The organism is Algibacter sp. YIN40, assembly GCF_057219435.1.
On sequence record NZ_JBXVVC010000001.1, the window covers coordinates 1153425 to 1268767 of the forward strand.

91 protein-coding genes and 3 tRNA genes (1 of these 94 only partly in view) are annotated in these 115343 nt (G+C 34.1%); 54 read left to right on the forward strand and 40 right to left on the reverse strand.

All coding sequences use genetic code 11. The features are described from left to right. The 3 genes in view from AC2D6V_RS05370 to AC2D6V_RS05380 are tightly spaced (at most 14 nt apart) and all read right to left on the reverse strand, a layout consistent with a single transcriptional unit that may run on beyond the window. Nucleotides 1-1172, reverse strand: partial view of an efflux RND transporter periplasmic adaptor subunit gene (locus AC2D6V_RS05370; RefSeq protein WP_484647022.1) — the 5' portion only. It extends 4 nt beyond the left edge of the window; only the first 1172 of its 1176 coding nucleotides appear in the window; it begins with the start codon at nucleotides 1170-1172; its stop codon lies beyond the left edge, outside the window. A 14-nt stretch (nucleotides 1173-1186) separates the two neighbouring features. Then, a complete protein-coding gene (locus AC2D6V_RS05375) occupies nucleotides 1187-2524 on the reverse strand; it encodes a TolC family protein (protein ID WP_484647023.1) in 1338 nt (445 codons plus the stop codon). Between the two features lie 5 nt (nucleotides 2525-2529). Further along, nucleotides 2530-3138: a TetR/AcrR family transcriptional regulator gene (locus tag AC2D6V_RS05380; protein WP_484647024.1), complete on the reverse strand. Its 609-nt coding sequence runs from the start codon at nucleotides 3136-3138 to the stop codon at nucleotides 2530-2532. A 125-nt stretch (nucleotides 3139-3263) separates the two neighbouring features. Here AC2D6V_RS05380 and AC2D6V_RS05385 point away from each other — a divergent pair, with 125 nt between their 5' ends. Next, a complete protein-coding gene (locus AC2D6V_RS05385; protein ID WP_484647025.1) occupies nucleotides 3264-4238 on the forward strand; it encodes a polyprenyl synthetase family protein in 975 nt (324 codons plus the stop codon). Beyond that, on the forward strand, nucleotides 4238-4588 hold the full coding sequence (locus AC2D6V_RS05390; RefSeq protein WP_484647027.1) for a hypothetical protein: 351 nt from the start codon (nucleotides 4238-4240) through the stop codon (nucleotides 4586-4588). Before AC2D6V_RS05385 ends, AC2D6V_RS05390 begins: the two co-directional genes overlap by 1 nt. Here AC2D6V_RS05390 and AC2D6V_RS05395 read toward each other — a convergent pair. The 8 genes from AC2D6V_RS05395 to AC2D6V_RS05430 form a co-directional block, all read right to left on the reverse strand. Beyond that, on the reverse strand, nucleotides 4585-5367 hold the full coding sequence (locus tag AC2D6V_RS05395) for an ABC transporter permease (protein ID WP_484647028.1): 783 nt from the start codon (nucleotides 5365-5367) through the stop codon (nucleotides 4585-4587). The genes AC2D6V_RS05390 and AC2D6V_RS05395 overlap by 4 nt on opposite strands. Then, a complete protein-coding gene (locus AC2D6V_RS05400; protein WP_484647029.1) occupies nucleotides 5360-6067 on the reverse strand; it encodes an ABC transporter ATP-binding protein in 708 nt (235 codons plus the stop codon). The genes AC2D6V_RS05395 and AC2D6V_RS05400 overlap by 8 nt, the downstream gene beginning before the upstream one ends. Next, on the reverse strand, nucleotides 6061-7296 hold the full coding sequence (locus tag AC2D6V_RS05405; protein ID WP_484647031.1) for a nitrous oxide reductase family maturation protein NosD: 1236 nt from the start codon (nucleotides 7294-7296) through the stop codon (nucleotides 6061-6063). The genes AC2D6V_RS05400 and AC2D6V_RS05405 overlap by 7 nt, the downstream gene beginning before the upstream one ends. A gap of 4 nt (nucleotides 7297-7300) precedes the next feature. Next, nucleotides 7301-7627: a nitrous oxide reductase accessory protein NosL gene (locus AC2D6V_RS05410; RefSeq protein WP_484647032.1), complete on the reverse strand. Its 327-nt coding sequence runs from the start codon at nucleotides 7625-7627 to the stop codon at nucleotides 7301-7303. A gap of 140 nt (nucleotides 7628-7767) precedes the next feature. Next, nucleotides 7768-8367 carry a hypothetical protein gene (locus tag AC2D6V_RS05415; RefSeq protein WP_139001022.1) on the reverse strand — a complete coding sequence of 200 codons (600 nt, stop codon included), beginning with the start codon at nucleotides 8365-8367 and terminating at the stop codon, nucleotides 7768-7770. 116 nt (nucleotides 8368-8483) lie between these two features. Beyond that, the gene (gene nosZ, locus AC2D6V_RS05420; protein WP_139001021.1) at nucleotides 8484-10448 is read right to left on the reverse strand and encodes a Sec-dependent nitrous-oxide reductase; all 1965 of its coding nucleotides are present in this window, start codon (nucleotides 10446-10448) and stop codon (nucleotides 8484-8486) included. 25 nt (nucleotides 10449-10473) lie between these two features. Beyond that, nucleotides 10474-11043, reverse strand: a complete 570-nt coding sequence (locus tag AC2D6V_RS05425) for a fasciclin domain-containing protein (protein WP_484647033.1) — start codon at nucleotides 11041-11043, stop codon at nucleotides 10474-10476. A gap of 6 nt (nucleotides 11044-11049) precedes the next feature. Then, entirely contained in the window at nucleotides 11050-11550 is a 501-nt protein-coding gene (locus tag AC2D6V_RS05430) for a c-type cytochrome (RefSeq protein WP_484647034.1), read from the reverse strand. Nucleotides 11551-11667: 117 nt separating this feature from the next. On the opposite strand from AC2D6V_RS05430, the gene AC2D6V_RS05435 reads away from it, so the two are divergent. Further along, the gene (locus AC2D6V_RS05435; RefSeq protein ID WP_484647035.1) at nucleotides 11668-12099 is read left to right on the forward strand and encodes an RrF2 family transcriptional regulator; all 432 of its coding nucleotides are present in this window, start codon (nucleotides 11668-11670) and stop codon (nucleotides 12097-12099) included. A 2-nt stretch (nucleotides 12100-12101) separates the two neighbouring features. Here the strand turns inward: AC2D6V_RS05435 and AC2D6V_RS05440 are convergent, their stop codons facing one another. Continuing rightward, nucleotides 12102-12599: an alpha-ketoglutarate decarboxylase gene (locus AC2D6V_RS05440; RefSeq protein ID WP_484647036.1), complete on the reverse strand. Its 498-nt coding sequence runs from the start codon at nucleotides 12597-12599 to the stop codon at nucleotides 12102-12104. Nucleotides 12600-12789: 190 nt separating this feature from the next. Between AC2D6V_RS05440 and AC2D6V_RS05445 the strand changes: the two genes are divergently transcribed. Both AC2D6V_RS05445 and odhB read left to right on the forward strand, forming a co-directional pair. Beyond that, nucleotides 12790-15531, forward strand: a complete 2742-nt coding sequence (locus tag AC2D6V_RS05445; protein ID WP_484647037.1) for a 2-oxoglutarate dehydrogenase E1 component — start codon at nucleotides 12790-12792, stop codon at nucleotides 15529-15531. A gap of 29 nt (nucleotides 15532-15560) precedes the next feature. After that, on the forward strand, nucleotides 15561-16772 hold the full coding sequence (odhB, locus tag AC2D6V_RS05450) for a 2-oxoglutarate dehydrogenase complex dihydrolipoyllysine-residue succinyltransferase (RefSeq protein WP_484647038.1): 1212 nt from the start codon (nucleotides 15561-15563) through the stop codon (nucleotides 16770-16772). A 491-nt stretch (nucleotides 16773-17263) separates the two neighbouring features. On the opposite strand, the gene AC2D6V_RS05455 is transcribed toward odhB, so the two are convergent. After that, nucleotides 17264-17896 (reverse strand): response regulator, encoded by a 633-nt coding sequence (locus AC2D6V_RS05455; protein ID WP_484647039.1) that lies wholly within the window; start codon nucleotides 17894-17896, stop codon nucleotides 17264-17266. Between the two features lie 29 nt (nucleotides 17897-17925). Beyond that, entirely contained in the window at nucleotides 17926-18393 is a 468-nt protein-coding gene (locus AC2D6V_RS05460; RefSeq protein ID WP_484647040.1) for a retropepsin-like aspartic protease family protein, read from the reverse strand. A 52-nt stretch (nucleotides 18394-18445) separates the two neighbouring features. Between AC2D6V_RS05460 and AC2D6V_RS05465 the strand changes: the two genes are divergently transcribed. The 8 genes from AC2D6V_RS05465 to AC2D6V_RS05500 all read left to right on the forward strand — a co-directional run bounded on the left by AC2D6V_RS05465 (nucleotide 18446) and on the right by AC2D6V_RS05500 (nucleotide 23579). Then, on the forward strand, nucleotides 18446-19213 hold the full coding sequence (locus AC2D6V_RS05465; protein ID WP_484647042.1) for a TatD family hydrolase: 768 nt from the start codon (nucleotides 18446-18448) through the stop codon (nucleotides 19211-19213). Between the two features lie 3 nt (nucleotides 19214-19216). Next, the gene (locus tag AC2D6V_RS05470) at nucleotides 19217-20248 is read left to right on the forward strand and encodes an asparaginase (protein WP_484647044.1); all 1032 of its coding nucleotides are present in this window, start codon (nucleotides 19217-19219) and stop codon (nucleotides 20246-20248) included. 78 nt (nucleotides 20249-20326) lie between these two features. Then, nucleotides 20327-20414: transfer RNA gene (locus AC2D6V_RS05475), tRNA-Ser, on the forward strand. Between the two features lie 74 nt (nucleotides 20415-20488). Then, nucleotides 20489-21265 carry a MotA/TolQ/ExbB proton channel family protein gene (locus AC2D6V_RS05480; RefSeq protein WP_298237630.1) on the forward strand — a complete coding sequence of 259 codons (777 nt, stop codon included), beginning with the start codon at nucleotides 20489-20491 and terminating at the stop codon, nucleotides 21263-21265. Nucleotides 21266-21285: 20 nt separating this feature from the next. Then, nucleotides 21286-21690, forward strand: coding sequence for a hypothetical protein (locus tag AC2D6V_RS05485; RefSeq protein WP_484647047.1), 405 nt, complete (start codon nucleotides 21286-21288; stop codon nucleotides 21688-21690). A gap of 1 nt (nucleotide 21691) precedes the next feature. Beyond that, complete coding sequence (locus AC2D6V_RS05490) at nucleotides 21692-22300, forward strand: ExbD/TolR family protein (RefSeq protein ID WP_484647050.1); 609 nt, start codon at nucleotides 21692-21694, stop codon at nucleotides 22298-22300. A 23-nt stretch (nucleotides 22301-22323) separates the two neighbouring features. Next, complete coding sequence (locus tag AC2D6V_RS05495; RefSeq protein ID WP_484647052.1) at nucleotides 22324-22803, forward strand: ExbD/TolR family protein; 480 nt, start codon at nucleotides 22324-22326, stop codon at nucleotides 22801-22803. Between the two features lie 83 nt (nucleotides 22804-22886). Further along, entirely contained in the window at nucleotides 22887-23579 is a 693-nt protein-coding gene (locus tag AC2D6V_RS05500; protein WP_484647055.1) for a porin family protein, read from the forward strand. On the opposite strand, the gene AC2D6V_RS05505 is transcribed toward AC2D6V_RS05500, so the two are convergent. The 13 genes from AC2D6V_RS05505 to AC2D6V_RS05565 form a co-directional block, all read right to left on the reverse strand. Then, a complete protein-coding gene (locus AC2D6V_RS05505; protein WP_484647057.1) occupies nucleotides 23574-24179 on the reverse strand; it encodes a hypothetical protein in 606 nt (201 codons plus the stop codon). The two genes, AC2D6V_RS05500 and AC2D6V_RS05505, sit on opposite strands and share 6 nt — an antisense overlap. After that, entirely contained in the window at nucleotides 24179-25639 is a 1461-nt protein-coding gene (gene rpoN / locus AC2D6V_RS05510) for an RNA polymerase factor sigma-54 (RefSeq protein ID WP_484647059.1), read from the reverse strand. The genes AC2D6V_RS05505 and rpoN overlap by 1 nt, the downstream gene beginning before the upstream one ends. 80 nt (nucleotides 25640-25719) lie before the next feature. Further along, a complete protein-coding gene (asnS, locus tag AC2D6V_RS05515) occupies nucleotides 25720-27156 on the reverse strand; it encodes an asparagine--tRNA ligase (protein WP_484647061.1) in 1437 nt (478 codons plus the stop codon). An 80-nt stretch (nucleotides 27157-27236) separates the two neighbouring features. Then, on the reverse strand, nucleotides 27237-29624 hold the full coding sequence (locus tag AC2D6V_RS05520; protein ID WP_484647062.1) for an efflux RND transporter permease subunit: 2388 nt from the start codon (nucleotides 29622-29624) through the stop codon (nucleotides 27237-27239). Nucleotides 29625-29683: 59 nt separating this feature from the next. Continuing rightward, nucleotides 29684-30955 (reverse strand): hypothetical protein, encoded by a 1272-nt coding sequence (locus AC2D6V_RS05525; protein ID WP_484647063.1) that lies wholly within the window; start codon nucleotides 30953-30955, stop codon nucleotides 29684-29686. A 57-nt stretch (nucleotides 30956-31012) separates the two neighbouring features. After that, the gene (frr, locus tag AC2D6V_RS05530) at nucleotides 31013-31570 is read right to left on the reverse strand and encodes a ribosome recycling factor (protein ID WP_484647064.1); all 558 of its coding nucleotides are present in this window, start codon (nucleotides 31568-31570) and stop codon (nucleotides 31013-31015) included. Nucleotides 31571-31638: 68 nt separating this feature from the next. Then, a complete protein-coding gene (pyrH, locus tag AC2D6V_RS05535) occupies nucleotides 31639-32346 on the reverse strand; it encodes a UMP kinase (RefSeq protein WP_484647065.1) in 708 nt (235 codons plus the stop codon). A gap of 224 nt (nucleotides 32347-32570) precedes the next feature. Next, nucleotides 32571-33545, reverse strand: coding sequence for a translation elongation factor Ts (gene tsf / locus AC2D6V_RS05540; RefSeq protein ID WP_484647066.1), 975 nt, complete (start codon nucleotides 33543-33545; stop codon nucleotides 32571-32573). Nucleotides 33546-33628: 83 nt separating this feature from the next. Next, a complete protein-coding gene (gene rpsB / locus AC2D6V_RS05545; protein WP_484647067.1) occupies nucleotides 33629-34459 on the reverse strand; it encodes a 30S ribosomal protein S2 in 831 nt (276 codons plus the stop codon). A gap of 194 nt (nucleotides 34460-34653) precedes the next feature. Continuing rightward, nucleotides 34654-35040, reverse strand: a complete 387-nt coding sequence (gene rpsI / locus AC2D6V_RS05550) for a 30S ribosomal protein S9 (RefSeq protein WP_484647069.1) — start codon at nucleotides 35038-35040, stop codon at nucleotides 34654-34656. Beyond that, nucleotides 35040-35495, reverse strand: a complete 456-nt coding sequence (gene rplM / locus AC2D6V_RS05555; RefSeq protein WP_298237615.1) for a 50S ribosomal protein L13 — start codon at nucleotides 35493-35495, stop codon at nucleotides 35040-35042. Before rplM ends, rpsI begins: the two co-directional genes overlap by 1 nt. 160 nt (nucleotides 35496-35655) lie before the next feature. Next, nucleotides 35656-36744, reverse strand: a complete 1089-nt coding sequence (locus tag AC2D6V_RS05560; protein ID WP_484647070.1) for a DUF3179 domain-containing protein — start codon at nucleotides 36742-36744, stop codon at nucleotides 35656-35658. A gap of 5 nt (nucleotides 36745-36749) precedes the next feature. Next, entirely contained in the window at nucleotides 36750-37733 is a 984-nt protein-coding gene (locus AC2D6V_RS05565; RefSeq protein ID WP_484647071.1) for a hypothetical protein, read from the reverse strand. A gap of 142 nt (nucleotides 37734-37875) precedes the next feature. Between AC2D6V_RS05565 and AC2D6V_RS05570 the strand changes: the two genes are divergently transcribed. Both AC2D6V_RS05570 and AC2D6V_RS05575 read left to right on the forward strand, forming a co-directional pair. After that, nucleotides 37876-39828 carry a YgiQ family radical SAM protein gene (locus AC2D6V_RS05570; protein WP_484647072.1) on the forward strand — a complete coding sequence of 651 codons (1953 nt, stop codon included), beginning with the start codon at nucleotides 37876-37878 and terminating at the stop codon, nucleotides 39826-39828. Nucleotides 39829-40060: 232 nt separating this feature from the next. Continuing rightward, nucleotides 40061-41143 (forward strand): methyltransferase, encoded by a 1083-nt coding sequence (locus AC2D6V_RS05575; RefSeq protein WP_484647073.1) that lies wholly within the window; start codon nucleotides 40061-40063, stop codon nucleotides 41141-41143. Nucleotides 41144-41185: 42 nt separating this feature from the next. Here AC2D6V_RS05575 and polA read toward each other — a convergent pair whose 3' ends face one another. Next, nucleotides 41186-44035 carry a DNA polymerase I gene (polA, locus tag AC2D6V_RS05580; protein WP_484647074.1) on the reverse strand — a complete coding sequence of 950 codons (2850 nt, stop codon included), beginning with the start codon at nucleotides 44033-44035 and terminating at the stop codon, nucleotides 41186-41188. A gap of 97 nt (nucleotides 44036-44132) precedes the next feature. Between polA and AC2D6V_RS05585 the strand changes: the two genes are divergently transcribed. Continuing rightward, a complete protein-coding gene (locus tag AC2D6V_RS05585; protein ID WP_484647518.1) occupies nucleotides 44133-45065 on the forward strand; it encodes an isoaspartyl peptidase/L-asparaginase family protein in 933 nt (310 codons plus the stop codon). Here the strand turns inward: AC2D6V_RS05585 and AC2D6V_RS05590 are convergent. Then, on the reverse strand, nucleotides 45062-45925 hold the full coding sequence (locus tag AC2D6V_RS05590) for a cyanophycinase (protein WP_484647075.1): 864 nt from the start codon (nucleotides 45923-45925) through the stop codon (nucleotides 45062-45064). The genes AC2D6V_RS05585 and AC2D6V_RS05590 overlap by 4 nt on opposite strands. 106 nt (nucleotides 45926-46031) lie before the next feature. On the opposite strand from AC2D6V_RS05590, the gene cphA reads away from it, so the two are divergent. From cphA to AC2D6V_RS05605, 3 genes are all read left to right on the forward strand, one after another. Next, a complete protein-coding gene (gene cphA / locus AC2D6V_RS05595; RefSeq protein ID WP_484647076.1) occupies nucleotides 46032-48674 on the forward strand; it encodes a cyanophycin synthetase in 2643 nt (880 codons plus the stop codon). Between the two features lie 76 nt (nucleotides 48675-48750). Next, nucleotides 48751-49986, forward strand: coding sequence for a metallophosphoesterase (locus tag AC2D6V_RS05600; RefSeq protein WP_484647077.1), 1236 nt, complete (start codon nucleotides 48751-48753; stop codon nucleotides 49984-49986). A gap of 146 nt (nucleotides 49987-50132) precedes the next feature. Next, the gene (locus AC2D6V_RS05605) at nucleotides 50133-50429 is read left to right on the forward strand and encodes a thioredoxin family protein (protein ID WP_298237609.1); all 297 of its coding nucleotides are present in this window, start codon (nucleotides 50133-50135) and stop codon (nucleotides 50427-50429) included. Here AC2D6V_RS05605 and AC2D6V_RS05610 read toward each other — a convergent pair. Both AC2D6V_RS05610 and AC2D6V_RS05615 read right to left on the reverse strand, forming a co-directional pair. Beyond that, nucleotides 50426-51073: a polysaccharide deacetylase family protein gene (locus AC2D6V_RS05610; protein WP_484647078.1), complete on the reverse strand. Its 648-nt coding sequence runs from the start codon at nucleotides 51071-51073 to the stop codon at nucleotides 50426-50428. The genes AC2D6V_RS05605 and AC2D6V_RS05610 overlap by 4 nt on opposite strands. Before the next feature lie 5 nt (nucleotides 51074-51078). After that, the gene (locus tag AC2D6V_RS05615) at nucleotides 51079-54381 is read right to left on the reverse strand and encodes a glycosyltransferase family 117 protein (protein ID WP_484647080.1); all 3303 of its coding nucleotides are present in this window, start codon (nucleotides 54379-54381) and stop codon (nucleotides 51079-51081) included. 172 nt (nucleotides 54382-54553) lie between these two features. Between AC2D6V_RS05615 and AC2D6V_RS05620 the strand changes: the two genes are divergently transcribed. From AC2D6V_RS05620 to AC2D6V_RS05640, 5 genes are all read left to right on the forward strand, one after another. After that, nucleotides 54554-54626 (forward strand) — tRNA-Gln (locus AC2D6V_RS05620). A gap of 147 nt (nucleotides 54627-54773) precedes the next feature. Then, a complete protein-coding gene (gene rimP / locus AC2D6V_RS05625) occupies nucleotides 54774-55235 on the forward strand; it encodes a ribosome assembly cofactor RimP (RefSeq protein ID WP_484647081.1) in 462 nt (153 codons plus the stop codon). Nucleotides 55236-55247: 12 nt separating this feature from the next. Then, entirely contained in the window at nucleotides 55248-56480 is a 1233-nt protein-coding gene (nusA, locus tag AC2D6V_RS05630; RefSeq protein WP_298237605.1) for a transcription termination factor NusA, read from the forward strand. Between the two features lie 28 nt (nucleotides 56481-56508). Continuing rightward, complete coding sequence (gene infB, locus AC2D6V_RS05635; protein ID WP_484647082.1) at nucleotides 56509-59238, forward strand: translation initiation factor IF-2; 2730 nt, start codon at nucleotides 56509-56511, stop codon at nucleotides 59236-59238. A gap of 128 nt (nucleotides 59239-59366) precedes the next feature. After that, a complete protein-coding gene (locus tag AC2D6V_RS05640) occupies nucleotides 59367-59843 on the forward strand; it encodes a phage tail protein (protein ID WP_484647083.1) in 477 nt (158 codons plus the stop codon). Between the two features lie 69 nt (nucleotides 59844-59912). On the opposite strand, the gene AC2D6V_RS05645 is transcribed toward AC2D6V_RS05640, so the two are convergent. Further along, complete coding sequence (locus tag AC2D6V_RS05645) at nucleotides 59913-60305, reverse strand: SPOR domain-containing protein (protein WP_484647084.1); 393 nt, start codon at nucleotides 60303-60305, stop codon at nucleotides 59913-59915. 213 nt (nucleotides 60306-60518) lie between these two features. On the opposite strand from AC2D6V_RS05645, the gene AC2D6V_RS05650 reads away from it, so the two are divergent. The 17 genes from AC2D6V_RS05650 (at nucleotide 60519) to sov (ending at nucleotide 92063) form a co-directional block, all read left to right on the forward strand. Then, on the forward strand, nucleotides 60519-61811 hold the full coding sequence (locus AC2D6V_RS05650; protein ID WP_484647085.1) for a c-type cytochrome: 1293 nt from the start codon (nucleotides 60519-60521) through the stop codon (nucleotides 61809-61811). A 73-nt stretch (nucleotides 61812-61884) separates the two neighbouring features. Further along, a complete protein-coding gene (locus tag AC2D6V_RS05655) occupies nucleotides 61885-64998 on the forward strand; it encodes a TAT-variant-translocated molybdopterin oxidoreductase (RefSeq protein WP_484647086.1) in 3114 nt (1037 codons plus the stop codon). A gap of 86 nt (nucleotides 64999-65084) precedes the next feature. Further along, nucleotides 65085-66809, forward strand: coding sequence for an NrfD/PsrC family molybdoenzyme membrane anchor subunit (nrfD, locus tag AC2D6V_RS05660; protein ID WP_484647087.1), 1725 nt, complete (start codon nucleotides 65085-65087; stop codon nucleotides 66807-66809). Nucleotides 66810-66818: 9 nt separating this feature from the next. Then, nucleotides 66819-67355, forward strand: coding sequence for a DUF3341 domain-containing protein (locus AC2D6V_RS05665; RefSeq protein WP_484647088.1), 537 nt, complete (start codon nucleotides 66819-66821; stop codon nucleotides 67353-67355). 1 nt (nucleotide 67356) lies between these two features. Next, nucleotides 67357-67908 (forward strand): c-type cytochrome, encoded by a 552-nt coding sequence (locus AC2D6V_RS05670; protein WP_484647090.1) that lies wholly within the window; start codon nucleotides 67357-67359, stop codon nucleotides 67906-67908. A 22-nt stretch (nucleotides 67909-67930) separates the two neighbouring features. Next, nucleotides 67931-69298, forward strand: a complete 1368-nt coding sequence (locus AC2D6V_RS05675) for a quinol:cytochrome C oxidoreductase (RefSeq protein WP_484647091.1) — start codon at nucleotides 67931-67933, stop codon at nucleotides 69296-69298. Nucleotides 69299-69328: 30 nt separating this feature from the next. Then, entirely contained in the window at nucleotides 69329-70399 is a 1071-nt protein-coding gene (locus AC2D6V_RS05680; protein WP_484647092.1) for a cytochrome c oxidase subunit II, read from the forward strand. 27 nt (nucleotides 70400-70426) lie between these two features. Continuing rightward, complete coding sequence (locus AC2D6V_RS05685) at nucleotides 70427-72220, forward strand: cytochrome c oxidase subunit I (RefSeq protein WP_484647093.1); 1794 nt, start codon at nucleotides 70427-70429, stop codon at nucleotides 72218-72220. 224 nt (nucleotides 72221-72444) lie between these two features. Beyond that, the gene (locus AC2D6V_RS05690) at nucleotides 72445-76083 is read left to right on the forward strand and encodes an Ig-like domain-containing protein (RefSeq protein WP_484647094.1); all 3639 of its coding nucleotides are present in this window, start codon (nucleotides 72445-72447) and stop codon (nucleotides 76081-76083) included. Nucleotides 76084-76109: 26 nt separating this feature from the next. Beyond that, nucleotides 76110-77066, forward strand: a complete 957-nt coding sequence (locus tag AC2D6V_RS05695; protein WP_484647095.1) for a PorP/SprF family type IX secretion system membrane protein — start codon at nucleotides 76110-76112, stop codon at nucleotides 77064-77066. A 17-nt stretch (nucleotides 77067-77083) separates the two neighbouring features. Then, nucleotides 77084-78970 (forward strand): OmpA family protein, encoded by a 1887-nt coding sequence (locus AC2D6V_RS05700; protein ID WP_484647096.1) that lies wholly within the window; start codon nucleotides 77084-77086, stop codon nucleotides 78968-78970. A 416-nt stretch (nucleotides 78971-79386) separates the two neighbouring features. Further along, entirely contained in the window at nucleotides 79387-80409 is a 1023-nt protein-coding gene (ruvB, locus tag AC2D6V_RS05705; protein WP_484647097.1) for a Holliday junction branch migration DNA helicase RuvB, read from the forward strand. Between the two features lie 53 nt (nucleotides 80410-80462). Continuing rightward, a complete protein-coding gene (locus AC2D6V_RS05710) occupies nucleotides 80463-80774 on the forward strand; it encodes a GIY-YIG nuclease family protein (protein WP_484647098.1) in 312 nt (103 codons plus the stop codon). Nucleotides 80775-80892: 118 nt separating this feature from the next. Then, entirely contained in the window at nucleotides 80893-81816 is a 924-nt protein-coding gene (queG, locus tag AC2D6V_RS05715; RefSeq protein ID WP_484647099.1) for a tRNA epoxyqueuosine(34) reductase QueG, read from the forward strand. 53 nt (nucleotides 81817-81869) lie between these two features. After that, complete coding sequence (locus tag AC2D6V_RS05720) at nucleotides 81870-84167, forward strand: NADP-dependent malic enzyme (RefSeq protein ID WP_484647100.1); 2298 nt, start codon at nucleotides 81870-81872, stop codon at nucleotides 84165-84167. A gap of 51 nt (nucleotides 84168-84218) precedes the next feature. Beyond that, a complete protein-coding gene (gene ruvA, locus AC2D6V_RS05725) occupies nucleotides 84219-84800 on the forward strand; it encodes a Holliday junction branch migration protein RuvA (RefSeq protein WP_484647101.1) in 582 nt (193 codons plus the stop codon). A 6-nt stretch (nucleotides 84801-84806) separates the two neighbouring features. Next, on the forward strand, nucleotides 84807-92063 hold the full coding sequence (sov, locus tag AC2D6V_RS05730) for a T9SS outer membrane translocon Sov/SprA (protein ID WP_484647102.1): 7257 nt from the start codon (nucleotides 84807-84809) through the stop codon (nucleotides 92061-92063). Nucleotides 92064-92133: 70 nt separating this feature from the next. Here sov and AC2D6V_RS05735 read toward each other — a convergent pair whose 3' ends face one another. Then, nucleotides 92134-92910, reverse strand: coding sequence for an XRE family transcriptional regulator (locus tag AC2D6V_RS05735; RefSeq protein WP_484647103.1), 777 nt, complete (start codon nucleotides 92908-92910; stop codon nucleotides 92134-92136). A 55-nt stretch (nucleotides 92911-92965) separates the two neighbouring features. On the opposite strand from AC2D6V_RS05735, the gene AC2D6V_RS05740 reads away from it, so the two are divergent. Both AC2D6V_RS05740 and dinB read left to right on the forward strand, forming a co-directional pair. Continuing rightward, on the forward strand, nucleotides 92966-95938 hold the full coding sequence (locus AC2D6V_RS05740) for a DNA polymerase III subunit alpha (protein WP_484647104.1): 2973 nt from the start codon (nucleotides 92966-92968) through the stop codon (nucleotides 95936-95938). Nucleotides 95939-95940: 2 nt separating this feature from the next. Next, nucleotides 95941-97155: a DNA polymerase IV gene (gene dinB, locus AC2D6V_RS05745; RefSeq protein WP_484647519.1), complete on the forward strand. Its 1215-nt coding sequence runs from the start codon at nucleotides 95941-95943 to the stop codon at nucleotides 97153-97155. A 1-nt stretch (nucleotide 97156) separates the two neighbouring features. Here dinB and AC2D6V_RS05750 read toward each other — a convergent pair whose 3' ends face one another. Next, nucleotides 97157-97609, reverse strand: coding sequence for a DUF3157 family protein (locus AC2D6V_RS05750; protein ID WP_484647105.1), 453 nt, complete (start codon nucleotides 97607-97609; stop codon nucleotides 97157-97159). 42 nt (nucleotides 97610-97651) lie between these two features. Continuing rightward, a complete protein-coding gene (locus tag AC2D6V_RS05755; RefSeq protein WP_484647106.1) occupies nucleotides 97652-97858 on the reverse strand; it encodes a helix-turn-helix domain-containing protein in 207 nt (68 codons plus the stop codon). 176 nt (nucleotides 97859-98034) lie between these two features. Between AC2D6V_RS05755 and AC2D6V_RS05760 the strand changes: the two genes are divergently transcribed. The 6 genes from AC2D6V_RS05760 to bioB are packed head-to-tail and all read left to right on the forward strand — an operon-like array spanning nucleotide 98035 to nucleotide 103788. Beyond that, entirely contained in the window at nucleotides 98035-99183 is a 1149-nt protein-coding gene (locus AC2D6V_RS05760) for an aminotransferase class I/II-fold pyridoxal phosphate-dependent enzyme (RefSeq protein ID WP_484647107.1), read from the forward strand. A gap of 11 nt (nucleotides 99184-99194) precedes the next feature. Next, on the forward strand, nucleotides 99195-99572 hold the full coding sequence (locus AC2D6V_RS05765) for a DUF2007 domain-containing protein (protein WP_484647108.1): 378 nt from the start codon (nucleotides 99195-99197) through the stop codon (nucleotides 99570-99572). Then, entirely contained in the window at nucleotides 99572-100186 is a 615-nt protein-coding gene (gene bioD, locus AC2D6V_RS05770) for a dethiobiotin synthase (protein WP_484647109.1), read from the forward strand. Before AC2D6V_RS05765 ends, bioD begins: the two co-directional genes overlap by 1 nt. Further along, entirely contained in the window at nucleotides 100177-101442 is a 1266-nt protein-coding gene (bioA, locus tag AC2D6V_RS05775; protein WP_484647110.1) for an adenosylmethionine--8-amino-7-oxononanoate transaminase, read from the forward strand. Before bioD ends, bioA begins: the two co-directional genes overlap by 10 nt. Before the next feature lie 21 nt (nucleotides 101443-101463). Next, a complete protein-coding gene (locus AC2D6V_RS05780) occupies nucleotides 101464-102642 on the forward strand; it encodes a beta-ketoacyl synthase N-terminal-like domain-containing protein (protein ID WP_484647111.1) in 1179 nt (392 codons plus the stop codon). A 51-nt stretch (nucleotides 102643-102693) separates the two neighbouring features. Next, nucleotides 102694-103788 carry a biotin synthase BioB gene (bioB, locus tag AC2D6V_RS05785; RefSeq protein ID WP_484647112.1) on the forward strand — a complete coding sequence of 365 codons (1095 nt, stop codon included), beginning with the start codon at nucleotides 102694-102696 and terminating at the stop codon, nucleotides 103786-103788. Between the two features lie 91 nt (nucleotides 103789-103879). On the opposite strand, the gene AC2D6V_RS05790 is transcribed toward bioB, so the two are convergent. Together AC2D6V_RS05790 and AC2D6V_RS05795 are read right to left on the reverse strand one after the other, a co-directional pair. After that, a complete protein-coding gene (locus tag AC2D6V_RS05790; protein ID WP_484647113.1) occupies nucleotides 103880-104395 on the reverse strand; it encodes a 30S ribosomal protein S16 in 516 nt (171 codons plus the stop codon). A 117-nt stretch (nucleotides 104396-104512) separates the two neighbouring features. Then, nucleotides 104513-105574, reverse strand: a complete 1062-nt coding sequence (locus AC2D6V_RS05795; protein ID WP_484647114.1) for a lactonase family protein — start codon at nucleotides 105572-105574, stop codon at nucleotides 104513-104515. Nucleotides 105575-105743: 169 nt separating this feature from the next. Here AC2D6V_RS05795 and dnaE point away from each other — a divergent pair, with 169 nt between their 5' ends. After that, on the forward strand, nucleotides 105744-110129 hold the full coding sequence (gene dnaE / locus AC2D6V_RS05800; RefSeq protein ID WP_484647115.1) for a DNA polymerase III subunit alpha: 4386 nt from the start codon (nucleotides 105744-105746) through the stop codon (nucleotides 110127-110129). Between the two features lie 121 nt (nucleotides 110130-110250). On the opposite strand, the gene AC2D6V_RS05805 is transcribed toward dnaE, so the two are convergent. Beyond that, nucleotides 110251-110574: an ArsR/SmtB family transcription factor gene (locus AC2D6V_RS05805; protein ID WP_484647116.1), complete on the reverse strand. Its 324-nt coding sequence runs from the start codon at nucleotides 110572-110574 to the stop codon at nucleotides 110251-110253. Next, nucleotides 110564-110995: an SRPBCC family protein gene (locus AC2D6V_RS05810; RefSeq protein ID WP_484647117.1), complete on the reverse strand. Its 432-nt coding sequence runs from the start codon at nucleotides 110993-110995 to the stop codon at nucleotides 110564-110566. The genes AC2D6V_RS05805 and AC2D6V_RS05810 overlap by 11 nt, the downstream gene beginning before the upstream one ends. Nucleotides 110996-111330: 335 nt before the next feature. Here AC2D6V_RS05810 and trxA point away from each other — a divergent pair, with 335 nt between their 5' ends. From trxA to AC2D6V_RS05830, 4 genes are all read left to right on the forward strand, one after another. Beyond that, entirely contained in the window at nucleotides 111331-111648 is a 318-nt protein-coding gene (trxA, locus tag AC2D6V_RS05815; RefSeq protein WP_298237715.1) for a thioredoxin, read from the forward strand. 98 nt (nucleotides 111649-111746) lie between these two features. Continuing rightward, on the forward strand, nucleotides 111747-112286 hold the full coding sequence (locus tag AC2D6V_RS05820; protein WP_484647118.1) for a ClpP family protease: 540 nt from the start codon (nucleotides 111747-111749) through the stop codon (nucleotides 112284-112286). Further along, nucleotides 112287-113216 (forward strand): DUF58 domain-containing protein, encoded by a 930-nt coding sequence (locus tag AC2D6V_RS05825; protein ID WP_484647119.1) that lies wholly within the window; start codon nucleotides 112287-112289, stop codon nucleotides 113214-113216. It begins immediately after the preceding gene. A 77-nt stretch (nucleotides 113217-113293) separates the two neighbouring features. After that, a tRNA-Asp gene (locus AC2D6V_RS05830) sits at nucleotides 113294-113367 on the forward strand. A 687-nt stretch (nucleotides 113368-114054) separates the two neighbouring features. Here AC2D6V_RS05830 and AC2D6V_RS05835 read toward each other — a convergent pair. Next, on the reverse strand, nucleotides 114055-115212 hold the full coding sequence (locus tag AC2D6V_RS05835; protein WP_484647120.1) for a hypothetical protein: 1158 nt from the start codon (nucleotides 115210-115212) through the stop codon (nucleotides 114055-114057). Nucleotides 115213-115343: the final 131 nt, after the last annotated feature.

Genomic DNA, 115343 nt, shown 5'->3' on the forward strand with positions numbered 1-115343 from the left:
TTAGCTTCAATGATTTTAACATCCTGACCATCTTTTACGCTACGAGCTCCTTCTTGAATAATTTCATTACCGTTTACTAGACCAGAAAGGACTTCAATATAATCTCCTTGGGTTTTACCAGTTTCAATTATAACACGTTTTGCTTTTGCTACATTATTATTATTATTATTATCTGTAACAGCATAGACATACTGTTCCCCTTCGGCATTTTCCGAAATAATGCTTTGGGGGATTAAAATAGCTTTATCACTCGTGTAGTCGTTAATTTTAAGCTTAGCTGTAAGGTTTGGTTTTATCGACTCATTTTTATTCGGAATAGGAACTTGTATTTTAAATGTTCTATTTGCAGGATTAATAAAATCCCCTACTTGACGCACTGTTGTAGTAATAGTTTTTCCAAGCATAGAAAACTCGACATCCACTGTTTTTCCTTCTTTAATTGAAGAGATATAGCTTTCTGGCACATCTGTCTCAATATACATGTCCTTTAAGTTTACAATTCTGAAAAGGGCTGATTGTCCTGGAGCAACGACACTTCCTTGATCTGTTATGATATCGTCAATAGTCCCTGAAAAGGGTGCTCGAACAACTGTTTTTGCCAGTTGCTGAGTTAATTGATTTGTTGCTTGCAACTGAGCTTCATAGTTAGCTTTTGTTTGCAAGTATTGGATTTCGCTACCAATTTTCTGATTCCATAAGCGTTCTTGACGCTCAAATGTAGTTTTGGCTAATTCTGATTGAATTTTTAACTGCGCCAATTGTTGACCTAAGCCACCATCATCGATTGCAGCAAGTTTTTGTCCTTTACTTACTTGCTGTCCTTCCTTAACATATATTTGCTTTAAGAGGCCTCCATACTCAGCATTTATAACAACATTTTGTTTTGTTGTAACATTACCCTGAAGTTCTACAAAGTGATTAAAAACGCTTTCTTCAGTTTTAAAAGTTGTGATAAGAGGAATTTTTTGTTGTGGGTCTAATTTTTTTATTTCAGATTCTAATTGTTTGAGTTCTGCAATTATGACCTGCTGCTGCTCGTCTAGAGATGCTTTCTTTGCTCTTATTTGTTCAAGGTTCTGTGTAGCAATAATATCTTCTACAGATTTTTTATTGCCGCCTCCGCAGGCTGTTAATAAAACAGTTACAATTAGTAAGGAATATATATTTTTCATTTTCTGATTGATTTTTAATTTATAGTGTTTAATACAGTTTCTAACTCAGTTTTTTTGTTAATAACATCTAGCATGGCTTGCAGATATTCTTGCTGCGAACTATATAATTGTGTTTGTGCTTGTCGTAAATCAAAGCTACTTGCAATGCCTTCAAAAAACTTAGTTTGATTTTTTTGTTCAATACGTTCTGCTAAGCCTAGATTTTCTTTTTTATTAGAATAGTCTTCAATAGCAAATTGGTAGTCGCTTTTTGCTGCTGCAATTTCAAGTTTTATACGTTGCTCAGTTTCAGTTAAATCGTCTTTAGATTTTTCTAAATTAATTTTAGCGCGTTGCGTTCTAGCTACTTTTAAACCTGAACCAAAAATTGGTATTTTCATATTAACTCCAAAAACAGCATAACCAAAGTATTCTTTGTCTTTATTCAAAAAGTCGAATGAATTACTGAATGAAGTATAACCACCCGTTAAAAAAGAACTTAAAGAAGGCAAAGCTCTACTTTGTTCTAGTTTTACTAGTAATTCTTTAGATTTTTTGTCATTTTCAGCTATTTGAAAATCGATAGTGTTTTCGACAGAAATGTCTTGATTTAAAATGCCTAAATCTATATTTTTAAGAGCAAGCTCGTTTAAAGTATCTGAGAGCTGAACTTTACTATTTATATCTAGCCCTACTGTAAAGTTAAACATTTGATATGCTACATTCTTCAACCTAATTGCATTATTCAAATTACTTTTAATACCAGAAAGCGTTATTTGTAATTGTTCAACACTTTCTTCTTCTTCTAAACCGTTTTCAAAAATTTTAGTAATTTCATTAAGATTTTTTTGAAGCGTAACCTTATTTTTTTCCAGTATATCAACGCTTTCTTCAGCAAGGATAACATTTCCGTAAGCATTAATTACCGCTTTTCTTACCTCTAAATCAGTTTTAGTTTTAGCATTTTTTGAAATTTCTAAAAACACTTTGGCAGATTGCAACCCAACAATGTAAGAGCCATCAAAGATTAATTGCGATAGCGTCGCTGAGGCATTTATATTTTTCCTTGCGCCAAATATTACCGGAATCAAATCTGCATTGGGGTCTCCAAAATCACTTGGAACAACCTGTACTTGTTGCTTAAGGAAATCTTGATATGCTATCGAGCCGTCAAGCTGTGGCAGTCCAGCTGCTATGGTTTCCCATTTCTGTTTTTTGGCAGCATCGATATCTCGAGAAGCATTTTTTGCTGTTCTATTATTTTCTAAAGCATAATTGATAGCTTCGTCCAAAGAGAAACTTTTTATGTCTTCTTGCGAATGCATTATAAAAGCTTGAAGTAAGCCAAATATTATAATTAGATACTTTTTCATTTTGTTTATGATTGTTTATGATTGATTATAAATTTGTTAAGTGTTTCTAGGCCTTTTGGGGTGCAGATTCCGCGTAAGTGATATTCTAAATAATTACTCATTAGCATATTCATTGAAAACTGCTTGAGTGGAAATAAATCTTTATCCTTTATTGCTAACATGCCATTGAAATAAATTCTAGCTATGAATTCTACGCTTATTGTGTCCCTATACAATCCGAGTTGAATACCACGTTTTAGATTATCAGTTACACAAGTTTGCATGACTTGAAACTGTTTGTTTTTTAAGGTGCTGAATATTTGAGGATAATATTTTTGTAATTGATATTGAGGAGAAGATTTTTCGTCTTTTAAATGCTCCATCACAAATTGTTTAATACTGTAAATTTCTTCAATTGGGTTTTTTTCTAAAGCACAAATACAGTCTATTCCATGAGAAATAGATTCAAATAAGCTAAGAGTTGTTGCCTCTACCAATTTTGTTTTATTGTCAAAGTGTTGGTAAATGGTTTTTTTTGATACGCCTAAAACACTAGCAATATCGTCCATCGTCACGCTTTTAAACCCATAGTTTAAAAACAAATCTGTTGCGCCTATTAAAATTTTATTTCTCATAATATTGTGCAAAAATATAATAGGAAACTTTAAAAACCTAAAAAGTTTCCAAAGTTTTAATATTTATTTAACATATCCTGTACTTTAAGGCGTCGAATTGTTCTGAATTAATTTATTTTTGTTTTATGCTTACAATAGAAAAATATCAAAAAGAGTTTGTTGCTTATTTGGAAGACTATTCTGTTTCACAAGAGCCTTATAATCTTTACAACCCGATTCAATATATATTAAGTCTAGGTGGAAAGCGATTACGACCTGTTTTAACATTAATGACGGCAGAAATTTTTAATTGTGATTATAAAAAAGCTATGGATGCCGCTTTGAGTATCGAAGTGTTTCACAATTTTTCGTTGGTTCATGACGATATTATGGACGATGCGCCTCTTAGAAGAGGAAAACAAACGGTCCATGAAAAATGGGATGTGAATACTGGAATTCTTTCTGGAGATGCTATGCTAATTATGGCGTACCAACTTTTTGAAAGGTATGACTCTAGCACTTTTCAAGCATTAGCAAAATTATTTAGTAAAACAGCTCTGGAAGTTTGTGAAGGACAACAGTATGATGTGGATTTTGAAACGCGACAAGATGTTACTATCCCAGAATACTTGAAAATGATTGAATTTAAAACGGCCGTTTTAGTTGGCGCAGCTATGAAAATGGGTGCTATTGTAGCGAATACTTCTGAAGATGATCAAAATAATATTTACCAATTTGGCAAAAATTTAGGAATTGCTTTCCAATTGCAAGATGATTATTTGGATGCTTTCGGAGATCCAAAAACGTTTGGAAAACAGGTTGGAGGAGATATTATTGAAAATAAAAAAACCTATTTGTATTTAAAAGCTTTAGAGTTTTCAAATGATGGAGATATGATTGAATTGAGTCACTTGTTTAATTCTGCCCCGGAGGACATAGAAACTAAAATTGAAGTGGCAAAACAGTTTTTTATTTCAAGTGGTTCAGCTGAAGAAACAAAAAAAGCTATTAAGAACTATACAGACAAGGCATTTTCAGTTTTAGATTCTTTAAGTATTTCTGAAGACAAAAAAGAACTACTGAAAAAATTTGGTAACAGTTTAATCAATAGAACGGTTTAATGCAATTACCAAAAACTTTTGAAAGCTTAATTGTCGAAGCCAATAGGTTAGATTTATATAGAAAATTAGTTATTCAACTAAATAAAGATTTGCTTTTAGCAAATGTAGATTTAGAATTTCATGAAGATATTTTACCCACTAGCTTAAAGCTTCTACTTCATGAGACGGTTTATAAACTCATCCAAGAAAAGTTTACAGAATATTTGAATCTTCTTTATATTATTGATGTTTCCGAAAGTCAGGTTAAGGCTTTGGATGGAGAAGATGTTGTTAAGTTATCAGAAGCCGTAACATTTTTAATCCTAAAACGTGAGTGGCAAAAAGTGTGGTTTAGAAATAAATATTCTTAAAAATCTTTCTTTTTCGATTTAAAAACAATTCTTAATACAGGTAGAATTACCCAAACTATTAAGGTTGTAAAAGATACTATAAGGCCAAAATTTGTGCCGAAGAATTGTTTAAATATAGCTCCTGTATAGCCTAATAATGCTGAAATGTCTAATTTCAATAAAATGAGAGTTCTTGATAAATCTATAGGATTAAGCATTGTACCAACTAAGGATAATTTATCTAACGGATAGTCTTCAAACATAATTAACGTCATTAAAAAGAGTCCGTCGTAAATAATGGCTAAAAACAGCCATAATAAAATGGCGTAACCAAAACCTTTAATTTTATTTTCGTTTGATAAAGCGATGTTAAAAGCTAATGCAGTGAATATTAATGTTAAAAATGTCCCTGTGATTAACAGTAATGAAAAATCCCAAATAGCATTACTTTTAAATAAACCATAAAACACAAATGGAATACCTAGACCTAAGATTAAACTCACAGAAAGTGATAAAGCAACGCCTAAATATTGTCCTAAAAATATAGATGAACGTTTTAATGGCTGTGCTAATAACACTTCTGTGAATTCTTTAGAATTATAGTAGTACATCACACCAAAAATAGTACCTATTAAAGGCACGAGAACGATAATGACATTCATTAATGTGATGACGGCTTTAGATAAGTCGTTGTTCAAGAACAGGAGTAAAATACCTAGTAACAAGTAAAATGCAAAATACACATAACTCCAACGGCTACGCATCAAATCATAAAAGCTATATTTTAATATCTTAAGCATGGTTATCCGTTAATATTGATGCAATGGCATGTTCGAAATCAGGCTGATTGGTCTTTGTTTTCAATTCTTGAATCGGTCCTTTGAAGTAAATTTCCCCTTCTAACAAGAATACGATTTCGTCGGAGACCTCTTCAACAAAACTCATAATGTGCGAGGTGATGAGAATCGTTTTTCCCTTGGCTTTTTCTGCTTGGATCAGGTCTTTTAATCGAATGAGTGAAATAGGATCCAATCCAGTAGTTGGTTCATCAAGGATAATCAGTGGACTGTCAAACATGAAGGTCAGTAAAATATTCACTTTTTGCCTCGTACCTCCAGACAGGTTTCCTAATTTCTGATTTAAGAATGGTTGAAGCTTGAACACTTCAATCAATCGCTCGTCATGGGCAGCTTTACCGCGTAAGTCCTTAATCATCCTAATGAGCTCTTTCACTTTAAGATTATTCGGGAAATTCGCTATTTGTGGTAAATAATCGATCTTGTACCTATAGTCAGTATTTTTCCGAATATCCTCTCCATGAACCTTGATTTCGCCTTTATTCGGGACTACCATTCCTAAAATCGCCTTGATAAGTGTGGTCTTTCCAGACCCATTCGGACCTAAAACCGCGAATATACCACCGTCTCCAATGCTCAAGTCAACACCGTTAAGTACCTGGTTCTTGCCGAATTTTTTGTGAAGACCTTTAATGCTTACCATGTGTTTCTTCTTGTTAATGGATTATTGTCCAACAGGTTATCGGGCGTAAATACAGGTGATACTTTTTCAGAGAAATCTATAATATCTATGAACAAACTTCGCAGCAATATAATGGTTTCTGGAGTTCGGTTAACGATATAAGAAAATAACTTCACAGGTCTATAAGGCACATCTCCTATGCCATCCTTGTCTAAATCGTAACCGGTATAGTTACTCCAATAATTATTATTGAAAACATTGTCATTTACTTTGCTATTATAAGCAATGTCGAAGGAATTGTATAAAAAATTGTTCTCGATAAATTGATTGGCATAGCAGGCACCCCGAACTTTAATGGCCCAGCCATTACCTATAAAATCATTGTTTTTATATACAACCCTATTCGATCCTTCCGTGTTTATTCCAATTGTGTTTTCTTCAAATGTGTTGCCTATGATTTCAGCATCGTTTATTTCTTTTAAAAGTAAACCATATGATGCTGTACCCCAATTTTCCTTGAATATATTGTTATACATCTTTATGTTCTTGGAGAACATCACAGCCACACCTGCCCCATTGTTCTCGAAAGTATTGTCTTGATAGATATCGTCATTCGAAAACATGAAGTGCAAGCCATATCGAAGATTCTCGGCACTAAAATTATTTTTAATGATACAATCGTCAGAGAATTCCAAATAAATCCCATCACGAACGTTTTGCACATGGTTCTGCTCGATGCCTATATGATTACTATGCCATAGTTGGATGCCGTTTCCAGAACTATATTCTTGAACTGCATCACCTATGATTTTATTATGAAATACCTTGCCATAGCTAGATTTTTCCAGATAGATACCAAAAAAGAGTTTCTCTAACACCACATTCTGAATGACGAAATTCTTACTCTTTTTAACTCGTATGGCTGCAAAATCTTCGGTATAACTCATCCCAACATTTATTATAAATAATCCATCGATAGTAACATTATCCGATGTTATTGTGATGATCTCACCTTTTAATTCGCCATCAATTACAGGATAATCCTTACCTAGGATAGTCAATGGTTTATCAACAATGATATCATATTCTTTGTAATTACCTTTTGCAACAACGATGGTATCATTGTTGCTTGCTTGTGCGATAGCCTGTTTTATTTTTGAAATAGGACAGGTCTCGCAAACTTCAATAAGCTGTGCAAAGCCAATTGATGTCGTGAAGAATATTAACAAGAAAGCTAGTATGTGTTTCATACTATTATTGATTGAAATGCCCAAGTAATTCCTCCCAATTATATAAGGCCCCTCCTTTTTCCGATTGTACTTTTTCGGCATCGGATTTGTTCTTGAATGCAGATAGAAAGGCTCCCATCGGACTTGGGACATTCTCACTTATCAAGAATGTCGCATTCGTTGCATCGATCAAGGATTCAGGTTCTGTGTAGTTATTGGATAAATAAAGTCCGACTTCAGTAGCATCAAAATCCTTAAGGAAATTGACCATACATTCGGTAGCATCGAATTTGTATACCTTTCCTTTTTTTGTGACTATTTCGGCTGCATGGACCTTGTCCACAATGGTCATCGAACAAAAATGACAGGCATCATTGCCATAATCTATAGCTTGAGGAGACACATTACAACTGCATAGTGCAAGAAGCAATGCGAAGATTGATACTAGTTTTAGTGTTTTCATGATTTTAGTGTTTTGGTAATCTGTATAATCTACATAGATAAAGTCTTTTTATGAATTTTGTTTCCTGCAAAATAAGCTAATAATGATCCACCAATGCCAAGCGCCAAGAAAAATGCGCCTAGTCTTGGGTATGAATGTGCCGTAAAATTCAGGATGTCCTTGCTACCAAATAATGGCGGTTGAAAACCCATGACCGTTCCATCCGGATTAGTGAATTTCATAATGGCTTTCGGATCCAGGTCATGACCGTAATCATGTTCCCATATATAAAAATCATAGAGTCCAGCTGAACTTAATATAATCATGAGAATGAACCAATACAAAAACCATTTATAGCTACCCTTAAAGGCGATTATCAAGCCGATGATTGTTGTTATGATGATTCCAACTGGGAATATCTTGAACTCCGGAATTGCATCAGGAATATACTTCATCCCAACATAGTGATTCATCAGATTTATGTTCTTGATATCATGTGGATGCACATCTGAAAAATCATTGATATGAATGTTCATTGCCAATGGAATTGGATATTGTGGTGCTTCAAGAGTGATTCTCCATAAAGGAAATAAGAACAGTCCTAAAGGCAATAACGCCGCAATTAACATAATGATGTTTGATCTTTTCATCTTAAAATTTTTTTGAGAATTTTCAGTGTTTGTAAATGAAAGGCGAGAGCGGAAAAGATTGCCCTCGCCTTTTTATCAGGAAAATAAACACTAAAACAAAATCTTCCTAATTATAGTTACTCAATATCCTCACCTAACGACCATTTAAGTGGTGTATTTGCATTAGCGGCAGATACCCTTACATAGCCTTGCATTTCTTGGTGCAGTGCTGAACAGAAATCCGTACAGTAAAATGGCCAGACACCTACCTGTTTAGGTTCCCAAACAGAGGTTTTGGTCTGTCCAGGCATAATTAAAAGTTCCGAAGTGTTTTGTCCTATAATTGCGAAACCATGTGGAACATCAAAATCTTGCTCTAGATTGGTGACATGAAAATAAACCTTGTCGCCGACTCTAATACCTTCTATGTTATCTGGAGAAAAGTGACTTCTTATTGTTGTCATGGATATATGAACTTCATTACCATTTCTAACAACTTTTACGTCATCATCGGTTTTGGCTACATATGCATGGTTATTCTCTTCAAGCTTATAGATCTTTTTAGATCGTTCTTTAATGATATCTGCTCGCATTGCTGCTGCATAATGTGGTTCTCCATGCGTTGGGAAATCTAAAAGCAATTCCATTTTATCTCCGGAAATATCATACAATTGAGCACTATGCTCTAACTCTGGACCTGTTGGCAAATAACGGTCTTTCGTGATTTTGTTCATCGCAAACATATATTTTCCGTCTGGTTTTCTCGAATTTCCACCTGCGATAGTCAAGTGCCCAACAGAATAGAATGTTGGTTGTCTATCTAATACTTCCCATGTACCTAACTTCCATTTTACGACTTCTGATGATATAAAGAAGGTAGTATATGCATTCCCTCTATCATCAAATTCTGTATGCAAAGGTCCTAATCCAGGTTGCTCAACAGCTCCTGCAAGTACGTCTTCAAAATTCAAAATTGGAATACCATAAGCATCACCTGAGAACTTCTCATTTTTGATGGCATCTAGCATTTTAGTAAACGAATGTACAGTTACATTAGCTGATAATTTACCACTACCTACGATATATTCTCCTGTTGGATCAACATCGCAACCATGAGGAGATTTTGGCATAGGTAAAAAATACAATGCGCCTGGCACTTCTGAAGGATCAATCACACGAACTTCTTTTTTCATTGTAGATGTTGCCGTATGCGTGCTTTCATCATAGACATTATGTGCATAATTAGTTGGCATCATTTTTCCACCACCATTATTTACATATTCTTCAATCATTTTCCAGTTCACAGCAGCTACAAAATCCTTGTCATTTTGAGATGCGTTAACTTCTAGAAGCGTGCTCGCCTCTTCCGTATTATAGGTTGTGAAGAAGAACCAGCCATGAGACTTACCACGTCCTGGATGCGCTTTGTCATAATCGAAACCTGGCATTAAAATTTGAAATTTAATTTCCATGCCACCATCTTCTGAATCTACTTTGATAAAAGATAAAGTACCTTTAAAATTACCTTTGTAATCTTTTATGGCCATATCTTTTTGAGGTACTGGAACCGCAAATCGTGTTCCCGCAACGACATACTCTGTATTATCTGTTACATAAGAAGAACTATGGTTACCGGCGCTATTTGGAATTTCGATAATTTCAGTGGTCTCAAATGTGAGTAGGTCTATTTTTGCAATACGTGGTGTATTATTACCATTTACAAAAATATATCGACCATCTATTTCTCCATTAGTTTGAGAAATATCTGGGTGGTGAGCATCATCCCAAGGAATAAATCCGTAAGACGTATTCAATAACGGTTTGGTTTCTTCAGAATATCCGTAACCTGATGTTGGAAATTGAGAAAATACAGGTATTTCCTTGAACATTCTTCCAGAAGGTAAACCATAAACGGTAACATTCCCACTGTAACCTCCAGAAATAAAGGCATAATGTGAATCATGCTGTCCAGGTGGTACATAAACTCTCTCTGCTACATTACTTGATAATGCCCCAGAAGTTGAACTATTTGAATTATTACAACTCGTAAATGCTACAAGAACAACTAGTGTTGCAATGATTAGTTTTAATAAATTCTTCATTGTTATTTTCATTTGATTAGTGATTTTACTCCTTTGTTGGTGGTAGTAACACTTTATCGATAACGTGCACTATCCCATTACCTGCTTTTACACTGGCTATAATATTAGCACCTCCAATAACAGGCTTGCCATCTACGACTTCAATTTGTATATATTGATTATTAGCTTGACCTAATTTTGGAAGTTTTTTTAGGATCGATTCATTTAAATTACCTGGTGTTACGTGGTACTTTAAGATATTTGCTAATGCGGCCTTGTTTTCGGGCTTTACTAAATTTTCTACTGTGCCCTCGGGAAGAGCAGTAAAAGCGGCATCTGTTGGAGCAAAAACAGTAAGAGGTCCTACATTTACCAAAGCGTTTTCTACTTCGGCTGCTTGTACTGCTGCCACTAGTGTTTTGTGATCTGGAGAATCTATTGCTATTTGCAAACAATTTGGTGTTGATCCATCATCTTTTATAAATGCTTGTCCCGTTTGCTCTTTAGATATTTCAGTATCTATAGAGGGCGTTGCCGTTTCTTTGTTTTCATTTTTGCAAGAATAGACCAATGCTATTAATGCAAAAACAATAAATAGTTGTTTAATAGTTTTCATATATAATTAGTTTAGTGTTCGAAAATATTCTAATATAGCTCTAGCATCTTCTTCAGATAAGTTTTGATTCGCCATTGGTGAGCCATTAAATTCTATAAGTAGTTCTTTTGCAAGTGGATCTTTTTGAGTCATTTCCTCAGGATTTAAAATTATATTCATAATCCATTCAGGTGTTCTACGCTCTAAAATTCCCGTTGGTGCTGGTCCAATAAATTTTTTATCTGTTCTGTGGCATGCGGTACACATTTTTTTATAAACATCTGCACCATGTGCAGCCATAGTTTGGTCAATTTCAGCGGGTAAATTTAATGAAGAGATAGGACCAATTCCTTTATTAGATAAGTCTACTCTTTTTGAAGCTGATATAGTTTCAGCTTTTTTTGTGACTTTTTCTGTAGCTTCCTTTTTTTCATAAGAGAATCCTTCTTTTTTATTTTCTTCTTTACCACCGCAGCTTATAACTAGTGCTGCAAATAAAATAGTCAATAGTTTTAGTGTTTGATTCATATCTATAGTTTTTATGACGCAAATCTATAATCTTGATGTATATTATAATATGATAAAAATCATATTTAAGATGAAAAAGTCTTTTTTATATTTGTATCAGATTTATTAATTTAGAATATGGTATCAAACTCATCAAAGTACGCTATAAAAGGGGTGTTGTTTTTAGCATTACACTCCAATGAAGAAAATAAAATTGCGGTAAAGGATATCTCAGAACCTATTAACGTGCCTCAAGCCTACATCGCAAAATTATTACAAGAGTTATCAAAAGAAAATATCATTTCCTCTACTCGTGGGCCTAAAGGAGGTTTTTACTTAAGTGAAGAAAATAAAAATCAACCTATAATTAATATTTTAAAAATTATTGATGGAGAAAAGAGACTAACATCCTGTATGTTAAGTCTAGAAAAATGTAACGAAGATAAACCCTGTCCGTTACACAAAATATTAAGCGCTTCTAGGAAGGAAATTTTAAAAAACTTTGAAAGAAAAACAATTAATGATTTGGTATTTGACATGAAAAAAGGAAATTCCTTTTTACCACTTTAAGGTTAAAAATAAAATCGAACAAAAGGCAGCCAAGGGTCAATATAAATGCTTTTATCTCTATCATAAAGAACATCATATCTAATTCCAAAAGTAACATTGCCACTTCTATATCCAGCTCCTAAAAAAAATGCCGGCACCCAATAATTATCATTTGGTAGATTTAGGTTTAAATCGTATCGTCTATTAACATTAAGTTCTTCGAACTCTGCCGAAAGTTGAATTTCAGGAATAGCATTAACTAGTCCAAGAAGACTACCCCCTAGAATTGTAGATTTATAAACTCGTTTTTGATTGTTTATGGTGCCGTTTAATCCGACGCCTAGTGCAAATACATCATCAAATTCATAAATTGCACTTGGGGCTAGAGTTCCACTAAAAAAACCATCACCAAAATTAAGCCCTATACTACCTCCATAGCGCACATGACTCCAAAATTCACTTTTAACTTCCTGTGCCTTTACTAAATTTAAAGGGAAAACACAAATGCTAATAAAGCACATAGTTCTGCTAAAAATCAGGTTAAAAAACTTCATTAAAACTAAGAATCTGTAAAAATTTAACAACAAACTAAAGGTGTTTATCAAATTATGATTATCCGCTTATAAATATAACAAAACAAACATCTAATTTTGGTAAAAGTTGTATTTTTGAAGAATATTTTGACTAAGCCTAAGGGTATTATATATAATAATGGATAAATTTTCATTTTTAAACGCAGCACACACAGCTTATTTTGCTGATTTATACAATCAATATATACAAAATCCAGATTCTGTAGAACCGAGTTGGAGAGCCTTTTTTCAAGGGTATGATTTTGGTAGTGAAAACTATGGGCTAGATGGAGAGGTTGTGGAAGGTGTTTCCACCCAAATTCCAGAGCATGTTCAAAAAGAATTCCAAGTTGTAAAACTTATTGACGGTTACAGAATGCGTGGACATTTGTTTACAAAAACTAATCCTGTTAGAGAACGCAGGAGTTATTTTCCAACTTTAGATTTAGAAAATTTTGGACTTTCAGATGAGGATTTAAATACCGTTTTTAATGCTGGCGAAACTTTAGGTATTGGCGCGAAAACTTTAAGAGAAATTGTAGTTCATTTAGAAAATATTTATTGTAGTTCTATTGGAGTAGAATATATGTATCTACGTAATCCAGAAGTTATAAAATGGTGGCAAGAACAACTTAACAAGAACGATAATCAACCTAATTACTCTGCAGAAACAAAAAAGTATATTCTTTCCAAGCTTAATCAAGCAGTTACTTTCGAGAACTTTTTGCAGACAAAATATGTTGGCCAGAAACGTTTTTCATTAGAAGGTGGCGAATCCTTAATTCCAGCTATTAGTAATGTACTTTTTTATTCTGTTGAAAAGTATGGTGTTAAAGAATGTGTATTAGGAATGGCACACCGGGGCCGATTAAGCACGTTGGTTAATATTTTTAGGAAACCAGTAAATGAACTTTTTAGTGAATTTGATGGAAAAGATTTTGAGGATGAAAGCATTGACGGTGATGTGAAGTATCATTTAGGTTTGACTTTAGATAAAACCTATCAAAATGGAAAAAACATCAAAATGAATTTGGTTCCAAATCCATCTCATTTAGAGACTGTTGCTCCTGTGGCCGAAGGTATTACGCGAGCAAAAATTGATGCCGATTATGATGGAGACGATTCTAAAATTTTACCAATAATTGTGCATGGAGATGCAGCAATTGCTGGACAAGGTATTGTTTATGAAGTAGCTCAAATGAGCCGTTTAAATGGATATAAAACTGGAGGAACCATCCATATAGTGGTTAATAATCAAATAGGTTTTACAACTAATTATTTGGATGCACGCTCAAGTACCTATTGTACCGATGTTGCAAAAGTAACCTTATCACCAGTATTGCATGTTAACGCAGATGATGCCGAAGCTGTTGTACATGCTGTTGAAATGGCTTTGGAGTACAGAATGCGTTATAAAAAAGATGTTTATATTGATTTGTTAGGTTACAGGAAATATGGACATAATGAAGGTGATGAACCTCGTTTTACACAACCTAAACTTTACAAGAACATATCAAGACATGATAATCCATTTAAAATATATTCAGAAAAACTAATTGCTGAAAATACAATAGATAAAGCATATTTAGATAAAATTGTAGCAGATTTTAGAGCCACATTAGAGCGTGAATATGATAAGTCTAAAAAAGCAGAATCTTCTAAAGTTAGGGAGTTCATGCAAGAACGATGGACAGATTTTGAACGTCAAGGATTAGATTCGATGTTGAAAACAGTTGCGACTAATTATCCTAAAAATAAATTAGAAAATATTTCTAAAGTGGTTTCTACAGTTCCAGAAGGCGTAAAATTTTTACGTAAAGCTGAACGTATTTTAAACGGTAGAGCAAAAATGGTTTTTGTAACCGATACTTTAGATTGGGGTATGGCAGAGACCTTGGCTTATGGAAGTTTAATGGAAGAAGGGTTTAATATTAGAATTTCTGGGCAAGATGTAGAGCGTGGTACATTTAGTCATCGACATGCTATTTTACGTGATGAGATTTCTGAGGAACGTATAAATCTATTAAATACAAACCCAGAAAATAAAGGTAAAATGGATATTTATAATTCCTTTTTATCAGAATATGGCGTACTTGGTTTTGATTATGGTTATGCAATGGCGAATCCCAATACTCTTACTGTTTGGGAAGCACAGTTTGGAGATTTTAGTAATGGAGCTCAAATAATTTTCGATCAGTATTTAGCGGCAGCTGAAGACAAGTGGAAATCACAAAATGGCATTGTGGTGCTATTACCTCATGGATATGAAGGACAAGGATCAGAGCATTCGTCAGCGAGAATTGAGCGTTATTTGCAACTTTGTGGAGAAGACAATATGATTGTTGCAAATTGTACGACACCTGCGAATTTTTTTCACTTATTGCGCCGTCAAATGAAGCGTAATTTTAGAAAACCACTTATTGTATTTACACCTAAAAGCTTGCTGCGACACCCGCAAGCGGTATCCTCTATAAATGAATTGGCTACAGGGAAATTTCAGGAAATCATAAACGATACAATAGATAGAAGTCAAGTAAAAAAATTAGTTTTTTGTACTGGTAAGTTTTATTATGATTTATTGGCAGCAAGAGAATTTCTTGAAAGAAAAGATGTTGCATTGGTTAGAGTGGAACAATTATTTCCACTTCACTTAGATAAAATTCAGCATATAATTGACTCGTACCCAAAAACAGAAAAATATATTTGGGCACAGGAGGAACCAAAGAATATGGGAGCATGGAGTTATCTAGCTCAGCGTATGGATTTAGTTAAATTAGAAGTTTGTTCAAGATCATACAGTTCTGTACCAGCGCCAGGATCTAGTACCCGAGATAAAAGAAGACAACAACGCGTTATTAATGCTGTTTTCGATATAGAATAGAAATTAAGATATAATTAAAATTATAAAGAATGATTTTAGAAATGAAAGTGCCTTCACCAGGTGAGTCTATTACAGAAGTTGAAATAGCTGCATGGTTAGTTGAAGATGGTGATTATGTTGAAAAAGATCAAGCCATTGCAGAGGTAGATAGCGATAAAGCAACACTTGAATTACCTGCAGAAGTAAGTGGGATTATAACACTTAAAGCTGAAGAAGGTGATGCTGTAGCGGTTGGAGCTGTAGTTTGCTTAATTGATACAGATGGCGGAAAACCTGAAGGAAGTGAAACTCCTAAGGCTGAAGAAAAAGAGGAAGCGCCAAAAGTTGAAACTTCAAAAACAGCGACTACTGAAACCAAGACTTATGCTACTGGTAGCGCAAGTCCTGCAGCAAAAAAGATCTTAGCTGAAAAAGGTATGGATGCTAGTTCAGTATCGGGCACTGGAAAAGATGGAAGAATTACAAAGGATGATGCTGCAAATGCAGTGCCTTCTATGGGAACACCAACAGGAGGTGGTCGCGGTACTTCAAGGAGTAAAATGTCTATGTTGCGTCGTAAAGTAGCGGAACGATTAGTAGAAGCTAAAAACACAACGGCGATGTTAACGACCTTTAATGAGGTTGATATGTCTCCTATTTTTTCATTGCGCTCAGAATATAAAGAAACCTTCAAGACAAAACATGGGGTAGGATTAGGGTTTATGAGCTTCTTTACTTTGGCAGTTGTTAGAGCCTTAAAAATGTACCCTGCTGTAAATTCTATGATTGATGGTAAAGAAATGTTATCATATGATTTCTGTGATATTAGTATAGCCGTTTCTGGACCTAAAGGACTTATGGTGCCAGTAATGCGAAATGTTGAAAACTTAAGCTTTAGAGGTGTTGAGTCTGAAGTAAAACGATTGGCTATTCGTGCAAGAGATGGACAGATTACTGTTGATGAAATGACAGGAGGAACCTTTACAATATCAAATGGAGGTGTTTTTGGAAGTATGTTATCTACACCAATAATAAACCCACCACAAAGTGGTATTTTAGGAATGCACAACATTGTTGAGCGCCCTGTTGCCATAGATGGAAAGGTGGAAATTCGACCAATAATGTATGTGGCGTTATCTTATGACCACAGAATAATTGATGGCAAAGAAAGTGTCGGGTTCTTAGTTGCAGTAAAAGAAGCTTTAGAAAATCCAGTTGAGTTGTTAATGAATAATGACATTAAAAAGACGCTAGAGCTATAAAAAAGCAAGATTTATAAATCCAAAAGGGGGCCTTCTGTTTACAGAAAGCCCCCTTTTTTAACTAACTAATTAAAGACTATAAATAATTACTAATAATATTGATTGAGATTATTGTAACAATTAATATAATCATACCAATAATAACAATCTTTTCTAAAAAGTTGCGATCTTTTTTCATAGGCTTGTATTTAATTATAGGTTGGGGCTAATAGTTGTTTTAATAGGAAACTCTGTGCCTTTACAGCACAGAGTTTTATTAAAAATTCTCTCTCAAAAGAACTATTAATAGCAAGATAAAGGTAGAATAGATTTACTTAAAAAAAAATACGCACTAGTGCGTATTTTTAAATAAAACGGTAATTTATTAAAAAACGAAAGCTCTAAATCATTACAATTTAGAGCTTTCTATAATTCTCCCTAAGAACTAATTAATAGCACTGTAAAGATAAGTAAGAAAGATGGTTTAAAAAATACGCACTTATGCGTATTTTTTAGAGAAAGTCTTTATTTAAGTTGGCCCAAACAGAAAGTGAGGTAGGTTTATTTTCTAAATGTAACTTGCCAACAATATGGCTTCTGTGTTTATGTATTGTTTTAATAGATACAGAAAGAATATCAGCTATTTCTTGACTGGTTTTATTTTCGGAAATGAGCTTTAATATTTTTAATTCAGATTTAGTCAACGAATCTAAAACTTCAGGTTTTTGTTCTAAATTACTTTTGTTAAGGTAAGTTGTAATTTCTTTACTAAAATAAAGCTTACCATTTACCACTTGAGTGATACAAGTTTCAATTTCTTCAACAGCAAACTCTTTTAAAATGTAACCATAAACCCCAAATGTTTTTGCTTGATCATAAAGCACTTCTTCTTTATCAAATGTTATTAATATAATTTTAGTTTTCAATTCATTTTTCTGGCATGCTTCAGCAATTTCTAACCCTGTCATATATGGCATCCTTATGTCTAGAATGGCTATTTGAGGCTTAAGTTTAACAATGAGATTATAAGCAGATTTCCCGTCTTCTGCACTTCCTAAAATATTGAACCCTTTTGATGTTAAAAAATCGGTAAGACCACGAAGCATAAGAGGATGGTCATCCGCAATAACAATTGATGTATTCATTAATTTTTCGTGATAATAGCTATTAATAATTACCTTAAATCAGGATCAATAAGGTTTTGTAATTTTAAATATAGATATTTCTTTTCATAATCTATAACAGCTTTAGCTTTTTTTAAAATATCCGCTCCTATAATACCGTCAACGGGTTTAGAATTATGATTTATAAGCGCAGTGTTTACATGGGTTAAGTTAAATAACACCAAAGCAATCTTATTATGTTGCCATTTACCAATTTTTACTTTATTTTTTTTTGCCATTTTGGTATCCATATCTATGGCGCCTGCACCAGCAGCTTTAATAATGGAATCTTCAGCGTTTAATTTAAAAGTTTCAATGGCTTCAAAACCCACGCATGAACTAGACGCGCCTGTATCTAAAATAAAAAGACCTTTTACACCATTAATAGTAGCTTTAATTTCAAAATGATTTGTTCTGGTAAGATGGAGTTTTACCTTGGTATAGTTTCTATTTAGAAGAAATTCTTGAAGCGTGTCCATACTATTTCAGTTTAAGCAAATATAATCATGTAAAAACAATTATTTTTACACCATGATAATTACCGATACGCACACGCATTTATATAGTGAAGCTTTTGATGAAGATAGAGATGTTATAATTAATAAGGCTATTGATAAGGGAGTTTCAAGATTTTTTATTCCGTCTATAGATTCAACTTATACAGAAGCTATGCTTCAATTAGAAAATGATTATCCTGAAAACATGTTTTTAATGATGGGCTTGCATCCCACACATGTTAAAGACAATTATTTGGGCGAATTAAATCATGTTGAAGTCATGCTAGCAAAACATAAATTTTATGCCATTGGTGAAATTGGTATTGATTTGTATTGGGATAAATCAACGCTAGAAATCCAGAAGAAAGCCTTCAAAACGCAAATTCAATTGGCAAAAAAATACAAATTACCAATTGTTATACATTGTAGAGAGGCTTTTGATGAGATTTTTGAAGTTTTGGAAACGGAGAAAAGTGATGATTTATTTGGTATTTTTCATTGCTTTACAGGAACTTTGGAGCAAGCGCATCAAGCTATTTCTTATAATATGAAATTAGGAATTGGAGGAGTAGCCACTTTTAAAAATGGAAAGATTGATAAATTCTTGAATCAAATAGACCTAAAACATATTGTTTTAGAAACTGATTCACCCTATTTATCCCCGGTACCATATCGTGGAAAACGCAATGAAAGTTCCTATATAATATATGTCTTGGAAAAATTATCTTTTATATATAATATGCCTTTAGAGGATATTGCAAATATTACAACCAATAATTCTAAAGATATTTTTAAAGTGTAAATAATGGCAAAGTCAAAACCAAATATATTATTAATCTATACGGGAGGAACCATAGGGATGGTTAAGGATTTTAATACGGGAGCTCTTAAAGCATTTAATTTTAAAAATCTACTTAAGAAAATTCCAGAATTAAACTTAATAGATTGTCATATAGATACCATTTCATTTAAAACACCTATAGATTCTAGTAACATGAATCCTAAGTATTGGGTAGAAATTGCAAAAATTATAGAAAGTAATTACAATGAGTTTGATGGTTTTGTCGTGCTTCATGGAAGCGATACAATGAGTTACACATCTTCAGCATTAAGTTTTATGTTTGAAAATTTAGCAAAACCTGTTGTGTTTACTGGCTCCCAATTACCTATTGGAGATTTAAGAACCGATGCCAAGGAAAATTTAATAACATCAATTCAAGTAGCTGCTTTACAATATAGAAATGCGCCAGTGATTAGAGAAGTGTGTTTGTATTTTGAATATAAATTATACAGAGCTAATAGAACTACAAAAATTAATGCGGAACATTTTGAGGCATTTACGTCTCCAAATTATCCGGATTTGGCAGAATCTGGTGTGCATTTAAAAGTCAATAAAGAATATTTATTAAACAATAATAAAAGAAAAGCATTGAAGGTCGGTTATAATTTCGATGAAGATGTAGCCATTGTAAAGCTCTTTCCCGGTATTTCAGAATCGCTTTTGAGTAGTATTTTGAATACGCCAAATTTAAAAGGTGTTGTGTTAGAAACTTATGGAGCTGGAAATTGTACTACAGAAAAATGGTTTATCGATTTATTAAAAGAAGCTATTTCTAACAATATTCATATTATAAATGTTACACAATGTTCTGGCGGAAGTGTTATTATGGGGCATTATGATACCAGTAGCGAACTAAAAAAGATGGGAGTTTTTTCAGGAAAAGACATAACTACAGAAGCCGCGATAACAAAACTAATGTATTTATTAGGAGAAAATATTTCAGCTAAAACCTTCAAAACCACGTTCGAAAGTCCATTGCGAGGAGAAATGTCTTAAAATTAACGGCTAAAGTTTTATCATTCAAAGATTTTTTTGTTATTTGAGCATCCATAAAATTTTAAGCTATTAATATAAAGAGAGGTGGCCGAGTGGTCGAAGGCGCACGCCTGGAAAGTGTGTATACCTCAAAAGGGTATCGAGGGTTCGAATCCCTTCCTCTCTGCTGATATTTTTATTTTTTAATTGCTTTTTTTTTATATCTTTAACACTTTAACTAATAAAATTAAGATCGAGAACATGAAAAGATTATTTTCTATCCTTGCCATTTCAGGAATGATGGCTTTCGGAACTACTGTTAATGCAACTACAAGTGCAAACACGAGTACAGCGGTAATAACTGTAGCAAGTACAACACAAGACGATGCAGCTCCTGCTGAAGAAGAAGCGAGTTTCCATCAAGATTTAAAGAAACGATTTATTGAAGGTGGCCCTGGCTTTATGGGGATTGTATTGCTATGTTTAATTCTAGGACTAGCTATCGCTATTGAGAGAATTATCTTTTTAAACCTTTCAACTACAAACACTAAAAAATTATCTCAAGAAGTTGAAGATGCTTTATCTTCAGGTGGTGTGGAAGCTGCGAAGGAAGTTTGTAGAAATACAAAAGGTCCTATCGCCTCCATATATTATCAAGGTTTAGATAGAACGGACGAAGGTCTTGAAGCTGCTGAAAAAGCTGTTGTAGCTTATGGTGGTGTTCAAATGGGACAATTAGAGAAAAATGTATCTTGGATTTCATTATTTATCGCATTGGCACCAATGTTAGGTTTCATGGGTACAGTAATTGGTATGATTCAGGCATTTGATAAAATTGAAGCTGCTGGGGATATGAACCCTTCTTTAGTTGCAGGTGGTATTAAAGTAGCACTTTTAACTACGGTATTTGGTTTAATCGTGGCGATTATACTTCAAATTTTTTACAACTATATTATTGCTAAAATAGATAGCATTGTTAACAGTATGGAAGATGCTTCTATTACGTTAATGGATTTATTGATAAGACAAAAGAAGTAATAACTAAAACATAAACTATTATGCACAAAATATTCAAAATAGTGGCTTTTGTTTTAGCTATTGCAGGCATTGTTTTTACAGCAATGTTAGCTTCTGGCAACGAGGGTCAAATAGGTAGTGTATTATTTATCGCCTATATTACATTAGCAATAGTTTTAGTGTCTGTTCTACTATTTACTATACTTAATTTATTTTCTGATGCAGCAACGCTTAAAAGCACTCTTAAAGGAGTGGGATCATTTGCTTTGCTAGCTATAATATGCTACTTCTTAGCAACAGGTGTCGAAACACCTTTAAAAGAAGGTGGGACATTATCTGCAGGTGGATCTAAGTTAATTGGAGCAGGACTCTACTTATTCTATGCACTTATTTTTATTGCTGGAGGTACTATGTTGTTCTCTGGAATTAAAAAAATGATAAAATAATATGGCAAAACGAGCAGCACCAGAAGTTAATGCAGGCTCAATGGCCGACATTGCCTTCTTACTTTTGATTTTTTTCTTGGTTACCACAACCATTGAAAAAGATTCAGGTATAAACCGTAAACTTCCTCCAATGGAAGAATCTGAAGAGGATGTAATCATCAAGCAGAAAAACATTTTTACTGTTTTAATTAATGGTAAGGATCAATTGCTTGTAGAGGATGAGTTAATGGAGCTTAAAAATTTAAGAGTAGCGGCAACTGAGTTTTTGGATAACGGAGGTGATGGTAGTTGTAATTATTGCCAAGGAAGAAAAGATCCATCTTCATCTGATAATCCAGATAAAGCCATTATCTCTTTGAAGAACGATCGCGAAACATCTTATGCGGCATATATTGCCGTTCAAAATGAGATTGTTGCAGCTTATAATGTTTTAAGAAACAGAAGAGCACTACAAATTGGTCCTCAAAAAGGATTTTCAGGAATGGATTTCATTAAGATGCAATCGAATTATAAAGATGTTCGATGGACAGGAAATAAGGAAAAGTTAAAAGCGGTTATTGACCAAATTAAGGTTGAAATTCCTCAGAAATTCTCTGAAGTAATAGAATAATTTAGAATTAAATAAATATAATTATGTCTAAATTTAAGAAGAAAAAAGATGGAGGATTACCTCCTGTAAATACAGCATCATTACCAGATATTGTATTTATGTTATTATTCTTTTTTATGGTTGCTACCGTAATGAGGGAGGATACATTAATGATACAAAATGCTTTACCTGTGGCAGACCAAATTGAAAAATTGGATAAAAAGAATCCTATTAGTTATGTCTACATGGGAAAACCTAGTACCAATTATAAAAAATTTGGTACAGAAGCTAGAATTCAACTTAATGATAAGTTTGCCGATATTAAGGATATAGCACCTTTTATTAGTGCCGAGAGAGCAGCTTTAAGAGAAGAACTTATTCCTTTCTTAACAGTGTCTTTAAAGGTTGATAAAGAAGCAAATATGGGTATTGTTGGTGATGTGAAACAAGAACTAAGAAAAGTTAATGCATTAAAGATAAACTACACAACAGGTAGTGGTGATGCATTGACTAATATGAAATAATATCATCTTAATAAAATTTGTTAATAGATTAAGGCATTCGTTAGGATGCCTTTTTTTATAACGAAATATCAAAGTATTAGCAATTGAAAAAGCTATTAATTTTAGTTGGGACTTTTTTTTATTCGCATCTTGTGTGTGCTCAAGAATTTTCCAATAAAGTTGAAGATTCTTTATATCGCGAGGATCAGTTTTACATTGGTGTTTCATATAATTTATTGGGTAAAAAACCAATGAATCTTTCCCAAACAGGATTTTCAAGTGGTTTTCATTTGGGCTTTATTAGAGATATGCCTATTAATAAAAAAAGAAATGTTGCCTTTGGAATAGGTCTTGGAATTTCTTCAAACTCGTATAATCAGAATTTACTTATTGACAAGGACAATTTGGGGAATAGTACTTTTATTATTTTAGATGATAATAGCACGTTTACAAAAAACAAATTTTCCACGCATTTAATTGAACTTCCTTTTGAATTTAGATGGCGAACTTCTACACTTACAGAATATAAATTTTGGAGAATTTATACTGGGTTTAAAATTGGATATATGTTTACGCATACCACCAAGTACAGGGGTGATTTTGGTTCGATTAAACATAGTAACATTTCCGATTTTAATGATTTTCAATACGGATTAACCTTAAGTGTTGGTTATAATACTTGGAATATAAATGTCTACTATGGTTTAAATCCAATTTTTTCAAGTGACTCTCTTTTAGACGGTAATCAATTGGATATTAATGCTGTTAAGGTAGGCTTGATGTTTTATATTTTATAGCCAATAGTTAACTAACAGTAGCTGGGGAGTCAGTCCTATAAAAACACCAATTATTAATTCTTTATTCGTGTGAGCTTTTAAATGAAGTCTTGAAGTAGCTACACCACCAATTATAATTGCCATTAAAGCCAATGTACCATTTATATTGATGCTAAAATGAATACTTAGGGCGATAAAAAACATAAATAATCCAGATACAGCCATCATGTGTATGCTAGCTTTAAATTTTAATACAGCTAGGATTAGACACGCTAGTGTAGATATTAAAACACCCACAAAAAAATAGTAAAGTTCAATGACCTGGGTTGGTGTTAAAATACGCTGTAATACAATAAGAATAACCCCAAAATTTAAAGTCAGAGGAAAAATACGCTCTCTTGCAGACTCTAAATAAATCGATTTAACTTTCCCTAAAGTCTTGAGTAAAAAGTATAATAGAATAGGTAATATTACCGTAAGAATAAAGAGCGACACTAATTTAGCTTGGATAATTTCTGGAGGGATGTAGCGAGGAGATTTAGCAAAATAAAAAATAACACCAAGTATTGGCATTAGTAATGGATGAAAAATAAACGAGATGCTTCTTAGAATTTTATCCATTATATTTTTTTACGTAGACGCGCAACAGGAATATCTAGTTGCTCCCTATATTTAGCTACAGTTCTTCGTGCAATTGGATATCCTTTTTCTTTTAAAATTTTTGCTAAATTTTCATCTGTTAAAGGTTTTCTTTTGTTTTCTTCTTCAATAACAGTTTCAAGAATTTTTTTAATTTCTCTTGTTGAAACATCTTCACCTTGATCATTTTTCATTGATTCTGAGAAAAACTCTTTAATCAATTTAGTACCATAAGGCGTGTCTACGTACTTACTATTTGCAACTCGAGATACTGTAGAAACATCCATGGAAATTTCATCTGCAACATCTTTAAGAATCATAGGTTTTAAGTTACGCTCGTCACCTGTTAGAAAATACTCCTTTTGATAATGCATAATCGCGCTCATGGTAACGAATAAAGTCTGTTGACGCTGCTTTATAGCTTCGATAAACCATTTAGCAGCATCCAATTTCTGCTTTATAAATATAACAGCATCTTTTTGAGATTTCGATTTATCCTTAGATTCTTTATACCCTTTTAACATGTTGTTATACTCTCTAGAAACATGCAATTCTGGAGCATTTCGTCCATTAAGTGTAAGCTCTAATTCGCCATCAACAATTTTAATAGCAAAATCTGGAACTACATGTTCTACAATTCTGTTATTTCCAGAATATGAACCTCCAGGTTTCGGGTTTAAATGTTCAATTTCAGAAATGGCATCCTTCAATTGCATTTCAGAAATATCAAATTTTTGAAGTAGTTTTTTATAGTGCTTTTTTGTGAATTGGTCGAAAGCGTTGTCAATTATATCAATAGCAAGCTCAACATCAGCCGATTTCTCTCTTCGGTGAAGTTGAATACTCAAACATTCTTGTAAATTTCTTGCTCCTACACCTGCTGGGTCTAGTTGATGTACAATGCGTAAAACATATTGAATTTTATCTTCGGTAGTATACACGTTTTGAGTAAAAGCTAAGTCGTCCATGATGTCTGAAAGAGAACGACGAATGTATCCGCTTTCATCAACACTTCCAACCAAGAATTCGGCAATTTCACGTTCTTCTTCACTTAACCTATAGGTGTTTAGTTGATTTACTAAGTGCTGAGTGAAAGATGTGCCAGCGGCATATGGAATTGTTTTTTCATCATCATCGCTACTATAATTATTTACTTGTGTTCGATAATCTGGAACTTCATCATCACTTAAATAGTCATCAACGTTTATATCATCGGCTTCAATAGTCTCATTGTCGTTATAATCGTCAACAGTATTATCTAAATCTGAATCATATTCACTATCATTTTCTTCTTTACCACCTTCTAAAGCAGGATTTTCCTCAAGTTCTTGTTTTAATCTTTGTTCAAAAGCTTGAGTGGGCAACTGTATCAATTTCATCAATTGAATTTGTTGCGGTGATAATTTTTGCGATAATTTGAACTGTAAATATTGCTTGAGCATATTGTGATTTGGTTTAAGATAAAAATATAAAAAATCTTTCTATCCTATATTATTGGGGCTTTCTGTTTTTCTTTCTAATATTAAAATTCAGCATTTTGAGGTGTTCTTGGAAATGGAATAACATCTCTAATGTTTCCCATGCCAGTAGCAAACATAACTAAACGCTCAAATCCTAATCCAAAACCAGAATGTATAGCTGTTCCATACTTACGCAGGTCTAAATACCACCATAAGTCTTCTTCAGGGATATCTATGGCTGCCATTTTTTGTTTTAAAACTTCTAAACGCTCTTCTCTTTGCGCGCCACCAACAATTTCGCCAATGCCTGGGAATAAAATATCCATGGCGCGAACTGTTTTCCCATCTTCATTCAATCGCATATAAAAGGCTTTAATATTAGCTGGGTAATCAAACAATATAACAGGGCATTTAAAATGCTTTTCAACTAAATAACGTTCGTGTTCACTTTGTAAATCGGCACCCCATTCGTTAATTATGTAATTAAACTTTTTCTTTTTGTTAGGCTTACAATTACGCAATATATCTATGGCTTCTGTATAACTAAGACGCATGAAATTATTTTCTGTTACAAATTTTAATTTCTCAATTAAACTCATATCGCTTCGTTCTGCTTGAGGTTTTGACTTTTCTTCGTTTTGCAAACGTGTATCTAAAAAGTCTAAATCTTCACGGTTATGTTCTAAAATATGTTTTAATACAGACTTTAAAAAATCTTCAGCTAAATCCATATTACCTGCTAAATCCATAAAAGCTACTTCTGGTTCTATCATCCAGAATTCTGCTAAATGACGCGAAGTATTAGAATTTTCAGCCCTAAAAGTAGGACCAAAAGTGTAGACTTTCCCCAAAGACATGGCATAGGTTTCTGCTTCTAATTGTCCAGATACAGTGAGGTTGGTTTCTTTTCCAAAAAAGTCTTGGGTGTAATCTATATGACCTTCGTCGTTAACAGGAGGGTTTTTAGCATCCAAACTTGATACACGAAACATTTCGCCGGCACCTTCTGCATCACTTCCTGTAATTATTGGCGTATGCATATAATAAAAACCATTCTCGTTAAAATATTTATGTATTGCAAATGATAAGGATGAACGCAAGCGCATAACAGCACTAAAAGTATTAGTTCTTGTTCGTAAATGCGCTTGTTCTCTTAAAAATTCGAATGAGTGCTTTTTGGGTTGAATAGGGTAGGTTTCAGGGTCAGCATCACCTAAAACTTCTAATTTAGTTACTTGTATTTCAACTTTTTGCCCTTTCCCTTGGCTTTCTACTAAGTCACCAGTTATATGCACAGCTGCACCGGTTGTGACACGCTTTAATAATGCTTCATCAAATTTTTCAAAATCTACAACACATTGAATGTTGTTTAGTGTAGAACCATCATTTAAAGCAATAAATCGATTAGCTCTATAGGTTCTTACCCATCCTTTAATATCAACGCTATGGAAAATAGATGGCTCTTTTTGTAATAAGTCTGAAACAGTATATGTCTGCATAAACGAGTTAATTTTAAAAAGTAAAGATAAAAAAAGCCATTAGGCTTTCAAGGAAGAAAAGGTGAAATTCTAATTAGGAATTAATTCCTTTCATCTTCCTCTGGAATAATATTAATTGAAGGTTCTCTTAACACTTCTTTGTTTGCAATACTTCGCTCTAATGAAAGCAATAAAGACGGTAACAAAATAAGATTAGAAAGCATAGCAAATAATAAGGTTGCAGATACTAATGCGCCTAAAGCTACGGTTCCGCCGAAACTCGAAATTGTAAATACCGAAAAACCAAAGAATAAAACGATAGAGGTGTAAAACATACTAACCCCAGTTTCTCTTAAGGCAGCATAAACCGAAATTTTTATTTTCCATTGATTGGCTTGCAATTCTTGTCTGTATTTAGCTAAGAAATGAATAGTGTCATCTACTGAAATACCAAAAGCGATGCTAAAAACTAAAATTGTAGATGGTTTTATAGGAACTCCTAAGTAGCCCATTAAACCAGCAGTGACGACAAGAGGTAGTAAGTTTGGAATAAGTGAGACTATAATCATTCTAGCAGATCTAAACATGTACGCCATAAAAATTGAAATTAATAAAATAGCTAGTGACAACGATATTGCCAGATTTTTAACCAAATACTTCGTGCCTTTTTGAAATACAAGTGCTTTTCCTGTCATGGTAACATTGTAACGTTCTTTAGGAAAAACTTTATCTATTTTATTTTGAACATTTTCTTGAATACGTTCCATTTTATCTGTACCAATATCCTTCATAAATGTTGTGATACGAGCATATTGTCCAGTACTATCAACAAAGTTTTTGAGTAGATCTACATTTGATGATGAGTTTTTGGCGTAGGATAAAATAAAACTATTTTCTTGAGCTGATGGTAGCTGATAAAACTTAGGGTTACCATTGTAATAAGCTTGCTTCGAATACTTTACAAGACTAACAATCGATATTGGTTTTGATAATTCGGGTGTTTCAATAATTAATTCTTCAATCTCATTCATACGCTTTAGAGTAGATAATTTCATAACACCTTTCTTGCGTTTGGTGTCAATCATAATTTCTAAAGGCATTATACCATTAAATTCCTTTTCGAAAAACCGTATATCATTAAAAAATTCTGTTTTTTTAGGCATATCTTCTATTAAACTTCCAGAAATTTTTATTTGATAAATACCTATAATGCTTGCAATAATTAAAACTAAAGAAGTAGCATATACTGCTATACGCTTATTCCTTACCATATATTCCATCCAATCAACAAAACCGCCTATCCAGCGTTTGTTTAAATGCTCTAAATGGCGCTCTTTTGGAAATGGTAAAAAGGTGTAAATTATTGGAATAATAAGAAGGCATAAAATAAAAATTGCCAATATGCTTAAGGATGCAACAATACCAAATTCCTTTAGTAATTTACTTTCTGTAAGGATGAATGTAGCAAAACCTGAAGCTGTGGTAACATTTGTCATTAAAGTAGCATTACCAATTTTGGTAATAACCCTTTGTAATGATTTTACTTTGTTTCCATGTAATTTAACTTCGTGTTGATATTTATTAATGAGAAAAATACAATTTGGAATACCAATTACAATAATTAAAGGCGGGATAAGAGCCGTTAACACGGTAATCTCGTAATTTAGAAGACCGAGAATACCAAGAGTCCACATAACGCCAATACAAACGACGACTAAAGAAATAAAAGTGGCCCTAAATGATCTGAAAAAGAAAAAGAATATTATAGATGTTACGAATAATGCCGCACCAACAAACCACCCAATCTCATCAATAATAATTTGTGAGTTGAGCGTTCTAATATATGGCATACCCGACACACGAACATCTAATTTTTGAGAATTTTGGAAAGCTTCAATTTTCGGAATTAAAATATCTACGATAAATTCTTTTCTAGCAGGGGTGTTTACAATGTCTTTTTTAAGGTAAATAGCTGTTCTAATTGTTTTACTATCTGCGTTAAATAGGAAATTATCGTAAAAAGGATATTTGTTAAAAAGCTCTTCTTGAAGTTTGTCTATTTGCTCGATTGAAGTGATAGAATCTTTAATAAAAGGTTCCAGATTAAATTTTTCATTAGGAACGTCCTTTATAAGTTTTTGTAAATCTTTTATAGAAATTACTGTTTCAACAGCTTCATATTTTTTGAAATCTTGCGATAATTTATTCCAAGCATTTAGTTTTTTTATATTAAAAAAAGAACTGTCTTTTACACCCAATAAAATAAGATTGCCTTCTTCTCCAAACGTTTTTAAAAAATCGTTGTAAGTTAGATTTATTTCGTGGTCGTCTGGAAGTAAATTGGCTTCAGTATATGTAAACCGCATGTTATCCCATTGGGTACTAAATAGAAAAGTAACAATCGCGATACCAATAAGAATAATAATTTTATTCCGAAGAATTAGTCTTGCTGTAACATCCCAAAAATCCTTTGTAAAAAGTTTAAACATGCTTTAATATAAAGATGCGCAAAGGTAGGAAAAACAAAGTACTACTATAAGTATATGGTTTATAATGTTATATTAAAAGTAAATTTAAATGCAACATTATCAGCAATGCTTGGTAAGTGATATGCACCGTATCGATAAGTAAAACTCAAGCCAAACCCAAAAAATAATTTATTAATTTCAAAACCAGATTCAGTAAACCCTTTTTTTAATGAATTAAAAGAAATGTTTTCATGTCTTTCAGGGTTTTTAATATCCCCAATAGCGTATCGCGAGATTAAAACCATTTGCGGTTTAAATCGTTTAGAAACATTGAAGGGCTTTAAATAATGTTTAAATTGTAAGGTTGTAAATTTATCAGAAAAGAATTCATTAAAAAACATAGTTTCAAAACTGTTAAGACCAGCAACAGAAAATCGTTGCATAATGGTTTCATTTCTTATGTTATTAGGATAGGCATGATATAAATGTGTTAACGGTGTGTCTCCCCCAACGAGTCCAGAAACAATTGTTAATTCTGAAAGATGATTATCTATTTCTCCTAATCTATAAATAGTTTTAAAATCGACTTTTGAAAAATTGAAGTCACCCTTAAATACATCTTTAAAACTTTTAGTGTATTGAATAGAAAATTGCGGATAACCTCTTTTTGTTTCTTTTAGTTTTCCTTCTGAAGATTCAAATTGACTAAAGGGACTCCATTGTAAACCGAACTTTGCTGTACTCAAATCAAATTGACTAATGGAATTACCATTTAAGATGAAATTATACCTATAAGTTGGGTCTATTTTACTAAGTGCAAAATGTGTTTCTGTTATAAGTTTTGGGTTTATTTGATGCTCTAACGCTATGGCCTTGGTAATATGCTTATGAAATAAATCGATATTTAAAAGTCGAGGCTCGAAAAACTGAAAAAACCTATTGTCTGTTAAGAAATTAGAGCTTCCTGTTTCTTGCAAATCGTCAGTATAAGATAGGTTTACCCATGTATTTGTTTTTTCAGAAAGTCTAAAACCACCTCCTATGCTATATTTAAAGCGATGATCCCGAAACCCATAAACTACATAAGAATTTAAACGGTATTTTTTAGAAAAGGCATCATTGGTTATACCGCCAATTCCTGTTCTTACACCCTCATATTGATTGTATTTTATTAAATACCTAAGGTCGGCGTTAAAATATTTGGTAGGTAGATAACCGTTTCCTAATTGTTTAAGAAAAACACTTTTTTTAATTGAATCTTGAATTGGAATAGATTCATCAATAGAGTAGGTTTGGGCTTGAGCCAATACTGAAAATAAAATAAAAAGTAGAAACGAATAAAATTTCAGCATTAGAAAATTAAAGCTAGGGTTATAAATAAAAAAGCGACATTGTAGTCGCTTTGGTAATTATACTGTCATAATTTCTTTTTCCTTATTGTCAAAGAGGTCATCAACTTTTTTAACGTAACTATCTGTCATTTGTTGTATGTCTATCTCTGCGTTAGCTTTCAGGTCTTCAGAAACATCATCTGATTTTTTAATGTCGTTATTGGCATCTTTTCTTGCAGACCTAATGCTTACTTTAGCATCTTCAGCTTCCGCTTTGGCTTGTTTAGCTAGGTCGCGTCTTCGCTCTTCAGTTAAAGGAGGGACATTTATAATTATAGTTTCACCATTATTCATAGGGTTAAAACCAAGGTTTGCATAAGCAATGCCACGTTCTATTTCTTGTAGCATACTTTTTTCCCATGGTTGCACCGTAATAGTTCTACCATCAGGTGTATTTACGTTGGCAACTTGATTTAAAGGTGTCTGTGAGCCATAGTAATCTACCATAACACTACCAAGCATGGAAGGGCTTGCTTTACCTGCTCTAATATTAACAAATTGCTTTTCTAGATGCTTAATAGCATTATCCATGGCTTCATTTGCCGTATCTAATATAAATTGTATGTCTTCATTCATTGTTTTAAACTTTTATGTCAATCAATGTTTCAAAAATTACGCCAATTTTTTTAAAACTGAAACAAGAATTAAATATTAACTTCTGTTCCAATATTTTCTCCCGATACAACTTTAAGTAAATTACCTCTTTTGTTCATGTCGAATACAATTATTGGTAGTTTGTTTTCTTGACTTAAAGTAAATGCAGTTGTATCCATCACCTTTATACCCTTACTCAAAACGTCTTCAAAAGATATAAAATTAAATTTTGTTGCATTAGTATCCTTTTCAGGATCTGTGTTGTAAATTCCATCTACGCGAGTCCCTTTTAAAATAACATCCGCTTGAATTTCGATAGCTCTTAATACTGCTGCAGAATCTGTAGTGAAATAAGGGTTTCCTGTTCCACCTCCAAAAATAACGACCCGCCCCTTATTTAAATGACTCAAGGCTTTCCGTCTTATAAAAGGTTCAGCAACTTCATTAATTTTTATGGCTGTCTGGAGTCTTGTTTTTAATCCTGCATCTTCTAAAGCGCCCTGTAGTGCCAGCCCATTAATAACAGTTGCAAGCATTCCCATATGATCGCCTTGAACACGATCCATGCCATTACTAGCGCCAGCTACACCTCTAAAAATATTGCCTCCTCCTATTACAATAGCAACTTGTACGCCTTTATTTGTGATCTCTTTAATATCCTCCGCATATTCTGCTAATCGCTCTGGGTCAATACCATATTGACGGTTTCCCATTAAGGCTTCACCCGATAATTTTAGAAGTATTCTTTTGTATTTCATTAAACGATTTCTATTGCTGATTTAAAGTCTATTGTAATTTGTCTATTAACATTTAGGTTATCACTAACATAATAATTAAGACGCATTTCAGTTCCGCTTTGGAGTTTAGCAAAGCTAAACATTTTTTTTATTTTTTGAATTTACTCTGAAGCTCTTTTTTAATCAAAAAAAACCATCATGCTTGCAGGCATGATGGTTTTTAAAATTATATAAAATGTCTCTATTTATCCTAAAGTTACACGTTTAAAACTTGTAATTTCTACTTCGCCGTAGGATGAAACATAAGCCGCAACAGTTTTCTTTTCATCTTTAATAAATTTTTGATCTAATAAGCATTGTTCTTGATCTAAAGTTGTATTATCAGAAATGAAACGTTCCATTTTACCTGGTAAAATTCTATCCCAAATTTGTTCAGGTTTTCCTTCTGCTTTAAGTTCAGCTTTTGCAGCTTCTTCGGCTTTAGCTATAACTTCAGGCGTTAATTGTGCCATTGAGATATATTGAGGGACATTTTTAAGTGTTTTTCCTAATCGTCCTAATTCAATATTATCTTTTTCAATAACTGCAATTCTTGCTTCAGTTTCTGAAGCAACGAATGCTGGGTCAAAATCTTTATACGATAATGTTGTAGCTCCCATAGATGCAATTTGCATTGCAACATCTTTTCCTAAAGTTTCAATATTGTTAACTACGCTAGAAAAACCAACAATAGCAGCAATTTTGTTAATGTGAACGTAAGTACCAACATAAGCCGCTTCGATTTTTTCGAAAGCATTAATCTCTAGTTTCTCACCAATTACTCCAGTTTGCTCAATTAATTTGTCGGCTACTGTCATTCCACCAAAATCAGCAGCTAAAAATTCATCTTTAGAGTTTGTGTTTAAAGCAATATCTCCTAATTGACTCGCTAATGCTAAAAAGTTTTCATTTTTACCAACAAAGTCAGTTTCACAACCTAGAACAATTGCAACACCAGTGGTGTTATCTGCATTTATTTTTGCAACAGCAGCACCTTCACTAGATTCGCGATCGGCTCTTTTTGCCGCAACTTTTTGTCCTTTTTTACGTAAAACCTCAATAGCTTTATCAAAATCACCTTCCGCTTCTACTAAAGCTTTCTTGCAGTCCATCATTCCTGCACCAGTAGCTTGTCTTAATTTGTTTACCTCTTGGGCTGTAACTTTTACAGTAGTACTCATAGTTATTATAATTTAAAAAAGTCGTTCAATTTATTTTCAGAAGAAAAGAAACAAACGACTTATTTGTGTTGTATTAATATTTTTTATTCTTCTTCTTCGGCAACAGCTTTTTTGGCTGGTGCAGCTTTTGCTTTAGGAGCAGCTTCTTTTTCAGCTACTACTTCAGTTTTTGCTTCAACTTCCACTTTAGGAGCTTCAGCTTTTGGAACAGCAGCAGCTTCTTTTTCCGCTTTACGTTCTGCTAACCCACCAGCTACTGCAGATGTTACATGCGTTAAGATTTTATCTATCGATTTAGAAGCGTCATCATTTGCAGGGATAACATAATCAACTTGACGTGGGTCAGAGTTCGTATCTACCATTGCAAAAATTGGAATGTTTAATTTTTGAGCTTCTTTAATCGCGATATGTTCACGCTTAATATCTACAACAAATAGTGCGCCTGGTAAACGAGTCATGTCACTAATAGAACCTAAGTTTTTCTCTAACTTGGCTCTTAAACGATCAACTTGTAAACGCTCTTTTTTTGATAAAGTCATGAAAGTACCGTCTTTCTTCATTCTATCAATAGAAGCCATTTTTTTAACCGCTTTTCTAATAGTAACAAAGTTAGTTAACATACCACCTGGCCATCTTTCTGTAATGTAAGGCATGTTAATTTCGCTAGCTTTCTCAGCAACGATATCTTTTGCTTGTTTTTTTGTTGCAACGAATAAAATTTTACGCCCTGATGCTGCAATCTTTGCTAATGCTGCTCCAGCTTCGTCAATTTTTGCCGCTGTTTTGTAAAGGTTAATAATATGGATGCCATTGCGCTCCATATATACGTAAGGTGCCATATTTGGGTCCCACTTACGTGTAAGGTGTCCAAAGTGTACACCTGCTTCAAGTAATTCTGTTACTTCTACTGCCATTTTGTAATAGTTTACGTTCTGTTGAATTAGCAATGATTAAGTGGTCATTTTTTAAAATTCGCCTTAACCATTTAGATGCTAAACTAAATCCTGTCTTTTTAGACTAGGACAACAATAACTGTTTTTAATTATATTTTTTTGTTTGAAAATGATAAAAAAATCTGATAATCAGATCCTGAACCAAGTCCAGGATATTAACGTTTAGAGAATTGAAACTTCTTACGAGCTTTCTTCTGACCGAATTTCTTACGTTCAACCATTCTAGGGTCTCTTGTTAATAAACCTTCTGGTTTAAGTGTCAATCTGTTCTCAGCGTCAATTTCGCACATTGCACGAGATATTGCTAAGCGAACAGCTTCTGCTTGTCCAGTAATACCACCTCCATATACATTAACTGTAATATCAAAGTTGGCGTCATTGTTAGTCAAAACTAAAGGTTGTTTTACTTTGTACTGCAAAGTAGCAGTAGTAAAATAATTAGTTAGGTCTTTTTTATTGATTGTAATGTTACCTTTTCCTGGGGCAACATAAGCGCGCGCAACAGCCGTCTTTCTACGGCCAATTTTGTGAATTACATCCATTATTTGAATTCGTTTAAGTTAATTGTTTTAGGCTTTTGAGCTTGATGTTTGTGCTCTGAACCAACAACAACTGTTAGATTACGGAATAAATCTGCACCTAATTTGTTTTTAGGTAACATTCCTTTTACTGATTTTTCAACTACTCTTGCAGGATCTTTTCCGTACAATTCTGTAGCAGTTAAACTTTTTTGACCTCCTGGATATCCAGTGTGACGAATGTATGACTTGTCAGTCCATTTGTTACCAGATAACGTGATTTTTTCAGCATTGATAATAATTACATTATCTCCGCAATCAACATGAGGTGTGAAGTTTGGCTTGTGCTTACCTCTTAAAAGTTTTGCAACTTTAGAAGCTAAACGACCAAGCGCTTGACCTTCAGCATCAACCAAAACCCACTGCTTATTTACAGTAGCTTTGTTTGCTGAAATCGTTTTGTAGCTTAATGTGTTCACACTTTTTATTTTTTCTAATTAAACATTCCTCTCTCAAAAAGAGTTTGCAAATTTACGATTATATATTTGATTACCAAATAGTGAAGTGAGATAATTTCATGTAAATTTTAATGCTTAATCGTCATAACGAAAGATTACGATTCTGGACATGATTAGCGCTTTATAATGAGTCAAAAATTTCTGGATTTGGATAAAAAGCTGCAACTGCAAACCAAAAACTAACAAATGATTTAGCAGGTGTTAATGATTCACCTTGCCTTGAACCTGAAATTACTTCTCCAAAAACAGACCATAAGTTTCCTTCATCATCTTTAAAAAAAGCTTCAGAGTCATTAAAATAGTATTCGAAAGTTAAATCTGCATAATCTTCAGAAAGAACAAAAGCATTTACAATATTTTTGTTGCCTATTATTAGGTATTCATTATTATTAAAAGTATCTCTAAAAGTTTTACCATTTTCAAAGTCAGAAAATTGAAATACTTTAGATTTCTTCTCATTTGTAATTGCAAATACACGTTGTTTATTAGGCAAAGCATTATTACTTGGTGATACCGAAAACAAAAATTTGTTTTGATTAGTTTTGTAATCCCCATAAGGGTATAGGTTGTAATCTCTGTCGAAACCTGTACTTGTACTCAAAACAGTTGTGTTTGGGTATAAAAGTTTCCAGGTTTTCCAATTAGTTTCAACTATTTTAGTTGTTTCAGGTTCGTTACCAATTTCACTACCATTAATACAATCAATTCTTAATTGCGACCAATTACTGTTTGTATTTCTATCATATAAAATTAAATTACTGTTGTAAAGTAACCCAGAAACACCGAAAGTTGTTTGTTCCCCATTAGTTTTTGATAACCATCCTAGTGCACTTCCTGTTAAGGGGCAGTAAGATAAAGTTATCCCATTATCGTTAATTACTTCATGCCAATCTAATATTCTATGAGGGTAGGCTTTTGCTTCATTGTTTTTAATTATCCCAATAATTAAATCCTCATCACTTAAAAAAGAGGCTTGATTAGGGCTTATAAATACCGGATTATCTATAGACGGAATACCATCTTTACCCGGCCCACCATCTTTAATTGAAGATAAGGGGACTAACCAAGAACCAACAATTAAGCTGCCATTACCACCACTTGAATTATTAGGATTGTTTAGTTCATTACCACTATTGTCATTAACATTATTACTGCTACATGCGACAAATATTAGAGCTAAAATGTATACATAAAATATATTCTTTTTCATAATAATTAATTTAAGGTTAATACCTTTTGTTTTGGAGTTATTTTAAACAAAATACCAGATGTAATTCTGTAAGTTGGTGTTAATTGAGTACCATCGACATTATTATAGATTGGAATTTCTGACTTTGCAGAAAAAGCGATGTTAGTTGTTATATCAATAGAGAAGCTAGGAATGAAAGACACCCAATTTCCTCCCGTATTATCTAAATTAAATCCACCTATTTTGTCTTGATTTGCATCTCTATATTTAAAGGAAATACTTGGTTTTGACAGAGTTTTAAAAATCAAAAATTGATCTGAAAAACTAATAAACCCCTGAAATTCATTTCCAAATTTATAAGTTGAATCCCCAAAATAAGAATTGTTTGTTCCGGTACTTCTGTAAATTACTTTTGAAGAAAATGTTAATGTTGGTCTTGATTTTAAAGTTGTAGAAAACGAAGATAAAAATAATAAATCCCAAGCATTGCTCCCTGGTTGTAGATCTGCATTAAGAGTAACGCCTAGATCATTAGTTTCTCTAGTTGAACCTAATGGGATTTTTGCTCCAATACCAAAACTTAAAGAACTATATTCTCCAATTATATTAGAAAACATATTGGTGATATCATATTTTAGGAGCATCACAGCATCTCCAATCCCAGATGTTTGGTCCAAATTGTTATTTCCAAATTGAGATATATTTCTTCGTTGATTAACCCATGTAAAAAGACCCTCTACAGAAACTTTATTAGTAATTGCGTAACTTGTATTTATCAAAACAGAATGTGTTATTCTGAGCCTAGAATTATCGTTGAGCTTTTCTGACCCGTTATTTAAAGTGTTTAGGTTATTATAATCATAATTAATACCAAGTTGAATTGATCCTTTTTCAAGTAATGGTAAGCCTATGCTGTTTGATAAAGGAATACCTCCGGAGCAACATGTTTGAGAATGAGTATGGAAAAACATGAAGCTTTGCAATACAATTAATAGGTATTTAGAATTCATAAAAAGCTATAAATAACAATTAGATTGTCGTTTATAAATATGAATCCTTACCAGATTTAACATTTTGGTTGATAAATTAAGCTTTTATTGAATAACATGAAATAATGAGAGAAGTATATATTTTACCTATTTTTGCAACGCTATGCAAGAGTTAAAACTTTCAGATTGGTTGCCTACCACAAACAAAGAGGTAAAAATACGCGGTTGGGATGAACTGGACGTGATTTTATTTAGTGGTGATGCTTATGTAGATCATCCATCCTTTGGGCCTGCTGTTATTGGTCGCATATTAGAAAGCTACGGATTGCGGGTTGCTATCGTGCCACAACCAAATGTGAAAGATAATCTTCAGGATTTTGTTAAGCTAGGTGCTCCAAAATTATTTTTTGGGGTGACTGGCGGCTGTATGGACCCTATGATTAGCAACTATAATGCTAATAAAAAGCGACGAGATAAAGATGCCTATACACCCAATGGTGATATTGGGTTTAGACCCGATTATGCGACAACGGTTTACAGTAAGATTTTAAAAGAAAAATGGCCAGATATTCCTGTGTTAATTGGAGGTATTGAGGCTTCGTTGCGTCGTGTAACCCATTACGACTACTGGAGTGATAAATTGATGCCAACTATTTTAGAAACATCTAAAGCAGATATGTTGGTTTATGGAATGGGCGAACAACCGCTTCGTGAAGTCGTACGTTTATTGCAAAAAGGAGTGCCTTTTAGCAGCATTACAACCATAAAACAAACGGCGGTTCTTGTAAACAAAGAGGCAAAGATTCCAAAGAATAGTAATTGGGAAGATGTAGAAATCGTATCCCACGAAACCTGTTTGAAGGATAAAAAGAAGTTTGCGTCTAACTTTAAAATTATTGAGCAGGAGAGTAATAAATTGGCTGCGCGACGTATTTTTCAGAAGGTTGGAGACAAGACGTTGATGATTAATCCGCCGTATCCAACGATGACGGAAGATGAAATTGATGCATCTTTCGAGTTGCCTTACACACGACTACCACATCCAAAATATAATAAACGTGGTCCAATTTCTGCCTATGAAATGATTAAGTTTTCCATTAACATCCACCGTGGGTGTTTTGGAGGTTGTAGTTTTTGTACTATATCGGCACATCAAGGAAAATTTATCGCATCTCGAAGTCAGGAATCTGTGTTAAGAGAGGTTGATACGGTAGCGAATATGCCAGATTTTAAAGGTTACTTATCTGATATTGGTGGGCCAAGTGCGAATATGTACAAGATGAAAGGGAAAGTACAATCAATATGCGATAAGTGTGTTGCACCTTCTTGTATTTCGCCAGTAATTTGTAGCAATTTAGATACGTCCCATAAACCTTTAACTGAATTATATCAAGCAGTAGACAGCCATCCAAAAGTAAAGAAATCGTTTATTGGTTCTGGAATTCGTCATGATATGTTAGTGCCAGAATTCAATAAAAATGCTGATCCAAAAGAACTAGATGATTATACTGAAGAGGTGATGACTAAACATGTGTCAGGTAGACTTAAAGTAGCACCAGAACATACCAGCGACCCTGTTTTAAAGTTGATGCGTAAGCCTTCCTTTAGTTATTTCCATAAGTTTAAGGAACGTTTTGATAAGATTAATATTAAGAAAGGTTTAAAATTGCAATTGATACCTTACTTTATATCCAATCATCCAGCTTGCGAAGTTGAGGACATGGCAAATTTAGCTGCCGAAACAAAAGACATGGGTTTCCAGTTAGAGCAAGTACAAGGGTTTACACCAACACCAATGACTGTGGCTACGGTAATTTATTATAGTGGCTATCACCCTTACACCCTCAAAAAAGTAAATACACCTATAACTAGAAAGGAAAAAGATGAACAACATCGTTTTTTCTTCTGGTATAAAGATGAAAATAAAGCTTGGATAAAAAATACTTTGAATAAACTTGGGCGTCAAGATTTACTAAAAGTACTCTTACCTGAAAAGACTGAGAGGTGGCGTAAAAATAAGCCTAGTGGTGAAGCGAAGCACACGTTTGATGATGCTATTCCCTTTAATCAGCGAAAGAATAAGACTAAGTTTAGGTCTAAGAAGAAGCGGAGGTAGGTTTTAAAAAAGTACCTTTGTTGCCATATTATTTATCTGTTGAAATTAATTAGCTTTTCGCAGTAATTCAGCGAAATTTTTAGACTTTTCTTTAAGTCTCTATTATAATTAATTAAACCATAGCGGCCAACTTAATGCCTGATTGCTAGTAAGTAACTATTTAATAGTGATTTTAATCTTACGACTTGCTCACGTCATTACTCTGCAATCCGTTTCAATTTAGAACCAAACGATGATTACAGATATACAAGTATACAAACCTGAGCCTTTTTTACCAGAACAGCCATTAGCCCAGTTTAATCAATCTATAAATGTTCATCGTGCGATTAAAGGTTTAGAAGCTGGCAAGCCTATACAAATAACAGAATATTATAGCAACGGTTTGTTGCTGCATAAAGAATTACATAAGCATCTTAAAATAAAATTACCGTATAAAACATTTCAAGAGCAGCGCGTTTACAGATCTGCATACCGAGCGTTATCTAGTCTTGTTTACATAAAAATATCAAACCATAAATTAACCGTAAAAAAAGCACCTGCTATTGGTTGGTTCGCAAAGCTATATCCAGAAACAGGTAATTTTTTGTTGCCTTTTTCTAAAGTTCAAGGACTAAATAGTTCTTGGCAATGGTACCAAAACGGTATTTTGTTGCCTGTATTGCGAAATAAAATTCACCCATATTACGGGGTTTATTTCCCAACACGTTTTGATCATTTAATACTGTTTGATAATTGGCTGAAACGTTACGAAGGCCCTAAAAAGTCCTCCATAGATGTTGGTATTGGTAGTGGCGTATTGGCTTTTCAAATGGTAAAGCATGGATTTCAAAAGGTTTTCGGGACAGATACTAACCCTAATGCTATTGTTGGACTAACAGAATCTATGGGAGATACAAAAATGTCTCGGAAAGTAGAACTTGATTTTGCACCGTTTTTTGGTAAATGGGACAAGCAGACTGAATTGATTGTTTTTAATCCACCGTGGTTACCAGCTTCTCAAGAACTGGATAAAAACGACGAAGCTATTTATTATAACGATAATCTATTTCCAGAGTTTTTTGCTGAAGCTACAAAAAGACTCTTGCCCGAAGGGAAACTCGTTATTTTGTTCTCAAATTTAGCTCAAATAACAGAAGCAACAGAAGACCATCCCATAGAAACCGAATTAGTCAATGGTGGTCGTTTTAAATTGGAATCGTGTTTAACAAGAAAAGTAAAAGCGCCTTCAAATAAAACCATGCGAGAGCTAAATTGGCGAGCTGAAGAAGAAGTGGAGCTTTGGGTTTTGATTAATGAACAAAACAAACGGTCGTAGTTTTATGTTTTAGTAATTATCCTGAAGTTCTTTAAGAATGATTTAATGAGCTTCCAGCCAATTCAGCCCCGTATCAACTTCCACATCCAAAGGTACATCTAGTTTAAAAGCACTTTCCATTTCAGTTTTCACCAAAGTTTTAATGGCTTCCAATTCAGGTTTATAAACATCAAATACCAATTCATCATGTACCTGTAAAAGCATTTTGGTTTTATAATTACCAGCTTCTAGTTTATAGTAAATATTAATCATGGCAATTTTAATAATATCGGCAGCGCTTCCTTGTATTGGTGCGTTAACCGCATTACGTTCTGCAGCACCACGAACTACGGCATTTCTAGAATTAATATCTTTTAAATAGCGGCGTCGCCCTAAAACGGTTTGTACATAGCCATTGTCTCTTGCAAAATCGACTTGTTCGCTCATATAAGCACGTAGCTTTGGATATGTGGTATAATAGGTATCAATAAGCTCTTTTGCTTCACCACGAGATAAATCGGTTTGATTGCTTAACCCAAAAGCTGAAACCCCATAAATAATTCCGAAGTTTACGGTTTTAGCATTGCCTCTTTGTTCTCTTGTTACTTCCTCTATAGGCACATTAAATACTTTTGAGGCGGTAGATGCGTGAATATCTTCACCATTCTTAAACGCTTCAATCATGGTTTCTTCTCTGCTTAATGCGGCAATAATACGAAGTTCTATTTGCGAGTAATCGGCAGCCAATAAAATGTAATCTTCATTTCGTGGTACAAACGCTTTACGAACTTGTCGACCACGTTCTGTTCTAATAGGGATATTCTGTAAATTAGGATTGTTACTACTCAATCGTCCCGTAGCAGCAACAGTCTGCATATAATCGGTATGCACACGCCCTGTAGCTTCTTCAACTTGTAACGGTAAAGCATCAACATAAGTGCTTTTCAATTTTGCTAGTCCTCTATATTCTAATATGTTTTGAATAATTTCATGGTCTTTGGCTAAGTAGCTTAAAATATCTTCGCCTGTAGCATATTGCCCAGTTTTGGTTTTTTTAGGTTTATCAACCAGTTTTAATTTTTCAAATAGAATAATACCAAGTTGTTTTGGAGAGGCAATATTAAATTCTTCGCCAGCAGCTTCATATATACTTTTTTCAAGATTTAAAATATCGCTATTAAGATCTTCTGATAAAGAATTTAAGAATTTTTTATCTAAATTAATACCTTCTAATTCCATAGCAGCCAACACTCGAAGCAACGGAATCTCAATATCATCAAATAGTTTTTGAGTATTAGCTTCTCCTAATTCGTTTTGAAAATGCTCTTTTAATTGTAAGGTGATATCAGTATCTTCAACAGCATATTCTGTTTGTTTTTCTAATGGAACATCGCGCATCGAGAGTTGATTTTTCCCTTTTTTCCCTATCAATTCTGTTATAGAAATGGGTGTGTAATTCAAATAAGTTTCTGCCAACACATCCATATTATGACGCATATCTGGATTAATTAAATAATGCGCTAGCATAGTATCAAACAATTTACCATTAACGGCAATATTATATTTTGCTAAAACTTTAATGTCGTATTTTAAATTCTGACCAATTTTTTCAATGGTTTCACTTTCAAAAAACGGCCGCAATTGCTCAATCAACTCCTGAGCTTCCTCTTTGTTTTCTGGAAATGGCATATAAAAACCTTTACCAACCTCCCATGAAAAAGCAATACCAACGAGTTCTGCCGTTAAAGGATTTAAACCTGTAGTTTCTGTATCAAAACATACAGCTTTTTGATTCATTAAGTTTTTAATGAAAAGTTTGGTAGCTATGCCAGAAGCTACGCTTTGATAAAAATGTGGTACTGTTTCATTGTTTTTTCTGGTGTTTTCTGAGACAGTTTCGGTGTCATTTGATGGGTCTGCACCAAATAGTGAAAACTGTCCAGATCCAGCAGATTTAGTTTCTTTAGGCGTAGGTTTATCTTCTGTCTTCAATTCAGAATTGGCAGGAGTACTGGGTGTTGAAGCAGTTTCGGTAGCAAATGTTTTTAAGAAATTATCGGTAAGTCGTCTAAATTCTAAATTTTGAAATATTTCTTTAACCTTTTCTATATCTGGATGATCTAGTTCAAAATCTTTCGCATTAAATTCTACTGGTACGTCCAACATAATAGTTGCTAGCTTTTTTGAAAGCAACCCTAGTTCTCCACTGGCCTCTACTTTCTCCTTCATTTTACCTTTTAGCTGGTCGGTATTTGCTAATAATCCCTCCATACTTCCAAATTGTGCGATGAATTTTTTGGCTGTTTTTTCACCTACACCTGGTAATCCAGGAATATTATCGCTAGCATCACCCATCATTCCTAAAAAGTCTATCACTTGCATAGGATCTGTTACTTCAAATTTTTTCTGAACTTCAGGAATACCCCAAGTTTCATAGCCACCACCAAAAACGGGCCGATACATAAATATATTTTCAGTAACCAATTGTGCAAAATCTTTATCTGGTGTTACCATAAAGATTTTGTAGCCCTCTTTTTCCGCTTGACGGGACAAAGTGCCAATAACATCATCGGCCTCATAACCTTCTTTAACCATAATAGGAATATGCATCGCCTTCAAAATATTATAGATATAAGGCACTGCCGTTTTTATCCCTTCAGGAGTTTCATCTCTATTGGCTTTGTATGCTTCATACATTTCTACGCGATCTGCGCTTCCACCTTTATCAAAACAAACAGCCAAATGGTCTGGACGTTCACGTTTAATAACATCTAGCAATGAGTTCATAAAACCCATAATGGCTGAGGTGTCTTCTCCTTTAGAATTAATTCTTGGATTTTTTATAAAGGCATAATAGCCACGAAAAATTAAGGCGTAAGCATCGACTAGAAAAAGACGTTTTTGATCTGACATTGATTTTGTATTTGAAGTTTATAAAACTACAAAAACTTATGGTTTAATGGGTGTAATTTGAAATGCAATTTGTAATTTCCAACTCTAAATAGTTATGATGAATACATTCTCAATAGCCATACATGGTGGTGCAGGAACTTTGGTCAAAGGTATGATGACGACAGCGTTAGAAATGCAATACAAACAAGCTTTGAAAAAAGCTTTAGAAAAAGGGTATACTTTTTTAGAAAGAGGGAGAACCGCTATTGAAGCTGTTGAGGCAGCCGTAAAAATATTAGAAAATTCACCCTTGTTTAATGCAGGGAAAGGTAGTGTGTTTACAGCAAACGAAACCCATGAGATGGATGCATCTATTATGGATGGCAACTCATTAAATGCAGGAGCTGTAAGTTTAATTTCTGGAATTAAAAATCCAGTAAATTTAGCACGGGACGTTATGGAAAAAAGCGAGCACGTTTTTTTAGCGGGCGAAGGCGCTATGCAATTTGCAAAACAACTTAATTATAAAATTGAGGATGATGCATATTTCTATGATGAATTTCGACATAATCAATGGTTAGAAATAAAGGATACTGATAGTTTTCAATTGGATCATGCGACCAAAAAGGATTCTAAATTTGGTACTGTTGGTGCTGTAGCTTGCGACCAAAATGGAAATATTGCCGCAGCCACTTCAACTGGCGGAATGACAAATAAAAAATGGGGGCGTGTAGGCGATAGCCCTATGATTGGAGCTGGAAACTATGCAAACAACAAAACCTGCGCTATTAGTTGCACTGGAAGTGGTGAGTTTTTTATTCGTGGTGTTGTGGCTTACGATGTGGCTTGTTTAATGGAGCACAAAGGCATGTCTTTAATAGAGGCATCAAATGAAGTGATAAATAAACGCATTCTTGAAATAAAAGGCGATGGCGGATTAATTGCGGTAGATACTCAAGGCAATATTGCGATGCCTTTTAACACGGAAGGGATGTATCGAGCAAGTAAAACTTCAAAAGGAGAAGAGATAATTGCTATATATAATAACTAAATAAAAGGCGCTTCAATTGGTAATACAGACACTTTTCTTTCATTAATAGTATATTGGTCTCCGTTAGAAAGTACGTGAACTGTTAAGTTTGCTATAGTCATTGGTGTACCTTCTTCTAATACTTCTTCGTTATTATGTGTTATCTTGCTTCCGTCGAAAACAATCACCATTCCCGACCCGATCACGGTGCAATCATTGCCGTTTCTTATTATCATTCCAGTGTCTTCAGCAAGACCAAATCCTATTAATTCTGGAAATTTTGCCACGGCTTCAGACTGTCTTCCAAAACGGCCACGTCTAATAAAATGGGTGTCGATAATTAATTCTGGGATTAATCCTAAACCATTGTACATGCTAACTGCTCCTTTAATAAAAGCTTCTTTTGGGCTACCACCAGAAATCATTTCATTGGTCATAACCATAGCACCAGCGCTAGTACCTGCAATTACAAATCCAGATTCGTTTTTATAGCGACTACGCATAATATCATGAATCTTAGTTCCGCCGATATGTTTTGTAATCTTAGATTGGTTTCCTCCCGAAAACATAATGCAATTTGCAGAATTTATTAATTCTATAGAACTTTTTTTCTCCGAATCTTGTCTGCTTCTAATGTCAAGAACATGTACATTTTTGCAGCCTAATTTAGTAAAAGCGCTTATGTAGTTTTCACCAACTTCAACAGGGATGCTTGATGCTGTTGGAATCACAACTATTTTGGCTTCGACACCTCCAGCTTCTTTTACAACATGAAATAATATGCCATCATCAATAAATTCAAGCGTATATAATTCACTGTCTTCTGTACCTTTATCTTCATTTCCTCCTATAGGAATAAGGATTCCTTTAATCTTCTGCATAAAATCTCTACTATAGTTTAAATATTGAACAAAAATAAGCTAATTTTTTTATTGAAAAATACTATATTTATAAACTTTCACAGATTTTAAACTAAAACAAAGTTCCATGAAAATACGCGAGATTAATGCCATGAGGGGACCAAATTATTGGTCGATTAGAAGACACAATTTAATTGTAATGGTTCTTGATCTTGAAGAGATGGAAGAATTACCATCTAATAAAATTGATGGGTTTTCAGAGCGTTTAAAAGAAATGTTTCCATCTATGTATTCACATCGCTGTTCTGAAGGATGTGAAGGCGGATTTTTTATGCGCGTAGATGAAGGTACTTGGATGGGGCATATTATAGAGCATATTGCACTCGAGATTCAAACCTTAGCAGGTATGGATACAGGTTTTGGTAGAACAAGAGGTTATGGTGAAGACGGTGTATATAGTGTTGTGTTTTCATATATGGAAGAATCGGTAGGGCGTTATGCAGCAAAAGCTGCAGTTAGAATCTGTGAAGCTTTAATAGCAGGTGAAGCTTATGATATGTCTGAGGATATTCAACAAATGCGTGAATTACGGGAAGCAGATCGATTGGGTCCAAGTACAGGGTCTATAGTAGAAGAAGCTGCTAGTAGAGGTATTCCATGGATTCGGTTAAATAAATACTCATTATGCCAATTGGGTTATGGGGCCAATCAAAAGCGTATTCAAGCAACTGTAACAAGTGAAACAAGCAGTATAGGTGTTGAGTTAGCTTGCGATAAAGAAGATACCAAATATTTGTTAGAACAAGCTGAAGTTGAAGTTCCTAGAGGCGAAATTATTCGTAGAGAGCGCAGTTTAGAAGAGGCTTGTCGTTATGTAGGTTATCCGTTAGTTGTTAAACCCGTTGACGGGAATCATGGACGAGGCATTACAGTAGATATACAAAATTATGAGGATGCATTAGTTGCTTTTAAACATGCAAAAGATAGTTCGCGAAGTGGAGCAATTATTATTGAGAAGTTTGTTACTGGTGATGACTATAGGTTATTAGTTATTAATAACGTTTTAGTTGCTGGTGCTATTAGAACGCCAGCTCATGTTGTGGGAAATGGCAAATCGACGATTCAAGAATTAATTGATGAAGTTAATAGTGATCCACGTCGTGGGTTTGGTCATGAGAATGTATTAACAAAAATAACAACAAATGAGTTAACACTTAATATTATTAAAGATGCTGGTTATACTTTACATTCTGTTATTGCTGAGGGCGAAAGACTTATTTTAAAAGATACGGCAAACCTAAGTACAGGAGGAACGGCAGAGGATATTACAGATATTATCCATCCTGCAAATGTGAGTATGGCAGAACGTATTTCTAAAATTATAGATTTAGATATTTGTGGCATTGACATTATGACTACAGATATTTCGAAGCCATTATCTGAAACTGACGGAGCAGTTTTAGAAGTGAATGCGGGCCCAGGTTTTAGAATGCATTTAGCTCCAACAACAGGATTGCCACGCAATGTTGCGGCTCCTGTAATTGATAAATTATTTCCACAAAAAGGTGACACCGGTCGTATTCCGATTATTGCAACTTCTGGAACTAATGGAAAAACAACGACAACGCGCTTAATTGCCCATATTGCAAAAATGAAAGGTTATCGGGTTGGTTATACCACGAGTGATGGTGTTTATATTCAAAACAGACTTCTTATGACTGGTGATTGTACAGGGCCAGCGAGTGCAGAGTTTGTTCTTAAAGACCCCACCGTAAATTTTGCAGTTTTGGAATGTGCTCGTGGTGGATTACTACGTGCTGGATTAGGATTTAAAAAATGTGATGTGGCCGTTGTTACTAATGTCGCAGAAGATCATTTAGGATTAAAGGGGATTCATACGATAGAACAATTGGCTAAAGTAAAAGCGGTTGTTCCTGAAACAGTTTTACCCGATGGATATGCTATTTTAAATGCTGATGACGATTTAGTTTATGATATGCGGAGAAACTTAGATTGTAATGTTGCCTTATTTTCTATGGATGAAAATAATCCTAGAATAAAGGCAATGCAGCGCTTAAACGGCGTTACGGCTGTTTACGAAAATGGCTATGTAACCATTTGTAGAGGTGAATGGAAAATGCGATTAATGAAAGCTGAAAACATTCCATTAACCTATGGGGGTAAGGCAAAATTCATGATTCAAAATGTATTAGGAGCTATATTAGCGGCTCATGTACAGGGCATAAGTATAGAAGATATGAAAGCAGCTTTAGAGACTTTTATTCCTTCCGCATCTCAAACACCTGGACGTTTGAATTTATTTGAATTTAAAAATTTCACAATTCTTTTAGATTACGCACATAACCCAGCAGGAATGAGAGCACTTCAAAAATTCACAAATGAATTAGAAGCTACCGTGAAGGTTGGAATTATTGCTGGAATTGGTGATAGACGTGTTGAAGATAATAACGAAATGGGTAGTATAGCCGCAGAAATGTTTGATGAAATCATTATCAGACAAGATAAGCGCTTGCGCGGAAAAACTGAAGAAGAGCTTATTAAAATGTTGCATGATGGCATTAAAATGAAAGACCCTAATAAGAAAACTACAATTATCCCATCCGAAAAAGAAGCCATAACTCATGCGGTTAAAAACGCAGTTAAAGGATCTCTAATTATTTTATGTAGCGATGTTATTCCTGACGCCTTAGATTTGGTTCAGAAATTAAAGGATCAAGAAGCTAGAGGAGAGTTAGTATTTGCTGATTAGTTGGGTACAATTTTCTTTAACAATTTTATAAGATAAAAGGGGATGGTTATTCATTAACTTTACCATTAAAAATTGTATGCTTCGTTGGATTATTTTTCTGATTATTTTTCTTGTTATTGATTTATATGCTTTTCAGTCTTTAAAAACTGTTTCAAAAAATCATTGGCTTCAGGGATCTTATTGGCTCCTTACACTTCTAGTTATTGGAAATTTTGTTTTTCATTATTATGGCTTTAATAGAAGAGATGGTTTTTCGCATGGGCATTCTTATGCTTTCGGATTTTTTATTGCTCTTTTAATTCCGAAAATGATTTTATTGATAGTTATGTTAGGGGAGGATGTGTTTCGAGTGCCTCAAGCAATTTTTCGATATTTTACTGAAGGAGAGATGGCAAAAGGGAATTATTTTGCTTCAAGAAGGCGGTTTATTAGCAAGGTGGCTTTGGGTTTGGCGGCTATCCCGTTTGCGGGAATAATTTATGGTATTTATAAAGGGAAGTATAACTATAAAGTTTTAAAGTACACACTACACTTTGAAGACCTGCCAGCAGCTTTTGATGGCTACAGAATAACCCAGATTAGTGATATTCATTCAGGCAGTTTTGACAACCTTAATAAAGTAAGTTATGCCGTTGATTTAATTAATGAACAAGAAAGTGACACTATTTTGTTTACTGGAGATATGGTTAATAATAAGGCTGAAGAGATGAAACCTTATGTAGAAATGTTTAGTCGTTTAAAAGCTAAAGATGGTTTATACTCCGTTTTAGGAAATCACGACTATGGAGATTATATTCACTGGGATTCTGATGAAGATAAACTAAAAAACTTAGAAGATTTAAAAACAATACAAAAGCAAATTGGTTTTGATTTATTGTTAAATGAAAACCGATTTATTGAAAGAGATGGGGAGCGCATTGCACTTGTTGGTGTTGAAAATTGGGGAGCAGGCGGATTTAAAAAAGTAGGCGACTTGCAGCGAGCCGCTACTGGTATAGAAAGAGATGATTTCAAGATTTTAATGAGTCACGATCCATCTCATTGGGAAAAAGAAGTAATTAGCGACCATTATCATTATCATTTAACTTTAAGCGGGCATACTCATGGTATGCAATTTGGCATAGAAATACCAGGTTGGTTTAAGTGGAGTCCTGTAAAATGGCGCTATAAATATTGGGCAGGAATTTATGAAGAACTAGGTCAATACATAAATGTTAATCGCGGTTTTGGCTATTTGGCTTTTCCTGGACGCGTTGGAATTTGGCCAGAAATAACAGTAATAGAACTCAAGAAAGGCTCTGCAAATGTATAATTTGTATTATTTGCTGTTTTTATAAAGAAATTGCTTATTTTTATGTTAACAGATTGATAAAAATGCAGGTAAATATTGTATTTATTTATAATATTAAAAAAATATGTAGGTTTGTAAAAGTTTGTTTGACTAATAATTAAAAGAGTATGTCAAAATTTGGGGAGCTTATTGATGTAGAAATACCAGTTCTGTTAGACTTTTATACAGAATGGAACGATCAATCTACAACTATGCACGCGGTTCTTCGCGATGTGGCTGCGGCACTTGGTGACAAAGCAAAGGTTATAAAAATTGATGTTGAGAAAAACGGCGAACTTGCTGAAGCACTCCGTGTCAAAGGGCTGCCTACTTTAATTATTTATAAAGATGGCGAAATGAAATGGCGCCAAAGTGGCGAGCAAGATGCTAATACACTTATTGGTATTATTCAACAATATGTTTAAAGGCTAATAGCTTTAAACATATATCCTTTTTTACTAAAGTATTCTAACATTTTTGGTAATGCAAATTGCATGTTTTTTGATGCTTTTACACTGTCATGAAATACAACGATACTTCCGTAATTTGTTTTAGCAATAGCATTATTAAAGCAGGTTTCGGGTGTTACTGATTTATCCCAATCAAAAGGTAAGACATCCCACATAACAATTTTATAACCCAGTTCAATAAGTTTCCGACCTTGCTTTGGTTTTATTTTGCCGTAAGGGGGTCTAAATAAATTATGGGTTCTAAACTCTAAATTTTGATTCTCAAGTAATTTTTGAGTTTTCTCCGTGTTTTTTAAATAGTCTTTAGTTTTGGTTTTCCAGCCCTTTAAGTGATTATATGTATGATTACCAATTGCATGCCCCTTTTTTACAATGTTCTGTATAATGTCTGGATGTTTTTCTATGTTATTTCCAATGCAAAAAAATGTTGCTTTGGCATTGTATTTATCCAACATGTCTAATGTCCAATTCGTAATAATTGGGGTAGGACCATCATCGAAAGTTAAGTAGATAACCTTTTCTTTTGTAGGAATGTCCCAAATGTAATTGGGGAACATTTTTTTGGCAACTTTTGGCGTTTTTATAGGCTTTAAAGTCATACCTTTTAATTGATGGCATCAATACCGCTATCTACTGGAATGTCTGCATCAGATCTTGTTTCTTCTTCTGGCTCATCATCACCATAAAAATGCTTGAATAGTTTTAGGTAGTTGTTGAAAATATCACCTTCACTTTCAGCAAAATCTGAATCGTATTCAACGAGTACATCTATTAAACCTTTGTATCGTTGAATGTCTGTGTAGATTTCTTCGAACATTCGCTCCTGATTTTCCGTTTTTAATCCACTGTAGTAGCTTAGGTTTTCTTGATATTTTACGGCAACATCTTTAAATAGTTGCTGTGCTTTTTCTTTATTATCAACTTCGTAATAAGCACTAATATAGGGCTCTAAAAGGGTGTAGTATCCAAAATAATCTACTGGCATATTAGTCATAGCTATATCAGCTATTTCTTCAGATTTTTCTAATTCTCCCTCATTTATTAGTTGTTCTATTAAACGGGCTAAATTACCCCTGTACGTAATAGAGTTTTTACGTGTTTCAGTATCATGATAAATATCTGGACTACCACTATTACCCCAATCCCAATTTTTAACTTTATTGTACATTAAGTCTGAGTCTACACGACCCATATCAAATGGATTTGCTCTATCAACTTGAGTTCTAATGGGTACTAATTTATAGCACATTCCGTCTAATTGTAGGTAATCTTTCATCCAAATATAATCGTCGTCACCAAAGCTACCACCAGTAAAATAGATTGGGCGTGTCCAATTGTTATTGGCCACAATGTCTAGCATTAAAAGTCTATTTTTATATAATGCATTACCCTTTACTCTAATATAAATAGTGTCTACAATTTTACTCGTATCTTCAGGTTTTACGATACCACTTTTAATGGCATTTTCTTTATTTACCGAAAGCTTTAAGAACTCGGTAGGTAAATAATTTGCATTTAAATCTTGAGCTCTTACCTGCGCTAAATCAACTCCTTTTTGCTGCAATACATATTGATATTTCGTTCTTGGATGGTCGCTTGAAATAAAATTTAGAGCTTCTTTAATTTCTAAGGTATCTCTAATAACGTTTTCTTTTATAACGTAATCGTTAGTGCCATATTTGTAGTTGTCGTGTTTTAATTGCGATGGCACTGGGTCACTTTCGTAAGCTTTACGTTTCATTTGATCGATATACCAATCGGTTTGAAATAAACTGGTATTAACCACTCTAACATCGGTTCTATAGCCTTCAATTTCTTGAGCATACCAAAGCGCAAATGTGTCGTTGTCGCCTATAGTAAATAAAATTGCATTTTCGGCACAAGAATCTAGATACTTTCTCGCCATTGCCTTGGCTGTGTATTTGCCAGACCTATCATGATCGTCCCAGTTGTTTGCTGCTAAAATACTTGGAACTAAAATTAAGCATCCCAATGTTATAATATAAGCACTATATTTAGTTGACAAGTATTTTTTTAAACCATCATAAATAGCATAAACTCCAAAGCCAATCCAAATAGCAAACACATAAAATGAACCAACCACTGAATAATCCCGCTCACGAGGTTCAAAAGGTCTCACATTCGTATAAAATTGAATAGCTAACCCAGTAAACAAGAAAAATACGAGCATCACCCAAAATAATTTCTTATCAGTATTAAATAGAAAGAACATGCCAATGAGTCCTAAAATAAGTGGCAGAAAGTAATAAGTGTTTCTAGCCTTATTATTTTTCACATCACCAGGGAGGTTATCTTGTGAAACTCCTAAATGCCATTCATCAACAGGTTTTATGCCACTAATCCAATTTCCATGATTATCGTACTTCCCCTGAAGGTCATCTTGTCTTCCAGCAAAATTCCACATAAAATAGCGCCAATACATATATCCTAACTGGTATTCCAACATGTAAGCAATATTGCTTCCTAAGGAAGGTTTTTCTATGTCTATATAATCCTTAAATTGTTTTAAAAAGTCATTGTAATCTTCATAGTCAACATTTCCATTTACCACATCGTTTCTAAAATTTGTAATGGCTGTGCGTAATTCGTTTTCCATTTGGTACTCTGGCTTTAACTTAAAATTTAAGAAGCCAGAAAAGAGCATGTAATTTTCGGTATGTTCAGAGCTCCACATACGTGGAAGTATAGATGCGTGTTTCGAATTATAATTTTGCCTAGCATTTTTATAATCGTTTACAACAACATATTCTCCTTTCTCATAATCTTTTTCATATTTAGGTTTGTCATCCACATACGGGTTGTCTTCATCTAAATAAGCGTATTGATCTGTAAATTGTGGGCCATAAAACAAGTGTGTTTCTGGGTATTGTTCTAAGTTATAATATGCAAGAAGTTCTCTAGCACTCGATGGATTATTTTCGTTAATTACAACATTGGCATTAGCTCTAATTGGCAACATAAGCCAAGTAGAAAAGCCAATAATTATAAAAGTCACACACAGTACCCCTGTGTTTAAATGCACAAATCCTTTCTTTCGAGTATATTTTAAAGTCAAATGAATAAGAGCTATTAAGAAAATCCCAGCTATAATAGAACCGGAATTAAAAGGAAGCCCCACAGAATTCACAAAAAAGATTTCGAAAGCACTGAAGATTTTTAAAATATTAGGCGCCAATAATTTAAAAACAAATAGCAGAATAGCGACAGAAACTAGATTCGCTACTATGAAGTTTTTTATGGTAATTTTTTTATAATTTTTAAAATAATAAATTAGTCCAATTGCAGGAATAGTAAGCAGACCCATGAAGTGTACACCAAAAGATAGCCCTATAACAAAAGCAATTAGAATAAGCCAGCGATTTCCGCGGGGTTTGTCCATATCTTGTTCCCAGCGTAATCCTAACCAAAACAATACAGACATAATTAACGTAGCCATTGCATATACTTCAGTTTCTACAGCATTAAACCAAAAAGAATCTGTAAAAGCAAAAGCTAAACTACCGACTAAGCCACTTCCTAAAATAGCTATTATTTGTGATTGCGATAAGTCGCTTTTTTGTACAATTAACTTTTTCATTAAAAGTGTTATAGTCCAAAACATAAACAATATTGTGAAGGCACTAGAAACGGCACTCATCATATTCATCATCCACCCTATTAACTCATTATTTCCAAAAGTAAAAGTAGAAAAGAAGGCTCCCATCATTTGAAATAAAGGTGCTCCAGGCGGATGGCCAACTTGCAATTTTGATGAAGTTAATATGTATTCTCCTGCATCCCAAAAACTTACTGTAGGTTCAACTGTTAAACTATAAGTTATAAGCGCTATTAAAAAAGAGAACCATCCTAAAATAGTATTCCATTTTTTAAAGTTCAAATGTGCCATGTATATTGCTATTTGTTTGCTTGGGCGAATTTACTAATAAATATGATATCCCAAATATTTTTAAGTAAACGTTAAGTATTCAAGATTATTTTTCAAAAAAATGCTTGTGCAAATAAAACTTTATACTAAATTTGCACCTGCTTTAGCGAGCGGTAGCCGTTAAATTACACATTGGCCTATGGTGTAACTGGCAACACGTTGGTTTTTGGTACCAAAGAGTCTAGGTTCGAGCCCTAGTAGGCCAACAGAAAACAGCCCTAATTATTAAAATAGTTAGGGCTTTTTATTTCAAATTCTGCTAATATTTTAATTAAAATGTATTATATTTGCAGCGCTGAAAGGAAAAATAAAAGAATTGAGGGGACGGAAAGTCCCCTCTTTTTATACTAAAAATGTTTAAAACTACGGTTAAAAATTTATTAGATCAGGCTTTAACAGAAAGAAGCGATTTGTTTCTTATTGAGTTTTCTATTTCTGGAGATATTAAGATTAAAGTAGTTTTAGATGGTGATAAAGGTGTTCTTGTTGAAGATTGCATGTTTGTTAGTAGAGCTATAGAACATAATTTAGATAGAGAAGAACAAGATTTTTCTTTAGAAGTAATGTCTGCTGGAGCAACTTCACTGTTGACACACAAAAGGCAGTATAAAAAGAATTTAAATAGAGTGCTTGATTTAAAAACGGCTTCCGACAAAATTGAAGGAACCCTTACAAGTGCGACGGACTCTAACATTACATTAGAGTGGAAAGTTAGGGAGCCAAAACCAATAGGTAAAGGCAAAGTAACTGTAAAAAAGCAAGCCAATATTGCTTATGAAGATATTGTAGAAGCAAAAGTTATGATTAAATTTTAATTCAAAAGAGTTATGGAAAATGTCGCGTTAATTGAATCTTTTTCTGAATTCAAAGACGATAAGCTAATTGACAGAGTAACGTTAATGGCAATTTTAGAAGATGTATTTAGAAGTGCATTAAAAAAGAAATATGGTGATGACGATAATTTTGATATCATTGTTAATCCAGATAAAGGGGATTTAGAGATATGGAGAAATAGAATAGTTGTTGCAGATGGTGAAGTTGAAGAACCAAACCAAGAAATTTCTTTAACAGAAGCTCGTAAAATAGAGCCAGATTTTGAAGTAGGAGAAGATGTGTCAGAAGAAGTAAAGCTTATAGACTTAGGTCGTAGAGCTATTTTGGCGTTGCGTCAAAACTTAATATCTAAAATTCACGAACACGATAATACCATAATCTACAAACAGTTTAAGGATTTAGTTGGAGAAATCTATACCGCTGAGGTGCATCATATTCGTCATAGAGCAGTTATTCTGCTGGATGATGAAGGTAACGAGATTGTTTTACCAAAAGACAGACAAATACCGTCAGATTTCTTTAGAAAAGGAGATAATGTTAGAGGCGTTATTGACAGTGTAGAGCTTAAAGGCGCTAAACCAACAATAATAATGTCAAGAAGTTCTCCTAAGTTTTTAGAGAAATTATTCGAACAAGAAATTCCAGAAGTTTTTGATGGGTTAATTACGATTAAAAATGTTGTAAGAATACCTGGCGAAAAAGCAAAAGTGGCTGTAGATTCTTATGATGATAGAATCGACCCTGTTGGAGCTTGTGTAGGAATGAAAGGATCTAGAATTCATGGAATAGTGCGTGAATTAGGTAACGAAAACATCGATGTGATTAATTACACTAATAATTTACAGCTTTATGTAACCAGAGCTTTAAGCCCTGCTAGAGTAACTTCAATTAAATTAAATGAAGAAACAAAACGAGCTGAGGTTATTTTAAAACCAGAAGAGGTTAGTAAAGCCATTGGTAGAGGTGGGCATAATATTCGTTTAGCGGGTCAACTTACTGGTTACGAGATTGATGTATTTAGAGAAGGTGCTGAAGAAGATGTAGAATTAAGAGAATTCTCAGATGAAATAGAAGGATGGATTATTGATGAATTTAGTAAAGCAGGATTAGATACTGCTAAAAGTATTTTAGAGCAAGACATTGTAGATTTGGTTAAGAGAACCGATTTAGAAGAAGAAACAATAGGTGATGTGATTAGAATTCTTAGGGAAGAATTCGAAGAATAATATATATTTGAGTTTTTAAAGGCAATTTATGGCTGACACAATTAGATTAAATAAAGTATTGCGCGAGCTTAACATCTCTTTAGACCGTGCCGTAGAATTTTTAGATTCTAAAGGCATTGAAATAGAGAAGCGACCTACTACAAAAATTTCAGAAGAAACATACAATATTCTTTCTGATGAATTTGAAGTAGATGCTAACAAAAAAGTAGCATCTAAAGAGGTTAGCGAAGCAAAACAAAAAGAGAAAGATTTGTTGCGTGAACAACGCGAGCGTGAGATTGAAGAAAAACAAAAAGAAGAAGCCAAAAAAGAAGAGGTAGTTAAAGCTACTAAAACGCTTTCAGGTCCAAAGAAAGTAGGGAAAATTGATTTAAGCCCTAAGAAAAAAGAAGCAACTCCTAAAAAGGAAGCTGAACCGGCTGAGGAAAAACCTGTTGAAGTTAAAGCTGAAGTCCCTGTTGCTCCTAAAAAGGTTGAAGAAAAACCAAAAGAAGCTAAGAAAGAAACAGAAACGTCTTTAGAAAATATCGTTGAAACAGAAGAAGGCTTAGTTCCTGAAGAAAAAGTTAAAACACAGTATCAAAAATTAACAGGGCCTAAAATATCTGGGAATAAAATAGATTTAAGTAAATTTAATAAGCCTAAGAAAAAGAAGGAAGAAAAGAAACCAGACGCTAAACCTTCTGAAGGAGGTGCTGCGAGTGCAAATAAGAAGAAGCGTCGTCGCATCAGTAAGGTAGATCCTAGCAATAGCGGTCAACAAAGAGGCGGTAAACCTGGTGGAACTGGTAGATTTAGCAAGGGTGGAAATAAACCTGGTCAAGGAAGACGAAATATTGTTAAAGAAGAACCTAGCGAAGAAGATGTAAAAAAACAAGTACGTGAAACACTTGAAAAACTCCAAGGTAAATCTAGCAAAGGAAAAGGGGCTAAATACAGAAGAGATAAACGAGATCAGCACAGAGAGCAATCTGAAATAGATCAGCAAATAGAAGCAGCTGAAAGCAAAATACTTAAAGTAACAGAATTTGTTACCGCGAGTGAGGTTGCTACAATGATGGATGTTGGAGTTACAGAAATTATTTCAGCCTGTATGTCTTTAGGTATGATGGTTACTATGAACCAGCGTTTAGATGCGGAAACATTAACTATTGTTGCTGAAGAATTTGGATATAAAGTAGAATTTATAACCGCAGATATTGAAGAAGCCATTGAAGAAGTTGAAGACAAACCAGAAGATTTAAAACCTCGTGCACCAATTGTAACGGTTATGGGGCATGTAGATCATGGTAAAACATCACTTCTAGATTATATACGTCAAGAAAATGTAATTGCAGGGGAGTCTGGAGGTATTACGCAACATATTGGAGCTTATGGTGTACAACTAGAAAGCGGACAAAAAATAGCATTTTTAGATACACCAGGTCACGAAGCCTTTACGGCCATGCGTGCTCGTGGTGCTCAAGTTACAGATATAGCTATTATTGTAGCTGCTGCAGATGATGATATCATGCCCCAAACAAAGGAGGCAATTTCACATGCGCAAGCTGCTGGAGTTCCTATTGTTTTTGCGATTAATAAAATTGATTTACCAGCTGCTAATCCAGAAAAAATTAAAGAAGGTCTTGCTAATATGAATTTATTAGTTGAAGATTGGGGAGGAAAAGTTCAGTCGCATGATATATCAGCTAAGGTTGGTACAGGAGTAAATGAGTTATTAGAAAAAGTATTGCTTGAAGCAGAATTATTAGAGCTTACAGCAAATCCAAATAAACCAGCTATAGGTACTGTAGTTGAAGCTTTTTTAGATAAAGGCCGCGGTTATGTGTCCACAATTTTAGTTCAAGCAGGGACTTTAAAAATTGGAGATTACGTATTAGCAGGACAACACAGTGGTAAGGTAAAAGCCATGCATGATGAACGTGGTAATGACGTTATGGAGGCTGGTCCATCAACACCTGTGTCTATTTTAGGATTAGATGGAGCACCCCAAGCAGGTGATAAATTTAGTGTATTTGATGATGAACGTGAAGCAAAACAGATTGCAACTAAACGTGCACAACTGCAACGTGAACAATCGGTAAGAACACAGCGACATATTACACTCGATGAGATTGGTCGTCGTATTGCACTTGGTGATTTCCAAGAGTTGAATATTATTCTTAAAGGTGATGTGGATGGTTCTGTTGAGGCATTAACAGATTCTTTCCAAAAATTGTCAACAGAAGAGATACACGTTAACATAATTCATAAAGGTGTTGGTGCTATTACCGAAAGCGATGTGCTTTTAGCAACTGCATCTGATGCTATTATAATCGGATTTAATGTACGTCCAGTTGGTAATGCACGAATGATAGCTGATAAAGAAGAAATTGATATTAGAACATACTCAATTATTTATGACGCTATAAACGATCTTAAAGATGCTATGGAAGGTATGTTGTCTCCAGAGCTTAAAGAAGAGATTACAGGTACTGCAGAAATTAGAGAAATGTTTAAAGTTTCTAAAATTGGAACTATTGCAGGTTGTATGGTAACCAATGGTAAAATACTTAGGTCTTCTGGAATTAGATTAATTCGTGATGGCGTAGTAGTTTACACAGGCGAATTAGCGTCGTTAAAACGATTTAAAGACGATGTTAAAGAAGTTGCTAAAGGTTACGATTGTGGTATGCAAATTAAAAACTATAACGATATTAAAGAAGGCGATATTATTGAAGCTTTCCATGAAGTCGAGGTAAAAAAGAAGTTGAAATAAACTATAAAAATATATAGTAATAAATGAAGCATCCTGAAAAAAGGGTGCTTTTTTATTGTAACAGTTTGAAAGAATTAAAAAAATATCTTTAGCTTGCCTTAAATTATTATCAACTCAAATTTATGATTATGAAAAGAACAATTTTAATGGTTACATTACTACTAAGTTTAGGCTATAGTAACACTGTGTTTTCTCAAGAAGCTATGATTGGAGAAATAAAAATGTTTGCTGGCAACTTTGCTCCAAGAGGCTGGGCTTTTTGTGATGGACAAAAGCTATCTATTTCAAGTAACACGGCATTATTTTCTTTATTAGGAACGACATACGGTGGTGATGGTAGAACAACATTTGCTTTACCTGATTTAAGAGGAAGAGCTCCTGTGCATGCTGGTAAAAGCCCTTATTTAAATGAAGTTAGATTAGGGCAAATGGGTGGTGTTGAGGCTTTAGAACTTAGAAGAATTAATGTTTTAAAAGAAGAGACGGAAGAAACTTATGAAACGTATTCGGTTAAAACGAGTGATTCTAAAATTCAAACAAGAAGTCCTTATTTAGGTGTTAGGTATATAATAGCTTTAGTTGGAATTTATCCTTCAAGAAGCTAAAGAGAAAATTTAGATATTATGAAAAAAAAGCGACCATTTTGGTCGCTTTCTTATTTATAGTAATTCTTGTTAACTTTTTTCCTTTTTTGGTTTAAAAATAAAAGCACCAGGGAATTCCCGTTTTATTTTTTTCAAAGCTCTGTCAGCTTCTAATCTTGTTCTAAAATTACCAGCCCAAATTTTAAAGTTAGGTGTTTCGTATACAATTTTTGATGCCCAGTCATAAAACTTGCCATTAAAGTTTTTTCTAGCAGTTTCAGCACTAGAACGATTACCAGAATAAATTTGAATTTTATAGTAGTTGTTACTTTCTTTATTAATCTCTTTTTTAAGATTTAATAGAGTAACAATAGCTTGATCTTGATTTATTAATGCATCTCCTTGCTGTGAAAAACTATAATTTACAATAAATAAGCAAATTATTAATACTGAAATGACTCTTTTTAAATGGAATAAATTCATATTTCAAATTGTTTGTACAAATGTATACGATATTAACTTAATTGCGGACTTTTTTATTATTTAGAATCCCTCTAAATTACCAATTAACAGTTCTCTAACATTTTCCAAATCGACTTTTAATATTACTTTTGCCAGAGATTTTATAACTGTGTTTTGTCGTATTCTTATATGAAAAAACCATACCAAAATTTGGAAGTTAATTTAACCAACAATATGAAACAGGTGATTCACCGTAAATTAAGTAGAAACATTCTTCGTTTTGGCTTAATTATTTTATTAGCGTTTACAACCTCTCTTTCAGCTCAAGAAGGAGATCCAGCAAAAGGAAAATCATTATTCAACGCCAATTGTGCAGCTTGTCATCAATTAGATAAAAAAATGACTGGTCCTGCATTGCGTAATGTAGAAGCGCGTTTATCTGATGAGCAAGGCTTAGATAGAGATTGGATTTATGCTTGGATTCGTAACAGTGCTGGGGTAATTAAATCTGGTGATGCTTACGGTAACAAAATTTATAATGAGTATGCAGGTGCCGCAATGACTGCGATGCCACAATTGACAGATGATGATCTTAATAATATCCTAGCTTATACAGCTGAAGAGAAAAAAGCACCTGCTCAAACTGCTGTTCCTGTTGGAGGTGGAGATGTTACGGGTTCTTCTAACGGTATTTCAAACGAAATCATTTTAGGAGCACTGGCAATTTTATTCATCTTATTAGCCGCGGGATTATATTTAGTAAATAAAACGTTATGTCGTTTTGCTTCTGCTCAAAATATTGATTTACCTGAAGCTTCAACTAGAAAGCCACTATGGCAAGCATTTGTACAAAATCAGTTTTTAATGATTGTTGTTGCAATTTTCTTTTTGCTTTCTAGTGCTTATTTTGCCTTTGGATATTTTATGCAAATTGGAGTAGATCAAGGATATCAGCCAGTACAACCAATTCACTTTTCACACAAGATACACGCAGGTGATAATGGAGTTGACTGTAAATACTGTCACTCATCAGCTAGAGTAAGTAAAACATCAGGAATACCTTCATTGAATGTTTGTATGAATTGTCATAAATCTATTTATGAATATAATGGAGAAACGTCTCTAGAGTATACTAAAGAATTTTATGATGGAGAAATTCAAAAATTATACGCTGCCGCAGGGTGGAGTGATGCAGATCAAAAATATACTGGAGATTCACAACCTGTAAAGTGGGTTCGTATTCATAATTTACCAGATTTTGTATATTTCAATCATTCGCAACATGTTACAGTGGCTGGTGTTGAGTGTCAAACATGTCATGGTCCTGTTGAAGAAATGGAGATTATGTATCAGCATGCACCTTTAACAATGGGTTGGTGTATAGAGTGTCACAGAACAACGAATGTAAATGTTAAAGACAATGCTTATTACGAAAAAATACACGAGCAATTATCTAAGAAATATGGTGTAGATAAGTTGACTGTTGCTCAAATGGGCGGATTAGAATGTGGTAAGTGTCACTATTAAGAATAAAAAGATTGTCACACTGAGCGCAGTCGAGGTGTAAAAAATTAATAAAGAAGTAATTCAATTATATAATATGTCATCAAACAAGAAATACTGGAAAAGTGTTGAAGAGCTAAACGAAAATAGCTCTATTGTTGAGACTCTAAAACAAAACGAGTTTGTTAGTGAGATTCCTACAGATGAATTTTTAGGAGATAAAGATACATTAGAGTCTACATCAACAACGCGTCGCGATTTCTTAAAATATGTCGGGTTTAGTACAGCTGCGGCTTCATTAGCGGCTTGTGAAGGACCAGTAAAAAAATCGATTCCTTACGTTGTGCAACCAACAGAAATTATTCCTGGTGTTGCTAATTACTATGCAACTACAATTGCAGATGGTTTCGATTTTGCAAGTGTTTTAGTAAAAACGCGTGAAGGTCGTCCAATTAAAATTGAAAATAACACTTTGGCAGCTACTAACGGTAATGCAAATGCTAGAGTGAATGCTTCGGTTTTAGGCTTGTATGATAGTTTAAGAGTTCAAGGCCCAAAAAAATCTGGAGAATCTATTTCTTGGAGTGATTTTGATGCTGAAACAACAAAGACTTTAACAGATATAGCTGCGGCTAATAAAGATATTGTGTTATTAACACAAACTTTCGCAAGTCCATCTACAAGTAAATTAATAGCTGAGTTTTCTGAAAAATATGGAAATGTGCGACATGTTGTTTATGATGCTGTATCAGAGTCTGCTGCTTTAGATGCTTATCAGGCTAAATATGGAGAACGCGGATTAGCGAATTACGATTTTTCTAAAGCGATGACAATTGTTTCTGTTGGAGCAGATTTCTTAGGAGATTGGCAAGGAGGTGGATTTGATTCTGGTTATTCAAAAAACAGAGTGCCAGATCATGGTAAAATGTCTCGCCATATTCAGTTTGAATCTAATATGTCTTTAACAGGTGCCAATGCAGATAAACGTGTGCCTTTAAAGCCAAGTGAGCAAAGATTAGTGTTAGCGAAATTATATAGCTTGGTTGTTGGCGGTGCTGTTTCAGGCAATTTACCAGAACATTTAGAAGCTGTAGTTAAAAATGCAGCTGCACAACTTAAAAAAGCAGGAAGCAAAGGTTTAGTAGTTACAGGAATTCAAGATGTAAATGCACAAACAGTTGCTTTAGAAATAAACGAAGCTTTAAACAGTAAAGCATTTGATTCTTCTTCGCCAATTAAAACAAGACAAGGTAGCGATAAAGGCGTAGCGCAATTAGTTGTCGATATGAATGCAGGTAAAGTTGGAGCAATCATTATGAGTGGTGTAAATCCAATGTACACTTTAGCAAGTGCATCTGAATTTGCAGAGGGTTTGAAAAAAGTAGACTTATCGGTTGCTTTTTCTATGAAATCTGATGAGACTTCCTCTTTAACAAATTATATCGCTGCAGCACCTCATTATCTAGAATCATGGGGAGATGTTGAATTAAGTAAAGGTCATTATGCTTTAACGCAACCAACAATTCGCCCATTATTTGATACAAGACAATTTCAGGAATCATTATTAAAGTGGACAGGAAACGATGTTTCTTATCACGATTATATTAAAGATGCTTGGGGAACTACTATTTTAGGCGGAAGTTCTTTTAATAAAGCATTACATGATGGTGTTTACGTTGGAAGTATAAATACTGAAATTGAAGAAACTTCAATTGTTTCTGAAGCGGAAGCAGTAACTGAAGCACCTTCAGGAAATGCAGCTAGAGCTTTAGCAGCGTCTTCAAAATCTGAAGGATTAGAATTAACATTATATACCAAAGTAGGTATGGGTGATGGCCAACAAGCTAACAACCCATGGCTACAAGAGTTTCCAGATCCTATTACAAGAGCATCTTGGGATAACTATTTAACTATTTCTAAAGCCGATGCTGATGAAAAAGGTTTAACAAATACACACGTTGCAAACGGTGCATTAAATGGTAGTTATGCAAATGTTACTGCAAACGGTGTATCGATTAAGGTACCTGTTATGATTCAGCCAGGACAAGCAAAAGGTTCTGTTGGATTAGCCTTAGGATATGGTAGGACTAACGGTTTAAAGGAAGAAATGCAAACAGGTGTTAACGCATATGCGTTATACCAAAGTTTCAATAATGTACAGAATGTAACAATTGAACCTGCTACTGGTGAGCATGAATTTGCATCAGTGCAGTTGCATAACACCTTGATGGGTCGTGGCGATATTATTAAGGAAACCACTTTAGAGATTTTTAATACTTACGATAAGGAAGATAAAAAACACGGTTGGAATAAAATTCCTGTAGTTTCTTTAAATCATGAAGAAACTCCAGTAACATCTCCAGATGTTGATTTATGGGATGAATTTGATCGTTCTATTGGGCATCACTTCAACTTATCGGTTGACTTGAATGCTTGTACAGGTTGTGGAGCATGTGTAATTGCTTGTCACGCTGAGAATAATGTACCTGTTGTTGGTAAGACTGAAGTACGTCGTAGCCGTGATATGCACTGGTTGCGTATAGATAGATATTATTCATCTGAAGAATCATTCGAAGGTGATAATGAGAAAAAAGATAATATTTCTGGTTTAGGAAGCTCATTAAGTGAGTTTGGTGAAATGGAAAGCGCTTCAGAGAATCCTCAAGTAGCATTTCAACCAGTAATGTGTCAGCATTGTAATCATGCGCCTTGTGAAACTGTTTGCCCTGTGGCAGCGACATCACACGGTCGTCAAGGTCAGAACCATATGGCTTATAATCGTTGTGTAGGTACTAGATATTGTGCAAATAACTGTCCATATAAAGTACGCCGTTTCAACTGGTTCTTATACAATGGTAATGATGAGTTCGATTATCATATGAATGATGATTTAGGACGTATGGTATTAAACCCAGATGTTGTGGTGCGTTCTCGTGGTGTTATGGAAAAATGTTCTATGTGTATTCAAATGACACAGAAAACTATTCTTGATGCGAAACGTGATGGGCGTCAAATTAAAGATGGAGAATTCCAAACCGCATGTTCTGCAGCTTGTAGTAACGGAGCTATGAGTTTTGGAGACATCAATGATAAGGAAAGCAAAGTTGCAAAACTTAAAGAAGATAATCGTATGTATCACTTGTTAGAAAGTGTTGGTACTAAGCCTAATGTGCAGTATCAAACAAAAGTGAGAAATACAACGGAAGCATAAATTAAGTAAACTGTTTAAAAGTTTAATGGTTTAAACACTTAACCAAAACAAACGGCTAAACAAATAAACAAATAAACAATTAACAAATGGCGTCTCATTACGAAGCACCTATTAGAAGACCTTTAGTTACAGGGGAAAAGTCATACCACGATGTTACTGTGGATGTGGCTGCACCTGTAGAAGGAAAAGCCAATAAGCAATGGTGGATAGTTTTTGGTATTGCACTTGCTGCTTTTCTTTGGGGAATTGGATGTATTATTTATACAATTTCTACAGGGATTGGAACTTGGGGTTTAAACAAGACCGTTGGTTGGGCTTGGGATATTACTAACTTCGTTTGGTGGGTTGGTATTGGTCACGCAGGAACACTTATTTCTGCGGTACTTTTATTATTCCGTCAAAAATGGAGAATGGCAATTAACCGTTCAGCTGAAGCCATGACAATATTCTCCGTAGTTCAAGCCGGCTTATTTCCAATTATTCACATGGGTCGTCCATGGTTAGGGTATTGGGTACTGCCAATTCCGAATCAATTTGGATCACTATGGGTTAACTTTAACTCACCACTACTTTGGGATGTATTTGCAATTTCAACATATTTATCGGTATCATTAGTATTCTGGTGGACAGGTTTATTGCCGGATTTTGCTATGTTACGTGATAGAGCAATAAAACCTTTCCAGAAGAAAATATATTCATTATTAAGTTTCGGATGGTCTGGTAGAGCAAAAGATTGGCAACGTTTTGAAGAAGTATCTTTAGTACTTGCTGGTTTAGCAACACCGTTAGTCCTTTCTGTACATACCATTGTATCGTTTGACTTCGCAACATCAGTTATTCCAGGTTGGCATACAACGATTTTTCCACCATACTTTGTTGCTGGTGCGGTATTTTCAGGATTTGCGATGGTAAACACACTTCTTATCATCATGAGAAAAGTGTGTAACCTTGAAGATTATATTACGGTACAACACATCGAATTAATGAACATAGTAATTATGATTACGGGTTCTATTGTAGGTGTGGCATATATAACAGAATTATTTATTGCCTGGTATTCTGGCGTAGAATACGAACAATATGCATTCTTGAACAGGGCTACAGGACCTTACTGGTGGGCATATTGGGCGATGATGACTTGTAACGTATTCTCTCCACAATTTATGTGGTTTAAGAAATTAAGAACAAGTATCATGTTCTCTTTCTTAATATCCATTGTTGTGAACATTGGAATGTGGTTTGAGCGTTTTGTAATTATTGTAACTTCTTTACATAGAGACTATTTACCATCATCATGGACAATGTTCTCACCAACATTTGTTGATATAGGAATCTTTATAGGAACCATTGGATTTTTCTTTGTGCTTTTCTTGCTTTATTCTAGAACATTCCCAGTAATTGCTCAGGCTGAGGTAAAAACGATTTTAAAATCATCAGGGGAACGATATAAAAACATCAGAGAGCGAGGGGATAGTTTGGTAGGAACAGGTGTTGATGTAAGAACTTCTGGCGGAATAGTGTCTAAATCTAAAGAAACTTCAGTAGGGGATAATTCAGAAAAAGTATCTAGTCTTTTGGGAAGCATTGGTGCTTTTGATGCCTCTACACAAAAAGCGGATGATTTAAAGAAAGTAAATGGTATTGGACCTAAAATGGAGGAAGTGCTTAATAGCATTGGTATTTTTACGTTCCTTCAAGTTAGTAGAATGACCAAGAAAGAATATGACTTGTTAGATAGCATAACTGGTTCTTTCCCTGGAAGGGCAGAACGCGATGATTGGTCTGGACAAGCTAAAAAATTAATAAACTAAACATAGTCAATGGAAGCTTCAAAAGTTATTCACGCTATTTATACTGATGATGACGTACTAATGTCAGCTGTTAAAAAGGTTAAGGCAGAAAGACATCATATAGAAGAAATTTATACACCATTTCCGGTGCATGGACTAGATAAAGCTATGGGGTTGGCACCTACCCGTATCGCTATTACAGCTTTTATGTATGGTCTTGTTGGTCTTACCGTAGCTATCGTAATGATGAATTTTATCATGATTACAGATTGGCCTCAGAACATTGGAGGTAAACCAAGTTTCAGTTACATAGAAAATATGCCAGCATTTGTGCCAATCATGTTTGAATTAACGGTGTTTTTTGCAGCGCATTTAATGGTAATTACGTTTTATTTACGTAGTAGAATGTGGCCATTTAAAAAGGCGGAGAATCCAGATCCTAGAACAACTGATGACCATTTTTTAATGGAAATTGCAGTTCATGGAAATGAAGATGCTTTAGAAACATTGCTTAAAGATACAGGAGCAGTTGAGATTAATATTATTGATAAAGAAGATGGACATTAATATGAAAGGCTTAATTAAAATATTAGTATTAGCAGTTGTATTTGTAGTTGTATCTTGTAATAAGAGTACAGCTCCAAACTATCAATTCATGCCTAATATGTATGAGTCTGCAGGCTATGAAACATATGGAGAAGCTGCTTTTCCAAATGGAGTTGAGGCACAAATACCAGCAGAAGGTTCTATACCAAGAGGATATGTTCCTTTCGATATTGAAAACACAACAGAAGGTTACGAGATAGCTAAGGCGACTTTAACGAGTCCTATAGATTCTACACAAGTAGATTTAGCAAGAGGTAAAGAGTTATACGATATTTATTGTGGTATTTGTCATGGTAATAAAGGGGATGGTCAAGGTAAACTCGTAAAGCGAGAAAAAATTCTTGGCATACCAAGTTATGCCGATGTTGGTAGAGCTATTAATGAAGGAAGTACTTACCACACGATTTATTACGGTAAAAATGCGATGGGTTCTTATGCGAACCAGTTGAATGAAGAAGAGCGTTGGCAAGTTGTTTCGTATGTGTTAAAATTGAAAGCCGATTTACAAAAGTAAGATTGATAAGATTATTATAGATATGTATACATTTTCAAATAAATTAAAGACATTTTCTATCATACTAATGGTTTTAGGAGCATTAGGTGTTGGATATGGTTTTATGACATCTCATAAATCTTTAGATGAAGTAAAAACTATGCTAGCTGATGAAGCATCACACCATGGAGGTGGTCATGCGGAAGAAGCTTCACATGCAGAAGCTGATTCTCATGATGCACATGCTGAAGAAGCAACTCACGACGAAGGAACTCATGGAGAGGATGCGCATCATGGAGATGAACACGCAGAACATGTTATGCACCAAATTCATAACAGACCGTGGTCTGCGCTTTATGTAGCAGCGTTTTTCTTTATGATGATAGCTTTAGGTGTTTTAGCATTTTATGCTATTCAAATAGCATCCCAAGCAGGATGGTCACCGGTGCTTTTTAGAGTTATGGAGGGAATAACTTATTACTTACTACCAGGAGCTTTAATTGTTGTTGCTATTGCTATATTTTCAGGAGATCACATATTTGTTTGGATGAATCCTGATATGATAAATCCTGAGAGTGATAAATACGATGCATTAGTAGCAGGAAAATCGGGCTGGTTAAATAAACCGTGGTTTATAGTTCGTGCACTAATATTTATAGGAGGTTGGAGTTTATACAGATATTTTTCTCGTAAATTTTCAATTGCACAAGATACAGCTGAAGATAATAGAAACTTCAAAAAGTCTTTTCGTATTGCAGCAGGATTCTTAGTATTCTTTATATATACAGAATCTATGATGTCATGGGATTGGATTATGAGTGTAGATCCACACTGGTTCTCAACATTATTTGGATGGTATGTGTTTGCTAGTATGTTTGTAAGTGGAATTACAGTTATCGCTTTAATTACTATCTATTTAAAATCTAGAAACTATTTAGAGTTTGTTAATGAGAATCATTTGCATGATGTTGCGAAATTTATGTTTGCGTTTAGTATTTTCTGGACCTACCTATGGTTCTCTCAATTCATGCTAATATGGTATTCTAACATTCCAGAAGAGGTAACATATTTTGTAACACGTTTTGGGGATTATCAACTACCGTTTTTAGGTATGGTAGTTATGAATTTTGTATTCCCAATATTAATGTTGATGAATGCTGATTATAAGCGTATTCCTTGGTTTGTTGTTATGACAGGTTTAGTAATATTGTTTGGGCATTATATTGATATTTTCAATATGATTATGCCTGCAACCGTTGGAGACAGATGGTTTATTGGAATTCCAGAAATAAGTTCCATATTACTTTTTGCTGGCCTATTCATATTTATAGTGTTTACAGCATTATCAAAAGCTCCTTTACTAGTTAAAAGATATCCTTTTAGAAAAGAAAGTGAAGAGTTTCATTATTAATTAAGATATAAATAAAGACGAACGATAACAATGACTGCTTTATTAACAATTATAGTTTTAGTATTTATTTTAATTGCCATTTGGCAAATGGTAAAGATTTTCGATTTAGCTCAAGCTAAAAATGATAACACGCCAGGAGTTGCCACGGACAAGGATAATACGTTAAATGGATATTTAATGATGGGCTTTTTAGCTTTCATTTATGTTATTACCATTGTAAGTTTTGTTTACTGGGGCGATTTACCCCTAATGTCTAATTCGGCTTCAGCTCATGGGCCTACTATAGATAATTTGATGATTATCTCAATGGTAATTATATTTATCGTTCAAACCATTACACAATTCTTGTTGCATTACTTTGCATACAAGTATAAAGGAGAAAAGGGGAAAAAAGCATTGTTTTTTGCAGATAATAATAAATTAGAAGCAATTTGGACAATTATTCCTGTAATAGTTTTAGCTGGTTTAATTATTTACGGTTTAAACACATGGATTGACATCATGGGTGTTGACGAAAGTGACGACCCATTAGTTGTTGAACTTTATGCGCAACAGTTTAATTGGAAAGCTAGGTACGGTGGAGCGGATAACACTTTAGGAAAAGCAAACGTTCGTTTAATTGATATAGATCGTGCTAATATTCTTGGTTTAGATGAATCTGATCCAAATGCACAAGATGATGTTATTACTACAGAATTACATTTACCTGTAGGTGTGCCTGTATTATTTAAAATGCGTTCACAAGATGTATTGCATTCTGCATATATGCCACATTTTAGAGCACAAATGAATTGTGTCCCAGGAATGATTACACAGTTTGGTTTTACACCAACAGTTACTACTGCAGATATGCGCCAAACTCCTCAAATGATTGAGAAAGTAGCAAATATTAATAAAATTAGAGTTGAAAATAGTAAGCCATTAATAGCAAAAGGAGAAGAAGCGTTAGAACGCTATGAGTTTGATTACTTGTTGTTATGTAATAAGATTTGTGGTAAGTCTCACTACAATATGCAAATGAAAATTGTTGTGGAAACTCAAGAAGAATATGATGCTTGGTTAAAAGAGCAAAAAGAATTCAAAAACTCTCTAGTTAACTAATTAAAAAGATAAAAACGATATAAGATTATGTCAGCACACGCAGATACTCACGCTCACGACGACGACCACGGACATCATCATAAAGAAACGTTTGTAACTAAATATATATTTAGTCAAGACCATAAGATGATTGCTAAGCAGTACTTAATTACAGGTACTATTATGGGTGTCATCGGGGTTTTAATGTCCATGATGTTTCGTATGCAAATTGCATGGCCAGAGGAACCAAACGTATTGTTTGAAGCCTTATTAGGTAAGTGGGCACCAGATGGTGTAATGGATGCAGATATTTATTTAGCATTAGTTACCATACATGGTACTATAATGGTGTTTTTTGTATTAACCGCTGGTTTGAGCGGTACGTTTAGTAACTTATTAATTCCATTGCAAATTGGTGCACGAGATATGGCATCTGGTTTCTTAAATATGGTTTCCTATTGGTTATTCTTCTTATCGAGTGTAATCATGGTAATTTCTCTATTTGTTGAAGCGGGACCTGCATCGGCTGGTTGGACCATCTATCCACCTTTAAGTGCCTTACCAATGGCTCAAGGAGGTTCAGGAATGGGTATGACACTTTGGTTAGTGTCTATGGCCATATTCATTGCATCGTCATTATTAGGATCTCTTAACTATATTGTTACTGTAATTAACTTACGTACCAAAGGCATGTCTATGACAAGATTGCCACTTACAATTTGGGCGTTTTTTGTTACAGCTATAATTGGTGTAGTATCCTTTCCAGTATTATTATCTGCTGCCTTATTATTAATAATGGATAGAAGTTTTGGAACATCATTCTTCTTATCAGATATATTTATTCAAGGTGAAGTATTACATTATCAAGGAGGATCACCAGTATTGTTTGAGCACTTATTCTGGTTCTTAGGTCACCCAGAAGTATATATTGTAATCTTACCTGCTATGGGACTTGTTTCCGAAATTATGGCCTCAAGTTCGCGTAAACCTATTTTTGGTTACCGTGCAATGATTGCTTCAATTTTGGCAATAGCATTTTTATCAACCATTGTTTGGGGTCACCATATGTTTATCTCAGGGATGAACCCATTCTTAGGATCTGTATTTACATTTACAACGTTATTAATTGCTATACCATCAGCGGTCAAGGCATTCAACTGGATTACAACACTCTGGAAGGGTAATTTACAGTTGAACCCCGCCATGTTGTTTTCAATTGGGTTTGTGTCAACTTTTATCACGGGAGGTTTAACTGGAATTATTCTTGGAGATTCTGCTTTAGATATTAATGTTCATGATACTTATTTTGTAGTGGCGCACTTTCACTTAGTAATGGGTATATCTGCATTATATGGTATGTTTGCAGGAATCTATCATTGGTATCCAAAGATGTTTGGGCGTATGCTTAATAAAAACTTAGGTTACATCCATTTCTGGGTAACTGCTGTCTGTGCTTACGGAGTTTTCTTCCCAATGCACTTTATAGGCATGGCAGGATTGCCACGTCGTTATTACACCAATAGTAATTTCCCTTTATTTGATGATTTAGCTAATGTGAACGTAATTATTACCATTTTTGCTTTAATAGGAGGAGTTGTTCAAATCTTATACTTATACAATTTCTTTGCAAGTATTTTCTACGGAAAGAAAACAGTGCAAAATCCTTGGAGGTCTACTACATTAGAGTGGACTGCACCTATAAAGCATATTCATGGTAATTGGGAAGGTGAGATTCCTCATGTACATAGATGGGCATACGACTATAGTAAACCTGGACATGATGTAGATTTTGTACCTCAGAATATTCCACTTAAAGATGGAGAGGAAGAATTACAACACTAAATAATAATATTTCATAATATAATAAAAGCTCGCTTGAAAAAGCGAGCTTTTATCGTTTAAACGTCAATTATTTTCGATGAAATACAAAAAAATTAAAAAAACACGATGAAATACAAAAAAATCAGTTAAATTGCGTTCGAAAGAACTGAAATTGTAATTTAATATAAAATTGATTCGGTTTTTGACAGGTTATTAATATTAATAATTATAAACTTAATCCAGTCATGAAAACAAAACCCTTATCTAGGAACCTATTTAAAACAGTATCCTGCATTTTGTTATTGTTATGGACAACAAGTCAAGTTTTTGCTCAATGTCCTACAATAGCAGATCCAAGTCCACCACCAATTTGCGATGCATCTGGTTTTACATTTAGTGATTTGGATGCTTTTGCGACCACTGGTGGTAACGGCATTGTTTGGTATAATCTTGCAACTGGAGGAACAGCCTATTTTGGCACAGAATTAGTTTCAGAAGGTATTTATTACGCTGACGATAATTCTGGAACCTGCGGCGCTAGAGAATTGATAACAATCACTTTTCAAGTTAGTCCATCGAATCAAAACTTAGATCGCCTTTATTGTAGTAATGAAAATCCAACGGTACAAACCTATATTGATGATGTTTTACAAACATATATACCTGTAGGTGGCACTGTTGAAGTTTATAATGATTCACAGTTAACAGATCAAGCAAATGCTTCAGATTCGATTATAGTGGGAGCATTTAGTTATTATATTGTTTTTATTGATAATGGTGGATGTGAGAGTCAAATAGAAATTGGTAATGTTGGTTTATTTAATTCACTACCAGACCCAACACCTGCAGATCCTCAGTTACTTTGTTCAGCTTCAAGTCCAACTATTGGGAATTTAGATCCTGGTACAGGTTCAAGCCACAGTTGGTATGTAGATTTAGATGTATTTGGAAACCCAGTACAACCAGCTTTATCTTCAGCAACACCTTTAGTTGATGGAAATACTTATTATGTTCAAGTAGATGACTTTTTCTGTGATAGTAACCCTATACCAGTAACAGTTAATATTGATATACCAGTTGACCCAGGAACACCTGCTAGTTTAGAATATTGTGAAGATAATATTCCAACAACAGATTTTGATTTGTTCAGTCTTTTAGGCGGTATGGCAGATACAACAGGTTCATGGACAGGTCTTACAACTATTTCTAATGGACATCAAGGGACAACAAATATTTCATCTTTAACGGCGCCGAGTACAAATGTATATACTTATACTGTACCAAGTAATGGTGCATGTCCAGATGGCGTTTCAACCGTAACTATAACCTTATTTGAAATTCTTAGTTCAGGAATACCTTCTGCATCAAATCCAGCAAGCTATTGTGAAGCAGATTTGCCAAGTTCATTCGATTTGTTTTCACTACTTGATAATGAAGACCCTAATGGACAATGGACACAAGGAACATCTAGCTCAGATCCTGTACTTACTTCACCATTAAATTTAGTCGGTTTCACACCGGGAACATATAATTTTACATATACACAGAACTTATTACCAAGTCCTTGTTTGGAAGAATCAACGACCGTACAAGTAACAGTATTACAAGATCCAAATGCTGGAAATGCTAATAATCAAATCTTTTGTGAAAATGATGTTGCTGCTAACTCACCTTTTGATTTATTCAATGCGTTAGATGGCTCTCAAGATCATAATTCAGGTACGTGGACAGATGCAAGTAATGTAACCATTTCAAACTCAATAGATATTACAGGTTTTACTGTTGCGGGTAGTCCTTATACATTTAATTATACAATTGATAACGGAACTTGTATCGATACAGAACCAGTAACAATTACCATAGAACCTGCTCCAGAATCAGGAACACCTAATGCGCCATTAGAATTTTGTGCAGTAGAATTAACAACTGGTCAAACGGTTGATTTATTTGATTTGTTAGAAGGTGAAGACCAAACAGGTACATGGAGTGATGATAATGGATCGTTAGCTTTATCTGGAAATACACTTACAGTAGATGGTCTTGTGGATGGAACATACAATTTTACTTTTGATGTTGATGCAATCGGTACTTGTGATGATGTTTTAGTAACAGTTACTGTTATAATAAACGACCCACCACCACCAACAGCATCTCCTAGCCAATCATTTTGTGATGCAGGAACTGTTGGGGATATTACAGTCACTGGAACAAATATACAATGGTATGACCAAGCAACAGGAGGTACACCTTTAGATGGAACTATCGATTTAACAGATGGTGGAACATATTATGCAACTCAAACCGATCCAACAACAGGTTGCGAATCTTCAGTTAGAACATCAGTAGCAGCATCGGTTAACCAAACACCAGTTGCTGGAAACGTAGGATCACCAATAACAGAATGTAATAATAACAGCAGTATTGATTTATTTACAACCTTAGATGGCACGCAAGATGCTGGAGGTGTTTGGCAAGATAATGATAGCACAGGTGCTGTATCTGGAAATAATTTGGATGCTACCACCTTAATAGCAGGTACTTATAATTTCACTTACTTTATAGCCGCAACACCACCGTGTATTGATGCGAGCGTAAGTGTAATATTAACAATAGAAGAATCACCAAATCCTGGGACTCCAGCATCTACAAATATATGTAGTGATAGTGGAACAACCGATTTATTTCCACTTCTAGGAGGGGCAGATACAGGAGGAACTTGGTCTCCAGCATTAACAAGCACCACAGGAGTTTTTGATCCAGCAATAGATGCACCAGGGGTTTACACATATACTTTAACTAATTCATGCGGCGATGTAAGCAGTAATGTTACAGTTTCTGTTACACAAGCAGCGAATGCTGGAAGTGATGACTCAGTAACCGTATGTGTTGCCGATGGACCAACCGATTTGTTCGGCTTTTTAGGAGGCGCTCAAACGGGAGGAACATGGTCACCGGCTTTAACAAGTGGAACAGGAGTTTTCGATCCATTGGTTGATGCTGATGGCGATTATACTTATACCTTAGCGCCTACAGCACCTTGTACAACTGGAGCGAGCGCTACCATAACAGCTACAGCTGGTGATAGCTTGCCCCCAACAGTTATAAATTCAAATCCATCGTATTGTACAACAGATAATCCTACCGTAGCTAATTTAGATATTAATTTGACTGCAACAGGAACCATTACTTGGTACACGGATGCAACTTTAGCAATAGTATTAGCATCAACAGATGCACTAATTGATGGTGAAGATTATTTCGCAACACAAACAGGTGGAAGTGGATGCCCATCCTCTATTGGTGTTCAAGTGGATGTAACTATTAATGATACACCTACACCAACCTTAAACGACCCGTCTTTAACTTATTGTATAAATGATGGACCAACAATCAATGATTTAACATTAAATATTACAGAATACGATGCATCATTAAGCAATTTAGTTTGGTATGATGCCGCTACAGGAGGAAATACTATTACTGATACATCGACACTATCTAGTAACACAAACTATTATGCAGTCCTTGTTGATCCAGTAACTGGATGCGAGAGTAGTATTCGATTGGATGTATTGCCAGATTTAACAGACTGTGGAAAATTAGTAATTCCAGATGGATTTTCACCAAATGGCGATGGTACTAACGATACCTTCGATATAGATAACTTAAACGTTCTATACCCTAATTTCGTCATGGAAATTTATAACCGTTATGGCAATCTAATATATAAAGGAAATGCAAGTACACCTCGATTTAATGGTAAATCAAACCAATCAGGAACTCTTGGTAGTGGAGACTTACCAGTAGGCGTGTACTTCTACATATTCAATTATAATGATGGAACTAATAAGCCTACACAAGGCAGATTATACCTAAGCAGATAATTTAGATAAAGCAAAATTTAGAAACGATGAAAAATTTAAATATATATCATAAAATAATTGCTTTGTTAAGTCTGACTTTAGTGTCATTACAAAGCTTTGGACAACAAGATCCTCAGTTTACACAATATATGTATAATATGAGTGTCATTAATCCAGCCTATGCAACTGCCGACGAGGGTATGCTGAATTTAGGTGGTTTATATAGAACGCAATGGGTAGGTGTAGAAGGAGCTCCTAAAACAGGAACCTTCTTTGCACATACACCTATTAACCAAAAAATAGAAGTAGGTATATCGTTTACAAATGATGATATTGGTGACGTTGTCTCCGAGAATAACATCTATGCAGATTTTGCGTATGTATTACCTGTAGGGTTGGACGGGAAATTATCATTGGGACTTAAAGCAGGGTTTACCTTCTTTAATGCCAATTTTGATGGATTTGTTTTGCAATCTGGAAATACATCAACCGATATTGCTTTTAATGATAATATTAGCAAAACCTTCCCAAATATCGGGATTGGTGCTTTCTATTTCACAGATAATTATTATTTGGGCTTGTCAGCTCCTAATATGTTAACCACAAAACATCTTGAAACCGAGAATGGCATAAAATCAACAGGTGTCCAGTCCGTTCATTACTTTTTAACGGGTGGTTATGTGTTCGATATTAATGAAAACTTAAAACTGAAACCAGCGTTTATGGCAAAAGCTGTAAATGGAGCGCCATTGGCTTTAGATATTACTGCCAACGTTTTAATAAATGAAAAACTTGAAGCTGGATTAGGCTATCGTTTGGATGATGCCATAAGTGCATTAGTGAACTTTAGAGTAGCTCCAGATTTAAGAATAGGATATTCATACGATTTTACAACCTCAAACTTGGGAAGTTTCAATTCGGGATCTCACGAAATATTTATTTTGTTTGACGTTGATTTATTCGGACTCAAAAGCGGTTACGATCGTTCACCTAGATTCTTCTAAAATTAAAGACTATAAAGATGAAAAAACATATATACATACTTGCAAGCCTTTTATTAGTTAGTGGAATCGCACTAGCGCAGAAAGGGAATTTAAAAAGAGCTCATAAACTTTTTGTAATGAAAGCTTATGCAGAGGCTGCCGAAATTTATGAAACTAAAGACCGATCGAAAACGGTGCTTCAAAACTTAGCAGATAGTTATTACTATAACGCTAATATGGAAAAAGCTATTAGTACTTATAAAGAGTTGTTTAACGCTTATGCAGATTCTTTAGATACAGATTTACGATTTAGATATGCACAAGCTTTAAAAGGAACTAAAAATTATAATGAAGCCGATATTCAGCTGAGTAAATATTATGGTGAAAATATAGATACAGGTGCGTTTATAGAATTAAATGAAAAAACAACACCTCATATTTTTAATATTGAAACCTTAGATAACACGAATTCTAGTAGTGATTTTGGTTTGTCTTTTTATAATGACAATAAGGTGGCTTTTGCTTCAGCAAGAAACAGTGAAAATCCAACATACAGCTGGAATAATCTGCCATATTTAGATTTGTACAGCGCTACATTATCCAATGATGGAAAAATAGAAAACGTTACCCCTTTTTCAGATGAAGTAAATACAGATTCTCACGAAAGTAATGCGACATTTAGTAAAGATGGTAAAACCATGTATTTTAATAGAACCAATAAATCTCGTGTTAAAGCGGATGGTGAAAGAATAGCACATGTCAAGATCTTTAAAGCTGAGTTTATTGAAGATAAATGGACAAATGTAAAAGCATTGTCATTTAATTCTAATACATATAGTACAGAACACCCTAGCTTAAGTAAAGATGGTAAGACCCTTTATTTTGCTAGTGATATGCCAGGGGCATTAGGTAGTTTCGATATTTATAAAGTGGCTGTGAATGAAGATGGAACCTTTGGTGAGCCTGAAAATTTAGGAAATAAAATCAATACGCCACAACGCGAACAATTCCCATACATTAGTGATTTAGATGTGCTGTATTTCTCATCTATAGGTCATCAAGGGTATGGTGGTTTAGACGTATTTAGAAGTAACATGGTGAATAATACTTTTGATAATCCTGTAAACCTTGGAAGCTCTATAAATAGTAGTCTTGATGATTTTGCTTATGTTGTTAAAGAAAATAATAACAAAGGATATATATCTTCTAATAGAACAGGTCATGATAGATTATATGGTTTTTCTAGAGAAGATAATGTTTTAACTAAATATTTGGTTGAAGGTCTAGTACAGGATAAAAACAGCAAAGCGTTATTGCCTAATTCTTTAGTAACACTACTTGACGAAACGGGAAGAGTACTTCAAGATTCTATTGTTGGAGAAAAGGCGAATTATTTATTTAAAATAGAACCAAACAAAAAGTATACAATTAGAGGAACTCGCAAGGCCTATATTCCACAAGATGTAGATTTCTCAACAGATAGTGAAGGTAAAATTAGTCATAACATCTATCTGTCACTAGAGTCTTTTGCAGATGCAGAAGAGCGTGTTAAAGAAAATGAAAAAGGTGATGTTCAAGTGAAATTAGATAAAATCTATTTTGATTTCGATAGATCAAGAATCCGTGATGATGCAGCAATTACTTTAAACGTATTAGTTGATTTAATGAAAAAATACCCATCTATGGAAGTTGAAGTTTCAGCACATACAGATGCTCGTGGAAAAGACCAGTATAATTTAGAGTTGTCTAAGCGTCGTGCAGCATCAACTTTAGAATATTTAGTAAGTCAAGGAATAGAAAGAAGTAGATTAAGAAGCATAGGCTATGGTGAAATGCAACCACTTAATGAATGCACGAAACCTGCTATTTGTACAAAAGAAGAATACGAAATTAACAGACGTTGTGAGTTTACTATTTTAAATTAACCAACCATTTTATACCAATCAAAAGCCTGAAGAGCCTTTCTATCTAACACTTTTAGAATTGAAAGGCTTTGTTACATATGTTTTTATCATTCATTAATTTTCAAGTAAGTCATTTGTTTTGTGTATTTTTATCATATTAATTTGATAAGGAAATGGTGTATTATATAGCGGCAATAATTTTGTTTGTGTTAGTGGGTTACATTATCCACAAATTATCCTATAAGAGGTTTAAAAAATTAAAAGGTAGAACACCAAATAGAAGAGAGTTTTGGAGTATCTATCACTGGGAGGGTGTTCTTGGTTTAAGTGCTGTAATTGTCCTAGTCCTTGTTTATATTCTAAAAGCCTCGAATGTTTTACCCATTTAAATGTTTTAAAAACCCGAACAGTTAACCGGGTTAAGGCATACTATAAAAATGAACGAAAACCTAGATCCATCCAACGAAAATTTTTCTCCTGAAGAAATTGATGTAGAAAGAAAGTTAAGACCATTATCTTTTGATGATTTTGCCGGTCAAGATCAAGTTTTAGAGAACCTTAAAATTTTCGTTCAAGCAGCTAATTTGCGAACAGAAGCTTTAGATCATGCACTTTTTCATGGCCCTCCTGGATTAGGAAAAACAACTTTAGCGCATATTTTAGCGAATGAGTTAGAAGTAGGCATTAAAGTGACTTCTGGTCCTGTTTTAGATAAACCTGGAGATTTAGCAGGCTTGCTCACAAACCTTGAAGAGCGTGATGTCTTGTTTATAGATGAGATTCACCGATTGAGTCCAATAGTAGAAGAATATTTGTATTCTGCTATGGAAGATTATAAAATCGATATCATGATTGAGTCCGGTCCCAATGCGCGCTCGGTTCAAATTAATTTAAATCCATTCACACTTGTAGGAGCAACCACACGATCGGGATTGCTAACAGCTCCTATGCGGGCACGTTTTGGAATTCAAAGTAGATTACAATATTATAACACAGAATTATTAACGTCTATAGTCCAGCGAAGTGCATCTATTTTAGATGTCCCTATTTCTATGGAAGCAGCTATAGAAATAGCAGGCCGCAGTCGAGGTACGCCAAGAATTGCTAATGCTCTTTTAAGAAGAGTACGCGATTTTGCACAGATAAAAGGTAATGGTACTATAGATATTAAAATAGCAAAGTTTGCCCTAGAAGCTTTAAATGTAGATGCCCATGGTTTGGACGAAATGGACAACAAAATACTAACAACTATTATTGAAAAATTTAAAGGAGGTCCTGTGGGAATATCAACAATCGCTACGGCTGTTAGTGAAAGCCCAGAAACCATTGAGGAAGTTTATGAACCTTTTTTAATTCAACAAGGGTTTATTATGAGAACACCGCGTGGAAGAGAAGTCACAGAACAAGCTTATAAACATTTAGGAAAAACAAAAGGCCCTACCCAAGGAGGATTATTCTAAACTAATCTATATTGTCAGACTGAGCGTGGTCTAAGTCCTTATAAGCTGAACTTATGTATTATTACTACGTATATATTATAAAATGTTCTGATGAATCTTACTATACAGGGATAACTAATAATTTAGAAAAAAGATTTAAAGAGCATCAATACGGCTATAAAAAGGATTCTTATACGTACAGAAGAAGACCTCTGTTTTTGGAATTCCATCAGGAGTTTAATGATGTTTTGCAAGCTATTTATTTTGAAAAGAAAATTAAAGGTTGGACAAAAGTTAAAAAACAAGCATTGATAAATGGAAATTATGATATGCTTCAAATATTATCTAAATGTAGAAACGCTACTCATTATAAATACAAAAATTGATTTTTTGATATAGTTAGGCTTAAACATTTATTAGTTTTGTCAGTCTGAGCGCAGTCGAAGACCTAATATTGTTAAAAATTAATAAAGCACTTCGACTGCGCTCAGTGTGACATTGTGAATGAATTTAAAAATCCAATATTCAAATTTAATAAAGAAAGAAGCCAAACGCCTCGGTTTTTTGTCATGCGGGATAAGCAAAGCACAATTTTTAGAAGAAGAAGCTCCACGGTTAGAAAAATGGTTGAATAACAACATGCATGGGCAAATGCATTACATGGAAAATCATTTTGACAAACGCTTAGACCCAACCAAACTGGTAGAAGACTCAAAAAGTGTTATTTCATTATTGCTTAATTACTACCCTTCTGAAGAACAAAACAGCGATAGTTATAAATTATCAAAATACGCATACGGTACCGATTATCACTTTGTTATAAAGGACAAATTAAAATCATTATTGCATTTTATTCAAGATGAAATAGGTGAAGTCCAAGGTCGAGCATTTGTAGATTCGGCACCAGTTCTAGATAAAGCCTGGGCAGCGAAATCTGGTTTAGGGTGGATAGGGAAACACAGCAATTTGCTAACGCAACAAGTCGGCTCGTTTTATTTTATTGCTGAACTTATTGTTGATTTAGAATTAGATTATGATAATCCTGTAACCGATCATTGCGGAACCTGTACCGCCTGTATTGATGCATGCCCAACCGAAGCTATTACAGAGCCTTATGTCGTAGACGGTAGCAAATGCATATCCTATTTCACCATAGAATTAAAGGAAAATATTCCAACAGAATTCAAAGGTAAAATGGATGATTGGATGTTTGGTTGCGATGTGTGTCAAGATGTTTGCCCATGGAATCGTTTTTCAAAATCACACAATGAACCACTATTTAATCCGCATCCAGAACTTCTATCTTTGACTAAAAAAGACTGGGAAGAAATTACCGAAGACACTTTCAGAAAGGTTTTTCAAAAATCTCCCGTAAAACGAACTAAGTATTCTGGTTTAAAAAGAAATATCAATTTTCTAAAAGAATAGGTCTTACGTTAATAGGATTATTATATTTGCTAGTCTATATAATACCAATCCATATGAGCGAAGAAAGTAAACGAAGAGAGGCCCTTATATATCACGCAAAACCAACTCCCGGTAAAATAAAAGTAGTTCCCACCAAAAAATATGCAAGCCAGAGAGATTTGTCCTTAGCTTATTCTCCAGGCGTAGCAGAGCCCTGTTTAGAAATAGAGAAGGATAAAAACAATGCTTATAAATATACTGCTAAGGGAAATTTGGTAGCTGTAATATCCAATGGAACAGCCGTATTAGGATTAGGGAATATTGGTCCAGAGGCTTCCAAACCAGTGATGGAAGGAAAGGGGCTGCTATTTAAAATTTTTGCAGATATTGATGTTTTTGATATTGAAGTTGATACCGAGAATGTTGATCAATTCATTGAAACGGTTAAAAATATTGCACCAACCTTTGGAGGTATTAATTTGGAAGATATTAAGGCTCCAGAAGCATTCGAAATTGAAAGACGCTTAAAAGAGGAACTGGATATTCCTGTAATGCATGATGATCAACATGGTACGGCAATTATTTCTGCTGCTGCATTGTTGAATGCCGTTGAACTTGCGAATAAAAAAATTAGTGATGTAAAAATAGTTATTAGTGGTGCTGGAGCTGCAGCTATTTCTTGTTCTCGGCTATATCAAGCATGCGGTGCAAATCGCAAAAACATGGTAATGCTAGATAGTAAAGGTGTGATTAGGGACGATAGAGGCAACCTATCTAAGGAAAAAGCTGAATTTGCTACGCATAGAAAAATAGATACTCTTGATGAAGCAATGAAAGGTGCCGACGTGTTTATTGGACTTTCCATGGCAGATATTGTATCGCAAGATATGTTGAAGGCTATGGCTAATAACCCTATTGTTTTTGCTATGGCAAATCCAAATCCTGAAATAAAATACGATTTAGCCATTGCAGCAAGAAAGGATGTAATTATGGCTACGGGACGTAGCGATCATCCTAACCAAGTTAATAATGTATTAGGATTCCCTTTTATTTTTAGAGGTGCATTAGATGTTCGTGCTACAAAAATTAATGAAGCCATGAAAATGGCAGCAGTACAAGCATTGGCTAAATTGGCTAAAGAGCCTGTTCCAGAACAGGTTAATATCGCCTATGGAGAAACACGACTGGCCTTTGGTAAAGATTATATAATACCCAAGCCATTTGATCCGAGGTTAATTGCCGAGGTTCCTCCAGCGGTTGCGAAGGCAGCTATGGAAAGTGGCGTTGCCAAAGAACCTATAAGCGATTGGGAGAAATATAAAAATAGTCTTAGAGAGCGTTTAGGTTCAGACAATAAATTAGTGCGGTTACTGCTTAATAGAGCTAAATTAGATCCTAAGCGCGTTGTTTTTGCGGAAGCAGATCAACTTGCTGTTTTAAAAGCAGCGCAGATTGTTTATGAAGAGGGCATTGCGTTTCCAATTTTATTAGGGCGAAAGGATACTATAAAAAGTCTGATGAAAGAAATTGAATTTGATGCAGATGTTCCAATTATCGACCCTAAAACAGATGAACAAAATGATGTTAAAAATAAATACGCTAAGGTTCATTGGGAGCAACGAAAAAGAAGAGGAGTAACATATTATTCTTCACAGCGATTAATGCGTGAGCGCAATTATTTTGCAGCAATGATGGTTAATGAAGGTGACGCCGATGCACTTATCTCTGGATATTCTCGTAATTATCCTTCGGTAGTAAAACCAATGCTAGAATTAGTAGGAATGGCTCATGGTGCTACTAGAATAGCGACTACCAATGTCATGATGACTAAGAGAGGGCCGTTGTTTTTAAGTGATACTTCAATCAATATCGACCCAACGGCTAAAGATTTAACCAAAATCACACAAATGACCGCACAGGTTATTAAAATGTTTGGAATGAATCCAGTCGTGGCAATGATATCGTATTCCAATTTTGGATCTTCAGATAATGATAAAGCTTCTAAAGTGCGAGAGGCTGTTTCTTATTTGCATCGACATTTCCCTAGTTTAGATGTAGATGGTGAGTTACAAACAGATTTTGCATTAAATGATGAGATGCTACGTGAGAAATTCCCGTTTTCAAAATTAGTTGGTAAAAAAGTTAACGCATTGATATTCCCTAATTTAGATGCTGCGAATATTACTTATAAGTTATTAAAGGAATTAAATGAAGCAGATTCTATTGGACCAATTATGATGGGTATGCGTAAACCTGTTCATATACTTCAATTGGGTGCGAGTGTAGATGAAATTGTGAACATGACAGCCATTGCAGTAATTGATGCACAGTATAAAGAAAAGTGGGAAGAAGAAAAGGGGCAGACTAAGTAGGACTAGTGCAAATAATTTTATTACATTTGGTTTGTTAACGAATTGCTCTAAATGATAACACATATTCAGGGAAAACTTTCGGAAAAAAATCCGACACATGTTGTTATAGATTGTAATGGAGTGGGATATATTTTAAATATTTCATTACATACATACTCTCAAATTCCAGATAACGATTTTTTAAAATTGTATACGCATCTTCAGGTAAAAGAAGATTCACACACACTTTATGGGTTCTCATCTCTGGCTGAACGCGAAATTTTTAGATTATTAATTTCAGTTAGCGGTATAGGTTCCAGTATAGCAAGGACGATGCTTTCATCGTTAACACCAAAACAAGTGCGGGAAGGCATTGCATCTAGCGATGTAGCTTTAATTCAATCAATAAAAGGTATTGGAGCAAAAACTGCACAACGTGTTATTATTGATTTGAAGGATAAAATCTTAAAGATTTATGATATTGATGAAGTTTCTGTTTCTAAAGGCAATACCAGTAAGGATGAAGCGTTATCTGCATTAGAGGTTCTTGGTTTTGTAAAAAAGCAGGCTGAACGTGCTGTGGATAAAATTATGATAGCTCATCCGGACGCAGATGTCGAAACTATTATTAAAGAAGCTTTAAAAAACTTATAATAAATTTTGAATACAACTAACCATAATTTGTATATATCTATTAAAAATTACCTTACACTATTTGTTATTTTCTTGATTGTTGGAACTGCTTGGTCACAACAAACTCCTCAAGACTCAACAAAAACAGGATTTAGTTTAGGAAATATAAAAACACCTAACCCTAATAGTGTTGAATCTAAATATACTTATGATGCTTTAACTGACAGGTATATTTATACGGAGAAAGTCGGGACTTTTAATATCAATTACCCTGTAATTCTAACTCCTAGAGAATATTATGAATTAGTTGCCAAAGAAAGCTTAAAACAATACTACCAAGAAAAAATTGCTGCGTTTGACGGTAAGAAAGAAGGATCTGAAGATGCGCAAAAAAATCTTTTGCCAGAGTTTTATGTGAATTCTGGTTTTTTTGAATCTATTTTTGGAGGAAACACCATTGAAGTAATCCCTCAAGGTTCTGTAGAAATGGATTTAGGGGTGTTATTTTCACAACAAGATAATCCTTCTTTTTCACCTCGAAATAGAAGTAATTTTACCTTTGATTTTGATCAACGAATTAGCCTAAGTTTACTAGGGAAAGTTGGTGAACGACTTCAGGTAACAGCTAATTATGACACTCAGTCAACTTTTGATTTTCAAAATTTAATAAAATTAGAGTATACACCTACCGAGGATGATATCATTCAAAAAATTGAGGTTGGTAATGTAAGTATGCCTCTTAATAGTTCACTAATAACAGGTGCTCAAAGTTTATTTGGTGTTAAAGCACAGTTACAATTTGGTAGAACTACAGTAACCGGTGTTTTTTCTGAGCAAAAATCAGAATCTACTTCGGTAGTATCTCAAGGCGGAGGAACATTAGAAGAATTTGATCTTTTTATAAGAGATTATGACGAGAACAGGCACTTCTTTTTAGCACAGTATTTTAGAGATAATTACGATTCGGCTCTAGAAACCTATCCGTATTTAGATACCAAAGGATTGCAAATTACGAGGATAGAGGTTTGGACGACCAATAGAAGTAATAGAACCGAGAATGTTAGAAATATTGTGGCACTTCAAGATATAGGTGAAGGAGACCGTATTGGACTGCAAACACCCCCTGCAAATTTTGTAAATGTTGGCCCAAATGCGTTTCCAGATAATGGTAATAACGATTTCGATCCTAACACAATAGGACCTGGAGGTTTAATAACTGATGCCATTAGAGATGTTGCAACAGTACAACAGGCAATAACAGTTCCTAATACTAATGAAGGTTTTGATTATGCCAAATTAGAAAACGCGAGAAAACTTATTCAAGGACAAGAATATATTTTAAATACAGAATTAGGATATATTTCATTAAATCAACGTTTAAATAACGACGAAGTTTTAGCGGTAGCTTTTCAATTTACTGTCGGTGGACAAGTATACCAAGTTGGTGAATTTGCTAACGATGGTGTAAATGCAACCGATGTTACTACTAATGGTCAAGGACAGGTTACTCAGGTAATTAATTCTAATTTAGTTCTTAAACTATTAAAAAGTAGTGTTACAGCCGTTGAATTACCAGTATGGGACTTAATGATGAAAAATATTTATGATACAGGTGCTTTTAACTTGAGTCAAGATGATTTCAAATTAAATATATTTTATAACGAAGCATCACCTTTAAATTTTATAACGCCGGTAGGAACAACACCCTTTCCAACACCAGCACCTAACGAAAAAGGGCTTCAAGAATCACCATTATTAAGAGTGTTTAGCTTAGATAAGTTGAATTTTAACAATGACCCGCAAACAAATGGGGACGGTTTTTTCGACTATGTTCCGGGGATTACAGTATTGCCACAAAACGGAAAAATAATATTTCCTAGCGCAGAACCTTTCGGAGAATTTCTATTTAATAAATTGTCTCTTAATCCTAGCGAAGATTATGACGTAACAAGTACCTATAACGAGAATCAAGCAAAGTATGTTTACGATGTTCTTTACAAAAGCACAAAAACAGCTGCTCTGGAGGAAGTTGAAAAGAATAAGTTTAAATTAAAAGGGCGGTATAAGTCAAGTGGCGGTGATGGTATTCCTATCGGCGCATTTAATGTGCCTCGAGGTTCGGTTAAGGTGACTGCAGGAGGACGTGTATTAGTTGAGGGGATAGATTACACAGTAAACTATCAATTGGGGCGTGTTCAAATTTTAGATGAAGCCTTAAAAGCTTCTAATACACCAATAAATGTTTCAACGGAGAATAATGCAGTTTTCGGTCAACAAACAAGACGTTTTACTGGGATTAATGTTGAGCATAAGTTTAATGAGAATTTTGTGCTGGGAGCAACACTTTTAAATCTAAATGAGCGACCTATTACTCAAAAAGCGAACTATGGGTCAGAGCCAATTAACAATACTATTTTCGGGTTCAATGGAAATTACGCTACCCAGGTTCCATTTTTAACCAGATTAGCTAATAAATTACCAAATATTGATACTGATGTTGAATCTAATGTATCTGTTAGGGGGGAGTTTGCTTATCTAGCTCCTGGAGCACCAAAAGGAACTAATTTGAATGGTGAGGCAACTTCCTATGTTGATGATTTTGAGGGTTCGCAAAATGCTATTGATTTAAAATCACAACAATCTTGGTTTTTATCTAGTAGACCATTACGAGTTGATGGTACGGATAATTTTGATGTTAATGGTATGACCAATGGTTATGACAGAGCTTTGCTAAACTGGTATAATATTGATCCTATTTTTTATAGTAGTCAACGACCTGATGATGTAAGCGACGACGATTTATCAGATTTATTTACAAGCCGTATTTTTATAAATGAATTATTTCCGAATAGAGATTTAGTTCAAGGTCAAAATTCCGTACTCTTTAGTTTAGATTTAGCCTATTATCCTGATGAACGTGGACCTTATAATTTTGAACCACTAAGTAGTTCTGATGTAAATAACGATGGAAGATTAGATAATCCTAACGATTCTTGGGCAGGTATCACACGTCAATTAACTTCTACAGATTTAGAACAAGCGAATGTAGAATACATTGAGTTTTGGTTGCAAGACCCATTTCAAGAGAATGCTACAAACCCAGGAGGTAAATTAGTATTTAATTTGGGGAATGTTTCTGAGGATGTGATTAGAGATGGTAGAAAATTATATGAAAACGGGTTACCTGAAGATGGTGATGTAAGTTTATTATTGCCAACAGATTATAATACAGTTGTACCTCAAAATCAGTCGCTTATTTATGCATTTGATACAACAGGACAAGAACGTGATAATCAAGATGTGGGGTACGATGGTTATGACGATGGAGAAGAAACAGCTGTTTTTGGAACCGATTTTGGACCAGATCCAGCAAATGATAATTACACCTATTTCTTAAACGCTTCGGGAGATATTTTTGAACGTTATAAACAATATAATGGAGTTCAAGGAAATACGCCAGATACTTTTAGTAATACCGATAGAGGCGCTAATACACAGCCAGATGTTGAGGATATTAATCGTGATAATACCATGAATACGATTGATAGCTATTTTGAATACGAACTTGAATTAGCACCACAATTTTTACCAGAAGATCAGGTAGCGTTTGAAAATTTACCCGATTCAAATCCTTTAAAAGAATTTTTAACAGATATTAAAATTCAACCGCGTACACTTCCTAATGGAGACACAAAGAATGTTAGATGGTTTCAAGTTAGAATTCCTGTTAATGTGCCTTTAGATAGATTTGATGATCCTGCATTTCCAGAGTACAAGCGTTATGGAGGTATTACAGATTTTAGATCTATCCGATTTGCACGTGTTTATTTAAAAGAATTTCAGGAAAAAACAGTATTCCGTTTTGGTACATTGGATTTAGTTAGAAGTGATTGGAGACGTTATACACAAGCACTTGATAAAAACGATGCAACACCAGATGATGCTCAAACCGAGTTTTCTGTTGGAATTATAGGAACTATTGAAAATGAAGGAAGTTATCAAAGACCTCCTGGTATTGAACCAGAAGAATTATTTAATAATAACACGGTTGTTGAACAAAACGAACAGTCTTTAGTTGTTAACGTTTGTAATTTAGAAGCTCAAGATTCTAAAGCGGTATTTAAAAACATTAATATCGATATGCGTCAATATAAACGCTTAAGAATGTTTATGCATGCCGAAGCGGGAGATTCTGGAAACTTAACTAGCGATGAGTTGGTAGGATTTATACGTATGGGTAATGACCTTACTGAAAACTATTATCAAATTGAAGTACCGCTTCAAGTGTCTACTGGAATATCTAGAGAAGAATTATGGCCAGAAGAGAATGAAATTAATTTACCAATTGAGGTTTTAGGTAAAATTAAAGCTCAAGGAATTTCAGATATGACATTGACTAATGAAGATCCAACTTTTTACGATGTAGTTGATGGCGAAATAATTCCAGTACCTAATGATGAGTTTTCAGATTATGTAGTTGGGCAACACCGTGTGGGTATAAGAGGAAACCCTAATTTTGGAGATATTAGAACATTGATGGTAGGGGTTAAAAACCGTACTAATAGTAATGATGTGTGTGCAGAAGTTTGGTTTAACGAATTACGATTATCAGATTTAGATAATGAAGGTGGTTGGGCTGCTGTGGTTAGTATGGATGCGAATATCGCAGATTTCATGAATATTAGTGCTACAGGAAGGCAAAGCACTTCTGGATTTGGTTCTTTAGAGCAAGGCCCTAGCCAACGAAGTTTAGAGGATGTTCAACAATATGATGTGGTAACCAATGTAAATGTTGGGCAATTATTACCAAAAAAATGGGGTATACAAATACCATTTAATTATGCGCAAAGTGAAGAGTTAATAACACCGAAGTACGATCAATTTTATAAAGATTTAACTTTGGATTCTAGATTAGAAGCAGCTAATACTAACGAAGATCGAGAAAGAATAAAAGAACAATCTGAAGATTATACCAAAAGGCAAAGTATAAATTTTATTGGTGTTAGAAAAATTAGAACAAGTGAAGATGCCATACCTCGCTTCTACGATGTTGAAAATCTAACCGTTAATTATTCATATAATAAAGTTGAGCATCGTGATTTTGAAATAGAAAATTCTCTTAATCAAACCGTAAGAGCAGGCGTTAATTATGCGTTTAATTTCAACCCAATTAAAGTAGAGCCTTTTAAAAAGAACGATTCATTATTTAAAGGAAAATATTGGAAAATATTAAAAGATTTTAATTTTAATTTATTGCCAACGAGTTTCACAGTTAATACAGATATAAATAGACAATTCAATAAACAAAAATTTAGAGAAATTGATTTAGGCGGAGGGAATATAGGTATAGAAGAATTGTTTAGAAGAAACTATACTTTCGATTTTCAATACACGATTAATTACAATTTAACCGATGCATTACAGTTAAACTTTACTGCAGCTAATAATAATATTGTTCGAAATTATTTTAAAGATAATATTATTAATGGAGAACAAAATCCCGACCTTGATGTCTGGGATGGGTTCTTAGATGTAGGCGATCCTAATAGGCAAACCCAACAGCTAGGAATTACTTATCAATTGCCATTAAGTAAGATACCTACGTTAAGCTTTTTGGAGGCGACATACCAATATAGTGGTGACTTCCAATGGCAAAAAGGATCCGATTTATTTGGAGACCTAGAGCTTGATGGACAAACCTATGATTTGGGGAACACCATCCAGAACGCAAATACACACAATATAAATTCAACTTTAGATATGAAAAAGTTGTATAGATATATTGGCTTGGTGAAAAAACCTATTAGAGGCGCTAGAACAAGAAGAGCTGCTTCTGGTCCTCCAGGATCAAACAATCAAGATGCAACCAATCAAGAAAAAAATAAAACGAATTCTGGAACTAAAATATTAAATGCTGGAATTGATATTTTAACGAGTATTAAGAGAATTCAAGTAAATTATTCAGAAAATAACGGAACATTCTTACCTGGATATTTACAAACCCCTGGTTTTGTGGGAACACTAAAACCTACTTTAGGTTATACGTTTGGTAGCCAAAGCGATATTCGACATTTGGCAGCAAGAAGAGGTTGGTTAACGGTATTTCCGGAATTTAACCAACAATATACAGAAACACAAACTAGACAACTAGATTTATCTGCAAACTTAGAGCCATTTAGAGATTTAAAAATTGATATAGTTGGTAATAGAACCTATTTTGAAAATTACACAGAGAATTATCGTGTTAACAATGTTAGCGGTCAATTAGAATACGAATCTTTAACACCTAATACTTTTGGAAACTTTAATATTTCAACGATTTTAATAAAAACGGCCTTTAGTAAAAGTGATGAAACATCTTCTGATGCCTTTAATGATTTTAGAGCTAATAGATTAATAATAGCTAGAAGATTGGCACAACAAAATGGCTCTGATGTTAATGATGTGGATGCTGATGGTTTCCCAAGAGGTTATGGAAAAAATAGTCAAACAGTCTTATTGCCAGCGTTTTTAGCAGCTTATTCAGGACAAGATGCAGGTAAAGTAAAAACTACAGCATTTCGGGATGTACCTATTCCAAACTGGGACTTAAAGTATACAGGTTTTATGAAGTTTGCTTGGTTTAAAAAACGTTTTAAAAGATTTTCTTTAACACATGGATATCGTTCTAATTATACGATTAATCAGTTTCAATCTAATTTAGATTATGTGAGTCCAGATTTTAGTTTAGATTATGATAGTCAAGCTCCAGAAACTAAAGATCAATCTGGGAATTATAAAAATGAAACACTTTTCAGTAATATCAATTTAACAGAAATGTTTAGCCCACTTATTAGAATTGATATGGAGATGAAAAATTCCATTAAGATATTAGCTGAGGTTAAGAAAGATAGATTGTTATCGCTTAGTTTCGATAACAATTTAATGACAGAGATATTAGGAAACGAGTATGTTTTAGGCTTGGGTTATAGAATAAAAGATGTGCGTATAAAATCGCAATTAGCCGGTCCCAAAAAACGCATAGTGAGTGATTTGAATATGAAGGCAGATATCTCTATAAGAGATAATAAAACGATTATAAGGTATTTAGATTTAGAGAATAATCAAGTTACTTCTGGACAGACTATTTGGGGTTTAAAATACTCCGCAGATTATGCCTTCAGTAAAAATCTAACAGCAATCTTTTATTTTGATTATGCATTTTCTGAGTATGCAATTTCCACAGCGTTTCCGCAAACAACCATTCGTTCAGGGTTTACATTGAGATATAATTTTGGGAATTAATAATATTCTCTAGCTGAAGTTATAAAGATGTGATTTTGGAGATGAGTTTTCAAAATATATCTTAGTGTCTTCAGCTATGATCTAAATTTTTAATAGACTTTAATTCTACATTAAGCTCTTGAAACATTCTCATGATACTACTTAATTTTAATTCATCTTCACTATATTCTTGGGTGTTAATACAGCAAGTAAATTCCCAAAGCTCTATAACGTTTTCAATAGGAACACTATAAGGGGCGTATGTTTTATTATCTGAACAGAGTAGAAGGCTATGGTTTTCTTCAATTTTATCATAAACACGTTTATATACTAAGCCATCTTTTTTTGTAAATACTATATAAGTTCTCCCATCTTTAATGTCTCTTATGTTATCTATAAATCGAGCAACAACAAAAGAACCGTCCTTTACAGGAAGCATAGAATCGCCACTTATAGGAAATGCTCTATGTGTTCCTGTAGGTAAAAAAGGGAGTTTTATTTTTTGTAATTGTTCAATGTATTCAGGATCTGCATATCCTTGCAGATATCCTGCAGATGCCTTAGCAGGAATAATTTCTATTAAATCTTCGTCCGTATCATTAACTGTAATGGGGAATAGCACACGTTTGTTCCCAACTTCAATAAACGAGGTGTCTTTTGCGATGCGTAAATCGTTTTTTACTAAAATATCTATGGGAATATCAAAATAGTTTGAAAGTTCAATAAGCTTTTCTATTGATGGTTCAGAGCGCCCTTCTTCATATGAGCCTACTATGGAACGCGTCCACCCTAATTCTTCAGCGAAGTATTCTTGCGACATTTTTTTTGCAGTTCTTAAATGTCGAATATTGAATTGTATTTTTTTCATTTGCTACAAATATAAGTAATAATAACTACAAATAGTAGTTAATTTTGTTGACCACATGTATCTTAATTGTCACACATATTACAGTCTGCGCTATGGCACTATTAAGCCAGAAAGATTGCTTGCTATTGCTTCAGAAAATGGTTTGCAGACTATTGCTTTAACAGATATAAATAACACATCTGCTTGTTTAGATTTTGTAAGGTTATCTCCTAAATATAAAATTAAATCAGTTGTTGGAGTAGACTTTAGAAATGGGGCACAGCAGCAATTTATTTTATTAGCTAAAAACAATAATGGTTTTAAAAACATCAATATATACCTCTCTGGGGTTTTACATGATAAGAGTATTAAAATGCCTGAAAAAGCACCTGAGATTAAAGACACTTTTGTTATCTACCCCTATAAGCATAGGAAGATTTACAGATTAAAGTCTAATGAATTTTTAGGAATTAAACCAGGAGATCTTAACCATCTTAAGTTTTCGAAATGGGATACATTACGTAAAAAGTTAGTGGTTTTGCAAACCGTTTCTTTTGAAAACAAAAAGGGATTTAATACACATAGATTATTACGAGCCATTGATAATAATACGTTATTAAGTAAGCTTCCTAAAAGTGAAGAAGGAAAAGAAACAGATAGAATGTTACCGTATCATGAGTTGTGTGAAGCGTATCAAGAATTTCCAGAACTTCTGGAGAATACATTATCCCTTTTAAATAACTGTAACATAGAATTCGATTTTTCACAGGAAACACCAAACAATCAAAGGTCGTATACAGAAGATGAGTCATCAGATTATACATTGCTAAAAAAATTAACATACCAAGGTTTAAATTACCGTTATAAAAATCCTAACGATACTGTCTATAAACGAATAGAAAAAGAATTGGAGATTATTAAAGAGAAAGGTTTTGTGTCGTATTTTTTAATTAATTGGAGAATTTTGGAATACGCGAGGAGTAAGGATTATTTCTATGTAGGTCGAGGTAGTGGCGCCAATAGTATTGTTGCTTATTTATTGCGTATTACCGATGTTGATCCAGTAGAGTTAGATTTGTATTTTGAACGATTTATCAATTTATATCGAAAAAATCCACCCGATTTTGACATTGATTTTTCTTGGGCAGATAGAGACGATATTACCGATTTTATTTTTAAAACCTTTAAAAACACCGCACTTCTTGCAGTTTACAATACATTTAAGTTTAGAGCTTCAGTTAGAGAATTGGGTAAGGTTTTTGGTTTGCCTAAAGCTGAAATGGATTTACTAACCAGAGGCAAGTACAACATAACTAATTTGGATAAATTATCTCAGTTAGTCATTAAATATAGTGCTTACATTCAAGGGTTTCCTAACTATTTAGGTATTCATGCTAGTGGTATTATTATTTCGGAAAAACCTATTCATTATTACACTACCACTTTTTTGCCTCCAAAGGGCTACACGACAACACAGTTTGATATGATTACTGCTGAAGATATTGGACTTTATAAATTCGATATTCTCAGTCAACGTGGTCTTGGAAAAATAAAAGATACCGTAGAGATTGTAAAATATAATCACCCAGAAAGAGAACCAATAGATATCCATGATATCAAACGGTTTAAAGAAGATGAAAAAATAAAAAACCTACTTAGAAATGCTAAAGCAATTGGTTGTTTTTATGTAGAATCTCCTGCCATGCGAATGTTATTAAGAAAATTACAAGTAGATAACTATTTAGGCTTAGTGGCTGCTAGTTCAATAATTCGCCCAGGAGTTGCAAAATCTGGTATGATGCGTGAATATATTTTGCGTTATCGCTATCCAGAACGCATAAATAAAGCACATCCTGTTTTACTTGATATTATGCCCGAAACCTATGGTGTTATGGTATATCAAGAAGATGTTATTAAAGTAGCACACATTTTTGGAGGTTTAGGTTTAGGAGAAGCTGATAGGTTACGACGTGGAATGTCTGGGAAATTTCGTTCTCGCGATGAGTTTTTAGCTGTGAAACAGCAGTTTTTTGATAATTGTAAAAAAGACGGAAGACCTGAAGCGCTTGCCGCTGAGGTATGGCGACAAATAGAAAGTTTTGCAGGTTATGCCTTTGCAAAAGGTCACTCAGCATCTTATGCTGTAGAAAGTTATCAAAGTTTATTTTTAAAGGCCTATTACCCATTGGAATATATGGTGGCAACCATAAATAATTTTGGAGGGTTTTATAGAACCGAACTCTATGTGCATGAAGCAAGAATGCATGGAGCTGTTATTGAATTACCATGTGTAAATACTAGTTTTAACATGGCTATTATTAAGGGTAGTGCGATTTATTTAGGGTTTATTCTTTTACGGGCATTACAATCTAAAACCATAGAGAAGTTAGTTTCTGAAAGACAAAAAAACGGATTGTTTGAAAGCTTAGATAATTTTATTGATCGAGTTCCAATTTCTATGGAACAAATTTCCATTTTAATAAAAATTAATGCGTTTAGATTTACAGGTGTTAATAAGCGAGAATTGCTTTGGGAAGCTCATTTGAAAATTAGTAAAGCAGTATATGAAGAGTATGTGGTTACGTTGTTTAAAACCGAAAAAATTAATTACAAAACACCGCAACTTCCTAGCACATTTTTAGAAAATGCTTTTGATGAAATGGAATTATTAGGATTTTCACTTTGCAACCCTTTTAAACTCTTAGAAAAACCTTTAAAAAATCAATTAAAGGTAAACGACTTGTATAAGTATGTTGGAAAAATAATTAGTATTGAAGGCTATTTAATTACAGCAAAAAACACAGCAACATCAAATGGAAAGCAAATGTATTTTGGAACTTTTTTAGACAGAAAAGGACACTTTATAGATACTGTTCACTTTCCACCTATAGCTAAAAAGTTTCCGTTTAGAGGGAGAGGTGTTTATAAAATAACGGGGAAAGTTTTAGAAGAGTTCGATTGTATTAATATTGAAGTTATTTCTATGTATAGATTAGCTATTATTGAGGATCCGCGTTATAGTGATAATGTAAAAACGCTTGCAATATGATAATGGAAAACAGAGCTGTAGTACATATGGATTTAGACACTTTTTTTGTGTCTTGTGAACGATTACTTGACAGTCGTTTAAATGGAAAACCCGTACTTATTGGTGGCACGTCAGATAGGGGTGTAGTAGCATCCTGTAGCTATGAGGCACGTAAGTTTGGAGTGCATTCGGCAATGCCAATGCGTATGGCAAAGATGTTATGTCCAGAAGCTATTGTTCTTAGAGGAAATACAGGGGTTTATACTAAGTTTTCACAAAATGTTACCGAAATCATTAAAGAAAGCGTACCACTTTATGAAAAATCATCGGTTGATGAATTTTATATTGATTTAACAGGAATGGATAAGTTCTTTGGATGCCATAAACTAGCAACTGAGTTGCGTCATCGAATTATAAACGAAACAGGATTACCAATTTCGTTTGGGTTGTCTATTAACAAAACTGTTTCAAAAGTGGCTACTGGAGAAGCTAAACCCAATAATGAAATACACATTTTAAAAGGTAATGAAAAACTTTTTTTGGCACCTTTGTCGGTTAGAAAAATACCTATGGTTGGAGAAGTTACTTATAAATCCTTATGCGATTTAGGGGTAAAGCGTATAAAAACAGTGCAAGAAATGCCTATGCAATTAATGCACCGTGTACTAGGAAAAAATGGATTAAGCATATGGAAAAAGGCTAATGGAATAGATAATAGCCCTGTAATACAATACCATGAGCGTAAATCTATTTCTACAGAACGTACTTTTAATAAAGACACAACAGATGTTGCTAAGTTAAAAAGCATCATTATTGCTATGGCAGAAAATCTAGCATATCAACTACGGCGAGGCAATAAACTAACGGCTTGTATAACGTTTAAAATTAGATATTCCGATTTTCAAACCTATACCCAACAACAGCGAATATCATATAGTGCTTTAGATCAAAACATAATTCCTGTGGTTTTAGATTTGTTTAAAAAACTCTATAATCGCCGTTTATTAGTAAGACTTATAGGTGTAAAATTTAATCATTTAGTTGAAGGAGGTCATCAAATAAATCTGTTTGAAGACAATGATAAGCAACTTCATTTAAGTCAAGCTATAGATAGAATGCGTGAGCGTTATGGTGATAGAGCCGTTATTGCCGCTGCGGGGATGGAAGCAAAAACGATAAGCAGATGGAACCCTTTTACAGGAGAGCCACCACCACTTTTAGCAAATAGAAGACAATAGGTTAAAAAAGATCAATCGCCTTAATAATAGAATTGCCAACACGTTTATAAGTTACTTTCGTACCATTTGCACAAAAGGAATAAATATCTCTACTTTTTTGTTCCTTAGCAGATAGCAAAATAACTTGGTCCACACTACAATTATAGTCTTTAGCTACTTTCTTTTTTACATGTTTTATAGTGGCGCGTCCCTTTTTTAGTTGTGATTGTAATTTTGCGTTTAATTTAGGTTCAACAAAATCTTCCGAAATGCTGCAAGTATTTGATTTTAAAGGCTTAATGCCCTTTACTTTTGCGCTATCCACTAGGGTTAAAGGTTGAATATCAATATATTCCCATGTATAATCAGCTTTTAGCAACACACGTCTACCGTCATCAGTTTTAACAATATAGTTGTTTTGAGATAAACTAATAAATGATATAAAAAAAACTAAAACTAAAAGACCTGTTTTCATAGCTAAAAAAATAGATTTGAAATTAACCTCAAAAATACAATTTTAATCTTCAACATACTCTAAAATATTTGCGGGTTGACAATCTAACGCCTTACATATAGCTTGTAATGTTGAAAAACGAACAGCCTTAGCCTTACCTGATTTTAAAATAGACATATTTGCTGCAGTGATACCAATAATTTCAGCCAATTCTTTGCTTTTCATGTTACGTTTAGCAAGCATGATATTCAGGTTTACGACAATTGACATGTTATATGGTTAAACTGTTTTCCTCTGCAGCAGGCGTAGATTGCTTATTTTAGGTAAAAAATAAAATGCTAAACCTTCTAGATTAAAAATATATAAAATTATTGAAAAACAATAATTTTAATTAAAAAATATTTTAATCGTATAATAACAAGAGCATTAATTATATTTGTTTTTCAATGAAAAATATTCCTAAAAAACTGCAACAAAAACTAGAAGAGCGTAAAGCGAATAATGCCTTGCGACAACTTGGAGATCACACGACCTCAATTGATTTTTCATCCAACGATTATTTAGGATTTTCAAACAACAAAACTATTTTTAATAACGCTCATGAGTTTTTAAAAGGTCATAACATTACTAATAATGGATCGACAGGGTCTAGATTGCTTTCAGGAAATCATAGACTTTATAATGTAATTGAGAATATTCTGGCTAATTTTCATAATGAGGAAAGTGCCTTAGTGTATAATTCTGGCTACGATGCCAATATTGGTTTTTTTTCGAGCGTACCTCAACGTGGTGATATTATTTTATACGACGAATATATTCATGCTTCTATTCGGGATGGTATTGGTATGAGCAATGCCAAATCTTATAAGTTCAAGCATAATGATCTCATTGATATAGAACAAAAATGTCAGACTGAGCGGAGTCGAAGTCCTCTTGAGCAAAAAATCTATATTATCACAGAATCGGTCTTCTCAATGGATGGCGATTCTCCAGATTTACAAGCAATGTCGGAAATAAGTAAAAAACATAATGCTTATTTAGTGACGGACGAAGCTCATGCTATTGGTGTTTTTGGGGAGAAAGGGAAAGGATTGGTTCAATATTTAAAATTGGAAGATGCTATTTTTGCGCGAATTATTACTTTTGGCAAGGCTCTGGGGTGTCATGGGGCGGCAATTTTAGGAAGCGCAACATTAAAAGAATATCTAACAAATTTTTCACGTAGCTTCATTTACACAACGGCATTACCTCCGCATAGTTTAGCGACTATCCATACTGTTTATAATGAATTAACCGATACAGGAAGCCTAGAAAAACTACATCAGAACATTCGATTTTTTAAAGATGAAATTAGTCATAATAAACTCTCATCTAGTTTTATTGAATCGGATTCCGCTATACATTCTTGTGTCATTCCAGGGAACGAAAAGGTTAAATTGATAGCCAAAAAAATGCAAGACAATGGATTTGATGTTAAACCCATTTTAGCGCCAACTGTTTCTAAAGGTTATGAGCGGTTACGTTTTTGTTTGCACAGTTATAATACTGAAAAAGAAATGACAGATGTTTTACGGTTGTTGAGTACTTTTGTTTAAATTTTATATCAATGATAGATCATTATACAGTATTAGCAGCTTTTCCCTATTCTACCGAAGCGCAGGTCACAAAAGCAAAGTTAGAAGCAGAAGGTATTCGTGTGATGTTGTTAGATGAAAAAACCGTTGATTCTGATCCTTTAATTAGTCAAGCTATTGGCGGTGTAAAGTTATTAGTTCATAACGATAATGTGAAACAAGCCTTAAAGATTTACAACCAGATAAGAGTTTATGAAAAGGATAAAAATGGCGATAATATAGTTTGCGGAAATTGTGCATCGACAAAAATATTGATTGCAGAACCTTTGAGAAAAAATATATTTTTTATGCTCTTTCCTTTTTTTGAAAAAACAAAATACCGCTGTAACGTTTGTAATACTACTTTTTAATGAGCACTTATTTTATTACAGGAATATCGACCGATGTTGGTAAAACAATAGCATCTGCTATAATAACCGAAGCATTAGAAGCTGATTATTGGAAACCGATTCAAGCTGGAGAATTGGAGAATTGTGACATAAAGAAAGTTGAAAGATTAGTTTCAAATACTAAATCAAAATTTCATCCAAATAGCTATGCTCTTAATACACCAATGAGTCCACATGGCGCAGCAAAAATTGATGGTATTTCAATTGAATTATCTAAAATTAAAGTTCCAAAAGTAAATAACCACTTGGTAATCGAAGGTGCTGGGGGATTATTGGTTCCGTTAAATGATAACAACACGGTATTTGACTTAATAGAATCAAATTACAAAGTCATTGTGGTTTCTAGACATTATTTAGGAAGTATAAATCATACACTTTTAACCATAAAAGCTTTAAAATATAAAGGTTTTGATGTGTACATTATTTATAGTGGAAACGAACATAAATCAACTGAAGACATTATTAAAAAAATGACGAATGTTCCTGTTATAGGTAGAATTGAGGAGGAGCCTTATTTCGATAAAAATGTTATTAAAGAATATGCTGAATTGTTTAAAGATAAGTTATGCGTTTAAGCGAAAGAGATAAAAATCACCTCTGGCATCCATTAACGCAGCATAAATTGCATCCAGATAGTATTGCTATAACCAAAGCTAAAGGCTGTATTTTAATTGATGAAAATGGGAATGAGTATATAGATGCCATTGCATCATGGTACACTTGTATGTATGGGCACTGTAACGAATATATAACCAGTAGGGTTTCTGATCAAATGCAACAGCTCGATCAAGTAGTTTTTAGCGGATTCACGCATGAGCCAGCAATAAAATTAGCTGAAGCACTCATTAAAATTCTTCCAGAAAACCAAAACAAGATATTCTTTAGTGATAACGGTTCTACATCAGTTGAAATTGGTATTAAAATGGCGTTTCAATATCACTTTAATAAAGGAGAAAAACGTAATGCATTAATCGCTTTTGAGGATGGATTCCATGGAGATACTTTTGGAGCAATGAGTGTTTCTGGACTATCGGTATACAATGGGCCGTTTAAAGATTTCTTTTTAGATGTAAAACGAATTCCTGTTCCGAATGGAGAAAACAATAATAAAATTTTAAAAGACCTTCAAGATATAATTGAGACCAATAAAGTTGCAGGGTTTGTTTATGAGCCTCTGGTTCAAGGAGCCGCATCCATGAAAATGCATGATGCTGAAGGGTTAAATAGTATTTTGAAATTCTGTGCTGAAAATAATATCGTTACTGTAGCAGATGAAGTAATGACTGGTTTTGGAAAAACAGGAAAACATTTTGCTTCGCTTCACATTGAGACTAAGCCTGATATTATCTGTTTAAGTAAAGCCCTAACAGGAGGCTTGTTGCCCATGGCTTTAACCACATGCTCACAGAAAATCTATGATGCTTTTTATAGTGAAGATCTAAGTAAAGGCTTATTTCACGGGCATACCTATTCTGCAAATCCATTGGCTTGCACTGCAGCTTTAGCGAGTATAGAGCTATTGCAAACTGATGGTATTCAAGAAAATATCAAATCTGTTATAGCATCACATCAATACTTTGGCAATCGTATTCAAAGTCATCCTAAAGTGAAATCTATCCGTCAAACAGGAATTATTTTTGCTTTGGATTTAAATGTGGAAATGGAACGCTATGGGAATCTTCGCGATAAGCTCTTTAAGTTTTTTATGGACAATGGTGTTTTTTTACGTCCATTAGGGAGCACAATATATATTCAAGCACCTTATATAATTACTAAAGAACAATTAGATAAAGTCTATCAAGTAATTGAAGATGCCCTAGAAATAGTATAACTTAGTAGCCAAAATAATTTCTTGCAAAAACCAATTTCTATAACAGCTATTTCATCTATTTCTCCATTAGGAAAATCCTTAAGTGAGGCATGGAAAAGTTATCAAAGTGATAATCATTTTATTATCGCCAAAACCTTCAATTCATCATCTGTTTTAGTAGCAGAAATAGCTGAAGAGGCTAAAAAAGATATTGAGATTTTAAGACTATCCGATAACAAATACAAGTCGTTAGATAAAACCGTTTTATATGCTATTTATGCATCAAGAGAAGCCATAAATAATGCTAATTGGAAAGGTTCTGATAATTTCGGAATTAATATAGGCTCTTCTCGAGGTGCTACAAAACTTTTTGAAAATTACCATGAAGGATTTCTTAAAAACAATAAGGCTAAAACCCTAAGTTCTCCAACAACAACTTTGGGGAATATCTCATCTTGGGTTGCACACGATTTACAGTCTCAGGGCCCCGAAATAAGCCATTCAATTACTTGTTCCACAGCATTACATGCTATGCTAAATGGGATTGCTTGGATTAATTCTGGAATGAGTGATAAATTTTTAGTAGGAGGTAGTGAAGCACCATTAACAGGCTTTACCATTGCCCAAATGCAAGCGTTAAAAATTTATGCAAAGAATGATATCACCTTGAGCGCTGTCGAAGAATCTTTTCCTTGTCGTGCCTTAGATCTTGACAAAACTAAAAATACCATGGTTTTAGGAGAGGGTGCTTCAATGATGTGCTTAGAGGCTGGTATTCAAGAAAACGCGTTGGCTTTAATTAATGGTTATGGCTACGCTACCGAAATTTTAGAACATAATATTTCTATTTCAAGTGATGCACAATGTTTTCAAAAATCAATGAAAATGGCTCTAGGGAATGTAAACCCTGATGATGTTGATGTTATTGTAATGCATGCACCGGGTACTGTAAAAGGAGATCTTTCAGAATATAAGGCTATAGAAGTTGTTTTTGATAATAATACACCTTTATTAACCTCAAATAAATGGAAAATCGGACATACCTTTGGCGCTTCAGGAGCTTTAAGTATTGAGCTTGCTATTTTAATGTTGCAACATCAAGAGTTTGTTGGGATACCATATTTAGAAAATCAAAAACCTCCTAATAGGATTAAAAATATTTTAGTTAATGCCGTAGGTTTTGGCGGAAATGCGGTGTCTATATTATTGACTAAAAACTAAACAAATATCCCTTATAATTACTATTTTTGAGTTTAACAAACTAGCAGATTTATGAGCGAGACGAAACACAATTGGACTAAAGAAGAAATCTTAGATATATATAATAAGCCATTGATGGAGTTGCTTTATGAGGCAGCCTCTATTCATCGTGAGCATCATGATCCTAACACGGTTCAAGTATCTACTTTGTTATCTATAAAAACAGGTGGTTGTCCAGAAGATTGTGGATATTGTCCTCAAGCGGCACGTTATCATACAGATATAGAAGGAAATGATTTAATGACTGTTCAACAAGTTAAAGCACAGGCTTTACGTGCCAAATCTAGTGGAAGTTCACGTGTTTGTATGGGGGCTGCATGGCGAAATGTTAAGGATGGCGAAGAGTTTGATCAAGTTTTAGAAATGGTACGTACCATTAATAAATTAGACATGGAAGTATGTTGTACACTTGGTATGATAACTGAAAATCAAGCACAGCGTTTAGCAGAAGCGGGTTTGTATGCTTACAATCATAATTTAGATTCTTCTGAAGAATATTACAAAGAAGTCATTTCTACACGTGGTTTTGAAGACCGTTTAGAAACTATCGATAATGTACGTAAAACCAATGTTACTGTTTGTAGTGGTGGTATTATTGGTATGGGTGAAAAGATAGAAGATAGAGCGGGTATGTTAGTCGCTTTATCCACTCTTAATCCGCAACCAGAATCAGTACCTATTAATGCTTTAGTTGCTGTTGATGGAACACCTCTTGAAGATCAAGAACCAATTTCTATTTGGGATATGATTCGTATGGTAGCAGCAACAAGAATTGTAATGCCAGAAACACAAGTACGTTTAAGTGCTGGTAGAACACAAATGACAAGGGAAGGGCAGGCGATGTGTTTCTTTGCTGGTGCAAATTCTATTTTTGCTGGGGATAAATTACTAACCACGCCAAATCCCGATGTTAATGAGGACATGAAAATGTTTGAGTTGTTAGGGTTAAATCCTCAAAAACCATTTATTAAGAAGATGCAACCCGAAACAGTTGAAGCTCAAGATTCTCAATATCAAGCTTTAGGTGAAAAACCAAAATGGACACGTCCAGAGCATACTATTGAGCGTAACTTAGCGGCTAAAGAAAAGGCTAAAGTTGTTAAGTAAAAGTTGTCTACTTTAAATACAATATTATTTTCACAAAAAAACTCCGATACATTGTATCGGAGTTTTTTTTAAAGTATAAAAAAATATTTTTTTACTCTTCTTCGTTTGAAGCTTCAATTTCTGCAGCTTCCTCAGCAGCCTCTTCTGTTTCTTCAACAACAGGAGCAGCGGCAGCTATTCTTGCGTCGTTAACAGCTTTTTCTGCTGCTAATGCATCAGCTTTTGCTTTTGCTTCAGCTTCTGTTAAACCATCAGCTTTAGCTTGTACTTTTGCTGCTTTTTCTTCTAACCAAGCATTAAATTTTTCTTCTGCTTTTTCTTCAGTTAAAGCACCTTTCTTAATACCTCCTGCAAGGTGATTTTTTAATAAAGCACCTTTGTAAGATAATAAGGTTTTAGCCGTATCAGTTGGTTGGGCACCATTCTGAAGCCATTTTACAGCGCCATCAACATTTAATTCAACTGTTGCTGGGTTTGTGTTTGGATTGTAAGCACCTAATTTTTCTAGGTATTTACCATCTCTTTTAGAACGCGCATCTGCTGCAACGATCCAATAATAAGGTTTTCCTTTTTTACCGTGTCTTTGTAATCTAATCTTTACTGGCATAATAATTAATTATTTGAGGTTCTCGACCTCGGTTATTAATGAGGGCGCAAAGATATTATTATTTTTTAATAATTAGCGCTTTATTTACGAAGAATTTATCAGCTATAAAGTTGGTGTTTAGAACAATAAACAAACAGGTTCTGAAATTTTTGTATCATGCATGAATTTTAATTTTCCAGAAGAAGAATCAATACTGAATACAGAAATATTATGGCTCCACCTGTTGGCTACAAGTAAAAACTTTCCTGTTGGATCTAGAGTAAAATTTCTAGGCCAGTTACCATGAACACTTATAGTTTGAATTTTATCTAACGTCCCATCATTAATGTCTCTTTTAAAAACAGCTATTGTATTTTCACCTCTATTAGACGCGTATAAAAATTGCTCATCTTTAGATAAGTGAATGTCGGCACATGAATTTTTTCCTGCGTAGTTTTCATCTATGGTAGAATCAGAGTCAATTTGCTTAAACCCATTATCGATTTTTTTAACTGAAGTTATAGAACCCTCGTATTCATTTATCATATAAATAAAGTCACAGTTTTTTGATATTGAAAAATGTCTAGGGCCCGGGTTTCCTTTTATTTCAATTATGTTTTGGGATTTAAGCGTGTATAAATCACCTTTTAATTTATATTGATAAAATGCATTGCGCCCCAAATCAGAAATGAATAACTCGTCTTTTAAAAATTCAGCAGAATGGACATGCGAAGCTATGCTGTCATTATTATGGTCTAAGACTTGAAAGGCTTCTGATAACAATCCATTGTTTAATACAGAATGTAATGACGCATTACCGCCAGTATAATTTGATACTGCAATCTTATCTCCAGAATCATTAATTGTAATATGGCAAGGGTGAGCGCCATTTGCGTTAACAGTGTTTAATGAGGTTAATTTCCCTTCCTTTTCAACTTTAAAAGATGTAACAGCGCCATTTTCATTTTCATTTACAGCGTAAACATGTTTTTTATCAGGTGAATAAGTTAAGTATGACGGGTTTTCAGAAATTACTGCTAGTTTCTTATTACTTAACTCTCCTGTTTCGGTATTAAATTGAAATTGGTAAATCCCTTCGCTGTCACCACTCGTATACGTGCCAACAAATAAAGAAGTGTTCGGGTTAGAGCAATTGAATAAACATAAAGGAACACAGAACATGAGTAATTTGAATTTCATATGAAAAATATTAAGCCCCTAAAATAGTCTAATTTATTTAAATGTTAAGAAGCGTTATTGTTTACAACTGTTTATAACTTCATTTTAAAAAAGTGCAAATTCTGCCTATTTTTATATGCTCGTCATTTACGGCTAAACAGCTAAACGATTCAACAAATAAACATAAAGAATGTACTTAATTTTTGATACTGAAACCACTGGATTGCCAAAGCGTTGGGACGCACCAATCACAGATACAGGTAATTGGCCAAGGTGTATTCAAATCGCATGGCAACTCCACGATGGGATGGGAAATTGTATTGAAAGTCAGGATTACTTAGTACAGCCTGACGGTTTTAATATTCCTTATGATGCAGAAAAAATTCATGGAATTTCTACAGAGTTAGCTCAAGAACAAGGAATTCCATTAGCTGAGGTTTTAGAAAAATTTAATGAAGCCTTAGGTAAAACTAAATTTGTTGTTGGACAAAATGTAAAGTTTGATTTGAACATTATGGGTGCTGAATTTGTGCGCGGGGATGTAGCAAACTCATTACAAGAATTACCTGTGTTGGATACTTGTACCGAGCATACTGCAAGTTTATGTCAGATTCCTGGTGGACGCTATGGAAAATTCAAATTACCGACGTTAACTGAATTGCATGAGTTTTTATTCAGCGTGCCTTTTTCAGAAGCACATAATGCCACTGCCGATGTAGAAGCCACAACACGTTGTTTTTTCGAGTTGGTTCGTTTAGGCGAATACACGAAAGAACAATTGGATGTTCAGCCTGATTATTTTGAGAATTTCAAAAAAGAAAACCGCGATACCATTCAACTCATCGGTTTAAAACACATCAATCTTAAAAAAGAGAGTGCTAAAATTGCTGAACGATTAAAGCAGGTTGCGGCAGATATATCTTCCGAAGATATCAAACAAAATGTATCTGATTTATCCGATATTGAATTTGTTCACCTTCATAATCATTCGCAATTTTCGGTATTGCAATCTACAATGAGTGTTTCAGATATCGTAGCAGCAGCAGCAGAGCATGATATGCCAGCGGTAGCCTTAACCGATCATGCAAATATGATGGGCGCATTTCACTTTGTGAATGCGGTAAACAAAGTTAATAAAGGGATAAAAGAAAAAATTCAAGTAGCCGAAGAAAACGGAGAAACTACCGATATCAAACTCATTAAACCTATTGTAGGTTGCGAATTTTTTGTTTGTGAAGACCATACTGATAAAACCAGAAAAGACAACGGATATCAAATAGTATTGTTAGCCAAAAATAAAAACGGCTATCATAATTTGGCAAAATTATCGTCACATGCCTTTGTAGACGGCTTTTACTATTTGCCAAGAATTGATAAGAAATTGATTCAGCAATACAAAGAAGATATTATAGTGCTTACAGGTAATTTATATGGCGAAGTACCAAGCAAAGTTTTAAACGTTGGTGAAAACCAAGCGGAAGAAGCCTTGTTATGGTGGAAAAATGAGTTTGGAGATGATTTGTATATGGAGCTCATGCGCCATAATCAAGAAGATGAAAATCGTGTGAATCCAACTTTAATTAAATTGGCAAAAAAGCATGATGTTAAATTAATAGCGTCAAACAACACCTATTATCAAAATCAAGAAGATGCCAATGCGCATGATATTTTATTGTGTGTAAAAGATGGCGAAAAACAAGCAACTCCAATTGGTCGCGGACGTGGTTACCGTTATGGATTACCAAATCAAGAATACTATTTTAAGTCGGCAGAGGTCATGAAAAAATTGTTTCAGGATGTTCCCGAAGCAATTAAAAATGTTCAAGAAGTTGTTGATAAAGTTGAAGCTTTTCAACTTGCGAGAGATGTATTATTACCTGCTTTTGATATTCCAGGAGAATTTAAACATGGTGAAGATTTGGCCGATGGCGGAAAGCGCGGAGAAAATGATTATTTAAAACATTTGGTTTATCAAGGCGCCAAAAAGCGCTATGGCGAAGAACTTTCCGAAGAAGTCAAAGAACGTATAGATTTTGAGCTTAGCGTTATTGAAAACACAGGCTATCCTGGATATTTCTTAATTGTTGAAGATTTTATTCGTGAGGCTCGAAACATGGACGTGTCCGTTGGCCCTGGTCGTGGTTCTGCGGCAGGTTCTGTAGCAGCCTATTGCCTCTGGATTACTAATATAGACCCCTTAAAGTACGATTTGCTTTTTGAGCGTTTTTTAAATCCTGATCGTATTAGTATGCCCGATATTGATATCGATTTTGACGATGAAGGACGAAGTCGTGTTATGGATTATGTGATTGAAAAATATGGATCAAATCAAGTAGCACAAATTATTACGTATGGTACTATGGCGGCAAAGTCATCTATACGTGATACCGCTCGTGTATTGGATTTGCCATTATTTGATGCCGATAGGATTGCAAAATTGATTCCAACAATGTCTAAGCTTGGAAAGATTTTTGGCTTAGATGAAAAAGAATTAGGCAAGAAATTTAGAGCTGAAGATTTAGAAAAAGTAAACGAACTTTTAAATATTGCGGATGGTAGCGATTTACAAGCAGAGACGGTAAATCTTGCCAGAACGCTTGAAGGTTCAGTTAGGAATACGGGAATTCATGCCTGTGGAGTAATTATCACACCAGATGATATTACCAAATTTGTACCGGTAGCTTTAGCAAAAGATTCCGATTTATACGTTACCCAATTTGATAACTCCGTCGTGGAAGATGCGGGATTATTAAAAATGGATTTCCTGGGATTGAAAACTTTGACTTTAATTAAAGATACGGTTAAGATTGTAAAGGCTAAACACAATGTTTTACTCGATCCTGATACGTTTCCTCTAGATGATGAAGCAACTTATGAGTTATTTCAACGTGGAGAAACCGTTGGGGTATTTCAATATGAATCTCCTGGGATGCAAAAACATCTTCGCGATTTAAAGCCTACGGTATTCGAAGATTTAATTGCGATGAATGCCTTATATCGTCCAGGACCTATGGAGTATATTCCGAGTTTTGTTCGTAGAAAACATGGCGACGAAGAGATAGAGTACGACTTGCCAGCCATGGAAGAGTACTTAAAGGAAACTTACGGTATTACTGTGTATCAAGAGCAAGTGATGTTGTTGTCTCAAAGTCTTGCAGGTTTTACAAAAGGTGAAGCCGATGTGCTTCGAAAGGCGATGGGTAAAAAGCAGATTGCGGTGCTTGATAAAATGAAGCCTCAGTTTATTGAACAAGCCAGTGCTAACGGTCATGATGCTAAAATTCTAGAAAAAGTTTGGAAAGACTGGGAAGCCTTTGCGAGTTATGCATTTAATAAATCACACTCAACATGTTATGCTTGGATTGCATACCAAACCGCATATTTAAAAGCACATTATCCTGCGGAATATATGGCGGCAGTACTTTCCAATAATATGAACGACATCAAACAAGTGACGTTCTTTATGGAAGAATGTAAACGTATGAAGTTAGATGTTTTGGGACCCGATATTAATGAAAGTTATTATAAATTTTCGGTAAATAAAGACGGTGCGGTTCGATTTGGTATGGGCGCGATAAAAGGTGTTGGTCATGGTGCGGTTATGACGATAGTTGAGAACCGAAAAAAAGATGGTCATTATAAATCCATTTTCGATTTTGCAAAGCGCATTGATTTACGGGCAGCTAACAAAAAGGCTTTTGAAAATTTAGCTTTAGCAGGCGGTTTTGATGGCATAGGTAATACACATAGAGCACAATATTTTCATGATGATGGCGATGGCATTACTTTTTTAGAAAAAGCCATTAAATACGCTCAAAAACATAAAGAAAATGAAAATTCTGCACAGATAGATATGTTTGGAGAACAAAGTACTGTGCAATTTTCTGAACCCGAAGTACCGCCGTGTGAAGAATGGGGTACTATGGAGAAACTAAGTAAAGAACGAGAAGTTGTTGGGGTGTATATTTCTGGGCATCCGTTGGATGATTTTAAAACAGAAATGAAAACTTTTTGTAATGCGATGGTTGGCATGTTCAATAATTTGGAACCTTATGTAAATCGTGAGTTGGTGTTTGGCGGTGTTGTGACCGATGTGCAGCATCGTGTGAGTAAACAGGGCAAAGGTTGGGCATTATTTACCATTGAAGATTATACCGATAGTTATGAGTTTCGGATATTTGGAGAAGAATACTTAAAGTTTAGACACTTTTTATTGCAGAACAATTTTGTTTTTGTGAAAACCTTTGTGCGTGAAGGATGGGTAAATAAAGATACTGGAAAAAAGAGCGATCCTCGATTGCAATTCAATAATTTTCAATTATTACATGACGTAATGGAAAATTATGCTAAAAAACTTTCAATTCAAGTCGATATAAAAGATTTAAATGAGCAAAAAATAATAGCGTTAAAAGAGTTGTTGCACATGCATCCGGGGAATCAAGCATTAAATTTTTTGGTGTATGACACCAAAGAAAAGATGAAGCTTACTATGCCCAGTAGAAAGCAAAAAGTAAAAGTTTCTCAAGAATTGTTAGAAGAATTAGAAGCACAGGATGTTAGGTTTAAGTTGAATTAGTTTTCATACATACTTCATTCTGAACTTTTCATTAGTAACAAAACGTAAGAAACTGTTTTTGTAACTTCAATTTCCGATAAACAGATTGTTATGTAATGCCTCCTCATAATATCAGACTACGTTAAGATTTTTTATCCAAATAATCCCCTAAACTACCCAATTTGTCATCCCAGAATTGCTCGTAGAATTTCAACCATTTATTAACTTCTTGAAGTTCTTTAGGGTTGGCATTACAAAAGCGTTCACGACCATCAATTTGGATGTAAACCAAACCCACACTTTCTAAAGTTTTTATATGTTTGGTAACGCCTTGTCTAGTCATTTCAAACTGATTTGAAATTTGTGTTATAGATAATGCTGAGGTTGCAAAAACTAAGGCGTGAAAAATATCACGCCTAGTTGGATCTGCAATGGCTTTAAATAGCTTTGTTATTTTATCCTGCATTTACGGTTTCTTTTAAATAGTTTATTAAACCAGAAATACAATTATCCCATCCGCCGTTAAAGCTTTCGAACATAGCAACAGCCGTTTCGCCTGTGTAATTAGAAATGCCAGAATGTTCTAAGCATAGTTTTGTGCCTTCTGTTGTGGATTCTAATTCCCATTTCACAGTAGTTTCCGTTTTGGTGTCTGCTACAATCCAAGTATAAATTAATAGGTATGGGCTAGCATTTTTTACTTCGCCACTAATAACAGTACAGCCTTTTTCATTTGGAGGAGAGGTAAACGTGTATTTATATCCTTTTTCTGCTTTAAAATCGGCTGGGATAAACCATGTTGAGATTTCTTCGGCTTTTGTAATGGCATTCCATACTTGATCTACCGAGTGATTGAACACTACCTCCTTTTTAATTACATCTATCATAATCGTTAAATTTTTAATTAATACGCAACTTTGTGGTTGCTAAACTAAAATATATATTTTAAATATGCAACATTTTGGTTGCTTAATTAAAATTTTGAAGTATATTCTGAATTGCGCAAAGGATAGAAGCGGCATCCTTTTTTGCTTTTAATGGTAAAAAAGATATAGCAGATAGCCTAGTCCCGATAGCTATCGGGATGCGCCCAATAAATTTAAATAAACCTAGCTAATGCCATCATAAGTAAAACAAATTGTTCATTTGTAAGCTTTGGAATATTTTTTGACTAATTTTGTGTAATTAAAATGAATTAAGAATATATTAAATTATAAATATTATGGCATTAGAGATAACAGATGCGACGTTTGAAGAAACAGTATTAAAGAGTGACAAACCAGTTTTGGTTGATTTTTGGGCAGCTTGGTGTGGACCATGTAGAATGGTAGGACCAATTATTGAACAAATTAGTGATGAGTACGATGGAAAAGCTGTTGTAGGTAAGGTTGATGTTGATGCTAATCAAGAGTTTGCTGCTAAATATGGTGTACGTAACATACCCACTGTTTTAGTTTTTCAAAACGGAGAAGTTGTTGGAAGACAAGTTGGGGTTGCTCCTAAAAATGCATATACAGATGCTATTGACGGGCTTTTGTAAAAGATTAAGAAAAAGAAAGTTAAAAGGTTTGCCGTAATGGTGAACCTTTTTTTATTTTAGATGCTTAGTAGTTAATTAAGTAAAAAGATAATTTAGATATGAGTAAATTAAAAATACAGGATGCTATTGATAGCAAATTAATTGAAGAGCGCAAGGTGTTTTTGTGGGGTCAAGTAGATGATGAGTCGGCAAAACATGTGATTGATAGATTACTTTATTTAGATGCTTTGGAAACGGCAGATATACATTTATACATTAACAGTCCTGGAGGCTATGTAACGTCTGGTTTTGCAATGTACGATTGCATTAAATCTTTAAAGAGTGATGTGTCTACCATTTGTACAGGGTTGGCCGCTTCTATGGGGTCAATTTTATTATCGGTTGGAACTAAAGGAAAGCGTTTTATACAACCACATGCGCGTGTTATGATTCATCAACCTAGTGGTGGTGCACGCGGACAAGCTAGTGATATTGAAATTACAGCTCAAGAGATTTTAAAAACCAAAGAGTTGAGTGCTCAAATTCTGGCTGATAACTGCGGACAGGATTTTGATAAAGTGATGAAAGATTTTAATCGCGACCATTGGATGGGAGCAGAGGAGTCTGTGGCTTATGGTATAGTAGATAAAATGATATAATTGAATCTACAAAGCGAACTAAATAAGGCGGAAGGATTTAAAAATCTTGAGCTACTTGCAAAACAAGTGGTTGAGGGCTTTATAGCTGGAATGCATAAGAGCCCATTTCATGGATTTTCTGCCGAGTTTGCTGAACATAAAATTTATAATCAAGGTGATAGCACGCGACATATAGATTGGAAACTCTTTGCTAAAACTGATAAGCTTTACACAAAGCGTTATGATGATGAAACAAATCTACGTTGTCACATTATTTTAGATAATAGTAGTTCGATGCATTATCCGAAATTGGATTCGTTTTCAATCGATAGTTTGAATAAAGTTGGATTTTCCGCATTGGCAGCAGCTTCGTTAATGTATATTTTGAAAAAGCAACGTGATGCTGTTGGTTTGAGTATTTATAGTGATAACTATGATTATTATGCTCCGGAGAAGGGGAGTGAGCGTCATCATCAAATGCTTTTGAACCGTTTGAGTGAAGCTGTAATTTCGAAACCCGAAAACAAGCAAACTGAAACGTATAAGTACTTGCATGAAATAGCAGAAAAGATTCACAGACGCTCGATGATTTTTTTGTTTACAGATATGTTTCAAACATCGGAAGATGATACCAAATTATTTGAAGCTTTACGTCATTTAAAATATAATAAGCATGAGGTTGTTTTATTTCATGTGTTTGATAAAACGAAGGAATTGAATTTCGATTTTGATAATAACCCTAAGCGTTTTATTGATGTTGAAACGGGTGAGTATATTAATTTGTACGCCGAAAATATTAAGGAGAGCTATAGTGAAGCTGTCACTAATTATTTTAAAGCGCTTCGTTTAAAATGTGCCCAATACAAGATTAAATATGTCGAGGCAGATATAAATAAAAATTTTAATTCAATACTTACTACCTATATGGTAGAGCGCCAAAAATTCGCCTAGAGAAATGTTGAAAAAAGACCTAAAAAGATTTGACATATAAAAAAAGGCGTGTATATTTGCAACCGCAATAATGCAACGGTCTGGTAGTTCAGTTGGTTAGAATGTCGCCCTGTCACGGCGAAGGTCGCGGGTTCGAGTCCCGTCCAGACCGCAATCCCGATAGCTATCGGGAGCGAAAAAGCTCTGAGAAATTAGGGCTTTTTTAGTATTAAGATGTTGTGTTGTTCACGCCAAAAGCGTGATGTAGTCTACTAAGTTAGCTTAGTAGCCAATGGAAAGCTTTCCTTTTTTCTCCCGATAGCTATCGGGAATAAGAAAATTGGGATGCTTTTTTGTTTTGGGGAAGTTTGCGTTTTCTTCTAACTAATTGCACTGTATGCACTAACTGCACAAGGGTTAATGTGCTAAAATCAAAAGGTATATATTCTTCTGAAAAGGTGAGTTATTAGGCGTACCAAATTATTCAAAGGTGTACCATTGAAATTAGAATCTAGATATAACTAATTTTTGTTTGATATTCTATTAAGAAAGGTGAAGCTTTTAAAATATCATCTTTGTATTCTTAGGCAAAATACTCTGCGTTACCCTCATATCTAACGCCCTCAGCAAATTCTAGATAATATGATTTTCCAACTTTTCTATTTGAGACTATAACTTTATTATTTTTTACAATTATTACTTTCTGTCCTTCATAAATTGGTCTGCTATCGTGTATAATAGGGCAATGGGAGTCAACTGTATGACCATTTCTTTGATTAAATTTATCAGCTATATACAATAGCTTTATAAGATATGGATGAGCTGTTATTCGTGAACTCCTATTCTCAGTACAGAAATCTCATCTACAGTAATTATTAATGTACTGATCATCAAAAACATAAGTTTTATTATAATTAACTACAAAACGTCCAATACTAAAATGACAATTGAAGCTCATTTTATCACCTTCCTCTATTAGATTAAAATCTATATCTGGAGCAAATGTTGGATTGCATGAAATTGGTTTAGAATAATCTTCTAAACGATTAACGGCAATAGCTTTAATTTCATCTTTTAAACCTATTAAAGACATATTGTCGTTCAATTGTCTATCCAAAACTTCGTCAGAAACAAATTCTATATCTCTTCCTATGGCCTTTCCTGTTCTATTTATTAAAGAACTATCTATTTCAAATTCTGTTCTAAAAAAAGTGTGAACGTAAGCTATTTTCACAAAGTTATTATCCTCATCTAAATTTGAAAGATTATATGATTTTCTTATTTGTGTATTCGATCCTTTAGTTAAAAAAGAATCTATAGGAAGCTCTCGTTTATCATACCAAAGCTCATGTTTTTGATACTCGTAACCTTCGAATGACTCTCCTCTGTCATCTCTTTCATCCATACATCTGGCATACATAACTGCTTCCTTGGCTACGTAATGAAAACCATTTCTTTCTCTATAAAAAGGGATTTTATATTCATCTTTTAATTTCCACCTTCCCTGGTATTTATAGCACGGATAGTAACAGTCATCTGGTAATTCTTTTAACTTTACATAAGGTTGAATAAAATTATTCTCAAACCCCCATTTTAACATCTCATATCGTGTTTCATCTTTTAAATTATCCTTTTGCACATTAAGGTAATCTTTTTTTATGTTAAGGTATAGATAAAGAATTACAGAAAAAAGCATCCCTAATAAAAGAAATAAAATATTACGACTTATTCCCGATTTACTTTTTAAAACTTTTGATTCGTTCGGAGCTTTTAAAGTTAATTGATCTAATTCTAATAATCGTTCAATATTACCTATAGCTCTTTTAAACTCTCCTTCAGAAGCCGTATTATTAATTAATCTTGAAAATTGAGAATCACTATAAAATAAATCTCTTGCTATTATAGAATTACTAGTAGATTCAAACTTATTCCTAGAATTGTCAAATTTACCATATCTCTTAAGGAGATTAGCTATAAAACTTCTGTGTAATTCTTCTGTGCTTTTATGGCTTTCCATTTAATTTTATAAGAAATTTAAAGTTACTGAAATGAAGTTGAATTTGATAAAATTTGATAAAATTTACTAAAACAGCAAAGATTAAAGTAAAAATTTATATAATTGATAATCTTTTAATCAAATACCTATTG

What these genes read in the sequence shown, in the direction of transcription:
- AC2D6V_RS05375 (WP_484647023.1), bottom strand. Translation starts at nt 2,524, where the DNA reads ATGAAAAAGTATCTAATTATAATATTTGGCTTACTTCAAGCTTTTATA.
- AC2D6V_RS05380 (WP_484647024.1), bottom strand. Translation starts at nt 3,138, where the DNA reads ATGAGAAATAAAATTTTAATAGGCGCAACAGATTTGTTTTTAAACTAT.
- AC2D6V_RS05385 (WP_484647025.1), top strand. Translation starts at nt 3,264, where the DNA reads ATGCTTACAATAGAAAAATATCAAAAAGAGTTTGTTGCTTATTTGGAA.
- AC2D6V_RS05390 (WP_484647027.1), top strand. Translation starts at nt 4,238, where the DNA reads ATGCAATTACCAAAAACTTTTGAAAGCTTAATTGTCGAAGCCAATAGG.
- AC2D6V_RS05395 (WP_484647028.1), bottom strand. Translation starts at nt 5,367, where the DNA reads ATGCTTAAGATATTAAAATATAGCTTTTATGATTTGATGCGTAGCCGT.
- AC2D6V_RS05400 (WP_484647029.1), bottom strand. Translation starts at nt 6,067, where the DNA reads ATGGTAAGCATTAAAGGTCTTCACAAAAAATTCGGCAAGAACCAGGTA.
- AC2D6V_RS05405 (WP_484647031.1), bottom strand. Translation starts at nt 7,296, where the DNA reads ATGAAACACATACTAGCTTTCTTGTTAATATTCTTCACGACATCAATT.
- AC2D6V_RS05410 (WP_484647032.1), bottom strand. Translation starts at nt 7,627, where the DNA reads ATGACCATTGTGGACAAGGTCCATGCAGCCGAAATAGTCACAAAAAAA.
- AC2D6V_RS05415 (WP_139001022.1), bottom strand. Translation starts at nt 8,367, where the DNA reads ATGAAAAGATCAAACATCATTATGTTAATTGCGGCGTTATTGCCTTTA.
- nosZ (WP_139001021.1), bottom strand. Translation starts at nt 10,448, where the DNA reads ATGAAGAATTTATTAAAACTAATCATTGCAACACTAGTTGTTCTTGTA.
- AC2D6V_RS05425 (WP_484647033.1), bottom strand. Translation starts at nt 11,043, where the DNA reads ATGAAAACTATTAAACAACTATTTATTGTTTTTGCATTAATAGCATTG.
- AC2D6V_RS05430 (WP_484647034.1), bottom strand. Translation starts at nt 11,550, where the DNA reads ATGAATCAAACACTAAAACTATTGACTATTTTATTTGCAGCACTAGTT.
- AC2D6V_RS05435 (WP_484647035.1), top strand. Translation starts at nt 11,668, where the DNA reads ATGGTATCAAACTCATCAAAGTACGCTATAAAAGGGGTGTTGTTTTTA.
- AC2D6V_RS05440 (WP_484647036.1), bottom strand. Translation starts at nt 12,599, where the DNA reads ATGTGCTTTATTAGCATTTGTGTTTTCCCTTTAAATTTAGTAAAGGCA.
- AC2D6V_RS05445 (WP_484647037.1), top strand. Translation starts at nt 12,790, where the DNA reads ATGGATAAATTTTCATTTTTAAACGCAGCACACACAGCTTATTTTGCT.
- odhB (WP_484647038.1), top strand. Translation starts at nt 15,561, where the DNA reads ATGATTTTAGAAATGAAAGTGCCTTCACCAGGTGAGTCTATTACAGAA.
- AC2D6V_RS05455 (WP_484647039.1), bottom strand. Translation starts at nt 17,896, where the DNA reads ATGAATACATCAATTGTTATTGCGGATGACCATCCTCTTATGCTTCGT.
- AC2D6V_RS05460 (WP_484647040.1), bottom strand. Translation starts at nt 18,393, where the DNA reads ATGGACACGCTTCAAGAATTTCTTCTAAATAGAAACTATACCAAGGTA.
- AC2D6V_RS05465 (WP_484647042.1), top strand. Translation starts at nt 18,446, where the DNA reads ATGATAATTACCGATACGCACACGCATTTATATAGTGAAGCTTTTGAT.
- AC2D6V_RS05470 (WP_484647044.1), top strand. Translation starts at nt 19,217, where the DNA reads ATGGCAAAGTCAAAACCAAATATATTATTAATCTATACGGGAGGAACC.
- AC2D6V_RS05480 (WP_298237630.1), top strand. Translation starts at nt 20,489, where the DNA reads ATGAAAAGATTATTTTCTATCCTTGCCATTTCAGGAATGATGGCTTTC.
- AC2D6V_RS05485 (WP_484647047.1), top strand. Translation starts at nt 21,286, where the DNA reads ATGCACAAAATATTCAAAATAGTGGCTTTTGTTTTAGCTATTGCAGGC.
- AC2D6V_RS05490 (WP_484647050.1), top strand. Translation starts at nt 21,692, where the DNA reads ATGGCAAAACGAGCAGCACCAGAAGTTAATGCAGGCTCAATGGCCGAC.
- AC2D6V_RS05495 (WP_484647052.1), top strand. Translation starts at nt 22,324, where the DNA reads ATGTCTAAATTTAAGAAGAAAAAAGATGGAGGATTACCTCCTGTAAAT.
- AC2D6V_RS05505 (WP_484647057.1), bottom strand. Translation starts at nt 24,179, where the DNA reads ATGGATAAAATTCTAAGAAGCATCTCGTTTATTTTTCATCCATTACTA.
- rpoN (WP_484647059.1), bottom strand. Translation starts at nt 25,639, where the DNA reads ATGCTCAAGCAATATTTACAGTTCAAATTATCGCAAAAATTATCACCG.
- asnS (WP_484647061.1), bottom strand. Translation starts at nt 27,156, where the DNA reads ATGCAGACATATACTGTTTCAGACTTATTACAAAAAGAGCCATCTATT.
- AC2D6V_RS05520 (WP_484647062.1), bottom strand. Translation starts at nt 29,624, where the DNA reads ATGTTTAAACTTTTTACAAAGGATTTTTGGGATGTTACAGCAAGACTA.
- AC2D6V_RS05525 (WP_484647063.1), bottom strand. Translation starts at nt 30,955, where the DNA reads ATGCTGAAATTTTATTCGTTTCTACTTTTTATTTTATTTTCAGTATTG.
- frr (WP_484647064.1), bottom strand. Translation starts at nt 31,570, where the DNA reads ATGAATGAAGACATACAATTTATATTAGATACGGCAAATGAAGCCATG.
- pyrH (WP_484647065.1), bottom strand. Translation starts at nt 32,346, where the DNA reads ATGAAATACAAAAGAATACTTCTAAAATTATCGGGTGAAGCCTTAATG.
- tsf (WP_484647066.1), bottom strand. Translation starts at nt 33,545, where the DNA reads ATGAGTACTACTGTAAAAGTTACAGCCCAAGAGGTAAACAAATTAAGA.
- rpsB (WP_484647067.1), bottom strand. Translation starts at nt 34,459, where the DNA reads ATGGCAGTAGAAGTAACAGAATTACTTGAAGCAGGTGTACACTTTGGA.
- rpsI (WP_484647069.1), bottom strand. Translation starts at nt 35,040, where the DNA reads ATGGATGTAATTCACAAAATTGGCCGTAGAAAGACGGCTGTTGCGCGC.
- AC2D6V_RS05560 (WP_484647070.1), bottom strand. Translation starts at nt 36,744, where the DNA reads ATGAAAAAGAATATATTTTATGTATACATTTTAGCTCTAATATTTGTC.
- AC2D6V_RS05565 (WP_484647071.1), bottom strand. Translation starts at nt 37,733, where the DNA reads ATGAATTCTAAATACCTATTAATTGTATTGCAAAGCTTCATGTTTTTC.
- AC2D6V_RS05570 (WP_484647072.1), top strand. Translation starts at nt 37,876, where the DNA reads ATGCAAGAGTTAAAACTTTCAGATTGGTTGCCTACCACAAACAAAGAG.
- AC2D6V_RS05575 (WP_484647073.1), top strand. Translation starts at nt 40,061, where the DNA reads ATGATTACAGATATACAAGTATACAAACCTGAGCCTTTTTTACCAGAA.
- polA (WP_484647074.1), bottom strand. Translation starts at nt 44,035, where the DNA reads ATGTCAGATCAAAAACGTCTTTTTCTAGTCGATGCTTACGCCTTAATT.
- AC2D6V_RS05585 (WP_484647518.1), top strand. Translation starts at nt 44,133, where the DNA reads ATGAATACATTCTCAATAGCCATACATGGTGGTGCAGGAACTTTGGTC.
- AC2D6V_RS05590 (WP_484647075.1), bottom strand. Translation starts at nt 45,925, where the DNA reads ATGCAGAAGATTAAAGGAATCCTTATTCCTATAGGAGGAAATGAAGAT.
- cphA (WP_484647076.1), top strand. Translation starts at nt 46,032, where the DNA reads ATGAAAATACGCGAGATTAATGCCATGAGGGGACCAAATTATTGGTCG.
- AC2D6V_RS05600 (WP_484647077.1), top strand. Translation starts at nt 48,751, where the DNA reads ATGCTTCGTTGGATTATTTTTCTGATTATTTTTCTTGTTATTGATTTA.
- AC2D6V_RS05605 (WP_298237609.1), top strand. Translation starts at nt 50,133, where the DNA reads ATGTCAAAATTTGGGGAGCTTATTGATGTAGAAATACCAGTTCTGTTA.
- AC2D6V_RS05610 (WP_484647078.1), bottom strand. Translation starts at nt 51,073, where the DNA reads ATGACTTTAAAGCCTATAAAAACGCCAAAAGTTGCCAAAAAAATGTTC.
- AC2D6V_RS05615 (WP_484647080.1), bottom strand. Translation starts at nt 54,381, where the DNA reads ATGGCACATTTGAACTTTAAAAAATGGAATACTATTTTAGGATGGTTC.
- rimP (WP_484647081.1), top strand. Translation starts at nt 54,774, where the DNA reads ATGTTTAAAACTACGGTTAAAAATTTATTAGATCAGGCTTTAACAGAA.
- nusA (WP_298237605.1), top strand. Translation starts at nt 55,248, where the DNA reads ATGGAAAATGTCGCGTTAATTGAATCTTTTTCTGAATTCAAAGACGAT.
- infB (WP_484647082.1), top strand. Translation starts at nt 56,509, where the DNA reads ATGGCTGACACAATTAGATTAAATAAAGTATTGCGCGAGCTTAACATC.
- AC2D6V_RS05640 (WP_484647083.1), top strand. Translation starts at nt 59,367, where the DNA reads ATGAAAAGAACAATTTTAATGGTTACATTACTACTAAGTTTAGGCTAT.
- AC2D6V_RS05645 (WP_484647084.1), bottom strand. Translation starts at nt 60,305, where the DNA reads ATGAATTTATTCCATTTAAAAAGAGTCATTTCAGTATTAATAATTTGC.
- AC2D6V_RS05650 (WP_484647085.1), top strand. Translation starts at nt 60,519, where the DNA reads ATGAAACAGGTGATTCACCGTAAATTAAGTAGAAACATTCTTCGTTTT.
- AC2D6V_RS05655 (WP_484647086.1), top strand. Translation starts at nt 61,885, where the DNA reads ATGTCATCAAACAAGAAATACTGGAAAAGTGTTGAAGAGCTAAACGAA.
- nrfD (WP_484647087.1), top strand. Translation starts at nt 65,085, where the DNA reads ATGGCGTCTCATTACGAAGCACCTATTAGAAGACCTTTAGTTACAGGG.
- AC2D6V_RS05665 (WP_484647088.1), top strand. Translation starts at nt 66,819, where the DNA reads ATGGAAGCTTCAAAAGTTATTCACGCTATTTATACTGATGATGACGTA.
- AC2D6V_RS05670 (WP_484647090.1), top strand. Translation starts at nt 67,357, where the DNA reads ATGAAAGGCTTAATTAAAATATTAGTATTAGCAGTTGTATTTGTAGTT.
- AC2D6V_RS05675 (WP_484647091.1), top strand. Translation starts at nt 67,931, where the DNA reads ATGTATACATTTTCAAATAAATTAAAGACATTTTCTATCATACTAATG.
- AC2D6V_RS05680 (WP_484647092.1), top strand. Translation starts at nt 69,329, where the DNA reads ATGACTGCTTTATTAACAATTATAGTTTTAGTATTTATTTTAATTGCC.
- AC2D6V_RS05685 (WP_484647093.1), top strand. Translation starts at nt 70,427, where the DNA reads ATGTCAGCACACGCAGATACTCACGCTCACGACGACGACCACGGACAT.
- AC2D6V_RS05690 (WP_484647094.1), top strand. Translation starts at nt 72,445, where the DNA reads ATGAAAACAAAACCCTTATCTAGGAACCTATTTAAAACAGTATCCTGC.
- AC2D6V_RS05695 (WP_484647095.1), top strand. Translation starts at nt 76,110, where the DNA reads ATGAAAAATTTAAATATATATCATAAAATAATTGCTTTGTTAAGTCTG.
- AC2D6V_RS05700 (WP_484647096.1), top strand. Translation starts at nt 77,084, where the DNA reads ATGAAAAAACATATATACATACTTGCAAGCCTTTTATTAGTTAGTGGA.
- ruvB (WP_484647097.1), top strand. Translation starts at nt 79,387, where the DNA reads ATGAACGAAAACCTAGATCCATCCAACGAAAATTTTTCTCCTGAAGAA.
- AC2D6V_RS05710 (WP_484647098.1), top strand. Translation starts at nt 80,463, where the DNA reads ATGTATTATTACTACGTATATATTATAAAATGTTCTGATGAATCTTAC.
- queG (WP_484647099.1), top strand. Translation starts at nt 80,893, where the DNA reads ATGAATTTAAAAATCCAATATTCAAATTTAATAAAGAAAGAAGCCAAA.
- AC2D6V_RS05720 (WP_484647100.1), top strand. Translation starts at nt 81,870, where the DNA reads ATGAGCGAAGAAAGTAAACGAAGAGAGGCCCTTATATATCACGCAAAA.
- ruvA (WP_484647101.1), top strand. Translation starts at nt 84,219, where the DNA reads ATGATAACACATATTCAGGGAAAACTTTCGGAAAAAAATCCGACACAT.
- AC2D6V_RS05735 (WP_484647103.1), bottom strand. Translation starts at nt 92,910, where the DNA reads ATGAAAAAAATACAATTCAATATTCGACATTTAAGAACTGCAAAAAAA.
- AC2D6V_RS05740 (WP_484647104.1), top strand. Translation starts at nt 92,966, where the DNA reads ATGTATCTTAATTGTCACACATATTACAGTCTGCGCTATGGCACTATT.
- dinB (WP_484647519.1), top strand. Translation starts at nt 95,941, where the DNA reads ATGGAAAACAGAGCTGTAGTACATATGGATTTAGACACTTTTTTTGTG.
- AC2D6V_RS05750 (WP_484647105.1), bottom strand. Translation starts at nt 97,609, where the DNA reads ATGAAAACAGGTCTTTTAGTTTTAGTTTTTTTTATATCATTTATTAGT.
- AC2D6V_RS05755 (WP_484647106.1), bottom strand. Translation starts at nt 97,858, where the DNA reads ATGTCAATTGTCGTAAACCTGAATATCATGCTTGCTAAACGTAACATG.
- AC2D6V_RS05760 (WP_484647107.1), top strand. Translation starts at nt 98,035, where the DNA reads ATGAAAAATATTCCTAAAAAACTGCAACAAAAACTAGAAGAGCGTAAA.
- AC2D6V_RS05765 (WP_484647108.1), top strand. Translation starts at nt 99,195, where the DNA reads ATGATAGATCATTATACAGTATTAGCAGCTTTTCCCTATTCTACCGAA.
- bioD (WP_484647109.1), top strand. Translation starts at nt 99,572, where the DNA reads ATGAGCACTTATTTTATTACAGGAATATCGACCGATGTTGGTAAAACA.
- bioA (WP_484647110.1), top strand. Translation starts at nt 100,177, where the DNA reads ATGCGTTTAAGCGAAAGAGATAAAAATCACCTCTGGCATCCATTAACG.
- bioB (WP_484647112.1), top strand. Translation starts at nt 102,694, where the DNA reads ATGAGCGAGACGAAACACAATTGGACTAAAGAAGAAATCTTAGATATA.
- AC2D6V_RS05790 (WP_484647113.1), bottom strand. Translation starts at nt 104,395, where the DNA reads ATGCCAGTAAAGATTAGATTACAAAGACACGGTAAAAAAGGAAAACCT.
- AC2D6V_RS05795 (WP_484647114.1), bottom strand. Translation starts at nt 105,574, where the DNA reads ATGAAATTCAAATTACTCATGTTCTGTGTTCCTTTATGTTTATTCAAT.
- dnaE (WP_484647115.1), top strand. Translation starts at nt 105,744, where the DNA reads ATGTACTTAATTTTTGATACTGAAACCACTGGATTGCCAAAGCGTTGG.
- AC2D6V_RS05805 (WP_484647116.1), bottom strand. Translation starts at nt 110,574, where the DNA reads ATGCAGGATAAAATAACAAAGCTATTTAAAGCCATTGCAGATCCAACT.
- AC2D6V_RS05810 (WP_484647117.1), bottom strand. Translation starts at nt 110,995, where the DNA reads ATGATAGATGTAATTAAAAAGGAGGTAGTGTTCAATCACTCGGTAGAT.
- trxA (WP_298237715.1), top strand. Translation starts at nt 111,331, where the DNA reads ATGGCATTAGAGATAACAGATGCGACGTTTGAAGAAACAGTATTAAAG.
- AC2D6V_RS05820 (WP_484647118.1), top strand. Translation starts at nt 111,747, where the DNA reads ATGAGTAAATTAAAAATACAGGATGCTATTGATAGCAAATTAATTGAA.
- AC2D6V_RS05835 (WP_484647120.1), bottom strand. Translation starts at nt 115,212, where the DNA reads ATGGAAAGCCATAAAAGCACAGAAGAATTACACAGAAGTTTTATAGCT.